This is a genomic window from Syntrophobacter fumaroxidans MPOB, assembly GCF_000014965.1.
Lineage (GTDB): Bacteria > Desulfobacterota > Syntrophobacteria > Syntrophobacterales > Syntrophobacteraceae > Syntrophobacter > Syntrophobacter fumaroxidans.
The window spans coordinates 2,983,848-3,099,190 of sequence record NC_008554.1 but is presented as its reverse complement, the minus strand read 5'-3'; the positions used below and the strand labels follow the sequence as shown (position 1 = coordinate 3,099,190).

The 115,343-nt window shown below is 59.4% G+C and carries 99 protein-coding genes, 1 tRNA gene, 4 pseudogenes and 1 riboswitch (2 of these 105 cut by a window edge); of the genes and pseudogenes, 52 read left to right on the top strand and 52 right to left on the bottom strand.

Annotation, left to right across the window (positions count from 1 at the left end):
- Nucleotides 1-358 carry the beginning of a BMP family lipoprotein gene (locus SFUM_RS13000; protein WP_011699361.1) on the bottom strand. Its footprint begins 704 nt before the window's first position, so the window shows 358 of its 1,062 coding nt (coding positions 1-358); it begins with the start codon at nt 356-358; its stop codon lies off the left edge, out of view.
- 343 nt (nt 359-701) lie between these two features.
- Between SFUM_RS13000 and SFUM_RS12995 the strand changes: the two genes are divergently transcribed.
- The 3 genes from SFUM_RS12995 to SFUM_RS12985 all read left to right on the top strand — a co-directional run bounded on the left by SFUM_RS12995 (nt 702) and on the right by SFUM_RS12985 (nt 3,304).
- Complete coding sequence (locus SFUM_RS12995) at nt 702-1,493, top strand: tRNA (adenine-N1)-methyltransferase (RefSeq protein ID WP_041442624.1); 792 nt, start codon at nt 702-704, stop codon at nt 1,491-1,493.
- Nucleotides 1,494-2,011: 518 nt separating this feature from the next.
- Nucleotides 2,012-2,551 carry a metalloprotease gene (locus SFUM_RS12990; RefSeq protein WP_011699359.1) on the top strand — a complete coding sequence of 180 codons (540 nt, stop codon included), beginning with the start codon at nt 2,012-2,014 and terminating at the stop codon, nt 2,549-2,551.
- Between the two features lie 120 nt (nt 2,552-2,671).
- A complete protein-coding gene (locus tag SFUM_RS12985; protein WP_011699358.1) occupies nt 2,672-3,304 on the top strand; it encodes a type 1 glutamine amidotransferase family protein in 633 nt (210 codons plus the stop codon).
- A gap of 36 nt (nt 3,305-3,340) precedes the next feature.
- On the opposite strand, the gene SFUM_RS12980 is transcribed toward SFUM_RS12985, so the two are convergent.
- The 26 genes from SFUM_RS12980 to SFUM_RS12870 form a co-directional block, all read right to left on the bottom strand.
- Nucleotides 3,341-4,318 (bottom strand): FAD binding domain-containing protein, encoded by a 978-nt coding sequence (locus tag SFUM_RS12980; RefSeq protein WP_011699357.1) that lies wholly within the window; start codon nt 4,316-4,318, stop codon nt 3,341-3,343.
- A gap of 4 nt (nt 4,319-4,322) precedes the next feature.
- A complete protein-coding gene (locus tag SFUM_RS12975; RefSeq protein WP_011699356.1) occupies nt 4,323-6,677 on the bottom strand; it encodes a xanthine dehydrogenase family protein molybdopterin-binding subunit in 2,355 nt (784 codons plus the stop codon).
- Nucleotides 6,661-7,317 carry a (2Fe-2S)-binding protein gene (locus SFUM_RS12970; protein WP_041440497.1) on the bottom strand — a complete coding sequence of 219 codons (657 nt, stop codon included), beginning with the start codon at nt 7,315-7,317 and terminating at the stop codon, nt 6,661-6,663. Before SFUM_RS12970 ends, SFUM_RS12975 begins: the two co-directional genes overlap by 17 nt.
- 405 nt (nt 7,318-7,722) lie before the next feature.
- Nucleotides 7,723-9,072, bottom strand: a complete 1,350-nt coding sequence (locus tag SFUM_RS12965; protein ID WP_150109514.1) for a hypothetical protein — start codon at nt 9,070-9,072, stop codon at nt 7,723-7,725.
- A 13-nt stretch (nt 9,073-9,085) separates the two neighbouring features.
- Entirely contained in the window at nt 9,086-9,781 is a 696-nt protein-coding gene (locus tag SFUM_RS12960) for an ABC transporter ATP-binding protein (RefSeq protein ID WP_011699353.1), read from the bottom strand.
- A gap of 9 nt (nt 9,782-9,790) precedes the next feature.
- The gene (locus tag SFUM_RS23165) at nt 9,791-9,964 is read right to left on the bottom strand and encodes a hypothetical protein (protein ID WP_153307216.1); all 174 of its coding nucleotides are present in this window, start codon (nt 9,962-9,964) and stop codon (nt 9,791-9,793) included.
- A 476-nt stretch (nt 9,965-10,440) separates the two neighbouring features.
- The gene (locus SFUM_RS12955; RefSeq protein ID WP_041440495.1) at nt 10,441-10,737 is read right to left on the bottom strand and encodes a hypothetical protein; all 297 of its coding nucleotides are present in this window, start codon (nt 10,735-10,737) and stop codon (nt 10,441-10,443) included.
- Between the two features lie 13 nt (nt 10,738-10,750).
- Nucleotides 10,751-11,470 (bottom strand): hypothetical protein, encoded by a 720-nt coding sequence (locus SFUM_RS12950; RefSeq protein ID WP_150109513.1) that lies wholly within the window; start codon nt 11,468-11,470, stop codon nt 10,751-10,753.
- A 23-nt stretch (nt 11,471-11,493) separates the two neighbouring features.
- Complete coding sequence (locus tag SFUM_RS23160; RefSeq protein WP_153307215.1) at nt 11,494-11,667, bottom strand: hypothetical protein; 174 nt, start codon at nt 11,665-11,667, stop codon at nt 11,494-11,496.
- Nucleotides 11,664-12,071: a DUF5681 domain-containing protein gene (locus tag SFUM_RS12945; RefSeq protein WP_041440493.1), complete on the bottom strand. Its 408-nt coding sequence runs from the start codon at nt 12,069-12,071 to the stop codon at nt 11,664-11,666. The genes SFUM_RS23160 and SFUM_RS12945 overlap by 4 nt, the downstream gene beginning before the upstream one ends.
- Before the next feature lie 2 nt (nt 12,072-12,073).
- A complete protein-coding gene (locus SFUM_RS23155; protein WP_153307214.1) occupies nt 12,074-12,244 on the bottom strand; it encodes a hypothetical protein in 171 nt (56 codons plus the stop codon).
- Nucleotides 12,241-12,777, bottom strand: coding sequence for an ERCC4 domain-containing protein (locus tag SFUM_RS12940; RefSeq protein ID WP_011699351.1), 537 nt, complete (start codon nt 12,775-12,777; stop codon nt 12,241-12,243). Before SFUM_RS12940 ends, SFUM_RS23155 begins: the two co-directional genes overlap by 4 nt.
- A complete protein-coding gene (locus SFUM_RS12935; RefSeq protein ID WP_011699350.1) occupies nt 12,774-13,058 on the bottom strand; it encodes a hypothetical protein in 285 nt (94 codons plus the stop codon). Before SFUM_RS12935 ends, SFUM_RS12940 begins: the two co-directional genes overlap by 4 nt.
- Before the next feature lie 202 nt (nt 13,059-13,260).
- Nucleotides 13,261-14,634 (bottom strand): YfjI family protein, encoded by a 1,374-nt coding sequence (locus tag SFUM_RS12930; protein WP_011699349.1) that lies wholly within the window; start codon nt 14,632-14,634, stop codon nt 13,261-13,263.
- Nucleotides 14,631-14,819: a hypothetical protein gene (locus SFUM_RS12925; protein ID WP_041440491.1), complete on the bottom strand. Its 189-nt coding sequence runs from the start codon at nt 14,817-14,819 to the stop codon at nt 14,631-14,633. The genes SFUM_RS12930 and SFUM_RS12925 overlap by 4 nt, the downstream gene beginning before the upstream one ends.
- The gene (locus tag SFUM_RS12920) at nt 14,816-15,001 is read right to left on the bottom strand and encodes a helix-turn-helix domain-containing protein (RefSeq protein WP_041440489.1); all 186 of its coding nucleotides are present in this window, start codon (nt 14,999-15,001) and stop codon (nt 14,816-14,818) included. The genes SFUM_RS12925 and SFUM_RS12920 overlap by 4 nt, the downstream gene beginning before the upstream one ends.
- A 121-nt stretch (nt 15,002-15,122) precedes the next feature.
- Nucleotides 15,123-15,809 carry a hypothetical protein gene (locus tag SFUM_RS12915; RefSeq protein ID WP_150109512.1) on the bottom strand — a complete coding sequence of 229 codons (687 nt, stop codon included), beginning with the start codon at nt 15,807-15,809 and terminating at the stop codon, nt 15,123-15,125.
- Nucleotides 15,810-15,904: 95 nt separating this feature from the next.
- Nucleotides 15,905-17,050 (bottom strand): tyrosine-type recombinase/integrase, encoded by a 1,146-nt coding sequence (locus SFUM_RS12910; protein WP_011699346.1) that lies wholly within the window; start codon nt 17,048-17,050, stop codon nt 15,905-15,907.
- 137 nt (nt 17,051-17,187) lie between these two features.
- Complete coding sequence (locus SFUM_RS12905; RefSeq protein WP_011699345.1) at nt 17,188-18,330, bottom strand: ABC transporter permease; 1,143 nt, start codon at nt 18,328-18,330, stop codon at nt 17,188-17,190.
- A gap of 54 nt (nt 18,331-18,384) precedes the next feature.
- Nucleotides 18,385-19,653 (bottom strand): ABC transporter permease, encoded by a 1,269-nt coding sequence (locus SFUM_RS12900; RefSeq protein WP_011699344.1) that lies wholly within the window; start codon nt 19,651-19,653, stop codon nt 18,385-18,387.
- A 10-nt stretch (nt 19,654-19,663) separates the two neighbouring features.
- Nucleotides 19,664-20,461, bottom strand: a complete 798-nt coding sequence (locus SFUM_RS12895; RefSeq protein ID WP_150109511.1) for an outer membrane lipoprotein-sorting protein — start codon at nt 20,459-20,461, stop codon at nt 19,664-19,666.
- A gap of 263 nt (nt 20,462-20,724) precedes the next feature.
- Nucleotides 20,725-21,816, bottom strand: a complete 1,092-nt coding sequence (locus SFUM_RS12890) for a two-component system sensor histidine kinase NtrB (RefSeq protein ID WP_011699342.1) — start codon at nt 21,814-21,816, stop codon at nt 20,725-20,727.
- Between the two features lie 70 nt (nt 21,817-21,886).
- Nucleotides 21,887-22,978: a 3-dehydroquinate synthase gene (gene aroB / locus SFUM_RS12885; RefSeq protein ID WP_011699341.1), complete on the bottom strand. Its 1,092-nt coding sequence runs from the start codon at nt 22,976-22,978 to the stop codon at nt 21,887-21,889.
- A 505-nt stretch (nt 22,979-23,483) separates the two neighbouring features.
- A complete protein-coding gene (feoB, locus tag SFUM_RS12880) occupies nt 23,484-25,715 on the bottom strand; it encodes a ferrous iron transport protein B (protein WP_011699340.1) in 2,232 nt (743 codons plus the stop codon).
- Nucleotides 25,712-25,954 carry a FeoA family protein gene (locus SFUM_RS12875; protein WP_011699339.1) on the bottom strand — a complete coding sequence of 81 codons (243 nt, stop codon included), beginning with the start codon at nt 25,952-25,954 and terminating at the stop codon, nt 25,712-25,714. Before SFUM_RS12875 ends, feoB begins: the two co-directional genes overlap by 4 nt.
- Before the next feature lie 97 nt (nt 25,955-26,051).
- Nucleotides 26,052-26,342, bottom strand: a complete 291-nt coding sequence (locus SFUM_RS12870; RefSeq protein ID WP_011699338.1) for a FeoA family protein — start codon at nt 26,340-26,342, stop codon at nt 26,052-26,054.
- A 145-nt stretch (nt 26,343-26,487) separates the two neighbouring features.
- On the opposite strand from SFUM_RS12870, the gene SFUM_RS12865 reads away from it, so the two are divergent.
- On the top strand, nt 26,488-28,410 hold the full coding sequence (locus tag SFUM_RS12865; protein ID WP_011699337.1) for a hypothetical protein: 1,923 nt from the start codon (nt 26,488-26,490) through the stop codon (nt 28,408-28,410).
- Here SFUM_RS12865 and SFUM_RS12860 read toward each other — a convergent pair.
- Both SFUM_RS12860 and SFUM_RS12855 read right to left on the bottom strand, forming a co-directional pair.
- A complete protein-coding gene (locus SFUM_RS12860; protein ID WP_011699336.1) occupies nt 28,402-28,689 on the bottom strand; it encodes a hypothetical protein in 288 nt (95 codons plus the stop codon). The two genes, SFUM_RS12865 and SFUM_RS12860, sit on opposite strands and share 9 nt — an antisense overlap.
- A 329-nt stretch (nt 28,690-29,018) precedes the next feature.
- Nucleotides 29,019-30,170: a site-2 protease family protein gene (locus tag SFUM_RS12855; protein ID WP_011699335.1), complete on the bottom strand. Its 1,152-nt coding sequence runs from the start codon at nt 30,168-30,170 to the stop codon at nt 29,019-29,021.
- Between the two features lie 823 nt (nt 30,171-30,993).
- Here SFUM_RS12855 and SFUM_RS24205 point away from each other — a divergent pair.
- Nucleotides 30,994-31,242 (top strand): annotated as a pseudogene (locus SFUM_RS24205) (DUF4372 domain-containing protein); the annotation flags it as partial.
- 414 nt (nt 31,243-31,656) lie between these two features.
- The gene (locus SFUM_RS12845) at nt 31,657-32,889 is read left to right on the top strand and encodes an acyltransferase family protein (RefSeq protein WP_011699333.1); all 1,233 of its coding nucleotides are present in this window, start codon (nt 31,657-31,659) and stop codon (nt 32,887-32,889) included.
- A 170-nt stretch (nt 32,890-33,059) separates the two neighbouring features.
- Here SFUM_RS12845 and SFUM_RS24140 read toward each other — a convergent pair whose 3' ends face one another.
- The 3 genes and pseudogenes from SFUM_RS24140 to SFUM_RS12835 form a co-directional block, all read right to left on the bottom strand.
- A complete protein-coding gene (locus SFUM_RS24140) occupies nt 33,060-33,215 on the bottom strand; it encodes a transposase domain-containing protein (RefSeq protein WP_353743168.1) in 156 nt (51 codons plus the stop codon).
- A gap of 36 nt (nt 33,216-33,251) precedes the next feature.
- Nucleotides 33,252-33,368, bottom strand: a pseudogene (locus SFUM_RS24135) (IS66 family transposase); the annotation flags it as partial.
- Between the two features lie 144 nt (nt 33,369-33,512).
- Nucleotides 33,513-33,914: pseudogene (locus tag SFUM_RS12835) on the bottom strand (transposase); the annotation flags it as partial.
- A gap of 426 nt (nt 33,915-34,340) precedes the next feature.
- Between SFUM_RS12835 and SFUM_RS12825 the strand changes: the two are divergent.
- Together SFUM_RS12825 and SFUM_RS21835 are read left to right on the top strand one after the other, a co-directional pair.
- Nucleotides 34,341-36,650, top strand: a complete 2,310-nt coding sequence (locus SFUM_RS12825) for an argonaute/piwi family protein (protein WP_244148124.1) — start codon at nt 34,341-34,343, stop codon at nt 36,648-36,650.
- 134 nt (nt 36,651-36,784) lie between these two features.
- Complete coding sequence (locus SFUM_RS21835; protein ID WP_049766370.1) at nt 36,785-37,894, top strand: PD-(D/E)XK nuclease domain-containing protein; 1,110 nt, start codon at nt 36,785-36,787, stop codon at nt 37,892-37,894.
- 325 nt (nt 37,895-38,219) lie between these two features.
- Here SFUM_RS21835 and SFUM_RS12815 read toward each other — a convergent pair whose 3' ends face one another.
- Nucleotides 38,220-38,621 (bottom strand): zinc metalloprotease, encoded by a 402-nt coding sequence (locus tag SFUM_RS12815; protein WP_011699329.1) that lies wholly within the window; start codon nt 38,619-38,621, stop codon nt 38,220-38,222.
- Between the two features lie 489 nt (nt 38,622-39,110).
- Between SFUM_RS12815 and SFUM_RS12810 the strand changes: the two genes are divergently transcribed.
- The 3 genes from SFUM_RS12810 to SFUM_RS12800 are packed head-to-tail and all read left to right on the top strand — an operon-like array spanning nt 39,111 to nt 41,402.
- Entirely contained in the window at nt 39,111-39,752 is a 642-nt protein-coding gene (locus tag SFUM_RS12810; protein WP_041442607.1) for a protein-L-isoaspartate(D-aspartate) O-methyltransferase, read from the top strand.
- Between the two features lie 3 nt (nt 39,753-39,755).
- Nucleotides 39,756-40,232: a TIGR00725 family protein gene (locus SFUM_RS12805; protein WP_011699327.1), complete on the top strand. Its 477-nt coding sequence runs from the start codon at nt 39,756-39,758 to the stop codon at nt 40,230-40,232.
- A 30-nt stretch (nt 40,233-40,262) separates the two neighbouring features.
- The gene (locus SFUM_RS12800) at nt 40,263-41,402 is read left to right on the top strand and encodes a sensor domain-containing diguanylate cyclase (protein WP_011699326.1); all 1,140 of its coding nucleotides are present in this window, start codon (nt 40,263-40,265) and stop codon (nt 41,400-41,402) included.
- A 45-nt stretch (nt 41,403-41,447) separates the two neighbouring features.
- Here SFUM_RS12800 and SFUM_RS12795 read toward each other — a convergent pair whose 3' ends face one another.
- The 3 genes from SFUM_RS12795 to asnS all read right to left on the bottom strand — a co-directional run bounded on the left by SFUM_RS12795 (nt 41,448) and on the right by asnS (nt 43,918).
- On the bottom strand, nt 41,448-41,939 hold the full coding sequence (locus SFUM_RS12795; protein WP_041440479.1) for a hypothetical protein: 492 nt from the start codon (nt 41,937-41,939) through the stop codon (nt 41,448-41,450).
- A 108-nt stretch (nt 41,940-42,047) separates the two neighbouring features.
- Nucleotides 42,048-42,251 carry a hypothetical protein gene (locus SFUM_RS12790; RefSeq protein ID WP_150109510.1) on the bottom strand — a complete coding sequence of 68 codons (204 nt, stop codon included), beginning with the start codon at nt 42,249-42,251 and terminating at the stop codon, nt 42,048-42,050.
- 266 nt (nt 42,252-42,517) lie between these two features.
- The gene (gene asnS / locus SFUM_RS12785) at nt 42,518-43,918 is read right to left on the bottom strand and encodes an asparagine--tRNA ligase (RefSeq protein ID WP_011699323.1); all 1,401 of its coding nucleotides are present in this window, start codon (nt 43,916-43,918) and stop codon (nt 42,518-42,520) included.
- A gap of 293 nt (nt 43,919-44,211) precedes the next feature.
- On the opposite strand from asnS, the gene SFUM_RS12780 reads away from it, so the two are divergent.
- The 3 genes from SFUM_RS12780 (at nt 44,212) to SFUM_RS12770 (ending at nt 46,890) form a co-directional block, all read left to right on the top strand.
- The gene (locus SFUM_RS12780; RefSeq protein WP_011699322.1) at nt 44,212-45,516 is read left to right on the top strand and encodes a 3-deoxy-D-manno-octulosonic acid transferase; all 1,305 of its coding nucleotides are present in this window, start codon (nt 44,212-44,214) and stop codon (nt 45,514-45,516) included.
- Nucleotides 45,513-46,307 carry a nickel pincer cofactor biosynthesis protein LarB gene (gene larB / locus SFUM_RS12775; protein ID WP_435051178.1) on the top strand — a complete coding sequence of 265 codons (795 nt, stop codon included), beginning with the start codon at nt 45,513-45,515 and terminating at the stop codon, nt 46,305-46,307. Before SFUM_RS12780 ends, larB begins: the two co-directional genes overlap by 4 nt.
- 157 nt (nt 46,308-46,464) lie before the next feature.
- Nucleotides 46,465-46,890, top strand: coding sequence for a hypothetical protein (locus SFUM_RS12770; protein WP_011699320.1), 426 nt, complete (start codon nt 46,465-46,467; stop codon nt 46,888-46,890).
- A 60-nt stretch (nt 46,891-46,950) separates the two neighbouring features.
- On the opposite strand, the gene SFUM_RS12765 is transcribed toward SFUM_RS12770, so the two are convergent.
- Nucleotides 46,951-48,357, bottom strand: coding sequence for a B12-binding domain-containing radical SAM protein (locus SFUM_RS12765; protein WP_049766369.1), 1,407 nt, complete (start codon nt 48,355-48,357; stop codon nt 46,951-46,953).
- 225 nt (nt 48,358-48,582) lie between these two features.
- On the opposite strand from SFUM_RS12765, the gene dtd reads away from it, so the two are divergent.
- Entirely contained in the window at nt 48,583-49,032 is a 450-nt protein-coding gene (gene dtd, locus SFUM_RS12760) for a D-aminoacyl-tRNA deacylase (protein ID WP_011699318.1), read from the top strand.
- A gap of 68 nt (nt 49,033-49,100) precedes the next feature.
- Nucleotides 49,101-49,682, top strand: a complete 582-nt coding sequence (locus tag SFUM_RS12755) for a DUF1285 domain-containing protein (RefSeq protein ID WP_011699317.1) — start codon at nt 49,101-49,103, stop codon at nt 49,680-49,682.
- Between the two features lie 153 nt (nt 49,683-49,835).
- Here SFUM_RS12755 and SFUM_RS12750 read toward each other — a convergent pair whose 3' ends face one another.
- Nucleotides 49,836-50,327: a rubrerythrin family protein gene (locus tag SFUM_RS12750; protein ID WP_011699316.1), complete on the bottom strand. Its 492-nt coding sequence runs from the start codon at nt 50,325-50,327 to the stop codon at nt 49,836-49,838.
- A gap of 741 nt (nt 50,328-51,068) precedes the next feature.
- Between SFUM_RS12750 and SFUM_RS12745 the strand changes: the two genes are divergently transcribed.
- Complete coding sequence (locus SFUM_RS12745) at nt 51,069-51,473, top strand: thioesterase family protein (RefSeq protein WP_011699315.1); 405 nt, start codon at nt 51,069-51,071, stop codon at nt 51,471-51,473.
- A gap of 72 nt (nt 51,474-51,545) precedes the next feature.
- The gene (locus tag SFUM_RS12740; protein ID WP_011699314.1) at nt 51,546-53,555 is read left to right on the top strand and encodes an acetate--CoA ligase family protein; all 2,010 of its coding nucleotides are present in this window, start codon (nt 51,546-51,548) and stop codon (nt 53,553-53,555) included.
- A gap of 83 nt (nt 53,556-53,638) precedes the next feature.
- On the opposite strand, the gene SFUM_RS12735 is transcribed toward SFUM_RS12740, so the two are convergent.
- The gene (locus SFUM_RS12735; RefSeq protein WP_150109509.1) at nt 53,639-54,316 is read right to left on the bottom strand and encodes a class II aldolase/adducin family protein; all 678 of its coding nucleotides are present in this window, start codon (nt 54,314-54,316) and stop codon (nt 53,639-53,641) included.
- A gap of 611 nt (nt 54,317-54,927) precedes the next feature.
- On the opposite strand from SFUM_RS12735, the gene lsrF reads away from it, so the two are divergent.
- The 16 genes from lsrF to glyS all read left to right on the top strand — a co-directional run bounded on the left by lsrF (nt 54,928) and on the right by glyS (nt 76,287).
- A complete protein-coding gene (gene lsrF / locus SFUM_RS12725; protein ID WP_011699312.1) occupies nt 54,928-55,809 on the top strand; it encodes a 3-hydroxy-5-phosphonooxypentane-2,4-dione thiolase in 882 nt (293 codons plus the stop codon).
- A 37-nt stretch (nt 55,810-55,846) separates the two neighbouring features.
- Nucleotides 55,847-56,863: a zinc-dependent dehydrogenase gene (locus tag SFUM_RS12720; RefSeq protein ID WP_011699311.1), complete on the top strand. Its 1,017-nt coding sequence runs from the start codon at nt 55,847-55,849 to the stop codon at nt 56,861-56,863.
- A gap of 824 nt (nt 56,864-57,687) precedes the next feature.
- Nucleotides 57,688-58,947 (top strand): class II fructose-bisphosphate aldolase, encoded by a 1,260-nt coding sequence (locus SFUM_RS12710; protein WP_011699309.1) that lies wholly within the window; start codon nt 57,688-57,690, stop codon nt 58,945-58,947.
- A 156-nt stretch (nt 58,948-59,103) separates the two neighbouring features.
- Nucleotides 59,104-60,384, top strand: a complete 1,281-nt coding sequence (gene ftsY / locus SFUM_RS12705; protein WP_083764053.1) for a signal recognition particle-docking protein FtsY — start codon at nt 59,104-59,106, stop codon at nt 60,382-60,384.
- 1,009 nt (nt 60,385-61,393) lie between these two features.
- A complete protein-coding gene (gene sbtM, locus SFUM_RS12700; RefSeq protein WP_011699306.1) occupies nt 61,394-63,004 on the top strand; it encodes a thio(seleno)oxazole modification radical SAM maturase SbtM in 1,611 nt (536 codons plus the stop codon).
- A gap of 388 nt (nt 63,005-63,392) precedes the next feature.
- Nucleotides 63,393-63,579: riboswitch (cobalamin riboswitch) on the top strand.
- 217 nt (nt 63,580-63,796) lie between these two features.
- The gene (gene cbpB, locus SFUM_RS12695; protein WP_011699304.1) at nt 63,797-65,209 is read left to right on the top strand and encodes a peptide-modifying radical SAM enzyme CbpB; all 1,413 of its coding nucleotides are present in this window, start codon (nt 63,797-63,799) and stop codon (nt 65,207-65,209) included.
- Nucleotides 65,210-65,820: 611 nt separating this feature from the next.
- Nucleotides 65,821-66,918 carry an efflux RND transporter periplasmic adaptor subunit gene (locus tag SFUM_RS12690; protein ID WP_167321347.1) on the top strand — a complete coding sequence of 366 codons (1,098 nt, stop codon included), beginning with the start codon at nt 65,821-65,823 and terminating at the stop codon, nt 66,916-66,918.
- A gap of 102 nt (nt 66,919-67,020) precedes the next feature.
- Nucleotides 67,021-68,337 carry a PP2C family protein-serine/threonine phosphatase gene (locus SFUM_RS12685; protein WP_011699301.1) on the top strand — a complete coding sequence of 439 codons (1,317 nt, stop codon included), beginning with the start codon at nt 67,021-67,023 and terminating at the stop codon, nt 68,335-68,337.
- Complete coding sequence (locus SFUM_RS12680; RefSeq protein ID WP_011699300.1) at nt 68,337-68,780, top strand: ATP-binding protein; 444 nt, start codon at nt 68,337-68,339, stop codon at nt 68,778-68,780. Before SFUM_RS12685 ends, SFUM_RS12680 begins: the two co-directional genes overlap by 1 nt.
- Nucleotides 68,777-69,121, top strand: a complete 345-nt coding sequence (locus SFUM_RS12675) for an STAS domain-containing protein (RefSeq protein ID WP_041440471.1) — start codon at nt 68,777-68,779, stop codon at nt 69,119-69,121. The genes SFUM_RS12680 and SFUM_RS12675 overlap by 4 nt, the downstream gene beginning before the upstream one ends.
- Nucleotides 69,118-69,918: an MlaE family ABC transporter permease gene (locus tag SFUM_RS12670; protein ID WP_011699298.1), complete on the top strand. Its 801-nt coding sequence runs from the start codon at nt 69,118-69,120 to the stop codon at nt 69,916-69,918. Before SFUM_RS12675 ends, SFUM_RS12670 begins: the two co-directional genes overlap by 4 nt.
- A gap of 18 nt (nt 69,919-69,936) precedes the next feature.
- A complete protein-coding gene (locus SFUM_RS12665; RefSeq protein WP_011699297.1) occupies nt 69,937-70,743 on the top strand; it encodes an ABC transporter ATP-binding protein in 807 nt (268 codons plus the stop codon).
- A gap of 244 nt (nt 70,744-70,987) precedes the next feature.
- Complete coding sequence (locus SFUM_RS12660) at nt 70,988-71,989, top strand: MlaD family protein (RefSeq protein WP_011699296.1); 1,002 nt, start codon at nt 70,988-70,990, stop codon at nt 71,987-71,989.
- Entirely contained in the window at nt 71,976-72,932 is a 957-nt protein-coding gene (locus SFUM_RS12655; protein ID WP_011699295.1) for a tetratricopeptide repeat protein, read from the top strand. Before SFUM_RS12660 ends, SFUM_RS12655 begins: the two co-directional genes overlap by 14 nt.
- Nucleotides 72,933-73,314: 382 nt before the next feature.
- The gene (glyQ, locus tag SFUM_RS12650; RefSeq protein ID WP_011699294.1) at nt 73,315-74,187 is read left to right on the top strand and encodes a glycine--tRNA ligase subunit alpha; all 873 of its coding nucleotides are present in this window, start codon (nt 73,315-73,317) and stop codon (nt 74,185-74,187) included.
- A gap of 27 nt (nt 74,188-74,214) precedes the next feature.
- The gene (glyS, locus tag SFUM_RS12645; protein ID WP_041442590.1) at nt 74,215-76,287 is read left to right on the top strand and encodes a glycine--tRNA ligase subunit beta; all 2,073 of its coding nucleotides are present in this window, start codon (nt 74,215-74,217) and stop codon (nt 76,285-76,287) included.
- 431 nt (nt 76,288-76,718) lie between these two features.
- On the opposite strand, the gene SFUM_RS12640 is transcribed toward glyS, so the two are convergent.
- On the bottom strand, nt 76,719-77,066 hold the full coding sequence (locus tag SFUM_RS12640) for a hypothetical protein (protein ID WP_041440467.1): 348 nt from the start codon (nt 77,064-77,066) through the stop codon (nt 76,719-76,721).
- A 338-nt stretch (nt 77,067-77,404) separates the two neighbouring features.
- Between SFUM_RS12640 and SFUM_RS12635 the strand changes: the two genes are divergently transcribed.
- The 5 genes from SFUM_RS12635 (at nt 77,405) to aspA (ending at nt 83,886) form a co-directional block, all read left to right on the top strand.
- Complete coding sequence (locus SFUM_RS12635; RefSeq protein ID WP_011699291.1) at nt 77,405-79,141, top strand: sensor histidine kinase; 1,737 nt, start codon at nt 77,405-77,407, stop codon at nt 79,139-79,141.
- Complete coding sequence (locus SFUM_RS12630; RefSeq protein WP_011699290.1) at nt 79,131-80,456, top strand: sigma-54-dependent transcriptional regulator; 1,326 nt, start codon at nt 79,131-79,133, stop codon at nt 80,454-80,456. The genes SFUM_RS12635 and SFUM_RS12630 overlap by 11 nt, the downstream gene beginning before the upstream one ends.
- Before the next feature lie 636 nt (nt 80,457-81,092).
- Nucleotides 81,093-81,458 (top strand): hypothetical protein, encoded by a 366-nt coding sequence (locus tag SFUM_RS12625; protein WP_011699289.1) that lies wholly within the window; start codon nt 81,093-81,095, stop codon nt 81,456-81,458.
- Between the two features lie 403 nt (nt 81,459-81,861).
- On the top strand, nt 81,862-82,287 hold the full coding sequence (gene rnk / locus SFUM_RS12615) for a nucleoside diphosphate kinase regulator (protein ID WP_011699287.1): 426 nt from the start codon (nt 81,862-81,864) through the stop codon (nt 82,285-82,287).
- Nucleotides 82,288-82,485: 198 nt separating this feature from the next.
- On the top strand, nt 82,486-83,886 hold the full coding sequence (gene aspA, locus SFUM_RS12610) for an aspartate ammonia-lyase (protein WP_011699286.1): 1,401 nt from the start codon (nt 82,486-82,488) through the stop codon (nt 83,884-83,886).
- Between the two features lie 22 nt (nt 83,887-83,908).
- Here the strand turns inward: aspA and SFUM_RS12605 are convergent, their stop codons facing one another.
- The 3 genes from SFUM_RS12605 to SFUM_RS12595 all read right to left on the bottom strand — a co-directional run bounded on the left by SFUM_RS12605 (nt 83,909) and on the right by SFUM_RS12595 (nt 90,780).
- Nucleotides 83,909-87,184: an efflux RND transporter permease subunit gene (locus SFUM_RS12605; RefSeq protein ID WP_011699285.1), complete on the bottom strand. Its 3,276-nt coding sequence runs from the start codon at nt 87,182-87,184 to the stop codon at nt 83,909-83,911.
- Between the two features lie 81 nt (nt 87,185-87,265).
- A complete protein-coding gene (locus SFUM_RS21830; protein WP_011699284.1) occupies nt 87,266-89,011 on the bottom strand; it encodes an efflux RND transporter periplasmic adaptor subunit in 1,746 nt (581 codons plus the stop codon).
- A 452-nt stretch (nt 89,012-89,463) separates the two neighbouring features.
- Nucleotides 89,464-90,780 (bottom strand): TolC family protein, encoded by a 1,317-nt coding sequence (locus SFUM_RS12595; protein WP_011699283.1) that lies wholly within the window; start codon nt 90,778-90,780, stop codon nt 89,464-89,466.
- Between the two features lie 1,044 nt (nt 90,781-91,824).
- Here SFUM_RS12595 and SFUM_RS24200 point away from each other — a divergent pair.
- Nucleotides 91,825-92,079 (top strand): annotated as a pseudogene (locus SFUM_RS24200) (IS1634 family transposase); the annotation flags it as partial.
- Between the two features lie 11 nt (nt 92,080-92,090).
- Here SFUM_RS24200 and SFUM_RS12585 read toward each other — a convergent pair.
- Together SFUM_RS12585 and SFUM_RS23150 are read right to left on the bottom strand one after the other, a co-directional pair.
- Nucleotides 92,091-93,827 (bottom strand): cation:proton antiporter, encoded by a 1,737-nt coding sequence (locus tag SFUM_RS12585; RefSeq protein ID WP_011699281.1) that lies wholly within the window; start codon nt 93,825-93,827, stop codon nt 92,091-92,093.
- Nucleotides 93,828-94,633: 806 nt separating this feature from the next.
- A complete protein-coding gene (locus SFUM_RS23150; protein WP_153307213.1) occupies nt 94,634-94,774 on the bottom strand; it encodes a hypothetical protein in 141 nt (46 codons plus the stop codon).
- 320 nt (nt 94,775-95,094) lie between these two features.
- Here SFUM_RS23150 and SFUM_RS12575 point away from each other — a divergent pair, with 320 nt between their 5' ends.
- The 12 genes from SFUM_RS12575 to SFUM_RS12520 all read left to right on the top strand — a co-directional run bounded on the left by SFUM_RS12575 (nt 95,095) and on the right by SFUM_RS12520 (nt 108,399).
- On the top strand, nt 95,095-95,430 hold the full coding sequence (locus tag SFUM_RS12575; RefSeq protein ID WP_011699279.1) for a hypothetical protein: 336 nt from the start codon (nt 95,095-95,097) through the stop codon (nt 95,428-95,430).
- 52 nt (nt 95,431-95,482) lie between these two features.
- Nucleotides 95,483-96,526 (top strand): radical SAM/SPASM domain-containing protein, encoded by a 1,044-nt coding sequence (locus SFUM_RS12570; protein WP_011699278.1) that lies wholly within the window; start codon nt 95,483-95,485, stop codon nt 96,524-96,526.
- A gap of 708 nt (nt 96,527-97,234) precedes the next feature.
- Entirely contained in the window at nt 97,235-98,551 is a 1,317-nt protein-coding gene (locus SFUM_RS12565; protein ID WP_011699276.1) for a DUF2254 domain-containing protein, read from the top strand.
- 343 nt (nt 98,552-98,894) lie between these two features.
- The gene (locus SFUM_RS12560; RefSeq protein ID WP_011699275.1) at nt 98,895-100,139 is read left to right on the top strand and encodes a site-specific integrase; all 1,245 of its coding nucleotides are present in this window, start codon (nt 98,895-98,897) and stop codon (nt 100,137-100,139) included.
- A gap of 103 nt (nt 100,140-100,242) precedes the next feature.
- A complete protein-coding gene (locus tag SFUM_RS12555; protein WP_011699274.1) occupies nt 100,243-100,797 on the top strand; it encodes a hypothetical protein in 555 nt (184 codons plus the stop codon).
- A 97-nt stretch (nt 100,798-100,894) separates the two neighbouring features.
- Nucleotides 100,895-101,119: a hypothetical protein gene (locus SFUM_RS12550; RefSeq protein WP_041440462.1), complete on the top strand. Its 225-nt coding sequence runs from the start codon at nt 100,895-100,897 to the stop codon at nt 101,117-101,119.
- Between the two features lie 310 nt (nt 101,120-101,429).
- Nucleotides 101,430-104,303, top strand: coding sequence for a hypothetical protein (locus tag SFUM_RS12545; RefSeq protein ID WP_150109508.1), 2,874 nt, complete (start codon nt 101,430-101,432; stop codon nt 104,301-104,303).
- Between the two features lie 103 nt (nt 104,304-104,406).
- Complete coding sequence (locus SFUM_RS12540) at nt 104,407-104,688, top strand: hypothetical protein (protein WP_041440460.1); 282 nt, start codon at nt 104,407-104,409, stop codon at nt 104,686-104,688.
- Nucleotides 104,679-105,158 carry an ERCC4 domain-containing protein gene (locus SFUM_RS12535; protein WP_011699270.1) on the top strand — a complete coding sequence of 160 codons (480 nt, stop codon included), beginning with the start codon at nt 104,679-104,681 and terminating at the stop codon, nt 105,156-105,158. Before SFUM_RS12540 ends, SFUM_RS12535 begins: the two co-directional genes overlap by 10 nt.
- Before the next feature lie 670 nt (nt 105,159-105,828).
- Complete coding sequence (locus SFUM_RS12530; protein ID WP_011699269.1) at nt 105,829-106,179, top strand: hypothetical protein; 351 nt, start codon at nt 105,829-105,831, stop codon at nt 106,177-106,179.
- A 30-nt stretch (nt 106,180-106,209) separates the two neighbouring features.
- Nucleotides 106,210-107,973, top strand: a complete 1,764-nt coding sequence (locus tag SFUM_RS12525; protein ID WP_011699268.1) for a hypothetical protein — start codon at nt 106,210-106,212, stop codon at nt 107,971-107,973.
- A 198-nt stretch (nt 107,974-108,171) separates the two neighbouring features.
- On the top strand, nt 108,172-108,399 hold the full coding sequence (locus tag SFUM_RS12520) for a hypothetical protein (protein WP_041440457.1): 228 nt from the start codon (nt 108,172-108,174) through the stop codon (nt 108,397-108,399).
- Between the two features lie 276 nt (nt 108,400-108,675).
- Here SFUM_RS12520 and SFUM_RS12515 read toward each other — a convergent pair.
- The 7 genes from SFUM_RS12515 to SFUM_RS12485 all read right to left on the bottom strand — a co-directional run.
- Nucleotides 108,676-108,763: transfer RNA gene (locus SFUM_RS12515), tRNA-Leu, on the bottom strand.
- A gap of 318 nt (nt 108,764-109,081) precedes the next feature.
- Complete coding sequence (locus SFUM_RS12510; RefSeq protein WP_011699267.1) at nt 109,082-110,053, bottom strand: peptidase MA family metallohydrolase; 972 nt, start codon at nt 110,051-110,053, stop codon at nt 109,082-109,084.
- 235 nt (nt 110,054-110,288) lie between these two features.
- Nucleotides 110,289-110,903, bottom strand: a complete 615-nt coding sequence (locus SFUM_RS12505) for a PqiC family protein (RefSeq protein WP_011699266.1) — start codon at nt 110,901-110,903, stop codon at nt 110,289-110,291.
- 1 nt (nt 110,904) lies between these two features.
- Nucleotides 110,905-111,984, bottom strand: a complete 1,080-nt coding sequence (locus tag SFUM_RS12500) for an MlaD family protein (protein ID WP_011699265.1) — start codon at nt 111,982-111,984, stop codon at nt 110,905-110,907.
- The gene (locus SFUM_RS12495) at nt 111,981-112,775 is read right to left on the bottom strand and encodes an ABC transporter ATP-binding protein (protein WP_011699264.1); all 795 of its coding nucleotides are present in this window, start codon (nt 112,773-112,775) and stop codon (nt 111,981-111,983) included. Before SFUM_RS12495 ends, SFUM_RS12500 begins: the two co-directional genes overlap by 4 nt.
- A gap of 28 nt (nt 112,776-112,803) precedes the next feature.
- Nucleotides 112,804-113,958, bottom strand: coding sequence for an MlaE family ABC transporter permease (locus tag SFUM_RS12490; RefSeq protein ID WP_011699263.1), 1,155 nt, complete (start codon nt 113,956-113,958; stop codon nt 112,804-112,806).
- 242 nt (nt 113,959-114,200) lie between these two features.
- On the bottom strand, nt 114,201-115,343 hold the final stretch of the coding sequence (locus SFUM_RS12485; RefSeq protein ID WP_011699262.1) for a hypothetical protein. Its footprint extends 3,567 nt past the window's final position; 1,143 of the gene's 4,710 nt are visible here — the last part of the coding sequence; the start codon falls outside the window, past its right edge — the gene reads right to left on this strand; the stop codon is at nt 114,201-114,203.

Sequence of the window (115,343 nt, the reverse complement as noted above, 5' to 3'; positions counted from 1 at the left end):
AATGCGACGCAACCTTTCGCGTCGCGTCGGTGAAAAGGTATCCCAGGGTCACCACGATATCGGCGTTGCGAGCCGCCATGGTGATGTTGGAAACATAGTCCGCCTGCTCCCGCGACTGCACGAACTGCGGATTGATCCCAAAATCCCGCCGGGCTTTCAGGATCCCTTGCCAGCACATGTCGTTGAAGCTCCTGTCCCCCAGCCCGGCCGCGTCGGTGAGGACCACGACCTTGAGCGGCGCCGCATGAGAATCCGCCGAGATCCCCGCCAGAGTGAGCAAGCACGGGAGCAGCGCCAGGGTGAGCGCTCGACAAACATGGATGACAATGGAGCGAACCGTTTCGGGATGATGGATCATGAGCTTCGGCCTCCCCGGGAATCGACTTCCGTCGGCTCCCCGCTCTGAAAGGTTTCCATGCGCCTTTGTCTTTCCTCGGCTCATGCCTCTTCGAAGCGATGACGAAAAAAGCTATCCCCACCCGATTTCAATAAACCGTCAATGGTGACTAATAGTGTGGATCCGGGCATAAATCAAATCCAAATCGGCCAAAAACCGTTTGACGAACAGGGGCCGGTTCTCTATGGTTCAACCCACCTCGCGCTTGACTTGCCGTAATGGGAGGTTCCCGGGGCGCCGGCATCCGGCCGGACGACCCGGCGGCATTTCAAGGGGCGACGACGGAGAGGAGACATCGACGGCCATGGGCAAATTCCGGATGGGTGAATGGGTGCTGTTGATTTCCCAGAGAGGGAAGAAATGGCTGGTCAAGATCGGGGAAGGCCCTTACTCCTCTCACCTGGGTACTATCCAGCTGCCCGATATCGTGGGCAGGGAGGAAGGCGATTTCCTGGAGACCAACAAGGAAGCCAAGGTTTTCCTCTTCCGGCCGACCCTCGAGGACTACATCTTCTCCATGGAACGGCAGACCCAGATCATCTATCCCAAGGACCTCAGCGCCATTGTTTTCTATGGGGATATCCAGCCGGAGAACGTCATCGTGGAATCGGGCATCGGGTCGGGAGCGCTCACTCTCGCTCTGCTCAGAGCCATGGGCGGACGCGGAAAGCTCATCTCCGTGGAGAAGCGCCCGGAATTCGCTCTGGCCGCAAGACGAAACGTACATCAGTTCTTCGACGGTCGTCCCGACAATCATGAAATCGTCGTTGCGGACATCCAGGATTTTTGCATGAACGTCAAAGCCGACCGTGTATTCCTGGATCTTCCCGAACCATGGCACGCCATTCGATCCGTGGGCGCCATGATGAGGTATGGTGCTATCCTGGTGAGTCTCAGCCCGAACATCGGCCAGGTCCAGTTGATGTTCCGGGAACTCAAGGCCAACGGCTTTGCGAATATCTCCACTTTCGAGCTGCTCAAAAGAGACTGGAAAATCGACGAGCTTCGCGCCCGCCCCTTCGACCGGATGGTCGCGCACACCGGTTTCATTACCATCGCCAAGAAAACCCCCGCCGGAGTCTCGTATCAGGACTGAATCCCGGCTTCGTCCCGCCCGATCCGCCGGGCGGGACGGCTATGGTCTCGATTGCTCCGCATCCCGGCCGCAATGGTCTTTGCCGGCGGTTGCGCCGGTTGTCTTCCGGCCCGGGAGCATACCTCTTGAGCGGAACAAAGCGCAAGATTTGCACGGGCTTTAATCAGTCCCATGGTTTTTATAGGTCTTATAAGTCCTATAGGACCTATTTATCCTTCCCATCAGCCCGACGGAACCCGTGGCGCAAAACCGGGGACTTCCGGCAAACGAGGCCCGGGGATGCCCTTCCGGAACGCGTCGTTGCTGAATTTACCGATATCGTCAAAATTCCCGATAATAAGCTTGAGACGGATATGCTCGGGGAGGCGTTCAGAGTCGTCTCGTCAAGGCCGCCCCGGGCGTCATGTCGAGGTACGGCGTCCAGGCACGGTTCCCGTTTCCTGCCGGGCAACGCCTTATAATGTAATGCCTGTCGGGTCATGAGGGCGAAAGAATGACGATGAAGGAGGCTTTCGGCGATGTATAGTGAATTCTACAAGATTTGGAGCTTCTGGGGGATTCCCGTCTACATTCACTGGTCGACGGCGCTCTTCAGCATCCTTTTGGCCCTGTCCTCGGTGCTGCTCGGCATTCAGATGATTTTTTTCGTCCTGGGGGTGCTTTTTCTTCTGTTGCTTCATGAGTACGGTCACGCCTTCTTTGCCAGGCGGTTCGGATACGAAGTGGAACAAATCGAGCTGTTCCCCATGTTCGGAGTATGTTCCTACGAAACACCGAATGACGAGTATGAGGAGGCGATCGTCGTCTGGGGCGGAGTCGTGGCGCAGTTCTCCCTGTTTCTGCCCGTGATGCTCCTGCTGGTGGTGATGGGGATGTCTCCCTTCCCCGTTCTGAATGCCCTGTTGTTCGTGTTCGCGTACTTCAACGTGATCCTGATGGGATTCAATCTCATTCCGTTTCCGCCCCTCGACGGCACCAGGGCGTGGAACCTGCTGCCGATCTATGTCCAGAAGCGGGTGGAAATGCGTGAAGAGAAGAAAGGGCGATTCCCGAAGTAGCCTGCCGGGCCGAACACTGCGTCCGGGCGGCGCGATTTGAGGCCGTGCGCCTGGCGGTCCGTTCTTCGCTAAGGGAAAGGCCCGCCGCTCCCGCGGCAGGTTCCGGGATGGAGGAATTACATGGAATTTCAGACGGTGCATCTGTTCGTTTTCGATACTCTGTCGGACTGGGAACCAGCCTTCGCCGTCGCGGGTATCAACAACCCCGCATTCCAGGCCAGGCCGCAACGCTATCGAGTCCGGACGGTCGGTTTGACAACGGATCGCGTGAGGACGATGGGAGGGGTGACGGTCTTGCCCGACATGGGGCTCGATGACCTGGAGCCGTCTCGGAGTGCCATGCTCATCCTGCCGGGAGGCATGACCTGGGACGAAGGCGGAAACACCGAGGCCGTCGAGATGGCAAGAAACTTTCTTGCGACGGGCGTTCCCGTGGCCGCCATCTGCGGTGCCACCGCAGGCCTGGCGCGCGCCGGCCTGTTGGACGGACTGCAGCATACGAGCAATACCCCGGAGTACCTCAAGGCAACGAACTATGAAGGCGCGGCCTACTACCTGGACCAGGCGGCGGTCACCGACGGGGACCTGATCACCGCGGGGGGAGCCGCGCCCCTCGAGTTCGCCCGGGAAATATTCAGGCGACTCGACGTGTACGAAACAGCGACGCTCGACGCCTGGTACGGCTTGTTCAAAACCGGCGATCCCGCGTACTTTCACGCGCTGGTCGAAGCCTCGACGGGCGGAGGAAGCTGACCGGAACATGCCGGCAAGCCAGGGGACGAACCCCGTTCACGCTGCTCCCATCGCCAGGATCTGTTCCTTCACGACTCCCTTGAACAGCGTTAGTTTGTAGGCGTTCCCCGCCATGGGCCTGGCTCCCGTGACGGCGGCGTCGCCGGCGATCCGCGCGGTCTCGGCGTCGAGTTTCCGGCCCGTGATGCTTTCCTCAACCTCCTTCGAACGCCAGGGCACGGGGGCTGCCCCGCTCAGCACGACCCTTGCCCGGACGACCTTGCCCTTGTCCATGACAACGGCCAGGGCAACTCCGGCCAGGGCGAAGTCCCAGGACCGCCGCGCCCGGACCTTGCGGTACGAACTGCGAAGCCCGGCGCGCGGAGGGGGCAGCGAGACGCCGATCAACACCTCACCCGGCCGCAGTTCCGTTTCCCTCTGTGGATCCTTGGACGGCGGAACGAGGAATTCCCCCATGGGAATGCTTCTCGATCCTCCGGGTCCCAGAAGGTGGACTGTCGCCTCCAGCGCCGTCAGGGCGGGCGCCGTGTCGGACGGGTGCACCATGAAGCACGAATCCCCGCCGAAAATGCAATGGAACTGGCTTTCTCCCTCGACCGCGTAACAGGTGTCGCCGCCTTTGCGCAGACAATGGAATTCCCCGCGGTAATACCAGCAGCGCGGTTTCTGGCAAAGATTTCCGCCGATGGTTCCCTGGTTTCTGAGCTGCGGGCTGCCCACTTCGGACGCGGCAGCGGCAAGCCCGGGGTAGAGTTCCCGGACCAAAGGATGTTCCGACACTTCGGTGATCGTCGTCAGCGCCCCGATTTCGATCCCTCCTTCCTTCGTCTTCCGAATTCCCCGCAGCTCCCCGATACGGCTGAGGCTCACCACCAGCCCGGCTTCGAATATCTTCTCCCGGAGGCAGCCGAGCAGATCGGTCCCGCCCGCATGCACCACCGCGTTTCCCGCCGCGAGGAAGCTTATGGCCTCATCGATCGACTTGGGACGGACGTAGGCGAATTTCTGCATCATGGTCTCAGCCCTCCTTCAATTGTTCCGACAGGAGTTTACAGAGCTGCATCGGACTGATGGGAGATTCGGTGATCCTGACTCCCGTGGCGTCGTAAACCGCATTGGCGACGGCCGCGGCCGTCGGAATGGTGACGGGTTCGCCGAGCCCTTTGGCTCCCGTGGTGTTTATTTCGGGCGAAAGGATCTCGATGGGAAGCGAGACCATTTCGGCCGGCACGTCAAGGACGGTTGGAAGCTTGTAGTCGTGCCAGTTCCGGTTGAGCAGCTTGCCCGTCTGCGAGGCGTCCAGGATCCTGCACTCCGTCAGGGCAAACCCGATGCCCATGGTGATGCCGCCGAAAACCTGGTTGTCATACGTCAGCCGGTTCATGACCCGTCCGCTGTCGTGAGCGCCCAGGAAACGAAGGATTCGGACTTCTCCGGTGAGGACATTCACTTCGACTTCGCAAAACTGGGCGGCGAAAGGGTTGACGACCTTCCCGGGAGGATCGGGGGCGCGGCTGCCGATGCCGACGATCACTCCGCGCTGCTTCAATCCCGCCAGGTCCGCAATCTTGGCGCTCTTGGAGTCGTCCGACCTGGAAAGGACCCTACCGTCCATAACGGCTAGGTCCGCCTTGTCGGCTTTGAGCGCCTCGGCCGCGATGGACAGCAGCTGCTCTTTGACGTGGATCGCGGCGGCGCGCACAGCCGGTGACTCCGTGGGTACGGTTTTGCTCCCGCCGCTGGGCCGGGTGTACTGGGTGGTGCCGGTATCGGCATGCTCGATCTGGATGGATTCCGGCGCCATTCCCAGTTCCTCGGCCGCGACGGCGGCCATGATCGTCTTGGTGCCGGTTCCGATGTCGCTCGCCCCCATGTTGAGGTTCACGCTGCCGTCGGAAAACATCTTGACGATCACCGTGGACGGCGGCATTGCGCCTCCGGCGACCCAGAGCCCGCTCGCCATGCCCACGCCTCTGCGCAGATGGCCCTCGCCGGAAGCCTTGCCCGGAGGCGCGCCGGTCTTCTGCCGGGCTTCTTTCCAACCGAAAGCCCGGGCGCCCTCTTCCAGGCATTGCCTCAACCCGGTGGTGGCGTACGGGGGCATGCCTTCCCTCGCCTGGCTGCCGCTCGGTACGTTCTTCAGCCGAAACTCCACCGGGTCCATCCGGATGGCTTTCGCCAGGGCATCCATCATCTGCTCGAGCGCCCACGACCCCTGGGGATGTCCCGGAGCGCGGAACGGCCGCGCGGGACCGGCATTCACGTATACGTCGGTGGTTTCGATTCTCACGTTGGGACAACTGTAAAGGTCCCGGACCTGCCAGTCCACCAGGGAAGTTCCGCCCGCGGGGTAGGCTCCGCCCGTGCCCAGGACGCTGAAATCGAGCGCCGTCAGGGTGCCGTCCTTCCTGACGCCCGCCTTGAGACGCATGTTGCAGGGCGGCCGGTTTCCAACGGCCAGGTAAGTCTGCTCGCGGGGAAGAATCAGCTTCACCGGGCGTCCTGTGCGCCTGGCCAGGAGCGCCGCGATGACGCTGTATTTTCCTGCCTGCAGCTTGCTGCCGAATCCGCCTCCCATGTAACCGCCGATCACCCGAACCTTGGCGAGCGGGAGGCCCAGTATCTCGGCGACCCCCGACTGAACGGCGAACACTCCCTGGGTGGATTCCCACAGGGTGAGACGGTCCCTCTCCCAGTTCGCCACACAGCCGTGTGGCTCCATCGGGGTGTGGAGCTCGCAGGCGCTGCGATAGGTTTCCTGCAGGACGACATCCGCTTCAGCAAAGCCCTTTTCCACGTCTCCCCGCTGATACCGGTCGGTCTGGACGAGGTTTCCCTCTCCATGGACCAGGGGGGCCCCGGGCTGCAAGGCCTTGCGTTCGTCGGCCACGAAAGGCAAAACCTCGTATTCGACCACAATGGCGCGAAGGGCGTCTTGAGCCTGGTAAGGGTTTTCGGCCGCCACGGCGGCAACCGCGTCCCCTTCAAAACGGCAGTGAGGGTCGAAAAGCTTGCCGGCCACTTCCATGGCAGGCCTTCCCTGGCGATAGTGCCACGCCGGATTCGCTTCGGGAACCGTTCCACCGATTACCGCGCGAACCCCCGGCATTTTTTCCGCCCGGGTCATGTCCAGCCGCTTGATCCGGGCATTGGCGTGAGGCGAACCGAGGATGGCGCCGTAGAGCATGTTCGGCAGCCGCACGTCCGCGGGGTACACGGCGGAACCGCTCAGCCGCTCGTAGGCGTCGACTCTCGGGAAAGGCTTGCCGACGAACCTGGTTTTCTCCCAGAGTTTCGCCGTTTCCCCCGCCCGTGGCGGGTCCGGCGCCGGGAATGCCTCGGGCTGCTTGTGCTTGTCAGGGTTTGCCGCCATTTTTCACCCCCTTGCCGGCCTTCTGCTCCACGGCATGCCCGGCAGCCTGAAGAATGTGAGTGTACGCGCCGCAGCGGCAAAGGTTTCCGCTGACGCCTCTTCGGATTTCATCCGGGGTTGGGGCGGGATTTTTGCGCAGGAGACCCTCGACCGCCATGATCTGCCCCGGAGTGCAGTACCCGCACTGGAAGGCGTCGTGTTCGAGGAACGCCTGCTGTACCGCCCCCAGGTTTTCGCCCTCCATGAGGCCTTCCAGGGTGACGATTTCGGAACCTTCGCATTCCATTGCCAGGGTGAGGCATGCGTATCGGGGCACATTGTCGATCAGGACCGTGCAGGCCCCGCACTCGCCCCGTTCGCAACCGGTCTTGGTTCCCGTCAGCCCGATCTGTTCCCGGAGCACGTGAAGAAGCGTCCAGCGGGGCTCCGCCAGGAGCGTGCATTGCCTGCCGTTGACCAGCAGAGTGAGACGGGTCATTGCATCCGCCCCGGCAACCGCCGGTTCGGCCTCGGGCGGCGCGGCGGGCAGCTCCGCCGCGGCACCGACCGCCAGCGCCCCGATTCCCATCGAAGTCAGGAATCCGCGACGCGTGATCCCTCCGGCGTCCTTGCCTTGTCTGTCCTTGAGCTCATTTGCCATGTTGTCCTCCCGGGTGGTCTCCGCCCTCCGATCCGGCTTGCGGGGGCAGTCCGTGTTCCAGTCCTGCGGCGCGCTTGCTTTGGGCGGGACTCATGCCGCGTACCTGAGACAATTGTGCGTTCATAATGAATGCATTGGGCGGGAGGGCATAAAGCCCTCCCCTTGTATGTTGGACGGGCACATCGGTCCGTAGCGCGGGTCTATCCCCGCCCGCGTCACACCTCCCGATCGGCAGGTGTTGAGTCATCCTGAACGCACCTCGGTATGAGACCGGCGATTCTCGATGCCTTGCGGGTGAGGCAGGCATCACCAGAGTCTACGATCGGTAAAGGTGGAAAAGACGCTTTCCCAAAGCCCGGGGAGCCGCCTCCCCGGGTCCGTTTTCGGATCGCTTCGGGCCATGCGTCAAAAATAGTACTTCCACTCCAGAAAAAACAGGTCCGGAATCGTCCCGAATTCACTTTGAACGGCGGGCAGAGTACCGGAGGCGCTTTTCGGCGAAGGACCGAAATTCAAGGTCATGCCGATGAGGAGGTCCATCTCGTTTGCGAGCGAGATGTTCACGAGCGGCTGCAGCTGTGCGGAGCCGTCGGAGAGAGAATTGACGAGGGCCACTTGGCCCGTCACCAGTGGCGAGAATTCGTAGCGCGCCGACAACCCGGTCAAGTGACGGCTCATCTGGAGGCTGGCACCGAATTGCGTCCGGACCAGGGCTGCATCGAGGCGGTTCGGATCGCCGGAGCCATTATAGAGGTATTCGAAATCCAGGCTCAGACCGCTTTCGAATCGGTGGCCCAGGCCGATCACGCCGACGAAGCAGTTGTTGAACAAATCGCCCTGAAGCGGGGCGGGCAGAGGGTCCGAGGACATGGACAGGAACTGCGCCCCTTCCGCCCGAATCTGCACGGGGCCCCAGTCGCCGACTGCCCCCACGCCCACCTGCAATCCGCCGAAAACCTTGCCGGCTTGAAGCGAGAAGTCCCACCCCCACCTGTTGGCGAACAGCCTGCCCAGCAAGGCGGAACCATACCACGACGCATCCTCCGGATCGTTGCCTCCGATATCGCCCGGTCCGATGCCGATTTTCGGTCCGGCGGCCCCCACGAGGTTGAACCCGGAGAACGGACCGAAGGGAATGTCCACCCTGAGCGCGTCCACGCCGGGCTTGTAGTCGCGGTCGAACTGGCTGGAGCCGAACGGGAAGAACACGTCCAGGGGATTCCAAAAATAGGTCTTGCCGAAGGTTATGGCCTGGCGTCCCAGGGTGACGTCACCCCAGCCGAAGGACGTCTTGACGTTCATCCGGTCCATGGATGCGGTTGAAAAGGCCCGTTCCTCGTTCAGCACGGTCCACGAGGTGTCCAGCACCCTGTAGCGCAGGACGTTGCCCGTGCTCGTGTTTCCGACGGTGAGAAGGCTTCCGCCCGAGATCCTCTCGGTGGCGGCGGTGACGCTCTGAACCCAGTGAACCTCGTAGGAGAGCGACTGAGCGGGTCTGCCGGAGGCGGTCAGGCGAAGAATGGTCTGCGACAGCCCATCGATATCGTTCCGCCCGGAGAAAGGATAGGTGCCGTCGCGATCCAGCACGAAAAAAAGCGTGCGGATGCTGCCGTCCAGGCCGAACGCTTTTTCCCCGTCGCCGAGGAGGGCGAACGCACTCCGACACGGGAGCGCGCCTCCCCACATCAGGACGGGCAGCATGAGCCACGTCAGGGCTGGGGTAAGCCAATGGCGCGGGCAGCGCGCCTTCATCACGCTTCGGCTCCCTTCACAGGTTCGAGGGCTTCCCGTCCTCGACGATACGACCGTCCCGGAGCCTGATCAGCCTAAGGGCACGCTTCATGACGGCTTGGTCGTGGGTCGAGAAAAGGAAAGTGATTCCCTTTCCCTCGTTCAGACGACGCAGCAGGTTCATCAGCGCTCCGCCGGTTTCGGAATCGACGTTGGCCGTGGGTTCATCGGCCAGGATGAGAGCGGGCTCCGGCAGAATCGCCCGGGCGATGGCCACCCGCTGCTGCTGCCCCCCCGAGAGCTCCCGGGGAAAACGATGTTCCATTCCGTCCAGCCCCACTTCCCGCAGGACCCGCATCACCCGCTCGCGCCGTTCTTCCTTGTCGATGTTCTGCAGCATCAGCACGTACTCGGCATTTTCCAGGGCGGTCAGAACCGGAAGCAGGTTGTAGCTCTGAAAGACAAAGCCGATGCGGTCCCGCCTCAAGCGGCTCAGGACGCCTCCGGACAGACGGGTGATGTCGCGTCCTTCGATCTTCACGGTTCCCGACGTGGGCCGGTCGAGACCTCCGATGATGTTGAGCAGCGTGGTCTTCCCCGAGCCCGACGGGCCCGCCATGGACGCAAATTCTCCGGCCATCAGGACGAGGTCCACGCCGCGAAGCGCGCGGGTCACGATTCCGCCTTCTCCATAGTCCCTCGTCACACCGGACACCTCCACGATTTCCGCCACCGGCGACTCCTATCTCAGGGATTCGGTCATGCGCAGGCGCCCTATGCGCCGCATCGGAACGAGACTCAGCACAAGCATGGCCGCCATGGCGATTCCTCCCGTCCACAGAAGAATCGACGGGGTCAGCAGGGCATGGATCGTGGTTGAAACGGAAAAACCCGATACGGTCACTCCTTCGGGCATGAAACCCGAAAGGTCATTGTTCCGAGTACAGTCCAGTTATCATAAGAAACACAGATGTTTATGATGGATTTTGAGTCCCCGCCCACGTGTGTTTAAAACCTGTCCCCCACACTATCCCCCACATCCACACCGAAAATGGACACCTCACCTCGAACTTCGGTGGACGGCCAAGCGTGCCGGGTTCACGAGTGAGATGACGAGCCGCCGGGCCGAGCGCGTGGTCAATCGCGGTGTCCCTGAGCTTGTCGGCTTGCGAGGATGGGCCTAGAATCAACGATCCCCCGCCCGGACGTGTGTTCGGTCGTCCAGGCAGGGAAAAGCGATTGTAGGGCGTTTTGAGCAAAAGAAAACCCGGACAGGCTGCTTGACCTATCCGGGCTTGTGGCGGGGTTACCGGGCGGTTTTCTCTGTGCTCACAACGGCGGGTGTCCATGTCCACGGAAAGGGACGTCCGAAGCGGGTTCTGGTTCGTGATCTCATCGCACTTCCTCCTCTCCTAAAATCTCGTTGATCGTCGCCTCATCCACACCTTCGCGCCTGAGCCGCTGCCGGGTGATTTTCTTCTCGGCCTCGTCAGCGCGCGCATACTCACGCCGGGCGTTTGCGAGCCTTTCTCGCTGTGCACGGGCTTCTGCGGCACGAAGTCCAGGGCTTGCCGGAAAGGTCAATTCGAGCCTGCCAACCGGGCCTCGTGATCCAGGCTTCGGCGGACAGGGGATTGCGCTGCCGTTGCCGGGTGCCATGCTTGAGAATTCCAACCGTTTTTCACTCATCGTTGTTTGCCTCCTATCGTCTCGGGTTCTTGACTTGTGCCCAAATGACCTGAATCGAGTACGGTTTGCCTGCGGCCACGTGCAGGTCCTTGAGCGTGACTTCGATTTCCTGGGCTTCCAGGTTCCTAAAACCCGGAACGGGGAATCGCCCGAACCGGAGTCCTTCCACAGCCTTATCAGCCGCCCGATGGTTCATCTTGAACGCTTCCACGACGAGCGCGATGTACTTTTGCCGGGCTTCGGCAATCTTCACCCGATGAGCCTGGAGCGCGTTGAAATCGTCTTCGAGTTCCCGCTGGTACGCGGCAGCGATGTGGTGTTCCAATTTGCGGATCTTCGCGGCTTCCCGGATTCGCCACTCGCTCACGAGGGACAAGGCGCTCTTGGCTTCGGCAAGTTTCGCCTCTGCCTTCTGATACTTTTTGACGATCTCGTCGGTCGGCTCCCCGGCGTACATCAACGTAGAGTGTTGCCTGCGCAGTTCCTCCAGGTCTGATTCAAGCCCAAAAACCTCGCTTCTGCACTTCGATTCCCGCTCGACAAACCGCTCTGTGAATTTTTTCAGGGCGTCCACGGCCCTCTCAACGGGGGTGGGTTCGGTTTTGAGCCGTGCGAGCTCGGCGGCAATCTCTTCAAGCCGGTTCCGGCGCGCTTCCAGTTCGGCCTCGGCTATTTTCTCCCCTGCCTCCTGCCGGGCCTGGATTCGGGCTGCCAAAATTTTCTCTTCGTTCATCGCATGTTGCGCTTCTTCGAGTGTCATTGTTTCGTCCTTTCGTTTGGGGTTCGCGGGATCCCCGTGATGATGACCACGGTTCCCGGTTCGGGGTGCATTTCGCGCAATTTTTTCGCCTCTTCGGCACTTTCGACCACGATGAACACAGTGGTGCCGTTCTGGGCCTCCAGCCGCTCCACACGACGTTCCAGGCTCATTTCATCCCCCTTTCTTCGAGAGCCCGGATTCGCGCTTCGAGTTCGGTTGTTTCAACAGCCTTCCGGTGTTGCTCGACAATCCCCGCAATGGCCTGCGCCTCGCTCGGGGTGATCGTGCCTTCCGTGGCGGCTTTCAAGATAGCTTCCGTCAATCGCGACAAGTCGCCGTCTTCAATCAACGGTAGTTGCACCCGGACGGGCATGTCCCGCCGGGGTGGCACCAGCCGGTCCAGACATGCCTTCAGACACGTCGTATCGCCTTGTAGGGCCATAGAAACAATCTTCTCGACCAATTCATCGGCCCGGCCCGAAATAAGGGCTTCTGCGGCCATTGTGGCGCGGCATCGCGTCCCCGGTCGCCTCCCTGCCGGGTTTCCACTTTGGCCGGGCTTAAACTTTGCCATTTTTACCTCCTTCCCTGCTTTTGCAGATTGTTGGCAGTCTTCCATCGTTCTCCGGGTGCTTTCTCCACCACACGGAGGGGCTTTGCCATGAAGTCCAGAACCGCGTAGCCGTCGTCGTCCAGGAGCATCCGGCCCACAGGCTTTTCATCCGCAAGCAGTGTGTAGAATCTCATGACGATTTCCCCTCGAAGATCCGCGCATGCCCTCGAGGAGTATTAACGCCGGGGGGTGTCGGACCCCTCCCCCTAGGGGCATAGCCTGTCATTTTTCCGATCCGCGCGGCGCGCAAGATGTTGTGGGCATATTTGCTCAGGAGCGAAAAGGTCATGCGCTCTCCGCCCGCTCGTGACCCACAGAACAAAAAGGGTGTGCGATACCTGGTGCTGAACGCCGCGATACTTTCCACCGCAGCGTTGACTGTCATCCGCGAACGAAACCGACCGTCCAGGATGTCCGAGAGCGCGCCTTCGATGACCACACTGAAGAAGTCGAGCGCCTTTGCCCGGCATAACTCCTTCTCAAATCGTTCACGATCATGGCACAAGCATCCGATGAGGTCGTCCAGCGATTTTCGCTCGATGGCAACCCGATCCTCGAATCCCGCAAGGGAGTAATCGCCGGTGTGCAAGGTGCCGCGTTCGGTTTCCACATCATAGGTGGCGAAGTCGTAGGGTATTTGTTCTCTGGAGTCGATGATCACGATCATGGGGTTTCCTTCCCTGCCAGTTCCCGGAGAGCATCGGCGATGTCCAGTAGTCCCCGTTCAATCGATGCCCCGGCTTCCTTGAGTGCCAAGGCGTGAGCCTCGATCGCTCCCATGGGAGTGTCAGCGTCGGCGATACCGAGTCTGTGTATCGCCCTCGAAACCGCACGGAATCCCATTGCAATGGCGTCCACCATATTGGCGGGTTCATAGTTGGTGTCCACTTCGTTTACCGATGTAAAACACTCGATGAGGGTGCTTGCTAAGGATTCATTCTTGGCCATGGGTTGGTTCCTTTCAAAAAGTGTAGCCAAAAGTGTAGCCAACCGAAAACAGGGGTTAACTTATTGAAATCACTGTAAGTAGCCGAATTCTTATTACACATACCCTAAAAAAAACCTCTCTCTTATATAAGAATTGGATACACGCAATAATTCCGCATAGTTAAGTCCATTTTCGGCGTGGCTACAAAATTGGCTACAGTTTTTAGGCATCGACGGTTTCATAGCGTTTTTCTCCTCGGTTCCAGGCGATTTCACAGGCTTTGACGAGGTTCTGTTTTGCCTGCGCGAACACCCACAGCCCGTCTCGATTCGCGTGGGTTGCTTGCTTCAGTTCGCGTTCCGTGAGCGCCCCTCTAGCCCTCAGAGTGCGCCGGATTTTCTCTTCCATCCGGGCAAGCACACTATCGCTGTCGATCGGGTCGTGAAGCTTTCGAACTTCCAGTTGCCAGTCGCAAAGCCGGATGGCCTTCTTCACGGTTTCGAGGTCGATCACCCGTTTGCGGTCGTTCACGGCCAAGAGGGGCATCAGGCGAAGCGCGTAGCCGTCCAAACGCCGGGAATGTACTGAGTGGTCCAGGTTCATGTACCATGTGTGGTAAATCTCTTCGGCGTCCTTATCCACAGGCATTTCAAAACCAGTGCCTACCGTCTGGAGAACCGCTTGCAGGTCATATCTGAGGTTTGAAATGTCCGTAACAGGAATCTTCGGTGGAATAGAGAACCGGCGCTCTCCATGGCCTGTGACGATCCACAAACGGTTGATAAAGCCGATGTCCGTGAATTGGCTTGACCACATGGTCTCATAGGTCGGGACGGTTGATGCGCCTAGGATGCTTATTTGAGCGTTCTGAATACTGATGTCGCTCGTTTTGGTGCGTGATTCATAGCAACCTGATTCAAACAAGGTGGTCAGACAAGGCAAGAGCACGCTGGATTCGATTTTGCACTTGGCGACGAATGCCTTGAATTCATCGAAGCACAGGAGCAATTTGTTATTCTCTTCGAGCCTTTTTTGCAGCCCTTCAGCACTCCCGACGCCATGACAGACGCCAAAGTCCTTACGTGTGAAAAAGTCCAGGAAGAACTTCACGGTCTGACTGATGGCTGTTGATTTCCGGTCGTCGGCGGATTCGCCCAAAAGCAGGCAGTAGAGCCGGGGTTGGGTTGCAATCTGGCTTTCCACAACGATTTTGTCTGCAAGGACGTTTCCAAGCATGGTCATCGCCGAGAAGTAATAGAACTGTGCGGGGGCTTCGGTGTACGAGGAGAACAGGCTTGCGAAATTCCCCGCGAACCCGCTCATTACCTCATGCGGGAAGGCTCCAGGCGATTCGGTCTTGCTCTGCCGTGGTGGAACCTCCTGCTTGGGCGGGGTCTTTGGTTCAGTCCCGTTGCTTCGTGATTGTTGGAGGAGGGTGAGCAGGTCGCCGGTGGTAAATTCGCGGTTTTCGCCCGGACAGTGTGCCGCGCCATCGCCCACCGTCAAAACTCCTTTACCGCACGCGGGACAGGTGAATGTTCCGTCGGTCCTCAAGTTCTTCGGCCAACCCGCCAAGAGGATGTCTGTGATGTTCATCGGCTCCCCCCCGTTGTCCGGCGCAGTTCAGCGAGTTCCGCGCGGATTTCGGCCATGCCGGATTCAACCGTCGCCCGGATTGCTTCGTTCAAGCTCGTGAGCAACATGGCCAGGAAAAACACCTGCCGGTCCGACAACGCTTCCAGGCCCTCGGCGAAGCTTTGACGGAGTTCGTTGGCGTTCATCGCGGGTTCCCGCCGATCCGGGACGACTCGATCACGGCTTGCAAGTCCTCGAAGCGATACCGAACGGATTTGCCCAACTTCAGATAGGGAAATCTCCGTCGCGTGGAGCGGTCGTTTCGCAGGGTTGCAACGGACAGGTTCAGGAATCGGGCAGCCTGATGCTCGTTCAGTAAGCGTTCCATAAAGCACCTCCAAGTTGAAGAAATCGTTAGATTTTTTGCTACGTTGGAGGCAGTTTACGGCAAGGCAGGTGAAACAGTCACGGAAGGATAATTTAAAAAGTTATCTTACCGGTGAAAATCGCTAGGGATAGGTCATGTCGATGTGTCCACCATTGATGAGTTGGTGGTATCGATCCAGCGCGTGGCTTACCTTACGTTCCGCGTTTTCGGGATTGGGCAAGGCGGAATTTTCATCAAACAGGTTTCCGGGGTCTACAAATTCGTTCGGATACATATGCGTGGCTATTTCGCGGTTCGACATTCCGCTTTCATGTAGCCGCCCGATCTCAAGAATTCGCTCGTAGTCCGTTTTCCTCTTTGGTCGCTTCCTGATGTTCGGGTCGTCAAGATACCTGTCGATGATGCCGTTGATATGGGCTTTGAGCGCGGTTCTTGAATTTACCCTGCCAAGGTCTATGTGAATCGTCAGAGTTGTTGCGAAGCGTGAGCCGTCAAACGGTAGGTCGTCTATGAGGACGGTATGGCATTTTGTTGACATCAAGTGCTCGATGGTTAATCTGTTGCCCCATGCATCAGGCAGGTTCCCTTCGGAGATTTTTTCGAAGTCAAGAGCCGGGTCAACCCACTGTCCCAAACCGAACCGAGCGAAGCCGTCGACTAGGGCAAGCAAAAGGTCCGAATCGTCCCCTATCTGGATTTTGCCTGTTTGCCAGTCATGAAACTGTTCCCACAATCTAAGATACTCGGGGTCTCGTCTCAAAAATTCCCATCGAATACGCAACCAATCTCTTTCCTCTTCGGTAATCAAGCGCGCCTCCTGCAAGCGCTCCCTGGTGGTTCTCCGGGGGAAACCCGGCCAGGATACCGGGCTTGTCGGGAGCTACCCTATCCCCTGGAAACCGATCATGCTTGTCTGGGGATGTCAATCACGTTGTCTTTCTTCTTCACCGCCTTCTCGATGATCTCCCCGGCCAAGTCTGAAGCACGCCGAAGCGATTCATCCCTCAGGTGTGCGTATCTTGCTGTCATCGTCGGGCTTTTGTGGGTCAAGAGCTTCTGCAGGGTGTACATATCCACTTCGCCCGAACTTGCCAACGAGGAGGCAAAAGCGTGCCGCAAGCCGTGCAGCATTCGAAAGTCCTTCGGGAGTTCGGCGGCTTCCTTGATGCGGTTGAGGCTTTTGTTGATGTCGGTTCGTTGCGCTCCATTGCGGCCCGGAAACACAAAGAGGCTATCGGTTTTCGGATGATTAGCAAGAATCCGCCGTGCCGACTCGCTGAGGGGTATCCTCTGGTCGACGCCGCCTTTCGGGTCCCGGATGGATATAAAGCCCCGGTCGAGGTCGATATCCGTCCACCTGAGCTTGAGTATCTCCCCACGCCTCATGCCGGTGAAAAGCGCCAGTTTAACGATGTGCGCCACCTGCGTGTTCGGCTCTTCAGAAAGCGCCTTGAGCAGCCTTGCAAGCTCATCCGGCGTGAGGTCTTCCGTCTTTTCGTTGCGAACCCTCGGCATTGGAATTTGGAAGGACAAGCATGGGCACAGCTGCTTTCTGACTCCGAAATTGACGATGCGGCGCAAAAGCTCAAGCGCGTTGCGTACCGTCGCGGGCTTGTGGGTCTTCAGCATCTTGACTCTCAAGCGGTCCACATCGAGGGGCACAAGCTCTCCCGGTTCCTTGTCGCCGAATATGGGTTTTATGTGCTTCGAGAAGCGGTTTTCGTCCGTCACGATCCCTTTCAAGCCGGGTGTGCCGCGTTTGTACTCTTCCCACAGGCGGGTGATGGTCCACCTTTCCTTTACCTCCCGTTCGGCTTCTCTGCGCTCTTCGTTCGTCGGTTGGTCCCCTTCCATTCGCTTTGCCCGGATACCTGCCGCCCGTGCCGCGCTCATATCGTCCCGGAATTGCCGCCCGGCCTTTTCCTCGATGAGCTTTCCACCCCGGCGATACCGGATGTAGTAGATGCGCTCGACTTGTCCGTCCGCCCGAGTGCCTTCTACAAAGGTGACACCGGCGTATTTCGTCTTAGATCTGGTCTGCTTTGGCATGTCGTCCCCCACAGTTCTTGCTTGAAAATGTCGTCCCCCACAGTCCTAAACAGAGAAAATTCAACGTAACCCGAAAGTTTTCGTCCCCCACACTATCCCCCACACTTGGGGTAATTATAGGGGTAAAATGGAGGAAGTCAACGGAAAAGCATGGTCTGTAAAATGGCTGTACTCAAGCGGTTCCAGGAGTCATGAGGAAATGCGGGTAAATCAACCCCTCCGGGCATGAAACCCGAAAGGTCCAGCCCATGAACCTGGAGCGAGAGGGCGGCGGCGCCTCCCAGCGACATTCCCGCGACGCAGCCCAGTATCCCGATAAATGCCGATTCCACGAACAGCTGTCGCCTGAGCTGACCGATGCGCGTGCCCAGTGCCAGGAGCACGGCGAACTCGCGCTCCCGTTCGACGACGGACATGAGCAGGGTGTTGAGGATGGTGAAGAGGATGATGATGAACAGCAGGCTCTGGAATACCCAGGTGGAAGTCCGGCGTAACCGGATATACGACGCCACCTCGGGAAGAACCGCCTGCCAGGGCAGTACGGCCGCGTACTCTTCGCGCTCGATGGCCTTGATGGCTCCGATCGTTGCTTCCAGTTCGGACGGGCGCTTCAAAACAACCCCCAACTGAGTGGCTTCATCGGGTTGCAGGCCGAAGACCCGTTGAGCGAACTCCAAAGGGATCTGAACGAGATACCCGTCGATTTCGTCCGAGCCGATACGGAAGATGCCCTTCACGCGGCACAGCTCCTCCACCAGTTCCCCCCGGGCATTGTTGGTGGTCAGGACCAGCTTGCTACCCTGCGTCAATTTCAATTGGTCGGCAAGATGCTCGCCCAGTATCGCCTTTCGGTCATCGCCGTCTTCGAGGGTGCTTCCCGTCACCATGTGTCTTGCCAAGGGCGATGTCCCGGCCTCGACGGAGGGCTCCACCCCCATCACGGCAACCCCGACTGCGCCGGCGCTCGAATTGGCGACGCCCTGGCCGCGGATGAGGAGCTTCGTCGCCTCCACGGCCTCCATCCCGTCGATCCGCCGCCTCAGCCGATCCACGCCGCCGATGAACAGATCGACGGCGGGAGCCGCCTGGTACGCCTCGTGTTCCACGGTGATGTGGCCTGCCTGCATCCGGACCGCTTCGTTCACCACCTGGTTGTGGACGCCTTCCGACAGGGCGATGAAGAAAATGGCAATGGTCAGCCCCAGGGCGAGAGAGGCAATGGTGATGAGGGTTCTGCGCCGGTTGCGCCAGATGGAACGCCAGGCCAGTCGAACGATCATCCTTCCATCCTTCCGTCTCCTGTGAATCGCAGTCGCATCTCCCTGAGCAACCCTTCATGACCGCCGCCTTCCCGTGCCGCAGACGCTGCGCGGTCCGGCTCGTAGAAAATGTGAAAAGTGTAGGTTTGACCCCATGTCACGGGCGGACATGGCGGCGGGATACAGTGCCGCCAGGACGCACACCGCCCACATCATGAATACCGGCCACACGACCGTCCGGAGGGTGAGGTCGGCGCGCCACACGGGGTCGAACACCACCCCGGAGATCGTGGTCTCCCCCGCAAGGCTTGCCGTGTTCAGGCCCGTCGTTTGGAGAATGGTGGAGGCGGCAAGCCCCGCCAGAGTCCCGAACAGGGTGGCGACACATGCCAGCAGCCACGCCTCGAAGGTCACGTCGCGCACGATTCGCCAGGGCGTGGCACCGAGGGCTTTCTGCAATGCGAATTCGCGCGCCCGCTCATAGGTCGCCATGAGCATGGTGTTCATGACCCCCAGTCCGGCTGCGATGAGGAAGATGGCCCCGAAGATGGACATGCTGACGCCGGAGAGCTCGATCATGTCCGAAAAGGTCGGCAGCAGCCGGCGCCAGGTTCTAACCTCGTCCCCGGGCGCCAGGCGGGACAGCGTCTCGACCAGGGCATCCAAGGGAAGCCGCCCCCTCGTGTTGACGGCGATTTCGTGAATGCCTTCCGGCATCGCAAAGAGCTGCCTGAAATCGTCCAGGTGCATCATGGCCGCGTTTCGGTCGATGGCTTCGCCGACCGCTCCGAGAATTCCCACGACGGTGAAGAGGTCATTCCCCAGGGACCCGTCGGCCGCCTGCACGAGGACCACGATTTCGGAGCCGACCTCGGCGTTGAGGGACTTGGCCAGCTTCCGGCCCAGCACCAACCCCTTGCGAGCGGCCGGGGCCAGAAAAGTTCCCTGCGCGAGGTGCCCGGCAAGCTCGAAGGCAGCCGCCTCCATTGCCGGTTCCACTCCCTGGAAGAGAGCGCCGGCGGATTTAGTCCCCCTGCTGACCAGCCCGTAACCGTAGGTTCGTGGGGCGGCGCCGATGGAATGTTCGCCAAGCGCCTGGAGGAGGATCCGGGGGTGGGCGATCCGTTTGTAGAGGGAACGATCGGAAAGGTATCCGGGGGCATGCAGCTGAGCCTCACCCGTGGCCAACTGCGTGACGTTGCGGACCGTTTGCTTCAGGAAACCGCCCATGAGGGAGTACGTAGTGATGAGGATCAGGGTGTTCAGGGCGATCGCCGACATGGTGATGGCGGTGCGTCTGCGGTTTCTCCAGAGGTTCCGCCATGAAACGCGCAGAAGACTCACGGCTTTCCCCTTACTGCTGAAGATTCCGGAGCGAGAACACGTCATCGCTCAACACAACGTCGAAGCGGATCTCGTCGTAGGCGATCTGCGTCTTTTCGCCGGGCTTGTCCCGGGGAACCAGGGTCATGACCGTGGGCAGGAGCCGGCCCGAGAGCTCCCGGTAATGGGTGAACGCCATGGTGCGGGCCAGGCGCAGCCCTTCATCGTAATAGCGTGTCGCCACCGGAAGGTAATCCGAGCGCCGCACGACGACCTCCACCTTGCCCCAGACGACCGGAGCCTGGGGCTTGGGAATACAGGTGAGCTCCACCACGTCCTGTCCGTCCCGCATCCCCTGGAAGCTGATCCTGAAGTCATAGTCCTCCGCAAACCGGCTGCCCTTCACCAGGTCGTCGTTGGTGAAATGGGAGCCCATCCATGAGGCCGACAGCATCGAAGACGGCAGCTTGATGACCCGGTTCACCTTGGGGAGATAGTTCCAGAGATCGCTCCCGGAGCGAAGCGTGGCGGTGCCTTTTTCCTTGAGAGGGGCGAGTATTCTGATCAGGGACCGGTCCTTGCCGCGGCTCCAAAACTCCAGGGAAAGCGTCCTTTTCCAATGTTCCGTGACGACCTCCATGGTCATCTTTCCCTGGCTCGAAGTTCCCCGGTAGAGGTCGTCGACCTTGTTCAGGATGTCACGGGCCGAAAGCTCCTCCGCCAGGACGGGATAAGCGTCCAGCCCGGCCGAAATTCCCAGGGCGAGAAGAAGAATCACAACCGGGATCGTGCGCGCAGTATTGCAGTGTCCGCCGTTCACCGTTGTCATGCCTCCTTGGTAGATGCCGGCCGGGATGCCTTCGCCCGCTCGGTTGCATGCGCGTTGCGCAAAGGCCCGGAGAAGAAAAGCCCCCGCGCTTGCTGTTTCCTGCAGCTTCCGTGAGCAGGGTGTCCCAGGCGGCTCCGCTGCAATAAGGAACGAGGCGCCGAGCCACAAGCCGAAGCAATGGTCGGGCGGTTCGGATTCGTGTCGCTGCAGGCATTATGCCCCGATATTCCAATATTGCAAGCCTGCTCCCGACAGGTTGATCCCTACGGGCTCAGGGGCAGTTCGACAATGAACCGGGTTCCGCGCGATGTGCTTGAATGGAGCGTGAGCGTTCCGCCGTGATCGCGAATGATGTTCCGGCAGATGGGCAGACCGAGGCCGGTCCCGTCCGGCTTGGTGGTGAAAAACGGATCGAAGATTCTCTCCTGCAATTCCTCGGGAATCCCCGGTCCGTCGTCCTCGACGACAACCCGGGCGGTGTCCTTCTCGCGAACCGAGGAAATGGTGACGGTTCCGCTGTGCCGCAGAGCGCTGATGGCGTTGTCGAGGAGGTTGAGGAAAACCTGTTCGAGTTGGTTCGGATCGCCGTGAACCATGATCCGGTCGGCGCTCAGGTCTTTTTTCAGTTGAATTTTCCGATCCTTGAGCATTGGGGTGAGCAGTTCGAGGGTCGATTCCACCACCGCGTTCAGTGAAAGCGAGGACTTGTGGCTTGAGGACGGGGGGCGCGTCAACACCCGGAGGGAGCTCAGAAGCGTTTCCAAACGCTTGATTTCGTCCATGATGATGCGCAGCTTGCGACGGTCTTTCTCACTTGCCCGCAACGAGTCGCATCGTTCCACCTGGCCGGCGAATCCCCCGATGAGCACCAGCGGCTTGCGGATTTCGTGCCCGATGTGGGCCACGGCCTTGCCGACGTCGGCCAGGGTTTCCATGAAGCGGACCTCACGCTCCATTTCCTTTCTCTGTGTGATGTCGCGAATCACCGCCGTGAAGAAGAGATGCCCGCCGGTCCTGGACAGGGAGTAGGAAATCTCCACCGGAAAGGTGGTGCCGTCCTTACGCTGTCCGCGGCATTCTCTGGCTTCTCCGATCACTCGGGCAATGCCGGTGTCCACATACCGCTGAACGTACTGTCGATGCATGTCGTGGTGCGGATCGGGAATGAGCGGGGAGACGTCGCGGCCGACGATTTCATCTCTGCGCCATCCGAACATCTTCTCCGCCGATTGGTTGCAGTAAACCACGTTGTGGTTCTCGTCCACCGTGATCACCGCGTCCGTCACCGAAGCGAGTATGTCGCGGATGATGGCTTCGGAGGGCAGTTCCACTGTCTTGTCTTCAGGGATCGACATGGGCCTGTTCCTGGGCATTTTCCGAGGGACGCGTCGTTGGGTTTCGCACGCCCGGTTCGACCCGGGCGGTTCAGGCCGACAGATCGGTCAGTGTCCGCCTGAGCAATGTTTCATCGAGGTTTTCGTAATCGATCGCCTCGCCGATCCGCACCGGGAGGATGAAGTGCAGGACATCCCCCATCCGTTTCTTGTCCGAGCGCAGGGCGGCGACGATCGCAGCGGGATCGTACCCGGACGGCACCCGGGTGGGCAAATCCCACGCCTCGCACAATTTGATCAGCCGAGCCGCGGCTTCGTCAGGAAGCCTGCCCAGGCGCCTGGACAGCTCCGCCGAGACGGCCATGCCCACGGCCACCGCATCGCCGTGACGCACCCGGTAGCCGCTCAGCCTCTCCAGGGCATGACCTATGGTATGTCCGAAGTTGAGAATCCTTCGGTATCCACCCTCTTTCTCATCGGCCTCCACGACGCTCGCCTTGAACGCGCAGCATGCCGTGACGATCCGGCTGACCGCTTCGGGGTCGCGACGCCGGATGGCTTCGTGGTGTCCTTCGAGATAATCCCACAGCCGTGCGTCGCCGATCATGGCCGTTTTGACGACTTCAGCCATGCCCTGCCTCAGCTCGACGGCGGGCAGCGTCTCGAGAAATCGCGGGTCCATCCACACCGCCTCGGGCTGGTGGAAGCTCCCGAGCAGATTCTTGCCTTCCGGCAGATCGACTCCGGTCTTGCCGCCCACACTGCTGTCCACCTGCGCGAGAAGAGTAGTGGGTACCTGGTGGCAGGGGATGCCCCGCATGTACACCGAGGCGAGGAATCCCACCACGTCACCCGTCACGCCACCACCCACCGCGACCAGGACGCTGTTCCTGTCCGCGCCGGCCTCGACCAGTCTCCGGGCCAGCTCTTCCACGGACGAAAGCCGCTTGTTGGTTTCGGACGCCGCAAACAGAATCGGCTCGGAATGTTCTGCGCCGCCCAGTTGGAGTGCGGGCAACCGTTCGCCCCACAGCTCCCGGACGTTCGCGTCCCAGACCCAGAACGCCCTGCGGCGCCCCAGGCGGGTGAGGATCTCGCGCGGAAGCTCGTCGAGCGTCCCCGGTCCGATGATGAGCTCCGAGAGCCTGGAGCCGCCCGCGGGAAGGGAAATGGTCATCTTCATGGTCTATTGTCCCCAAATCAAACAACTTTCAGACCGCGTATCCTCCTTTTTGAAACGGAAGTCAAACACTAACTTGCTCCGATTCGGCCAGTCGCCGACAGCGCCGAGCACTCGGCCTCACACGCTTGCGCGTGTGGCCGAAACTTGGGGGGTGCGGGGGAATCATTCCCCCGCTCTTTTGTGCTTGAAAGATCCATCTTGCACGCAACTTCGTATGAAAAGGGGGAAGCGGCGAGGGCCGTGGTTACCGGAGCGGAGGCTTGTAACCCGGTCGGGAATGTCCCGGTCCGCCGTCACATTCCCCGCAAGGGACTTCCGGTGAGCTGCCGTGACGGGATGCGTCCTCCGGGCCGGGTGCCGTCCCGCCGTCTGCCGCGCAGCACCCGCAGCAGCCCGAACAGGGGGACGTTCCCGACCGGCAGGCTCTCGAAATGTGGCGAACGATGTATGCCAGCACGAGAGCCAGCACCACGAGGATAACGAGGCTCTGCCACATGTAGCTCTCCTATGTCCCCATTCCCAGCCACAACCCGCCCTGATAGACCAGTATCGCCAGCGCGAACGCGATGGCGGTGTTGAACGCCATGGAGAAAACACCCCATTTCCAGGTGCCGGACTCCTTGATGATGCAGGTCACCGTGGCCAGGCAGGGAGCGTAAAGCATGATAAAGACGATCACGGCGAAGGCCTGAAGAGGATTCCAACTCTTATCGGCGGCCAACCGCGCGCTCAGAGAAAGTTCCTCGTCTTTGCCCGATTCGCCCAGGGAGTAGGCTGTGCCGAGAGTGGAGATGATCAATTCCTTGGCCGCGAATCCCGAGAGCAGCGCAACGTTGAGTCGCCAGTCAAAGCCGGTCCAGCGGGTGATTCCTTCGAGCGCGGTGCCGATTCTGCCCGCGAAGGAATGCTTCAGTGCCGACTCCGCCTCTTCCCGGTCGACGGCCAGGAGCCGGTCGCGCCATGCAGCCGCGGAAGCCGTCCCCGCATCCTGTCCCCGGCCGGGCACTTCGGGTTTCACGTCCTCGGGGATTTGCCGCAGCACGTCTTGACGCTTCGCGTCGAATGCCTGCCGCTGAGTCTCCGAAAGCCCCGGGAAGGACATCAGGGCCCAGAAAAGGATCGAAATCGCGAGAATGATGGTCCCCGCTTTCCGAATGTACTGCCAAGTGCGCTCCCAGGTGTGGATGAGCAACCCCTTGAAAGTGGGGAGGCGGTAAGGGGGCAGCTCCAGCAGAAAGGGAGTGCTCGGACCCCGAAGGATGGTCACTCGGATCAACTTTGCAAGGAGCAGGGCGGCCGACCAGGAGAGCAGCGTGAGCACGAACATCATGACGGCGCGCCGTTCGGGGAAAAATGCGGCAATCAACATGGCGAACACCGGCAATTTGGCCCCGCAGTTCATGAAAGGCGCCGTCAGAAGGGTGGCCAGCCGCTCCTTGGAGCTGCGCAGCGTCCGGGTGGCCATAACGCCCGGCACGGCGCAGCCTCCCGCGATGCCGCCCGAAATGATGAACGCCATGACCGAGCTGCCGTGCAGCCCGAAGCTCCGGAATACCCGGTCCAGCATATAGGCGACCCTGGCGAGGTATCCCGTGTCCTCGAGCAGGGCGATGGACAGAAACATGAACACGATGAGCGGCACGAAGCCGATGATTCCCCCGACTCCATCGATGATTCCCGAAACGACGAGGGATTTCACCGGTCCGTCCGGAAGCGTCGACTCCGTGTAACGTCCCAGGATATTGAACCCCGATTCCAGCAACTCCACCGGCAGCCTGCTGTAATTGAAGGTGAACTGATAGACCGCGTAGAGAATCGCCATCATGATGATGGGACCCAGAAACCGGTTGGTCAGAACCCGGTCCAGCTGGTCCGAAAGATACAGTCGGTCGGCTTTGCGGTTCTGCCTGACGACGCCGTTGCGCAGAAGCGACGCTATGAATCCGTAGCGATGGTCGGCGATGATCGCTTCCGGGTAGCTGTCGAGCGTCTTTTCGAGGTGCTCCGCAACCCGGGCGGCGGTGGCTTCGAGTTTCCGGGACAGTTCGGGATCGGCTTCCCGGCCTTTTCCCAGCACCTGCTCATCCCCTTCCAGGACCTTCAGGGCGGTCCAGCGCGCCGGGAAGACGTCGGTCAAGAATCCGGCATCCCTAATATTTTTCTCCATCTCGCGCAACGCCGGGTCAACGTCGGGGCCGTAGGAAACATGCAAAGGCTCCCACGCCCGGTCCTTGGTCGCCTCGCCGACCGCGGCCGCAAGCAGTTCGTCCTTGCCTTTTCCGGTGCGCGCCACGGTAGGGATGACGGGCAGTCGCAGCCGCCTGGCCAGTTCCGCCGCGTCGATTTCGATCCCCCTGGCCGCGGCCGCGTCCATCATGTTCAACGCGATCACCAGGGGGGTGCCCAGCTCCAGGAGTTGGACCGTCAGGTACAGGTTCCGTTCCAGGTTGGACGCATCCACGATATCGATCACCACCCGGGGCCGGTCATTTACCAGGAAATCGCGCGCCACCAGCTCTTCCATCGAATAGGCGGTGAGCGAGTAGGTTCCCGGCAGGTCCACCAGGCGGATCCGGGTTCCGTTCAACGTGTGGAAACCTTCCTTTTTTTCCACCGTGATGCCCGGATAGTTGCCCACGTGCTGGCGGGCCCCGGTTACAGCGTTGAAAAGCGTGGTCTTGCCGCAATTGGGATTGCCCGCCAGCGCCATCAGGAATTCGCGCTCCGCGTCGCTCATGCCGGTTCCTCGACCTCGACTTCTATGTAGTCCGCCTCGCTGTTGCGCAGACTCAAGGTGAAATTGCGGATCCGAATGGCCACGGGATCCTTTAGCGGAGCGCGCCCCTGCACCTGGAACGTTGTGCCGGGCACCAGCCCCATGTCGCGGATGCGCCTTCCCAGCTCCCCCGACGCCTTCACCTTGGCAATGATTCCTTTCTGGCCCGCGGACATCTTACGCAATGGGACGAGCGTCATAAGACCTCACAGGAGAAGAAATTAGTTGTGCCTAACTTTTGGCTCCGAAAAAAAGCGGCTTCGCAAACCGCCTCCACGATGAATTCAATCCGATCGGCTACGCCACGGCCGTCACGAAGATCTTGTCGGAAACTCCCTCCCCGAGGCTCAAGGTGCCGCCGTGAACGCGCACCAGGCAGGGACACCCGCAACCGCCACACAATATCTCCATTTCCACGCCGGGATAGATCCCCATAGCCGCCATCCTCGCACAGAGATGCCGCCCCCCCCGGATGCCGGCCACTCGAAACCGCTTCCCCGATTTCACATCTCGAAGCGGCACCTGGCCGGGCACGGAGGCCCTCATGCCTTTACAGCAGCCACAGCCCTGCTTCATGTCGTTTGGCATAAAGCCCTCCTTTCTCGTTGATCGGTCATTAACGTCAGGTAATTAGGTAATCCGAACTTTATATGTTGTCAACATCTTTTTTGAATAACTTTGCCTTGACTTCAATTATTTTCCCGTTCCATTGTGGCCCTGAAAGGCAAAAAGCATGAACCGGAACATCCGCTCCGACAAACTCATCGCCGGCCTGGAACATACCTTCGCCCGCGACTCCATGCCATCCCGGAACGAAATGCGGGCGTTGCTGCGCCTTTGTGCGGACCCCGATGCGGAGCTCAGGGAGAGAGCGCTTCTGTGCCTGCTTCACCCCCTCACCCCGGCCGGGGAGGAGATCCACCTGCGCCGCCTTCTCCATTTCCTCGCCGCAGCCGGATTTGAAACCGCCGTCCTGCCCCGTCCTCTTGTGCAACTGGCGTTTGAAATCGCCGCGGAGCTTCGAGGGCTGCCCGGGGACGCGCGGATGGCGTCCCGGCTTTGCGGACTTTTTCGGAGTCTCGCCCGTGACCGGGCGGCGCGTCCGTTCGATCGTCGTTTCGCTGTTGCCCCATTTCTCTGCATGCTCGAAGGGCGGCTGCAGGCCCCCGGGCGGGGATCCCGAGCGGTGTCGCGCAGGCGCCGCCTGCGGCTCCTCAGGCTGCGCCTGAGCGTATTCGCGTCTTCGCCCGGCTGGGCGGAACTCACCTTAAAGGACCTGGAACCACTGCTTCCCATGGGCGACGAGCGGGGCCGCGTCCACAGCACGGGGCGGTGGGCGGCTTGCGGGCGCCTTCTTTTCTATCCGCCCGCGCCGCCGCGCTTCCTGCCGCTCCGGCTCCCGCCGATGGTTTCCGTCCACTGGGGAGGGGCATCCGGTTCCCGGTTGCGATCGATGGAAGACCTGGTCCGGCTGCAGGCGGAGGAGCTTATAGGGGTCAGGGAATTGGCGCGGTCCGTCAGCCGGAAGACCGCCAGAGTCGTCCTGAGCTGGCACAACGCGACGCTCGCCGCGGCGGGCGGCTGGGCTTTCGACGACCCGGGCCGCGCCTTCTCTTCGCAACCGCTCCTTGAAGAATTCTACCGTGCGGTGTCGAGGCGCGCATCCGAGCTCGAGAGAGACAGGGAGCTCCGCCTTGGCGCCGCGGACCTCGGCGCATTGAGGGAAGACCGGATCTTTCGTCCCAAGCTGATCCATGCTCTCGTCGAAAGCCGGTTCCGACACGCATGGGAGAGCGCCGGGGAGCAGGCGCTGAGGGAGGAAGCGGAGCGATGGAGCGGACTCCTGGAAGACCGTGCCCCGGAACGGCTCGCGGCCTCAGGGAAATACGCGTGGACGGGAGCGATGAGCCCTCACCAGCGGATCGGCGCGGGGGAAATCGCCGGATGGATCGAGAAGCACCGGGAGTCGTGGGCTCCGGGGTTGTTCCTGCTCGCCGCGCTCAACGGCACGGCGCAGGAATTCATGTCCCGGGGGAGGCTCGAAGCGTTCGTTCTTCCCTGGATAGACAAATTCTTCATCTCCACCCGCAGGGAGGGAGACCTGGAATACCTGCCCCGCCTGATCCGCTGGCTGGAGAAGACGGGGCCGGCCCCGCTCGTTCTTCTCTGGGAGGATACGTCCCACGCCCGGGCACCAAGCCTGCAACTGGCCCTGGAAAAGCTTCGGGCCGCCGGCCACGCCGTCCGCGGGATCGGGGTTTTCGATCGGGCAGGTTCGCATCGCACGGTCGCCCTGCCCGTCATCCTGGCTGAACACGAACGGACCCGGGTGTTTGTCCTGAGGCCTTTTGACGACAACCATCATCCGGTCTCGCTGGAGCGGATTCTGGACACGGACGGTCCGGCGTTCCTCCGCGATTACGATTCATCCTGGAAGGACAACCTGAGTTTTCTGTATGCGGGGACCCAGGTGTTTCCCCTGCTCTCCATCCAGGGAGAAATGGAGGATTTTGCGCCGTGGCTCGCCTTCGACCGCATCAGGGTTCCGTTCGGCGCGTACTTGCGGGGCAGGCTGAGGCGCGCGATAAGCGCGGGGGAGCGGGACGCCGGCGATTCATTCGCGGAGCGCCTTGCCGTTTGGGCCAATTTACTCTGACGGGGGCTTGCGGGTGTCGACCAGGTGGAGCCGAAACCCGGAAGCCTGCGCTCTCTCGGCGGCGATCCAGCCCCCGATGGGGACCTTGTCGGAGGCTTGGAGCGGATGGAAGTGGATGGCCGCCGCTCCCGCGGGCACCGTGGCCCGGTAGAATTTCTCCTGCGAGGCGTCGTAGCGAAAAAGATAGTAGTGATCCTCCCGGGTGAGCTCGTATGCTTCATAAACCCACACGCCCGGGTCCCGAACGATCTCCTGCAGAGTGTATTCCCGCTCTTTCATGAAGTGTTTCCTGCCTGATACCAAGGTGCGTTCAAGATTGCCCAACACCTGCCCGGCGGGAGGTGACGCGGGCGGGGATAAACCCCGGCTGCCCAGTGACGACGTTGCTTCACGCTCCCCGCGAGACGTCATCGACCCCGCTCTCACGCGTCGGACAGGCTCCCGGTCGCAGGGCCCGCCCGGTCATGCCGGGTTTGATCGCGTCCGCCAGGGGGCGCCGTCGCACGATTTGCGAATCCCTCAGGCCGAGCGGGTGGGGGAGCGCCTGCCATGCCCCGGATTTCTTCGTTTCGGCCGGGGTACGGGACGCGGCATCCGGGGCCTGCCGATCATGACCCCAGGATGCTGCGGATCTCGAGGAAACGGTTCAGGCCGCTCTTGGTGATCAGACCGACCATCTGTTTGTCTTGAATCACGAGCAGACGCCCCAGATCGCTGTCGCCGATCTTCTTCAGCGCATCGATCAAGGGCAAGTCCGGTTCCACGACGAGGTCGGGGTTGATCGGTTCCATCACCTCGGCGACGGTCCGGGATTGGCGGTCCTCTTCATGGATGTCCTTGATGTGGAATATTTCCACGATGCCGATGGGCTCACCGGCCCTTTCCATCACGGGGTATCCCTTGTAGCCGTAGCGCAGCAGATAGGCCGAAATGAGGCGGCTCACGGGCAGGTCCGGAGGCACGCCGATGACTTCTCTCACCATGACCTCATCGACCTTCACTCCCTCCAGGGACTGCCGCATCAGGACTTCCTGGTAGCTTCCCTCGGCCACCCCCCTGAGAAAAGCCCCGATGAAGATGAGCCACAAACCTCCGATCAGCATTCCGCCGAAAATCTGTATCCCTCCGAGGATCATCATGGCCACTGCCAATCCCTTTCCCACGTCCGAGGCGTATTTCGTGGCGTTGGTCAGAGACCCCGTCTTCCACCAGAGAAACGCGCGCAGTATGCGGCCGCCGTCCAGGGGGAAGCCGGGGATGAGGTTGAAAACGGCCAGAGCGAAATTGATCCAGGTGAGATAGCCGAATATGACGGCCGTCATCGGGAGTTGCATGGAGCGGGCGGCTTTTTCGAGGAACATGAAGACAACCGCCAGCACGAAGCTGCTCAGAGGCCCCACGACCGCGATTTTGAACTCGTCGGCGGCGTCCTTGGCGTCTTCCGACAATTTCGAGATCCCGCCGAAAATAAAGAGGGTGATCTCGGGAATCTGCAGCCCGGAACGAATCGCGATCAGGGAGTGGGCCAGCTCATGAAAGATCACCGACAGGAAGAACAGGAGCGTGGCCACGATCCCGGCTCCCCAGTAGCTGTAGGCGTTCTGGGCCGGAAACTCCCGCGGAAAATACCCCACGGACAGACTCCACAGAATCAGCACGAAAATGACGAACCACGAGAAGTCGATGGATATCCGGATCCCGCCGACCCTGAACAAATTGATCTTCCCGACGTCTTTTCGGGCATTCGCGTAGGAGGGCATGTCGTCTTCCTTTCGTGTCGTCTGAATGAGCGTCCCCCAAGGCGATGAGGCGATGAGCGAAGGGACGGCAAAAGTTCGAGACTGCCTTGGCTCGAAGGGGCTTTACGCCGCCGGGGAGGGACTTGCGGTTCGCGAATCCCCGTCCCGGGGGGCCCGGCGCTCCGGACTAAAAAGTCTCCACAAAAGGCGTGCGTGCGAATATAATAATAACGTACGCGTGAGCACACAAACAGCCGTGTTGAAAACCGACGGGCCGTGAGCAGGGGCCGAAGCGGATGATCACTGCAACCCCGCTCTCCCGCGTCGGAAGGGCTCCCGGTCGCAGCGCCCGCCTGGTCATGCCGGGTTTGACGGTGTCCGTCAGGGGATGCCGTTGCCCGCTTTGGGATTCCTCAGTCCGAGCCGGGATGGATGCGCCTGCCAGGCGCGGATTTCTTCGTTTTGGCCGGGGATACGGGACGCGGCATCCGGGGCCTGCCGATCATGACCTCACCCGGAAAGACGAGCTATCCGGGCCATCCCAGTCCGACACCTCCCCGGCTTTCTCCATCATGGAGGAGATTTCCGGCATGAAATTGAAATCTCTTCTCCTTAAGACTCAGGAATCAGTCGTGGCTTCCGCGTCACTCGTATATCCTTCTGCCAAATTGACCGGCCCGGGCTCCTTTATTGATTTTACCACTCTGCATAAGAAACCCCTGATTGCCCCGCAAATCAGCCAGTGCTGTTTGGATTAAGGCTGGTTCGACTCAGTGCTGTCCGGTTAAGGGAAAAGAAGCATGCCTGAGTTCTTCCTTTTGTGGTATAGTGTTTACGCCAGCAAATCACTAGAACAAAAGGAGAATCAGGCCATAGCTCACATAGTAGCACAATCTTTTCCCAGTTGTTCAAATTTGTTGATCGACATGATTTCAACCGTATCGAACAGGGCGGTTTTAAGCCCAGGCGAAAATCACGCACCCTGAACCGTTGGAACCAGTTTGTAGCCATGATGTTTGCCCAACTCACCGGAAGATGCAGTCTGCGGGACATCGCAGATCAGTTCCGATCCCAGGCTTCGAGGCTCTACCATCTTGGAGTCAGACCGGTGAAGCGCTCGACCCTTTCGGATGCAAACCATGACCGACCGGCGGATTTCTTCCAGGCGCTCTTCGACCGCCAGTACGCCAGGTGTGCCGCGATTGCTCCAAAAAAGAAGTTTCGATTCAAATACAAACCTAACTCTTTCGATTCAAGCGTTGTGAACCTGTGCCTTTCGCTTTTCCCCCGGGCCAGGTTTCAAGAAACCAAGGGCGGCATCGAACTTCATACTCTGCTGGACCACGAGGGCTACCTTCAGATAGTACTGTTCAGCCGCAGAAACCTGTGGGAGTTGTTCCATCCGGAGCCATGTAAACAGCCCTCTCCGACATCGGGGCAATAGAGATTTAATTTCAATCAGTTATCATCGGACAGTAATGATCGCGTGCAGCCTGGGAATTAGACTATGGACAGCAATGCATTGGATATTGGCGCCAGTTCATCGGGAGTGAAGCCTTTGTCGGGCGTTATTCCTGTTCCCTTGCCGGTCTCGCAGACCCGTCTCTGGTCGCTTGACCGGTTGAAGGTGGTGTTGACCTTTCTGGTGATCGCACACCATGCAGGCCAGGCCTACGGCTCAACCGGCGGCTTCTGGTTTTACGAGAATGCCGAGCGCTGGCTATATCTGCGCCAGTTCTTCTGGATGAATGCCAGCTTCTTCATGGGCCTTTTCTTCTTCATCTCCGCTGTTTTCGTTCCCGGTTCCTACGAACGCAAAGGCGGGGCTGCCTTCGTAAAAGACAAGGCCATCCGTTTCGGAGCCCCCCTGCTGATATTCGTGCTATTGGTCAACCCGGTGCTGATGTACCTCTCCTACATAAATTTCCGGGGAGGCGCTTTGCCTTTTACCGCCTACCTGACCCAGATCTATTTCGGCATGGGACCGAAGCCGGCCGGCCTCAGAGGACCGCTCTGGCCGGACATCAACTGCGGGCATCTCTGGTTCTTGGAGCACCTGCTGGTTTACTCTATTCTTTTCGCTGTGTTACGTTTCGTGTGGCGGCGTCCGATGGACCCGAAACCGGATCGCGGCAAAGCGGAAGCGCCCGGAGACCTCGCCATCCTCGGATATGCTGTTGCACTGACGCTGGTCTCACTGCTGGTCCGGACCCGGTACCCAATCGACAAGTGGATGTTTGTGCTGGATTTTATCCAGTCGGAACCGGCCCACCTCCCGCAGTATCTGAGCCTGTTCATACTGGGCACGGTAGCCATGCGCAAAGGCTGGCTCCAGACCACTCCAAGGGCCAGGGGGCTGAGATGGCTCTGTATCGGAATCGGGGCTGTTGTCGCCGGAGGATTGGTCCGATTCGACCTCATACCCTTCCCGCCGGAGGCGAAGGGAATCTTCTTCGTCACCGCCGAATGTTTCATCGCTACAGGGTTCACCGTGGGCCTCTGCACGCTTTTTCGCGAATTTTTCAACAACACTACCCCATTGTGGCAGGTGCTCGGCGCCGACGCCTATGGCGCATACCTGGTGCATGTGCCGATCGTAGTGGCGCTCCAATACGCAATCGGCAACGTGCCGGCGGGGGCCGTCCAGAAATTCTTACTGGTAACCATTGCGGGAATCCCGCTCTCTTATCTTGCCTCTCATTACCTCAGAAAGCTGCCCGGGGTCGCGCGCGTGGTATAGGCACTCAATCCTGTGGAACACCAAGCGATTCTCCCGGTCCGCGATCACGCAAAAATGAATACATTATGCGTCCGGGAAACCCCACCTTCCGGGCGAGTCCGTGGCATGGCATGATTTGACGGATGCATGCAGGCAGATCAAAGATGCAGGAGAAGCGATCCTTGGGTCGTCTATGCGCAGGCCATGAAGTCGGCCAGGCAATCCGGGGTGAGTCGTTGTGGCAGGAGGGCAAGGTGCTCCTCCCGGGTTTGAGCATAAGGGAGCTTTTCAAACAAAAACCGCAGGTATTGGTACGGTTCAAGGCCGCAGGCCCTGGCAGTTTCAATGAGGCTATAAAGCGTTGCGGCGGCATCGGCTCCACTTGGACTGCCTGCAAATAACCAGTTCTTCCGTCCTACAACGAAGGGCCGGATGGCGTTTTCCGCGGCATTATTGTCCGGGGTGATATGCCCGTTTTCCAGGTAGCAAATGAGTTTGGCCCAACGGGAAAGCGCTTAGTTCAATGCCTTTCCCGGCAGCCCCTTGGGTGGGGTCCGGGTTGCCCTCTTTTCCATCCAGACTCGGAACTCTTCCAGGACGGATTCGGCCCTTTGTGCCCGGAACTGTTGAATCTCGGATGGTGAGAAACGTGAAATCGTCGGTTGGGAGGCCAGTGCCGGGCCGGTTTCGGGTAAACTGCCAACGGCGGTTTTGAGCCCCGGGTCAAAGCGCAGAGACTGATGGTCGTTGCCGTCTTCGTAGCCCATCGTAATAGCGAAAAGGCGCTGGCGCAACAGTTCCTCCTGGCCATGCTGAACTTTGGCCTGGTCGCGACGGTCGCAAAGAGCCCGGCTCATGGAGGAGGAAAGAGTTGTGGCGACGTCGATTTCACGCAGCAACAATGAACCCCCGTCCGAGGTCATGGGGCCGGCTGAAAATTCGGCCACAACGGAGCGTGAATCAAGGTTTGCAAAAGAGAGTTGATTATGACAGACTGTTTTCAATGGACAATCCTTTTGTGGCGTGTTTTCGCTTGTTAAGTCAATATGTTACAGGATGTCCGTTGCTTTTTTCAAGGACTATTATGAATTTTTCGGGTTAGGCTTGCCGATCTCTATGCTGCACATGCAGCAGTAGAACTCGTAAACATTTGGGGCTCGCTCAATCGACTTCATGAAGAAACAGGTCGCGAAGGAGTAAAAACCCATCTCTTGGAACAACCCCGCAGTCTCGAAGCTATGCACATTAACTCTTGGCAAACTGCGATGTACAAGGCTCTCGCAAGCAGTGATTGGTACTGCAACGGAAGATTCCGAGCTGGAGGTTAGTCCTTTAAGCACAGGAAAACCATGCGAGTCTTCAAGGTTAGGTTCCAAGGGGATAGCTGAATCCTCAGACTTCTTGACAAAGGATCTTGGTACATGTAGTCTGGCTACAAAATCCGTTCTTTTGAAAGGACCCCAGTATTGAGCGTGCTACTAAACTTCTCACCCATCGAATTTGAGGATACCGAAATCGAACCAGGCTTTTTTCCCTACGGCACTGACGGTGAGCAGGTGCTTAAAGAGTTGCGCCAACAATATAGAGCAACGCATGTCTTTCGCAGAGATGGCCCTGATCAGATCATTGCTGTCCCCGTCGTTGCTGATGCTCAGAGGCTTGGTGAGAAACCGAAGAAAATACGCCTCAAGGAGAACCTCGGCCTTACAGCTTCTCTCATCCGTAATTCCCTCATCAATTATCTGGTTGGCCTCCCCCGGATTGTCACTAACTACGACGCTATACGCTTTATTGCGCAGGAAGATATATTGCACTCTAGTCTTCCGCCTGGCGTTACCTGCCCCGACTGGATCGGAGTGCGGTTGCTCTATGAGATGGCTGTGCGCCCGATCTATTTTTTCAGACAAGAACCATTTATCGCAGCAGTTATTGATGTCAGAACTACACGAATTTTGGATCGCACCGTCGGGGAACTGCTCGAAAATGGATTCTCACCTGTAGGACATTACGTTGCCACAAGAGTATCAAAGTATCAGGACCCGAGGATAGCTCCACGGGCCGAGCTTCTGGGGAAAGTCGAAGCTGTTGAGGCGAACACGCTTGCTCTCGTTGATTCTAAGGACCACTTACAGTCCGTCGATGCTAATGAGGTTTGGCTTGAAAAAAGGGCATTCTCAGCCTGCTTAGCTCATGCATTCCAGGGTAAAGACCAGCTAATCGGGTCGGATCTTGAGAAGGCACGTGCAGATCTCCGTTCTGGTCCTACGAAGCTGCGTCGAATCAATAGCATCGTCGAGTTTTTCGCATCCAAGCAGTACTTCTTGGCACCAGGTATTTCCTTCAAGTTCACACCGCTTCTCAGTGACGATTCAAAGAGGCAGTTCCCTCCATTGGAACTTGCGCCGAAGCCGACCTACATCTTTGACCAAACCGGCTCTAAAACTAGCACATGGAATGATGGGGGCCTGGATCAGCATGGCCCCTATACTGCAAAAGTGTTCACACCAAACCGTCCAAAACTTTGTGTTATCTGCCAAAGGGAACAGAAAGGCCGAGTCGAGCAATTCCTCCATAAATTCATCAACGGAATTGTCCTTCCAACCGCAGTACCATCTTATCGGGGCCGACAGAAAAGGAACTACTTCGAGAAAGGCTTGTTGCGGAAGTATGCGCTTCAGGATGTTACCTACGAATTTTTTCTGGCAGAAGATCGCCAACCCCGATCTTACAAGGAAGCGTGTAGGCAAGCTCTGGAGCAACATGGGGCGGGAATGAAGTGGGACCTCGCTCTCGTACAGATTGAGGAGAGTTTCCACCAGCTACCAGTAAGTCAAAATCCTTACTTTATTACGAAAGGGAGTTTTTTGGCTCATCAAATTCCGGTCCAGGAATTCGAAATCGAAACGGCGCAGAAAAACGACCGCGAACTCCAATATTCTCTAAATAACATGGCGCTGGCCACATATGCAAAAATGAACGGAATTCCCTGGCTTCTGAAAGCGAACCCAACCATCGCTCATGAGCTTATTATTGGTTTGGGGAGTGCCAACATTGCTGATGGTCGGCTTGGTGACAGTGAAAGATATGTTGGAATTACGACGGTTTTTAGCGGCGATGGCAACTACCATCTTACGAATGTCTCAAGAGCCGTCACAATTGACTGCTACCAAAAGGCTTTTCTTGAAGCCCTTAGGAAGGCGGTCTCCAAGGTTCAGCAAGATATGAATTGGCAGCCAAAGGATCACGTCCGCCTTGTTTTTCATGCTTCCTTCAAGCGATTTAGACAAGATGAAGTAAATTCCGTCAAGTTGCTGATGAGTGAATTGGGGAACTACGAAGTTGAATACGCCTTTCTTCAGCTCAGTGAACAGCATCCGTACTTGCTTTTTGATAAAAGTCAGAGCGGCGTAGTAGACTTTGAAACCAAGCGGACAAAGGGCGTTTTCGCACCGAAGCGTGCTTCAACTCTGCAACTGTCCAAACGTGCTGTGCTTTTATGCCTGACGGGACCATCGGAAGTAAAGCGACCTGAGGACGGGGTGCCGAGCCCACTTCTGCTTGAACTTCACAGAGATTCGTCATTTACAGACATGACGTACTTATCCCGGCAAGTGTTTGCATTCTCTTGTCACTCATGGCGCACCTTTTTGCCTGCATCTGTCCCGGTGACAATCCAGTACTCTGATTTGATCGCCAGGACACTCGGGCATTTATCGCTGTTTGAAAAATGGGACCCGGATGTCATGCTGGGAAGAATTGGCAAAACGCGATGGTTCCTGTGAACTCTACGACAGATTTTTTGCTGGCAGATGCACGAGCAGCACTTCAACGTTGGCTGACATTTCGTCCACAATCGGATTTGGCAATCTCGTTTAGCTACTGGATATTGAGGAGGCCATCTGATGCTCCGGAAACTATGACGATTGTGGCTGAGGCTATGCAGCGAAATGGGGCACAGCAAGATTTCCAAACAGTCGCCACACTCGGTTTTGCGACAGCAGCAGGACTTCTTGGGATTGACGCATTACCAAGGTTGAAGCAGGGATTGGATAGACTAGCTGGCCGTCAGCCTTTTGTTGACGAAGTTCCCATGTCATTCTGCTCGGATGCAGTTGGAATCCTGGGCGTTGCTCTCGGGGCCAGATCACTTGCTGACACCTTTGTGGAAGTTAAGATCGCTGAGTGGCTTTCTAGCTTTTTAAGGATTATCTACCACCTTGATGGCACGGAGAACTGGCAGCGTTGGTTTTTTCATGCAGCTAATGGCCTTCTTGGAAGCAGGATAGGTTTATCCACACCCCAGGATGAACATGCGGAAGACGTTCGTGTTGCCCTCGGAGCGAGAGGACTTCTTATTGCTGAAGATAGCCAAGCGACGTACGAGCAGGATCAAAAGGTTTTAAAGCTGGTTATTCTTGAGGGTGCAAAAGAGATTCCCTGCGAGCGGGCAGCCGTCAGACTTGCTGCTTTGGAGTGTGTAGTACGATCCGCGCCCGCCGTGGTTCCAGGACGAATTTCTGGGACGGAGTTGGTACACCTGCTGGAGCGTGTGCCTGCTGGCCTCAGAAAATGGACTTGGGAAATTAGACCCCGAACAGCAAGAGCTCCGCTTCGGCAATGGCATATCGATCACGAATATCACGTTCAGAACCTGCTGTGCGCTTTGTTGGCTCCGATTTTTCCAGATTTAGACGATGAACAGTATCTTACAAAAATCGGCCAGAAGTCTCCTCGCGCGGATCTCTACATTCCTTCAATGAAGTTTATTGTGGAAACGAAATTCATACGCACTGGGGACAAGATGCAAAAAGTCATCGACGAAATTTCCGCGGACGCAAGTCTTTACAATGCTATGGGCAATGAATGCGCGGGGATTATTCCTTTCATCTGGGATGACAGTGCAAGATCGCAGGAGCACGATTATTTGCGGCAGGGTTTGAGGAAGCTACCGGGCATTATCGATGCCGTTATCGTTTCGCGTCCGAGTGATTGGGACAGGAGAGTGCAGCCGATGAAACCAAAATGAAGAGACTAAGAAGAAGGTTACCAGACCAAACCAGCACTAAGAGACCATCTTCTGGGCTACATCCCTGCCCGGAACTTGCCTTCTTTTGACGCCCCATTCAGAATCTTGAGAAAAGGTGAGCTGGGGACTCGGTGAGATAGCCGAATATGACGGCCGTCATCGGGATCTGCATGGAGCGGGCGGCTTTTTCGTGGAACATGAAGACAACCGCCGGCACGAAGCTGCTGATACGGATTTACCTAGAAAATAGATTCACGGGCGAAACTGTTTTCATGCTTCGCGGGTGTCGCAGGGGGCATGGATAATTGCGTTCAAAATAATGCTCTTAAAGCGTGGGGGACGTATCCTCCACACTCCCTCGCCGCTTCGCGGCTCCGTGTGGCGCTGCGGCGGCGTCCTTGGCGTCTTCCGACAATTTCGAGATCCCGCCGAAAATAAAGAGGGTGATCTCGGGAATCTGCAGCCCGGAACGAATCGCGATCAGGGAGTGGGCCAGCTCATGAAAGATCACCGACAGGAAGAACAGGAGCGTGGCCACGATCCCGGCTCCCCAGTAGCTGTAGGCGTTCTGGGCCGGAAACTCCCGCGGAAAATACCCCACGGACAGACTCCACAGAATCAGCACGAAAATGACGAACCACGAGAAGTCGATGGATATCCGGATCCCGCCGACCCTGAACAAATTGATCTTCCCGACGTCTTTTCGGGCATTCGCGTAGGAGGGCATGTCGTCTTCCTTTCGTGTCGTCTGAATGAGCGTCCCCCAAGGCGATGAGGCGATGAGCGAAGGGACGGCAAAAGTTCGAGACTGCCTTGGCTCGAAGGGGCTTTACGCCGCCGGGGAGGGACTTGCGGTTCGCGAATCCCCGTCCCGGGGGGCCCGGCGCTCCGGACTAAAAAGTCTCCACAAAAGGCGTGCGTGCGAATATAATAATAACGTACGCGTGAGCACACAAACAGCCGTGTTGAAAACCGACGGGCCGTGAGCAGGGGCCGAAGCGGATGATCACTGCAACCCCGCCATCGTCCGGGGAGGACAGGCACGTTCCCGGAGGGTCGGTTTGCGGGCGCGCTCGCCCCGGAGTGGAGAAGAGTGGCTCAGCCATTATATTCTTGCTTTATCTCCGGTTCTATGGAAAACGTAGATGGGTTTTCCGGGACGACCGCACGGTGAAAAAATGACCAGGCAGGAACGGGAGAAGGTCGATTTTCGATGATCAACTTTCAAAAGGCACGCGATCGCATGGTGGAAACGCAGCTCGTTTCCCGCGGGATTCACGATCGAAGGGTCCTCGAAGCCATGCGGAAAGTCCCGCGTCACTTGTTCGTGGATGAAGCCCTCAAGGAGCAGGCCCACAGCGATCATCCCCTGCCCATCGGGGACAAGCAGACCATCTCCCAGCCTTACATCGTGGCATTGATGACCCAGTCCCTCGAGCTCCAGGGACACGAGAAGATACTTGAAATCGGCACCGGTTCGGGCTACCAGGCGGCCGTTCTCGCCGAGCTGGCGGAGCGTGTGTTCAGTATCGAGCGCAATCCCAACCTGGCTTATCGCGCCAATCAGACTTTACAGAAGCTCGGATATAAGAATATCATCGTGAGGGTGGCTGACGGCACTCTGGGGTGGCCGGACGAGGCGCCTTTCGACGCAATCCTGGTGACGGCGGGTACGCCCAAGATTCCTCAGCCTTTGCTGGATCAGCTTGCCGAAGGGGGACGGCTGGTGGTGCCGGTCGGAGACCGCCTGGCCCAGGAGCTGGTCCTGGTTGAATCCGGTCCCGAAGGAATGAAACACACGAATTTGGGCGGAGTGCGCTTTGTCGACCTGGTCGGCAAATGGGGATGGGAAGGCTGAGCGATGCGAGGGCCTTACATCGGAGTAATCGGAACGGGTGAGTCCGATCCGGGTCTCGACGACATGGCTGTGGCCGTGGGCCGCGAGGTCGCCAGGCGCGGAGGCGTTCTGGTGTGTGGCGGTCTGGGCGGCGTGATGACTGCCGCCGCCCTGGGAGCGAAGGAGGAAGGCGGCTTCACCGTGGGGATACTGCCCGGGTCGCATGTCGAAGACGCGAATCATTTCATCGATTTTCCCATTGCGAGCAACATGGGGCAGGCGCGTAACGCCATCATCGTCCAAACCGCGCACGTGCTGATCGCGGTCGGCGGCGGCTACGGCACCCTGTCGGAGATCGCCATGGCGCTGAAGATGGGGAAGAAAGTGGTTGCGCTTCATCCGGAGTTCGAAATCCCGGGTGTCCGGTCGGCGCAATCGCCGGCCGAGGCTGTGAGTCTGGCTTACCAGTTGATCGAGGCGCCTGCCGATATCGTGGTCTGATGCTCCTTTTCCTTGCTACTCCGAGGGTACATGATGGAACCAACCGATCCGGCCGCCGCGCCGGAAAACGTCCTCCCCGTTGATAATGACCGTGAAGCGCTGCTGGCCGGCCTCAGTGAGGAAAACGAGGCGCTCCGCGCACAACTCGAAGAAGTCGTGGCCACCGCCGCCACCAATGAACGCATCTGGCGCCACTTCGCTGAAATCGAACGCATCCTGTTCCGGACACGCGAGCTCGACGTGCTCGTCGAGGAGCTTCTCGGAGAGCTCAAGGAGCGTTTCCAGACCGACCAGGTGATTCTCTTCCTGTGTCACTCGGATATCCTGGAGCGGTTTTTTCCCGACCTCTCCGAAACCAGGGAACCCGTCAGCGCGGGGACCTGGATCGTGTCGCTGCCCGTCGAAATCGGCATGGCCCTGTGGAACGTCTCGCCGAAACCGTTCCTGCTTTCCGAGGAGAACATCGAGGAGCTTCTGGAATACCTGCCGGAATCCGCTTCGCCCGTTCGATCGGGTGTCATGATCCCGCTCAGCATCCACGAAATCCTGTTCGGGGGGCTGTTCCTGGGCAGCATGGATGCGGATCGTTACCGTCCCAGGGACGGCACCGATCTTCTCGAACAGCTGGGGATCAAGATCGCGCTCGCCATGGACAACTGCCTGACCTATGAAAAGGTAAAGGATTTCGGCATAGAAGATCCGGTGACCGGGCTCCTGAACTTCTTTCAGATCCACACGGTCCTGGAAAGGGAATTCCGCCGCTCCCGCCGGACGGGACAGCCCCTGTCGCTGCTCATCATCGACTTCAACTTCGTCCATGAGCTGGAGGATTTCGACAGCGGCACGGAGGTGTTGAAACACGTGGCCGGCCTGCTGAGCGGAATACTGCCCGAGAAGGAGAGTTTTCTGGGTCGATACGGGAGCGACGAGTTCGTGCTGGTACTGCCCGGCGTGGAGGAGGAGGAGGCGCGGGAGGTGATTCCCTACCTGGCCCGGACGATCCGCAAAGCCCCCTTCAAACACCGGAATACCGCCATCCTGATTCAGGCGATGATCGGAACAGCCACTCTGGATGACGGCATGAAACGGCCCCAGGAAATGCTCGACAGCGCCTACGCGGAATTGGCTCGCCTCAAGGCGGTGCATCACCCGGAACCGGCCGAGGAATGAACGATCCGGAACGCGTCGCGCGTGCCGCCCATGAGTTCGGGGCGATCATTTCTTTATCTCGAGCTCCAGCTGAATGGGTTTGTAGAGGTAGGCGACCCGGCCGGTGCCGGACTGCGCGTCATAGCTGAGCAGGAGAGACACGTTCTCGCCGTTCCAGAAGAACTTGTTGGTCGACTGTTCGAGCTGGACCGGGTCTCCGTACAACCGTGTCAGGATCTGTTTGAGCTTCGGGAGGTCGGCCTCGGATCGGAAATAGGCGATGCCCTGGTAGAACCTGTCTTTGTAGAAGGCGTAGATGACCTTGTCGAGGTTCACGTCTTCCAGCTTCAATACTTCATTCTTCTTTTCGTAAGACTTCAGGTTTCCGTCTTCGGCCAGCGGCGTGAGCCCGGAAGCGTCGCCGATGCCGGAGCCCCATCTGACGCCCCGAAAATCCACGGGTTCCGAAGGCGCAGCCAGGGTGAGCATGTAGACCGCCACGAGCGCCAGCCCGAGGGCGGCGAAACCGCATGTCGCCAAGACGCTTTTCTTGTTCAAAAGAGTAACCCCGTCCTTTCCCGTCTCTGCTCGGAATCGCGCCGTTCCGTCGCAATAAAGGATCGACGGGGACGGCATGCCGGGACGTTGCCCGGGGTCCGACCGAGTTCAGAGCGTTTCGTTGTCTTCACCTTCTTCGACAATGCCGAGGTGCCGCTGGACGAAATCGAGCAGCCGTCGCCCATCCGCCGTGGGGAGCCAACCGACGCCGCCGCACTCCGGACACTCCATGCCGCCGCCGTGGTCTTCGGATGCGATCTTGCCGGAGCCCCAGCACATCCAGCACTTGGTTTCCAGTTCAGGAAGTCTCATTCTCACCATCCCGTTCGGACTTCATCCGTTGATCCGCCGCGAGCCGTTCCCGGGAAGGGGAAACGACCGCTCCCGCAGTCAACGCCATCGCCCAGCCCCGTCGGGTCGAGGCCGCCGGAGCCTTCCGGCCCGGGTCTTGCCCCTGAAACCATATATACTAACAGGCAGCATCGAGATGATGAAGTCCAAAAAAACCATACGGCCGGGGACCGGTCTGCGTTGCCGGAAAAGACTCCGCCCTCGGGCGGAGTCCTTCGCCCGTCGTGTCAGAATTCCGCATGGCCGGGCGTCCTGGGAAACGGAATGACTTCCCGGATGTTCGGCAATCCGGTAACGAACTGCACAAGGCGCTCGAGCCCCATGCCGAATCCCGCGTGGGGCACGGAACCGAACTCCCGCAGATCCAGGTACCATTTGTAGTCTTCCGGCGCAACGGACTTCAGGCGCATCTGCTCGACGAGAATGTCCGGACGTTCCTCGCGCTGGGAACCTCCGATGATTTCCCCCGTTCCGGGAACCAGTATGTCCATGGCGGCCACGGTGTTTCCATCATCGTTGACCCTCATGTAAAACGGTTTCAGCGCGCGGGGGAAATGGATCACCGCCGCCGGCTTTCGGAAAACCTTCTCGGTCAGGTAGCGTTCGTGCTCGGCCTGCAGATCGTTTCCCCATTCCACGGGGAATTCGAAGTTTTCGCCCGATTCTTTGAGAATCCGCACGGCTTCGGTATAGGTCACGGTTTCGAAAGGACTGAACGCCACGGTCTCCAGTGTGCCGCGCAGAGTCGGCTCGATGAAGCGGGTGAAGAAATCCAGGTCTTCGGCGCAGTCCTGCAGGGCGACGCCGATGAGGTGCCTGATGAGCGCCTGGGCGATTTCCAGGTCTCCTTCCAGGTCGCAAAAGGCCATCTCGGGTTCCACCATCCAGAATTCCGCGAGGTGTCGGCTGGTGTTCGAATTCTCGGCGCGAAACGTCGGGCCGAACGTGTAGACGCGGCCCAGAGCGAGAGCGTAGATCTCGGCCTGCAGTTGGCCGCTCACCGTCAGAAAGGCCGGTTTGCCGAAAAAATCCGCCCGGTAGACCTCTTCCGGGACTTTCGCCGGCGCGTTTTGCGCGTCCAGCGTGGTGACCCGAAACATTTCGCCCGCGCCTTCGCAATCACTGGCAGTGATGATCGGCGTGTGGATGTAATAGAAGCCGCGGTCCTGAAAGAACTGGTGGATGGCGTAACTGAGGCGGTTGCGGACTCGGCTCACGGCTCCGATGGTGTTGGTGCGGGGCCGCAGGTGCCCTATCTGCCGGAGGAATTCGAAGGAATGCCGCTTCTTCTGCAGGGGATAGACGGCCGGGTCCGCCGTGCCGTAAAGCGTGATGCGGTCCGCTTTCAGTTCGATCGTCTGGCCCTTTCCCGGAGAGTAAGCGATGGAGCCTTCGACCATGACGGCGCATCCTGTGGTGATGCTTTCGAGCAATTGTCGATACTCCGGGTGTCCCTGGTCGGCGACCACCTGCAGATTGCGAAGACAGGAGCCGTCGTTGAGCTCGATGAAGGACACGCCCGCCTTGGAATCGCGTTTGGTCCGCACCCATCCCTGAGCGCGGACGGTCTTGCCGATGTATTCCTGATCGCTTGTAAAAAGATCGATGACTCTCGAGATTGCCGCCATGTACCGAAGTCCTTTCTCGCGGTCGCGGTGGATATCGACTTTGCCGCCCGTCGTTCAAGGGTGTCCGACGTTTCTCATGCCCGACTATTATCACCCGGACCCGCGAGGGTGAAACAGAAAAAATCCGGGGAGTCAAAAAAGCCCGGTGCCAAAATATTCTGTTGCGGATTCACGAATATAATTCTAAAGGTTCTGAGCGGATCCGGCGGCCGGACAAACGAGTACTACGTTTTTCCATGACGGGGAGCCCGAAGTTCTCCGCCCGGCCGATCGGTGAGAGAGGGGAAGTTCCTTTGGAATTGCAGGACTATCTATACAATATCGGCCTCCATGGTGCCGCTGTCGGCATACTCCCCTATCTCCGGTGCAAGTTGCGCGATGCCCCCGATTTCCTTTCCGGCAGGCTCGGGAACTATTCCGCGGACATCCTCCCGGGCGGGAGCCCGAGGGTGTGGTTTCATGCCTCCTCGGTGGGTGAGGTGACGGGAGCCGTGCCCACCGTGCAGGCTTTCCTCGAGCGGTTGCCGGGCGCCGTCGCCGTCCTCACGGTGGGAACTCCCCAGGGGCTGCGTCACGCGCGCGCGCGGCTCCCCGAATCGGTTCCCGTCATCCCGTTTCCACTGGACTTCCCGACGGTCCTGCGGAAAGCTTTCCTCCACTTGAAACCCGATTTGTACGTGGGATTCGAAAGTGAATTCTGGCCCAATCTTTTTCGCTTCCTGAGAATGAACGGGGTTCGCTCGGTGCTTCTGAACGGGCGCCTGGCAGACCGTTCGGCGCGCAGGTACGCCCGACTGCGATCTGTTTTCCAGCCGATTTTCAGACAATTCGAGTGGTTGGCAATGCATTCGGAGGAAGACCTGCAGAATGTCCTGAGTCTCGGAGCCTCACCCGAACGCGCCCTGGTGCTCGGCAGTTCGAAATACGACGGGCTCTTGTCCAAAGCCGATCCGGAGGTGCCCGTGCGCTGGCGCAGGCAACTCGATATCCCGCGGCAGGCGCCTGTCGTCATCGGGGGCAGCCTGCGGGGGGCGGAGTGCCGGCAGGTGCCGGAGGCGTTCGGGAAATTGCGGGAGTTGTGCCCCGAAGCGATCGGCATCTTCGTCCCGCGGCACCTGGAGCGGATCCCCGAAATGGTGCAGTGGCTGGAGAGCCACGGGATTGCCTTTCACCGATTGTCGGACATCGAGGGGACGGGGCGCAGGAGAGTTTTTCCCGTTGTCCTGGTCGACCGTATCGGCGTTCTGTTCGAGCTCTACTCCATCGGGGATCTCATCTTCTGTGGGGGAACCCTGGAGCCCGTCGGCGGACACAACATTCTCGAACCCGCGGCGTGGGGAAAGGCGGTTTTTTATGGTCCTCACTTGAAAAAAGTGAGGTATGAACATAGAATCCTGCTTGAATCCAAGTGCAGCTTCCCCGTAAGCGACAGCGACGAATTGGCGAGCCTTTGGAGATTCTGGGTCCGGCGGCTCCCGGAGCTCGAGGAATACGGCGGAAGAGCGCGGAATGCGTTGGAGAAGATGGGGGGAGTGGTTTCCAGGCAGGTGGAGTTGATCCTGGCGGCATTCCCGGAAAGGTTTTTCGGCGTTCGTTGAACATGCAGAGACTGGAACAGATACTCAAAGACTACAAGGAAGGCCGGAGAGAACTCTCGGACGTTTTGACCTACCTCAGGAAGCTTCCTTTCGAAGACCTCTCGTTTGCCAGGATAGACCATCACAGAAAACTGCGCCGCGGATTTCCCGAAGTGGTGTACGGCGAGGGCAAGAGCGCCGAACAGATCCTTTCGATCATTCGGGCGATGAAGGAGTTCGGCAGCAACGTCCTGGTCACCCGGGTGGACGCCGTGAAAGCCGGGCACATTCTCGAGAACATCGATGGGCCGGTTTACCACCCGGTGGCGAGAGTCTTGTCGTACGAGCAGGAGCGCGTGATTCCCCGATGCCGGGGGATCGTCCAGGTGATCTGCGCCGGCTCGTCGGATGTTCCGGTGGCCGAGGAGGCTGCGATCACGGCCGAGATGATGGGGCAGAGCGTCGAACGATATTGCGATGTGGGTGTGGCCGGCCTGCACAGGCTTCTGGGCATCTGGGACGAGTTGCAGAAGGGTTCCGTGTACGTGGTGGTTGCCGGCATGGAAGGGGCGCTTCCCAGCGTGGTCGCGGGCCTGGTTCGGCGCCCGGTGATCGCGGTGCCGACCAGCGTGGGGTATGGGGCCAGTTTCGGAGGTGTGGGGGCGTTGCTCGGCATGCTCAATTCGTGTGCTCCGGGCGTGGCGGTGGTCAACATAGACAACGGTTTCGGGGCGGGCTACCTGGCCTCCGTGATCAACGAAGGGGGCCTGCCGCCGGGAGAGGCCCGGCCCGAGGGTGAGGGCGCGAGCTGAGCACCCGCTGCGGGTGGGCCGTGGCGTCTTGGGCGTCATGAAATCCGATCATTCCTGCAGAAGAGAGCATTTCCTCGTGAAACGGTTGAACGCGCTTTGCTGAACCGGACCATGGGACGGTTCCGACACGCGGGCTTACAATGAGAAAGGAAATTTCGTGGGAAGAGAATATCGACCGAATGCCAGAGAATCCGCCGTCATTTCGCGGCTTGACCACGAGAAGGAATCGCAGCGGCACAACGCCGTGAACCTTTTGCGTGAGCACATCGACGAGTTGGCCGATCGCATCGTCATGAAGCTTATCGAGGAAAGACTGGTGGAAACGACCAGCAAGGACGACCTGGAGCACCAAATCCACTTTTCGCTGCAGACCCTGCTCACTGCGGAGGATTTCGAGATTCAGTTCCAGACGGCCAATATCCGGACCCTGGTTCCCAGGCCTCATTTCATCAGCCTGTACGTGACCGCGTACATCATCGAGAAACTGATCGATCACAAATGTATCGTGGAAATTTACGGGACCGACGAGGACATCTACAGGAGTGTGAACCGCCAGGTCAATCGGCTGATTCCACTCCATTGATTCCGTCGGCATGGGTGTTCCGAGCCGACGGTCGCCGCCCGCGGGCGGAAGCGGCCGCCCTCAACCGTTCGTTTCCACTCTCGACGGGCGGAGCGCGCCTCCGCGCCCTTCTCGATCATGGTCTCCCGCCATCAGCTTCAACTCCTTCATGTGCTCGTAAGTGAAGTCCGGCCGCCGACAGGCAAAAAAAGAATTGTTGTGAAACAGGGGTTCGCCCTCGATATCGAAGGGTGCAATCCGCCTGGCGTCCTCCCACATGGGTGTGCGCGGAACCGGTGAATACTCCGCCAGGCGCGGCCTGGCTCCCGTCCGAGCGACCGCGCGGATGGCGCGGGCCACCTCGTGCCGCGACTGCCCGGGAACCCCGCAGAGCAGGTAGACCCCGATCTGTTCGGGAGCGAAGCCGGCATCGAAGAGGTTTTTCATGGCCGTCTCGAACATGCCCGTGAGAACCTTGCCTCCCCACCGGCGGTGCTCATCCTCGGCGAGTGTCTCCAGCCCGAGCCTGATCGTCTTGAATCCGGCGGCATGGAGCAGCCGGCACCAGTCCGGGGTGAGCGCCCGGATGTGCAGCGCGTTGGGCGTGTGGAACCGGAGCCCGCGGTCTTCGACGGCAAGTTGTTCCAATGCGGGTTTGAGGGAGGTTTCCGCATGGAGCAGCAACGCATCGTCGTAGAATGCGAAGTCGAGCACTCCGTAACGGCGGTGCCACGCAACGATCTCCCCATGGATGGCGGAGGCGTCGCGGCGTTCCCATGCCGGGTAGAGCACCCCCGAGGCGCAATAGGGGCAACGGAACGGGCAGCCGCGACTGGTCAGCAGGGGCGCATAAGCCGGATGGGAAAGAAGGTCGAGCGCGGGCGGCGGTGATGTCCTGAAATGCCTCCAGGCGACCCGATTGGAAAGAGTGAAACCGGTTGCGGCGCGAACGCGATCCGGCAGATCCCCCTGCGGGCAGGTGACGATTTCGTCGGCGCCGATTGCCTTGCCTGCGTGCGCCGGACACAGAGCGGCGTAGATCCCGCCGAGCCAGACGGGCACCGCCGGGAACACTTCCCGCAGCACGGCGACGGTCTCTTTCACGCCTTCGTACCAGTAGGTCATGGCGGAAGTGACCCAGATCAGGTCAGGCACCGGCAGCGCCGTCAATTGACTTCTCAGGCTGTCCGGATGGATTCCGTAACGGTAGTAGGTGCGCGGAAAGCCCGAAAAGACTTCCGGTTTCGCCACCCGCATGCGGTGGTATTTGCCGGTCCCGTGGGGGCGGTCGCGACCCGGCAAAACGTCCGGTGCATTCTCGGTGGCGGGGTCATGCCGCGAAAGGCAATCCACGAAGGCGACGCCGCACCCGCCCTGCCTCAGCAGCGCGCCGAGCATGAGCAGCCCCATGGGCTTCGCCCAGAGATCGAAAGCCGCAAAATCCCTGATCCATGGATTGACGAGAAGAATGAATGGCGCTTTTGACATGATCCCGGCGTATGAGTTATGAATTGACGTCAACCGTTCCCGCACCCCGTCGTGCGACCAATGCCCGTCTTGCGGGCGCGGGGGGTGCCGGGAACTGCTTCGGCCGGTCCGAATTGCGACAGCGGATACGGCAACGGTCAGGTACACACTATATCTTCTCGGTTTTGCCGGGTCAAACGACCAGGAGGGAACCGAAGAAGGCGGCGGGACAACGGGGAGTCGAGCGTGCGTGCGGTGGTGCAGCGAGTGGCGGAAGCGAGCGTGACGGTCAACGGCGAGGAGACCGGCAGGATCGGCAAAGGCGTGCTCGTGTTTCTGGGAGTTGGCCCGGACGACGGCTCGGGAGACATTCGTTACCTGTCAGAGAAAATCGTGAATCTCAGGATTTTCCCCGATGCATCCGACAAGATGAATCTCTCGGTCCGCGAGGTTGGAGGCGGTGTGCTCGTCATCTCGCAGTTCACCCTGTTCGGCGACTGCCGCAAGGGCCGCCGGCCCTCATATGCGGGGGCCGCACCTCCCGAACTGGCCAGGAGACTCTACGGGGAATTCGTCGAAGAGTTGAAAAAACAAGCCGTTCCCGTTGCCACGGGGATGTTCCAGGAAATGATGCGGGTGCACCTGGTCAACGATGGGCCGGTGACGCTGCTGCTGGACAGCAGGAAAGTGTTCTGACGGTCTCCGCGAGTGACGCGATGGGGGACACCCGGGCTTTTTCAACAGGCTGAATGGCGGGAGTGTGTATGGACGAGAAAAGTTCGTCGGGATCGTCCGAGGCCGCAGGGTCGACTGAGGCCGAACCGGCCGAGGCCGAAGGGACCGCCCGATCGGAGCGGTCGGAGATCATGCCCTGCGGGATTTTCGTGGACGAGGAGGGGGACTGGTACCATGAAGGCAACAGAATCGTCCGGGATGAAATCATCGAGTTGTTTTTCCAGCATCTCGTGCTGACTTCCGGCGAGAGGTTCCTGCTGGAATGGGAAAATTCCCGGTGTCTTCTGGACGTTGCCGATACGCCTTTCGTCATTTCCCGCGTGGACCTGGAGAAAACCGGCCAGGGCGAACAGGTGCTGCTGAGCTTTCGCCATCGTGCGTCCCGGCATCCCCTGGCTCCCGGCACCCTGTGGGTCGGGAGAGCCAACGTCCTCTATTGCCGGGTGCATGACGGCAGATTTCGAGCGCGATTCTCACGCCCCGCGTACTACCAGTTTGCGGCTTTGCTGCGGGAAGATGACGGCCGCTTCTTCATCAGCCTGGATGGAGCTCGCCATTTTATACGTGAGGCCGATCCGGCGGGCATGCCGATCATCCCGGCCGCCTGCTGACCTCAATCCCCTATCCGCCGCTGCGCGTGCCGACACCCGGTTCCCACGCATCCCTCAGCCGACGGCAGCGGGCGGGGCGGGCCGACGTGCTCCCGTCCCGCCGTCGCCGGCGGCAATGATTCACCAGTCTGCATTGGAAATGAATCCAAGAAATCACACTTTCTTGAACGCCTTCTGGTTGGCGCCGCAAACGGGGCATTTTTCCGGGGCTTCCTTGCCCACGGTATAGCCGCAGATTTTGCAGACGTAGTAGTCCTGGACGGGGAAATTCGCGGGGTCTTCGAGGGCCTTCTCATAGAGCTTTGCGTGAATCTTCTCCACTTCATTGGCGTGGTGGAAACTGATCTCCGCGGATTTCTGGCCTTCGGCCTTGGCCTCCTCGATCATCTGCGGATACATGTTCTTGAATTCGTGCACTTCCCCTTCCAGGGCGTCCTTGATGTTCTCGGCGGTTGACTTGACCATTCCGAGTGTCCGCAAGTGCTTGTGGGCGTGGATGGTTTCAGCTTCCGCGACCGCCCGGAAAAGCTTCGCCACTCCATGCATGAATTCGTCCTCGGCGCGCTCTGCGTAGGCCAGGTAGCGGCGATTGGCCTGTGATTCGCCTGCGAATGCCTCCTTCAAATTCTTCTCGGTCTTCGACATAAAGTCCTCTCCTTTCTGAGTCCATGTCCTGGTGGGGTGTCGATTCGGCCTTGCTCCAGGCCGTTCCGGTCATAACTGCAATCGACTACTGATTCCTGAGGGCAAACATTTCCCGAATTCCCGGCAGCAAGAGGAAACTTAAGAAAACATTGGTGGAAAGTCAATCGGTGTGCGTTTTTGGTTGTTATCATTGCCGGTCATAATGTAATCTCACTGACGGGCGGAGGCGGAGTTTCCCCGGGGCAAAGGCTTTTCCGGGGGCCGTGCCTCCTCCGATCTCGAGAAAGCGTTTGCGGTGACTCCCCCCTCATGACCCGTACGAAGCTGAGCCTCAGGTGACAACGCGATCATCCTCCTCCTCCAGAGCGGCGAGGGGACTTCCCATACTCAGAGCGGATTGCGAGCGGGAGCGGCATCGGCCGCTTGGTCGATTCCGGGATGCGGGGCTGCCGGCTCGCGGTTTCGGTGGCGAGGCTGCCGCGGCTTTCGAGGAAGCGTGGTGGAACTTGGGCGGCACCTCGGCCCGATCACTTGATGCGAGACGGCAAGGTTGTACTCCTGTGCGTCCGCGAAACCACAACCGTCAGTCCGGGGCGGGCCGAAATCCCGGCTGTGCCGCCGAATTCCTTTTTTCGTGAGGAAATGAACCGGGCCGGCGCATTTTCATGCTTCGTTGTCAGCTTGCGTCCTACGGCGATTTGTGAAAAGTGTAGGTTTGACCCCGTAGAGAGAGGAGACATCATGGATACACCTTTTCATGCAGGTATGAGTCACGAACTGAAAATCAAGTCCCTGCCGGAGCACTCAGCTCGACGTTTCTATCCCAATCTTCCCGACGTGCTCGGGACCCCCATCCTGGGAGGCCTCATGGAGCGGGTGTCCGCGGAGCTGATCAATGCGCACCTGAGCCCTGGAGAGCAGTCGGTCGGGATATCGATGAATCTGAAGCACACCGCGGCGACGCCCCTTGGCATGGAGGTGCGCGTGCGTACTGAAGTGATTGCCGTGGAGGGCCGGAAGCTGACATTCCGCCTGGAAGCTTTTGACGAAGCCGAGAAAATCGGTGAAGCCACGCATGAACGGTTCATCATCCAGGCCGACAAATTCAATGCAAAGGTTGCCGAGAAAGCGGCAAAGATGGCCTAGGAGAAGGTTCGGCAGGGCAGACAGCGACAACGACATGTCCCTGACATTCTTTGGATCTTGGAGAGGTTTGGCATGGCTCGAGACGATTTGTGGTCGTTTTTTCACCCATCCAGTGTGGCTGTTATCGGAGCGTCGGACAGCGCGGGGAAGCTGGGGCACGAGATTCTGAAGAACCTCATCGAAGGGGGCTTTCCCGGGGCGCTCTACCCGATCAATCCCAAAGCGGAGAAGATTCTGGGACTGACCTGTTTCAAGAACGTCAAGGACATTCCGGACCAGGTCGACATGGCTGTGGTGATCATTCCCGCCCGTATGGTGCCCCAGGCCGTGAGGGATTGCGGTGAAAAGGGGGTGAAGGGGGCGGTGATCGTGACGGGCGGCTTCAGTGAGGCCGGGGCCGAAGGGGCGAAGCTTCAGGAGGAACTGGTACGGGTGGCCTCCAATTACGATATCCGCCTGGTTGGGCCAAACTGCCAGGGTGTGAACAACCCTCACCATCCGATGTGCGCGTCCTGGCCGTTGCTCACGCATAAGGGGCGGGTGGCGGTGATCAGTCAGAGCGGGACGGTCGGCGCGGCCATGATGGACTGGTTTTCCGTCGAGGAACTGGGAGTGTCCAGCTTTGTCAGTCTGGGCAACCGTGCCGACATCGACGAAGTGGATCTCATCGAATATTTTGAAGGCGATCCCAACACGAAGGTCATTGCCGTATATATCGAGGGGATAAAGGATCCGCAGCGGTTCCGCGACGTGTTGAGCACGCTGAGCAAGCCGCTCGTGGTACTCAAATCGGGCAGGACCCCGGGGGGCCGGGTGGCTGCGGAGTCGCACACGAAGTCTCTCGCCGGAGCGGACGCAATCTATGCCTCGCTGTTCCGGCGGCACGGGGTGTGCCGGGCGGAGACCATCGAGGAGTTCTTTGATTTTGCCAAGGGTTTTGCTTATTTGAAGCCTCCCTCCGGGAACCGTATCCTTTACATTACCACTTCGGGAGGATCGGCGATTCTGGCGACCGATGCGGCCGAGCAGGAGGGACTCTCGGTTTCGGCGCTTCCCGAAGAGCTCGCGGGCCAGTTGGAAGGGGTCATTCCGCCGCACGCGATCCGGTCCAATCCCCTGGATCTCACCGGCGACGCCAACGCCAAGATGTTCCAGGAGGTGATTCAGCGGGCGCGGCCTTACTACGACACGCTGGGCATCATTTTCGGCGACCCCATCCTGGACGCGTCGGAAGTGGTGACTCCCGAGGCCAATGAGCTGGTTATCTTCCTTGGCGGAGCGGAAGTCGAACGCGCCGAGAGAATGAAGATGCACCAGCGTGGGATACCGGTGTTTCCGACCCCTGAAAGGGGCGTGAAGGCTCTTGCCCAGTTGATTCCGCCGAAGAGTAAGGCTCGAAAGGCCCAGACCACTTTCCCGGTCGCGAGCGGGCGCGTGCAGCTGGGCCTTTACGAGGGGCTGCAATTCCTGGAATCCAAGGGTTTCGACTGCATCATCAGCAGCTTCGCCGACAGCCCGGGCAAGGCAGTTCACCTGGCGCATCGAATGGGATTTCCCGTTTCGCTCAAGGTCGATTCGCCGGACATCCTGCACAAGTCCGACTGCGGCGGGGTGCGCCTCAACATCCTCTCCGCGCTGGAATTGCGCTCCGCGTACACGCAGATGATGGAACGGGTCCGCTCCCATCACCCTCAAGCGCGCATCCCGGGGGTGGTCGTGAGCGCGATGGCTTCGCCGGGCCTTGAGCTCATCCTCGGGATGAACCGGGATCCTCAGTTCGGGCCGGTGATCATTTTCGGGCTCGGGGGGGTGACGGTGGAAATACTGAGGGACGTTTCCATGCGGCTGCTTCCGCTCACCAGGGACGATGCCCTGGAAATGATCGACGAAATCAAGGGGGCTCCGCTGCTCAAAGGATTCCGTGGCCGGCGCCCGGTGGATCAGGAAGCCCTGGTGGACGGCCTGCTCAAAATCGCCCGCATCGCCGAGGAACACGAGGACATCGTGGAAATCGATCTGAATCCCGTTCTGGCGTATGCGGAAGGCATGGTCGTGGTGGATTCGAGAATACTCAAGGCATGAAACCTTCAGGGACCGTCGGTGCGCTCGGACCGTCACGGCCGATACGCTGCCGGGCCGGACGGGATGGCCGGGGCTGCTTCATTTCACGCAAAGAGCTTCTTGCGCACCTGGTCCAGTTTTTCCCTGTCCTTATCCGGCATCGCGGGTGGCGGACAGCCCCCGATGAGCAAGGCGTAGAACAGGGTGTGCGCGGCGTGCTCCAGTATTTCGAGCCGCCGGTAAGCCTCTCCGAGGGTCCTGCCGAAAGTGAGCGAACCGTGCCGCTCCAGCAGAATGGCATGGTGGTCCGCGATGAACGGGGCAATGGAGTCGGGTACCTCAGAGGTGGAAGGGGTCGCGTAGGGGGCCGTGGGCACTGTGCCGACGGTCAGCCACACTTCGGGGAGAATGTCGGCGCGGAAAGGCTGTCCCGCGAGGGTCATGGCGGTGAGAAGAGGCGGGTGGGCGTGGACGATTGCCGAAACGTCGCTTCGTTGAGCATACACGGCCAGATGCATATGGATTTCACTGGAAGGTCTGCCATGGCCTGACACCCGCTCTCCCAGCGCATTCACCCCGATCAGGTCGCGCGGTTCCAGGTCTGTCTTGGGCTTGCCGCTTGGCGTGATGAGCAGACGGTCCGCGCCCACCCGGCAACTCACGTTGCCGTCGGCCGAGGCGATCAGCCCTTTACGTTCGAGTTTCCTGCAGATTGCCACTAATTCCGACCGCAATGCCGTTTCTTCGCGCATGCCCGTGCCCCCCGATAGGCTCTCTTTCATCGTCGGTTCGGTTTTACCCGGGCGGCCCGACGTGCCCGCCTCCGGCCTTGTGTTTCAACGAAATCACCCCCGGATTATACGCGACAATGCGTGTTGGAAAACGGCGTTTTTTCGGAAAACCGGCCAATAACGGCTTGCGGTCAAGGCCGGCGGCACCGGGCGGGAGGGCGTTTCGGAATTCGGGGACGTGGAGGGGCCTGGAATCGCAAAAACCGGTCTGATGGACATATCGCTTGCATGTTCGATTGGGGAATCGTATGGTTTTGCCGATTTCGGCGTTGCATCGGAACTTGTCCGGGCGGAAATCCGGTCCCGGAATGCCGTTCGCACGCGCGGCGTGAGCCTCGATGCATTTTGCCTCCGGGCATGGGCTCGTGCCGGTCTTTCCCCCGCGCTGTGGAACGACCGTCTGCTCGACACTGACGAAATGCGGGGTATAATCCGGGACGGGCGACGTACCGAGGGTCCAACGACCAGAGCGCCTCATGCGCCGGTGTCCGCCGGAGCCCATCCGACGGATGGGTGAAAAGAGCACGGACGGCGCCTCCCGGTGGACGGCCGGGCCCCCATAATATGGAATAAGTGCAAACAACGGGAAAGGAGGAAGATAAATGCCTGATGTAGATGAAATCAAGGAGGCCAAGAAATTCCATATCGACACCCCACAAAAGACAGATGGATTTTTCCTCAAGGGTTCAAACTCCCTGGATTGGGGGATGAAGAACAGGCTGGCGCGGATATTCAATCCTGACAGCGGACGGACTGTCATGCTGGCCATCGATCATGGATATTTTCAAGGACCCACAACAGGATTGGAACGGGTCGATATCAACATACTTCCTCTGGTTCCCCATGCGGATACGTTGATGTTGACGAGAGGAATTCTAAGAACCATTGTGCCGCCATCCACTTCAAGATCAATTGTTCTAAGAGTTTCCGGAGGCACCAGTATACTCAAGGAGCTCTCCAATGAGGAGATCGCGGTGGATATCGAGGAATCCATCCGTCTGAATGTCTGTGCCATGGCGGTGCAAGTCTTTATCGGGGGGGAATACGAAAGGCAGTCCATCATCAATATGACCAGAATGGTGGATCTCGGTACTCGCTACGGGATTCCGACGCTCGCCGTGACCGCGGTGGGCAAGGACATGGCCCGTGACGCCCAGTACTTCAGGCTGGCAACCAGGATCTGCGCCGAGCTCGGCGCTCATTACGTCAAATCCTACTACATCGAGGATGGATTCGAGACGGTGACGGCATCGTGTCCCGTGCCGATTGTGATGGCGGGCGGCAAGAAAATTCCGGAACTGGACGCCTTGACCATGGCCTACAATGCGGTTCAAAAAGGGGCGGCCGGTGTGGACATGGGGCGGAACATATTCCAGTCGGACGCTCCGGTTGCCATGATTCAGGCCGTGCGTGCGGTGGTCCACGACAACGAAACGCCGCAAAAAGCGTTCGACCTTTATAACACGCTGAAGCATCAAGGCTGATAATGACTGTAACGGAGCTTTGAGGGTTTGTGAGAAGATGAAAGTCTCCTATTGGCACTCCAACAACGATATCAGAATCGAGGAAGTGGCTACCCCCAGGCCCGGCCCGAAGGAAATGCTCTTGAAGGTCGCTTCGTGCGGCATATGCGGAAGCGACGTGGTCGAATGGTACCGCAAGCCCAGGGCGCCGCTGGTTCAGGGACATGAAATCGGAGCCGAGGTGGTCGAGGTCGGGAGTTCCGTAACGGGATTCAAGGTCGGCGAAAGGGTCTTCGCGGTTCCCAAGGTTCCATGCATGGAGTGTCATTACTGCAGGAACGGTCATTACCCTCAGTGCGCGGAAATCAAAGTCAGGCTGCCCGGCGGCTTTGCGGAATATATTCTTGTCCCCGAGATTCTTGTGGAAAAGGGGACCTATCATCTACCGGACACCATCACCTATGATCAAAGCACTTTCATTGAGCCTCTGGCCTGTGTGGTCAGAGCTCAGAGACTTGCCGGAATACGAGCGGGCCAAACGGTTGTGGTGCTCGGGTGCGGGATGTCGGGCCTGCTGCACGTGAAACTTGCCAAAGCCCGGGACTGCAGGGTCGTGGCGGCGGACGTGAACCGCAAGAGACTGGCATTCGCGGAACAACTCGGCGCGGATCTCATCGTCGATGCCGCGGGCGATGTTTCTGAAAGTTTCGCGGCTGCAGGCGACAAAAAGGCCGACGCGGTCATGATATGCACATCCGCGGTCTCCGCCGTGGAACAGGCGTGGAGATGCGTGGATAAGGGAGGCGCGATCGTATTCTTCGCCGTCCCGGGACCGGGCAGGGACATTGTTGTGCCTGTGAACGATTTCTGGACCAGGGAAATCAGAATCCTCACTTCCTACTATTGTGGGCCTCCCGATATTGATGATGCACTGAAGCTCCTTGAGTCAGGAAGAATCGAGGTGGAGGATATGATCACGCACAGACTTCCCTTGCGTGATATTGCGAAAGGGTTTCAATTGGTTATAGACGCCAACGAGTCAATCAAGGTAATCATCAAGCCAAATGAAATTTGAGCCTGTTGATTAACACAACGGATCAGGAATTATGTACCATAGAAAAGCGGTAAAGAAGTGATTTGTACGGAGGTGCGTTCAAGATGGATCTTTCAAGCACAAAAGAGCGGGGGAATGATTCCCCCGCACCCCCCAAGTTTCGGCCACACGCGCAAGCGCGTGAGGCCGAGTGCTCGGCGCTGTCGGCGACTGGCCGAAGGCCGCCGCCGCAGCGCCACACGGAGCCGCGAAGCGGCGAGGGGGTGTGGGGGATACGTCCCCCACGCTTTTAGAGTATCATTTTGAACGCAATTATCCATGAGGCTGCGCTTCACCCACAAAGCATGAAAACAGTTTCACCCTGGAGTCTATTTTCTACGTAATTGTATTGCATGTGGAGAAATGGATGAAATTAATACATGTTGCGCTCGCATGCAGCTCTGAGGAAAATGCCGATAAGTTCTACAAAAGTCTTCTCGAATGTCAAAAGTCAGGACCAAAGGTTTTGCCGTCCTCACTATCTTCGGAGATATTCAACATTGATTCCGAGTTGACGATTTTTGACTATAAGAATGAATACGTCCATTTCGAGATCTTCATATACAATCGTCATCGGGGCAATGAGCGGCGTATCGACCATGTTTGTCTTCAAGTGGCTGATATGGGTTCATTTCTCGAACGATGTAAAAGCTTGAACGTGATGGTCATACAGGTTCCCAAAGGAGGTTCCGTAATCACTTTCGCCGGCGATGACGACGGAAACCTTTTTGAAATCAAACAAGCATAGAGGCAACTGCAATCAAGGAGTCCTGCCATTGGCAGCCGGAAAGGAAAGGAGGATTGGCATGTCGTTTCAAAAGGCACTTGAAATCGGGCGTCCCCCCAATATCGTGAGGCTCTTCCCCAACTCCAGGGCGCTGATTGTCAGCGGCAAGGTGATCGATCGGGCCATGACGGCAAAAGGAAAGGCCATGACGATTGCGGCGAACGGCCGAAGCCATTTCGTCATCCGAGGGGCGCTGCGGGCCGCGCAACGCGCGAATGCAGCCATCATTATCGAGATCGCCAAATCCGAGGGCGGAGCCAAGGCCTACTGCGCGACCAACTTCTGGAACATGGCGATGCAGGTGGATGCCGTCTGCAATGAACTGGGCATAACCGTGCCCGTGGCCGTCCATGCCGACCATTACGGAATCCAGAGTGCCCGGGACGTCGAAACGGCCAAAATGGAGATCCCGTCCATGTTCGATGCGGGCATTACCTCCATCGCCATCGATGCCTCGCACCTTGCCGACGACGAGAACCTTTTGGCCAATATTGCTCTGAATCCTTATGTTCCCAAGTGGGCTGGGTATGAAACCGAAGTCGGTGAAATCAAGGGAAAAGAAGGGCTTTCGACGGTTGACGAGGCGCTTTTCCTCATCCGAGGGCTCAATGCCCACGACATTTTTCCGGACTGGATCGCACTGAACAACGGCACGACCCATGGCATAGAGGAGAGTGCGGCGGGCATACAGGTGCCCTTGACGGTGGAGATCCACAACGCTCTGGCCAAGTACAAGGTTTCGGGGGCTCAGCACGGCACTTCCGGCAACGATTCGAAACGCCTGAGGCAGATTGCTCAGGAAACCCGCACCACCAAGGCCAATGTCGCCACAGCCCTGCAAATGCTCACGTGGGGAGTGAAGGTGAACGAATACGGCAATGCCTTCCTGGACGAGAATGGGGAATTCGTCAAATTGTCGGACCAGGGCATGACCGATCAGATGTGGGCTGAGATGGTGGCGTATGCCAAGAACAGCGGGCTGAAAAAGGGCGACTACAAGAAACTGAACCTTCCTTTCGAGAATAAGCTCTTCGGTCTCCCCAGAGAAATACGGGAAAGGATGGCGAAGGGCGTGGAAGATTTCGTCTACGAGCTGCTCACCAATGTGTTCAATGCCAGGGACACCGCGCCGCTGGCCATCGATGCCATTCTCCAGGCGGGTTCCTACGATCTGGGTCCCAAGGGCACCCGAATGGAAGATCCGGCTGAATGGACCGAGAGCAAAATCCGTGAGCGGGCGACCAAAAAGGCGAAAGATGGAAAAAATTATGACGATTAGGTGATTCATGAATGGCGCGGGCGGGCTGAACGACCGTAACCTTCCCTGCTTGTGGACCGGTCCGGGGAGATTTCATCCGGACGGACGGGGGGAACGGTGCGCCTGCTCGCATGCCGTTTTCCATGACTTGCCTGTTTCGGGAGGAATGCCGCAAACATGATCAGATGGTTCAGGCGCAAAAGCAAGACGGCCGAGGTTCCGCGGGAGGAGCATCGGGAGCCGGAGGCCGAGCTGCCGTCGGCTGCGGAGGCGGAGCCCGAGGCGGCCGAGGGAGAATCCGCTCCGACCGCCGCGGTGGAGATGGAGGCGGCAGGGGTGCGGGCCGAGCCGGAAGCTGCGCTCGATACCGCGCCCGCCCAGGAAGCCGTTCCGGATAGGAAGGCGGAAGCGCGGGTCGAACCGGCAGAGGTGCTCGACATCGCGCCGGGCGCCGGGGAGGAGCCCGATGAATCTCCGGTGGAAGTTGAAGAGGCGGTCTTTGGAGTGGACGATGAAACCGGTGCCGGCGAGGAAGCCGCTTCCGGGAAAAGGCGATTCTTCTCACGCTTGCGGGACCGGTTGCACAAGACCCGCGAACAGTTCATCAACCGCATGGACCGGCTGGTCCTCGGCCGGAAGAAAATCGACATGGACCTGCTCGATGAGCTCGAGGAGGTTCTCATCACCTCGGACTTGGGCGTGCGGACCACTCAACTCCTCCTGGAAAAGGTCGCCGACAAGATCAAGAGACAGGAGCTCAAGGACCCCCAGAAGCTGCGCGATCAATTGAGGGAAGAGATCACCCGGATCCTTTCCGTGGAGAGTTCCGCCTGGGATCCGCGTTCGGCGCGTCCCTTCGTGATCATGATCATCGGAGTGAACGGTGTCGGGAAGACCACGACCATCGGCAAGCTCGCCCACCAGTTCAAAAGTGAGGGGCTCAAGGTGATGCTCGTGGCGGCGGACACTTTCCGGGCGGCCGCCGTCGAGCAGCTCTCACTCTGGGGGGAGCGGGTCAACGTTCCGGTGGTCAAGCAAAAGAGCGGGTCCGACCCGTCTGCAGTGGCTTTCGACGCCATGGACGCCGCGGTCTCCAGGGGGATGGACATCGTGTTGCTCGACACCGCCGGGCGCATGCATACCAAAGTGAACCTCATGGAAGAACTGAAGAAAGTCCAACGGGTGGTCAACAGGAAAGACCCGTCGGCCCCCCACGAGATCCTGCTCGTTCTGGACGCGTCCACCGGTCAAAACGCACTGTCCCAGGCCCGGCTCTTCAAGGAGGAAATCGGGGTTACCGGCCTGATTCTGACCAAGCTCGACGGTACCGCAAAGGGAGGAATCATCGTGGCCATTTCAGATGAGCTGCAGCTCCCCGTGCGCTACATCGGCATCGGTGAGAGCCTGGATGACCTGCGGCCCTTCGATCCCGAGGAATTCACCAGGGCCTTGTTCTAGGGTAGGGGGCCCGGTTGCCGGGGGAGAGCATGCCTATGGGTTGCACGGTCGCCCCGGTTGGAACGGCCGGGGAATTCCCGGTGCCGACGGCACGGAAACTCCGCGATTGAAGCCTCCCGAAAAGGTTGGCCGGCCTCGGGGTTGGACATGGACCGGGTCCGGACGATGTTCTTCGTTTTTCCTCCCGCCCGCCGCAACGCCCGGCGGGACTCGCCGGCCTCACGCGTTCGAACGCCCCGCTCAACAGCCCATGTCGAGTCGTACACCCTCGCCGAGGCGACCGAATCTCTCGATACCCAAAGATAAGGAAACAGCGTGCGCTTCCGGCCGGGTGCATCTTTGCCCCGCCATTGCCGCCCTGATGCCGGTTCGCGTTCGGAAGCGCGGAACGAGGGAACGGCGCCGAAGACGCCGATCAGTGATTCGGCGGTTGCATTGGAGTTTTTTTTCGTGAATGCAACGATATTTTGTGTATCGACTTAACTGATTGGATTCACAGCCTATTGCCGGGGGTGCCGCCGCGCTCTCCCGGTCCGCGACCCGCCCGTGCGAACCCGGCTCGAACCGCTTCAGTAAGGTTTTGCTTTAATTGGAAATCCGCTTCAGCCGACCTTAGTAGGTGAGGAGTATCATCTGCTCCCGTTCATGGAAGCGTGCATCGGTGGCGAGAAACCGCGGTTTTCCCGGCGTCACTCGCCCGGCATACGGGGAACGGTGTAGCGGCTTTCGTGCGCCGCCGGCCCCCGGTAGCCCCGCGGCAGGTGCCGACTGATACCGGGGTACGTTCAAGATGACACAACACCTGCCCATCGGGAGGTGACGCGGGCGAGGATAAACCCCGCCCCTTGCATGCGGATCGATGTGCCCGTCAGACGGTGGGCAAGGCTTTATGCCGTCCCGCCCAACGCGCTCATCTTGAACGCAGAATTGTATGAAGGGTGTTTCGCTCATGCCGTTTCAATGATTGTGGGGGAGTTGCGGGGGAGCCCCCGGACACAAGGACGTTTGGGTGGACGAAACATATCGGCGAAAGATCGAAGCGACATATCCCGCGTGCGGCGAGTTCCTGGACGATGAAGCCTGGGCAAGTCTCCAACGGACCCGCGACAACGTTATGGATGTGGCGGCGTTTCCAAAGAGCCTGAGCCGGTTGGTCCGGGAACTTGCGCTTCCCGCTTTTCTGCCGGAATTGGCGAGGCTCGAGTTTGCATTCCACACGGTGAGCAACGTGGACGTCGAAGCTTCGCGGCCGGCTTGCGAGCTTGCGGTGAACCCCGCTCTGGCTCTGCTGCGGCTGTCCTGGAGCAACCTCGCATCGCTGCTTCGCTTCAATGTGGACGGCACCGATGTTTTTCCTGAAAACCGCGAAGAATTCGTGCTCATCTGGCGGCACCCGGAAAACGGTCGAATCACGGCGCGGCCGGCCCACGACGAAGACCTGATGGCGCTCAAACTCGTTGCGGAGCAGATTCCATCTCGCGAAGCCGCTTCAAGGGCGGGAGTGGCGGTTTACGTGGTGGACGCCCTTCTGGATCATGCGGTGAAAAGAGGCCTGCTCCTGGCTCCGCCTTCGTCCATCAGGCGTGATCCATCCAATTTTCCCGTCCTGCCCTTGACCGGCACCACGGAAGAAGATTTCTCCTCCTGCTCGGTTTTCACCCTTCAGTGGCACATCACGCAGGCGTGTGATCTTCACTGCCGCGACTGCCGTGAACGCGACGGCCGGCCGGAGCTGGAGCTGTCGCAGGCCGTGGGCATTCTCGATGACTTCTACGAATTCTGTCGAAACCGGGGGGTGCGCGGACAGGTCTCTTTCACCGGCGGGAATCCCTTCCTGCATCCACGATTTGGGGAGCTGTATCGTGCGGCGGCCGAACGCGACTTCATCCTCGCCATCCTGGGCAATCCCGTGGAGCGGCGCCGGATCGAGGAACTGGTCGCCATCGAGCGGCCGATTTACTACCAGGTCAGACTGGAGGGACTGCGAGAGCGCAACGATTCCGTCCGCGGTACCGGCCACTTCGACAATGTGTTGGAATTCCTTGAAATACTGCGTGATCTCGATATCTACTCCATGGTCATGCTCACCCTGACCCGTGACAACATGGGTGACATTCTACCGCTTGCCGAGCTGCTGAGGGGATGGGCGGACCTGTTCACTTTCATACGTCTGAGTCGATCCGAGGACGGACCGAATCCGGACCTGCCGGCTCTCGAGGACTTCGCCGCATTTCTGGAGGCCTTTGCGGACGCATCCGAGGACAATCCCACTATCAGCTTCAAGGACAGTCTCCTCAACATCGTTCGGCGCAAGCGGGGCCTTTCCCTCTTCGGAGGCTGCTCCGGGTACGGGTGCGGAGCCGCCTTCAACTCCATTGCCGTCCTTGCGGACGGGGAAACGCATGCCTGCCGCAACTTCCCATCCCGGATCGGAAATGTGGTCCGTGACGGCATTGCCTCCGTCTACGATTCCAGGGAAGCTCGTCGGTACCGGGAGGGGTCCGGCGCCTGCCGGTCCTGTGCCCTCAGACCCGCCTGCGGAGGCTGCCTCGCGGTCTCCCACAGCTTCGGACTGGATATTTTCCGCGAGCGCGATCCTTTTTGCTTCCTCGATGATTGATGCTTCCACGCAAGCCGGGCCGAGTGATCCGGCCCCCCCCGCTGAGGCGGTTGAAGCCGTAACCGGCGAGGTGTTCGTCAAGAAAAGCCTAAAGCTTGAAGGAACCGGTGGGAGAGCTCCGTTCCGCTCCGATGCCGATTACCTGGAAAACAAATCCCCGGGTGAGTCTGTTTTCATGCTTCGCGGGTGTCGCAGGGGGCATGGATAATTGCGTTCGAAATCGCTCAACACCGGCTCGCCGGATTGCGCGGCGGACGTGCCATGCCGTGTCCCCGGGCCAAACCGATCGTTCGCGGCCGCGACCGGATGAATCCGCGACCGGCCGTGCAAGCCTCTTGAAAACGCTTGACAACGGTCGACTTCTTTGGGCAATGTACAAGACGCAGTTCAGAATCCGTCGTTTTCCTGCATCCCGGAACACGGTGAAATTCCGTGACGGTCCCGCCGCTGTGATCGGGGATGGGGATTTGCCCTGAGCGAAGGCTCGGTCACTTTCGGGGTCCACCTCGAAGGGAAGGCCGCGAATCCCCAGTTGATCCGAGAGTCAGAAGACCTGCAGGAGAGCCTGGACGGGGTCCGGATGGTAAAGGGAACCCGGAAAGCCATGCGCGAGAGCGCGGCTTGTCCGGGTTTTTTTATTGGAGCGCGCCGTACAAACCGTGAAAGGAGCAAAACATGACGAAAGAACCCCGTATCATTTCTTACCGCCGCCGTTGCCGCAATTCCGCGGGAACGGGTCTGTCCCATTACATTCTGCTCACCCCGGAGACTGCCGGGAAGTAAGGAAAACCCATGAATACCGCACGAGAACACAGTCCTTCGACTCTGTACGCGAACACCGGTTACGGGCCCGGTCTGGCCGTCCTGGATTTCGGCGACCCGAACCGGGTGGCTGTCGTCGAACCGGACCTGGCCTGGTGGGCGCTGGTCGAACGCCATGCCCTCGGCAACGCCCTTGCCGGGGAGCTCGTCGGCGACCTCCGCGCCCGGGCCGATTCCTTCCGGGAGGAAATGGGGCATCTTCGCTTCGGCCTGAAGCCTTCGGCCGTTTACTTCAACCCGACGGACCGGTGCAACTTCAACTGCAGCTATTGCTACCTGCCGGAGGAGTTGCGTCGCAACGGGAAGACCATGACGCCGGAGGAGGTCTGCTCGGCCCTGGAACGCCTCAAGTCCTGGTTTTGCGGGATCATGCCTGCGGGCGCGCGGCCCCAGCTGATCTTCCACGGAAGCGAACCGCTGATGGCGAAGGAAGCGATTTTCGCCGGAATGGAAAGGTTCCGCGATGACTTCACCTTCGGCATCCAGAGCAACGGGATGCTGCTGGACGACGAGGCCATAGCCTTCCTGAAGGATCACGGCGTCGGCATCGGGGTTTCGCTCGACGCTCCGACCGCGGACGTGGCGAACCTCACGCGCAGGAACTGGAGCGGAACGGGCGGGTTCGAGCGGGTCTCGGAGGTGATCGAGAAGCTGGCATCTTATCCGGCCTTCAATGTGATCACAACGGTGACGCGCGGCAACGTCCACACTTTGCCCGCCATGGTGGATTTCTACCACCAACGGGGCATCGCCACGGTGATGTTCAACCCGGTCCGCTGCACGCAGCAGGGCGGCAGGGACCTCAAACCGTCCGACCGGGTGCTGGCGGAGCGTTTCTGCCGTGCGCTGGACCGTGCGCACGAATTGTACGTCGAGACCGGGCGAAAACTGGTTGTCGCCAATTTTGCCAACGTGCTGGCAGGCATCATCGGCCCGACGGGACGGCGGCTCATGTGCGACATTTCGCCCTGTGGAGGCGGTCGGTGCTTTTTCGCCGTATCGGCGCAGGGCGACGTGTTCCCGTGCAGTGAGTTCATTGGTTTTCAAGAGTTCAAGGGCGGCAATCTCTTCCGGGATGATCTGTCCGGCATTCTCGAGAGCGCTCCCTTTCGGGCCGTTACCGGGAGGAAGGTGGAGGAAATCGTGCCGTGCGCCGGGTGCGCGATCAGGCATTTCTGCGGCGCGCCCTGCCCGGCGGAAGTCAAGGCGGTTTCCGGCACGCTGAACGCTCCGAGTCCCTATTGCGCGTTTTACGAGGAACAGGTGCGTTACGCCTTCCGCGTGATCGCGGCACAACGCGAGGACGCCTACCTTTGGGGCGGCTGGAGGGACGAGACGGAAGAGACGTTCAACTGTATGGTGTCCAAACAAGCGCCGGCCTGATGCCGATTCGCGTTCAAGATCGCACCGCACCCGCGAGGCATCGAGACTGATTCACCTGGGAATCCGTTTTCCAGGTGGGCCGGTATGAAACGGTGCGCTCCATCTGTTCAGCTTTTCGTGCAAGCGCCGGACGGGCCGACGACGAGGCCCCGTCCGGTCCCCTTCCGACCTTCCTCCGGAGTCGTTCGCCCGCTGCTGCCCGAGTTGTGTGCGTCAAGTTCCGCAATCCGGTCACGGCAAGTCGGGTGATCCAAGCCGCGAAAAGCTGCCGGGAACGGGTCCGACCGCAACCCGCTGCAGTGCCCCCCGCTCCCCCTCTCTTCGACCCCCAACGTCAAAAGGAACGCCCCTGCCGCAATCGAACGAAATCTCCGGCTGACGGCAGTGCGGTGTGTCCCCGGCGCCGACAGCGGACGGCGGCTCCGGGCCGGAATACTCGAAGGTCTTTCCGGTTCGAGCGAGTACGGCATTGCACAACGGCGGACATCAGGATATATGAAGCCATTCACACAGTGGAGGGGCAGCGGATGGCCGCCCCCGGTGCATATCGCGTAAAATGCCGGATATGCGTCGAACTGACTGGCATGTTGAAATATCCTGATGAGGTGATTATGCCGTCAAGGGCACTGCTCCTGTCGATCACTCTTCTTTTTCTCGTCTCGACCTCATGTCGGGATTCGGAGCAGTCTGCCGGGAAAACCGGACAGGTGCCGGATGTCGTTTCCGTGCGCGTGCAGACCGTTCAAAAGAGCAGGCGGGCATCCGTTTTCAATGCCGGCGGCACTGTGGAAGCAAGAGAAAAGGTGGACCTTGCGTTCAGGGTTCCCGGTAAGGTGGTCCAAGTGCACTTCAAGGAAGGCGATGCGGTGAGGGCGCAACAGGTCGTTGCCGAGCTCAACGCGGTGCCGTTCAAACAGGCCGTCGACGCCGCCATCGACAAAAGCGCCGAGGCTCGGGTCAAGGCCACACGGGCTGAGGCCAAGTATCGCCACATGAAACGGCTCTACAAGAAGAAAAGCCTTTCTCCCAGCGATTTCAAGAAGTATGAAACGGCGAGCGAGGCTGCCAAAGCGGCTCTGGTTCGCGCCGAAAGCAGACTCCGGGCGGCCCGCAGACGCTTGACGGAGACTCGGCTCACCAGTCCGATCAAGGGCGTGGTGGTGAGTCGCCGGGTCAAGCCGGAACAAACGGTCGTCGCCGGGTATCCGGTGTTCACCGTTGTGGACATCGATCGTGTGAATGTGAGGGTGACCGTTCCGGAGCAAGAGATCGTTCATTTTCGACAAAATCAATCCGCCAGGGTTCTGATTCCTTCTTTGCCTGGACGGACTTTTCCCGGCGAGGTGAAAATGGTGGGCTTGAGGGAGGATCCCGCAACAGGTGGCTTTCCCCTGAAAATCGAGGTGAACAACCCTAAGCGAATCCTGCGCGACGGGATGAGCGCCGAGGTCTGCATCGAGAATGACAAGACCGTGGATATCCTTACGGTCCCCGGAAAAGCCGTCGTTCGGAACGATCAGGGCGTCGCCGTGGTTTATGTCTGCGTTCCGGAGCAGAAAAAGGTTTTTGCCCGGCCGGTTGAAACGGGTGCGGAGTCGGGCGAGACGATCGAGATCAAGAAGGGCTTGACGGGTGACGAACGGGTTGTGATCGAAGGAGGGGAACATCTCGTCGACGGAGCCGTTGTGAACATTGTGAAGCAGGAATAGTCGGCGGTGGCGTTGAGACCCGCAACCTTGGGCCGCGCCGCAGGCCGGATTGGGGCTGCGGCGTCTGTCGGTAACGCCGGATGACGATCACGGGGGGGTGGCATGGAATCGGGAACACGGGAGCCCGAAGGCCTGCATGCCGCGGAAATGGAGCGGTACCGCGAGCGCATCGATAACCTTAGGGAATGTTTCAGAACATCCGCTCTGATCAATTCGACACTGGAGCTGGACGAGGTTCTCGAAAACATCATGACCACGTCCCGGTCCATCCTGAAGGCGGATGCCTGTAGTCTCATGCTGGTCGACGAAGCCACGGACGAGCTGGTGTTCGCGGTGGCGCAGGGACCAGTGGCCGGGAAACTGAAAGCGGGCTTCCGGTTGCGCAAAGGGGACGGCATTGCGGGCCACGTGTTCCAGACCGGCAAGCCGCTGCTCATCGAAGACGTCTACCGCGACGCCCGGTTTCACCAGGAGTTCGACCGCAAGACCGGCTACCGGACACACTCGATGCTGTGCGTGCCGCTGAAGATCAAGGACCGCGTCATCGGGGTCTCCCAGGTCATCAACCGCCTGGACGGAACGTCCTTTGTGGCGGAGGACGAGGAAACGCTGGGGTTGCTGTGCGATCATGCGGCCATTGCCATCGAGAACGCGCGCATGCACCGGGACCTTTTGCGCAAACAGCAGATGGAGAGCGACCTCGCTTTCGCCACGAGCATTCAGTTGAGTTTCCTGCCCCAGAGTATTCCGGAGATGCCCGGGTACACGTTTCATGCCCACTACCGGCCCGCCCTCGCGATAGGGGGAGACTTCTACGATTTCATCCCGCTCGGTGGAGACCGCCTGGGCATTCTCATCGGAGACGTCTCGGGCAAGGGGGTCGCTTCGGCGCTGTGCATGGCCAAGCTGATGTCCGACTTCCGCCTGCTGGCGGTCCGCGAAAAGGAGCCGGCCATCCTGATGCGGCAGATGAATCGGCTTTTGTTCGAACAGAGCCGCCGGGGAATGTTCGTCACGCTGCTGTACATGGTCCTGGATTCCTCGGATTCGAGAATCGATTACGTCAACGCGGGGCATATTCCGCCGGTGCTCTGGAACGAGGCGGGCGGGGAATTTGTTCCGGTTCGGGGAGTAGGCGGCCCTCCCCTCGGAATCCTGGACGACTGCGCCTACGTTTCCAGGAGCCTGCGGTTGAAGCGGGGGGATCGCCTGCTGCTGTTTACGGACGGCCTCGTCGATGCGAAAAGCGCGTGCGGGGAGCGGTTCGGCTGGGAACGAGTGCAGGCGGCGGTATGTCCGGCACGCGGTGGGATCGCGGAAGTGCACCGTCGCCTGATGGATGCCTTGAACGAGTTCGTGGGGCAGTGTCCTCCGGCGGACGACACAACCATGGTTCTGATAGGGGTCGGGAAACCATAATGTCCTTGCTGCAACTCAGTGGTCCGGTTATTCTTGACATTCCGACCGATCCGGCGTCGCTCTTCCTGGTGCGGGGGGTTGTGGAACGGTTGGCCCAACGCATGGACTATCCGCCCGAGGACGTCAACCGGATGGTGCTGGCGGTGGATGAAGCCTGCACCAATGTGATTCGCCACGCCTACGCGAACAGCCCGGACAAGAGGATTGTCATCACCTTCACCGCCCACGAGGATCGACTCGAGATCGGTATCAGGGACTTCGGGATTCCGGCGGACCCGGATGGTTTCGCACCGCGGGATCTCCAGGAAGTCAAGCCCGGCGGGCTGGGACTGCACTTTATCAGGAGCGCGATGGATGAGATCACCTACGACATCCCTGCCGATGGAGGGATGTTGCTCAGGCTCGTCAAATACAGAACCCACAGGGAGGAGCCCAGGAAGTGAAAATTGAGGTCGCAAGAAGAAATGCCCGGGTTTTCGTCATGAGCCTGGAAGGGGAGTTGGACATGAGCAACTCGCCGGACGTCAGGAACGCTCTGCTGCCCCTCTTCAAGGACGAACCGACGCACATCGTCGTCGACCTGTCACGGGTTCCCTACGTGGACAGTTCCGGAATCGCTACTTTTGTGGAGGGTCTTCAGCTTTCCCGCAAGAACAACGTCCGCTTCACCCTGGCCGGGGCCACTCCCGCGGTCGAGGCCGTGTTCGATTTGGCCTATTTGAAGAATGTCTTCGAAATGATTCCCAGCCTGGAGGGGCTCTTTGAAGGAGAAGGAAAGGCGTGAGTGAATCGGCTGCCCATGAACGCTCCGAGAGCACAACGATTCTTTTCCTGCGGCATTTGACCAGTATCGCCTACCTCTTTCGGGACACCATGCGATGGGCGATCGTCAAGCCGTTGCAGGGCAAACCTCTGCGTCTCAGGGCGGCGCTGATCCAGATGGATGAGGTGGGGGTGAAGTCGATTCCTATCGTTGCGCTGGTGTCCTTCGTGATCGGCATCATTCTCGTGCTTCAGACCGCCTACCAGCTGGAAAAATTCGGGGCGATCAACTATGCGGCCAGCCTCGCCGGCGTGGCCCTAACCCGGGAAATGGCGCCTCTGCTGACGGCGATCGTTGTTGCCGGGCGGGTCAGCGCGGCCTTCACGGCGGAGCTCGGGACCATGCTCGTCACCGAGGAAATCCTGGCGCTGGAAGTCATGGCGATCAATCCCGTCGCCTACCTGGTCGTGCCGCGGTTCATCGCCATGCTGGTAATGCTTCCGTGCCTCACCGTTCTCGCAGACCTGATCGGCATGATCGGCGGCTACGCCGTGGGCACGACGGCGGTGGGGATTCGTTCCTCGCTTTATATCCAGAATACGATTGACGCGCTGCTGCTCAAGGATATCCTCACGGGATTGACCAAGAGCGTGGTCTTTGCCGGCATCATCGCCATGGTCGGTTGCTACATGGCTTTCGTGGTGCGTGGAGGTGCCGAAGGGGTGGGCAAGGCCACCATGATTTCCGTGGTGACGTCCCTGATCAGCATCATCCTGGCGGATTGTTTTTTCACCACCGTTTTCTATCTCTTTTTCTGAGTGACGGGTTGCGGTGCGATGGCCGAAAACCAGCCGATGATTCAGGTTCGTAAGCTCGTGAAGAGCTTTGACGGCAGGGTTGTCCTGGACGGGATCGACATGACCGTGGAAACGGGCAAGGTGACGGCCATCATGGGGGGAAGCGGCTGCGGCAAGACCACTCTCCTGCGGCATCTCATCGGGATCATGCGTCCCGATTCGGGTGAGATTCTGGTGAAGGGCAAGGACATCACCAGGTTCGACGAAACCGAGCTGGACGCTTACCGGAAGCGCTTCGGAATGCTCTTCCAAATGGGAGCCCTGCTCAATTCCCTGAGCGTTCACGACAATATCGCCCTGCCGCTGCGCGAGCACACCAAGCTCGACGAGAAGATCATCGGGGTGATGGTCAAAATGAAGCTCGAACTGGTCGGGCTCCGTGATTTCGAACACTTGAAGCCCTCCCAGTTGAGCGGCGGCATGCAAAAGCGGGTGGCCCTGGCTCGAGCCCTGGCGCTCGATCCCGAGATCGTCTTTTACGACGAACCCACCTCGGGGCTGGACCCGGTGGTGAGCGGGGTGATCGATCAACTCATCATGGACCTCAGTCATCGGATGAACATCACGTCCGTGGTGGTGACCCACGATACCCGAAGCGCGTTCAAGATCGCGCACCGGATGGTGGTGCTCTACCGGGGCAAGGTGGTGGCCGACGGTCCTCCGGAAGCGATAAGGGAATCCACCGACCCGCTTGTCCAGCAATTCATAGCGGGCAGCCCCGATGGGCCTATACCGCTGCGCCAGTCCAGCCGGGACTACCTCGAAGACCTCCTGGACATGGAGTGATCGTGGGCGGAGCTTTCTCTGTCGAGTCACGGAGAAAATGTAATCGGGCGGCCTCGGGTCACGCGGTCGTGAGGCCGATCTTCATCGTTCAAGGGTGCCCCCCGCGAATGATAATTTGTGTGAAAATACCCTCGGCCTGAGAAATTTTCATGCTTCGCTGTGAGCCCGGGCTCATGACGATTTGTGAAAAATGTAAATATGTGAAAAGTGTAGGTTTGACCCCTAAGTATCCGGAGAATGGCTGATGCAGGTTTTTCGGTCGGAAATCAGGGTCGGGTTGCTCATTCTGGTTTCATTTGTCGTGCTGATGGCGGGGATCTTCGCTGTGAGCGATCTTCGGTCGCTTTGGTACAAAAAGAAGACCATCGAACTGCTGTTCCCTTACGCTGACGGCATTACGAAAGGGTCTCCGGTATGGTACGCGGGGCTCGAGGTCGGAGAGGTCTCGAATATCAGGATCGCCCAGGGAGCCAGCGATCGCATCGCGGTGACGGTGACGATCAGTCCCGATGCCAGGGTCAGAAAGGATTCGCGCGCGGATATCCGCAATCTGGGCATGATGGGCGCCAAGTACGTCGAGATCTCACCCGGCTCGCCCGACGCCGAACTGCTGGGTCCCGGGGAAACCCTTGAAGGAAAAGGCCCCTCATCCCTTTCGGAAGTGATGGAAACCGGGCACGCCGTGGTTGCCCGCCTGGGAGACCTCATCAACGAGACCCACAAGCTGGTCCGTGAAGTCCGCACCGAATCCGCGCTCACCGATGCCATCAGGAACGCCAACGGGTTCCTGGTGGACATGAGGGACAACGGCAAGGATCTCAAGAAGGTCCTGGCGAAAATCAGTGCGTTTGCGGAGAACCTGAAAGAGACGTCCGGGGAGGGCGGCAAGGATCTGAGGGCGCTTCTCAAGGAATTGCGGGAAACCAACCGCGGGCTGCAAAAAAGGCTCGAATCCGTGGAGAACCGGATCAACGAGACCCTCGCCCAAATCGGGCAGGGGGTTGCCGAAGCGCAGAGCACCGTGAAGGTCGCCCGCTCCATGCTCACTTCCAGCCAGGAGGACGTCGCATCGATGTTCAGGCATCTCAGCGGGACATCCCGCAACCTGGAAGGGATGAGCGAGGATCTGCGCGCGCATCCCTGGAAGATCGTGTGGAAGGAAGACGGGACGTTCGCCGTCTATCCCGCCCAGGGCACCGATCAATGGCGCGAAAAAGGAAGGATCGGACCGCATGGGAAGCAGTAGAACGAAAATGTCGTCCCGCCCGTCCGTTCACGCGGGCTGTGGGGAACGGAAGGGGGAAAGTCCCTCGGGCTCGGTGGTGCCGTTTTCGGGGTTGCGATGCGCGTTGGGGCTGGTTTTCGCCCTGATCTGGAGCTTGAACGGGTGCGCAGCGGGCAAAGCGGACCACTACAACCGCGCCGTGGAACAGCACCGGAGGAACCGGCTGCCGGAAGCCGTCGAGGGGTATCGGCAGGCCATCCGCCAAAACCCGGGGGATCCGAAGGCGCAGTTCAATCTCGCCGTGATCTACCAGGACCAGGGGAGAATGGACGAGGCCGGGAAAATATACCGGGAATTGGTGGACAGACATCCCGATTATGCCGCTGCGTGGGTGAACCTGGCTTCCATTCGGGAACAGGCCGGAGACCATGAGGAGGCCGAACGGCTGTTTCGCCGCGGTGTCGAGGCAACACGGGACGATTCCGCCCCGTTGAGCCAGTACGGATTCTTCCTGCTCCGCCGGGACCGCCCGGCAGAGGCGGCGGAGGTCTTCAGGGAAGCCCTGAAAAGGGACGCTTCCTGCGCCAACGCCTGTTTCGGGCTCGGTGAGATCGCGGAGAAATCCGGCGAGCGCGCCGAAGCCCTGCGGCGGTATGAACGAGCCGCGCGATATAACCCGACGGATTTCGAAGCCCGCCTCAGGGCGGCCCGGATCGCCGCGAGCCTCGGAGAACGGCCCGGGGCAATCGCTCACATGCAGGCGGCCGTCGCGTTGAAACCCGACCGGGGAGACGCCTTCCTGTTTCTCGGACAGTTGCTGCGCGAGGACGGCCAGATGAAGGATGCCGAAAGGGCCGTGGAGGAAGCCGCCAGGCACGGGGCACCGGTGGCCGAATGCAACCGCGAATTGGCGGTCATCTATCGGAACCTCGCCGATGAGGCCGAACGAAAGGGAGGATTCTGAAGGGTATGCCCATTGTGCATCGATCGATCGGGCTCCGCGACGCCCCCCCTGGCCGGTGATCCGCGGACTGCCCGTCGACTTGCTCCCGGACCGGCCTTTGTGCCGATCGATTCCTCCCCCCGCTGATCCTCCTCGATTCGACGTTCCCTCCTCCTTCTCGGGATTCCCTCCACCGGCTGCCGGATGTTGATGGCGGTCCTTTCGCGCAGGGCTCTCTCCGGATCGGTTTCACCTTGACAATCCAATGCTTAAGAGCCTATACATCAAAATTTACAGCCGATCCGAAAAGACTTCCTTTTGCCGGGGTTGAGCGCGTGTTTTCCTTCTTTGCCGGTCGTGTCCAAGACCGGTGGGATTTGCAAATCGTTTGCAGGAGTCTGAAATGACGTTCCAGGAACTGATCCTTGCTCTGGATAAATTCTGGTCCGATCGCGGGTGCGTGATCCAGCAGCCCTACGACCTCGAAGTGGGCGCTGGGACTTTCAATCCCGCCACTTTTCTGCGGGTCATCGGACCCGAACCATACCATGTCGCTTACGTCGAGCCTTCGCGCCGGCCCACCGACGGCCGATACGGCGAAAACCCGAATCGCCTCCAGCACTACTACCAGTACCAAGTCATTCTCAAACCTTCCCCTCCCGATTCTCAGGGGGTGTACCTGGAAAGCCTCCGCAGTTTCGGCATCGATCCGCTGGAACACGACATCCGGTTCGTGGAAGACGACTGGGAATCCCCCACGCTGGGCGCTTCCGGGCTGGGCTGGGAGGTCTGGCTGGACGGCATGGAAATCACGCAGTTCACATATTTTCAACAGGTGGGAGGCATCGCCCTCAGTCCGGTCAGCCTCGAGCTGACCTACGGCCTGGAGCGGATCGCCATGTATCTGCAGGGCGTGAACAGCGTCTACGACCTCATCTGGAGCGGCAACGTGACGTACGGAGACGTTCATCACCGGGGCGAGGTTGAATGGTCCCACTACAACTTCCAGCAGGCGGATGTGGACATGCTGCTCCAGCTCTTCAACATGTACGAGGCGGAATCGCACCGCATGAACGAAAAGGGCCTGGTCCTGCCGAGTTACGACTACTGCCTCAAGTGCTCGCATGTATTCAATCTGCTCGATGCCCGCGGCGCCATCAGCGTGACCGAACGCACCAACTACATCGCCCGGGTGCGCGGCATGGCCCGCCAGGTGGCGCATGCGTATGCGGCTCAGCGGGAAGCGATGGGATATCCGCTGCTCAACAAATGGTAGAAGCGCAACACACCGATGGAGGAAATCGTGGGAGAACCCCTTTATATCGAAATTGGATGCGAAGAGATCCCCGCGGGGTACATCGCGCCCGCCCTGGAATCCATGTCCCGGCAGATGACGCGGTTTCTGGACGAGAACCGGGTGGGCCGCGGCGAGCCCCACGTCACCGGCACGCCCAGGCGGCTCATACTGTCCATTCCCGACGTTTCCACGCAGCAGGAGGCGTGTACGACGGAGATCATCGGTCCGCCGAAGCAGGCGGCCTTCGACGCCGGGGGAAAGCCCACCAGGGCGGCGGAAGGATTCGCCAGGGGCCAGGGAGTGACCATCGAGGACATCCGGATCAAGGAGACTCCACGCGGCGAGTATCTCTTCATCCTGCGGGAGGAATCCGGTTCCGCCACCCGGGCGCTCCTGGAGAAGATGCTCCCTGACTTCATCGCTCACATCCCGTTTCCCAAGTCCATGCGCTGGGCCGGGCTGAGCGTGACGTTCGCCAGGCCCGTGCGCTGGATCGTCGCGCTCCTCGGCCGGGAAACGCTCGACCTCGAATACGGAGACATCCGAAGCGGCGACAAGGCCATGGGACACCGGTTCATGAGTCCCGAATGGCTGACCGTGACGGACTACGACTCGCACACGCGGAACCTGGCCAAGCACTACGTCATTGCGGAAATCGCCGAAAGGAAGAAGCTCATCGCGGAGAAGATCCGGGAAGCGGCCGTGGGAGTCGGCGGCGGAATTCTCGAAGACGAGGAGCTTCTCGACGAAGTGACCCAGATTGTCGAATACCCCGAGCCGATCGTCGGGGAATTCGAGGAGAAATACCTCGAGCTGCCTCCGGAGCTCCTGATCACCGTGATCAAGAAGCACCAGCGATACTTTGCCGTGACCGATACGGACGGCAAGCTGCTGCGCTACTTCGTGACGGTCGCCAACACCATTCCCAGGGACCCCCGGCTGGTGGCCGCGGGCAACGGGCGGGTCGTGCGGGCTCGCCTCGAGGACGCGCGATTCTACTATCGGGAAGACCAGAAGGTGCGGCTGGACGATCGGGTCGAGCAGCTCAAAGGCGTGGTGTTCCATTCGAAGATGGGTACGAGCTGGGAAAAGAAGGAGCGTTTCACGGCCCTGGCCCGGTGGCTGGGGGAGCGGATCGCACCGGATCGGCTCGAAACCCTCCTGAGAGCCGCTCACCTCTGCAAGGCCGACCTGGTGACCGGCATGGTCGGTGAATTCCCCGAGCTCCAGGGGGTGATGGGACGGGCCTACGCGCGGCTCCAGGGAGAACCGGAAGCGGTGGCCGCGGCCATCTTCGAGCATTATCTGCCCAACCGGGCGGGTGGCTCGATTCCCGAAGGCATGGAAGGCGCCCTGTTGAGCGTAGCCGACAAGATGGACACCATCGCGGCCTGCTTCGGCGTGGGGTTGAATCCCAGCGGCACGGCGGACCCATTCGCTCTGCGCCGCCAAACCCTCGGAATTCTGCGAATCATCCTTGAGAAATCGTTCCGTCTATCGCTCTGCGAGCTCATCGACAAGGCATTGCCGCTGCTGGCGGACAAGCTGACCGTCCCGCCCGAGACGGCCAGGAAGGACGTCCTGGAATTCTTCCGAGGCCGCCTGCTGCACTACCTGGTGAGCCAGGAGGGGTACGCCGCGGACCTGGTGGAGGCGACTCTGGCGGTGGGGATTGACGATCCGGTGGATGCGGTGGCTCGCACAAAGGCACTGGTGGCCTTCAAGGCCCGGCCCGATTTCGAGAGTCTGGCCGCCGCCTTCAAGAGAGTGGCGAACATCATCAAGGAACCCGAAACCCTGCCGGTGGAACCCGAATTGCTTCAGACGGCGCCGGAGCAGGCGTTGTTCGGTGCGTTGAGCGATACGGAAGGCATCGTGAACGAAGCCCTTGCCCGGTCCGACTACGACGCGGCCCTCGAGGCGATGTCCAGGCTGCGCGGGTTTGTCGATGCCTTTTTCGATTCGGTCCTGGTGATGGACAAGGACGAGCGCGTGCGCCGCAATCGCCTGGCTCTGCTCACCCGGATCCGGGATCTGTTCTCGGGGGTCGCGGATTTCAGGAAAATCCAGACGGCCTAGTGCCGCGGCCCGCCCCGAAAGCAGGCCGTTCGGGGACGTCCGGAGGCGAACCCGGGGATGTCCACTTGTCTACATGGCCGGGAGGTGGGGCAAACGGGAAATGTCGGTCAGTTGAAGCGGGCGGGATAAACCCCGCCCCCTTTGTATGCGGCTGCCCGACTGTGCGGATCGGTAGGGTGGGCACGGTTCCTCCGTGCCCACGATCAGTCCGAGCCTCGTGGCCCCGCAGAGGTCATGATCGCTGCGAAAGCCTTTGACCGCTATCAGTTTCTTTCCATGACAAGCTTGATCGTGCGATTCATGGGATCGTTGGTGAACGCCATCGCGGTCTTCTTGATGGGTCCGGTGTAGTTGCTGAGCCTCAGGGCCATTGTGATTTTTCCCTCGCCACCGGGAGGGATGCTCCGGTCGAACCGGGCTTTGGCGCAGCCTCAGTCGGTCGAGACCCGTTTGATCTCCAGGACCCCGCCGCCCGTATTCCTGACGATAAACGTGTGAACGATCTCCTCCCCGTTGGCTTCCTTCCCGAATTTGAAAACCGGATTATCGATCGAAGCCGTAGGGGTTCCCTGAGAAGATGCAGGCGTGACGGATTCTCTTGAAACCACGCCTGCCGGTTGGCTCCCGGTGGTGGGTTCTTTCGAGACCGCACCTGCCGGTTGACTCCCGGTGGTGGATTCCTTCAATGCCGCGCTTCCCGGTTGCTTGCCGGAGGAAGCGCAGCCCGTCGCAAGCTGCAGAACCAGGACCAACAAACAGAACTTCCACAATCGAGCCATACTCTCTCTTACCTCCTTTATAGTGTTCATGGAAAAACATCCCGCCAGACCATCCTTTTCGCCAATTCGGAAGAAATGTCAACCCGAATCACGCGATGCTCCGCAGGTACACCGGCTCGACCGGTCAAGGGCCGACGGTTGCCGGAGCACGTTCCGTGGAGCGGATACGTCCCCGACATTCGTTTTTGCCGCCCGTTCCCGGGTTCGTGCTACAATTAAACTTTTGGCAGGCTCTCAGTGGAGCTCCGAACTGTCACTGACGGCCGCGCGAACTAGGCGGAGTCCTGTTCGTGGAGGCCGTATCACGCTCTTGGCCGTCAAGGCGGGGAAGGACAAGCATGGGATCGAGGCGATCGGGTCGCCGCGGTGCCGATGAGGAACTGGTCGGATTGACCACCCGACTTCTAGAAACGGCCGCCGAGACCCCGGCGCGATCGGTTTTTCTGAGAAGAACCCTGGGCATGCTGGTCGAATACTCGGGCTGCGATGTCGCAGTGGTTTGCCTGGATGAGGATGAACCGTGCCTCCGCGAGGCGGAGAATCAGGGCGACGGTGTGGTCCGGGTTCGGCGAAGCGACATTCCGGGCGGGAAATCGACCGGGAGAGGGGTGTCCGGGTGTACGGCCGGTCTGCTCAATTTTTTTCTTGAAAGAAAGAGCCGGATCGAAAGTGCCGCGATCGGTCGTTTCTCCGAGCGGGGGACTTTCTGGACCGCCGATGCGCGACGGTTGCGGGCCGAATTCGAAGACCCGGCGGTGACCGTTCTTTCCGATGATTGGAAACGGATCGGGGCCGCTCGCTCCATTGCATGGGTCCGTCTCAACGAGGACGACCCGTCCGGCGGGTACCTTCAGTTCTCCCGGAGCCGTGCCCGGTTGAGTGCCCGCGACGTGGGATTTTTCGAGTCCCTGTCCCGGGTTTTCTCCATCGCCCTGCGGCATTGGCGCGTTACCTGGTCTCTACAGGAACGGGTCAAGGAGCTTTCCTGCCTCTACCGCATCGCCGGGGTGCTGGATACCCCGGACAAATCCATCGGGGATATTCTTCACGAAATCGTGAACATCATCCCTTCGGCATGGCTCCATGATGAAGACGCCGTTTCTCGGATCACGCTCGATGAGCTGACGTGCGCCTCGTCCGGCTACCTGGAAGGGCGGCAGGAGCAATCGGCCGATATTGTCATCGAAGGTCAAAGAAGGGGATGTGTTTGTGTGGCGTATCTAAGAGACAAGCCCGAATCCGACGAAGGCCCTTTCCTGGCCGAAGAGCGGAAACTGCTCGACACGATTGCACGGGAACTTTCGCTGCGCATCGAACGCAGGCTGTATGAAGACGAACAGGCCAGGGTGAAGGAACAGTTAAAGCACTCGAACCGGCTGGCCGTCATCGGCCAGCTTGCGGCGGCGGTGGCCCACGAATTGAACGAACCGCTGACCAACATCCTGGGATTTGCCCAGTTGGCCGTCAAGGAACCCGTTTTGCCGGAACAGGTCGGCGGCGACCTGGAGAGGATCATCGCGAATTCGCTCCATGCCAGGGAGATCGTGCGAAAACTGCTCATGTACGGCAGAAAGATGCCCGAACGCAAATCCCCCATCGATGTGAACAAGGTCGCGAGGGAGGCGCTGGGCCTATTCGAACATCGCCTGGACAAGGAGAACATCGAGCTCGAGCTCGAGCTGTCCGGGGATGAAGTCCGGGTCCTTGCCGATCCCGCACATCTGAGGCAGGTGGTGGCAAACCTTGTCCTGAACGCCATACATGCCATGCCGCAAGGCGGGACGCTCCGCGTGGGCACCCTGCTGAAGGGGGCGCAAGTGGAAATAGTCGTCCAGGATACCGGTGGCGGCATCAGTGAAACGATCAAGGACAAGATATTTATTCCTTTCTTCACCACGAAGGATTCTCACCACGGCACCGGGCTCGGCCTGCCCGTGGTGCGGGAAATCGTCACGGGCCTCGGCGGGACCATCACGATCGATAGCGCTCCCGGCTCCGGAACGGCGGTCCTGGTGAGTCTGCCGGGCGCGGTTCCGGGCCTCCGGGAGGATGGAGGAGAAGGGAATGGCCGATGAACGAACAAGCATTCTGGTCATCGACGACAGCAGGGATACCCTGGAGGTTTTGCAGAGAAACCTTGTTTCGAGAGGTTTTCAGGTTCTGGCCGTTTCCGAGGTTTCCGAAGCGATACGACTCCTTGAGACGCAAAACATCTCGCTCGTCATCACGGACATAAGGATGCCCAAAGTCGACGGATTCAGCGTGATCCGGCACGTGCGTGAAAACTGCAAGGGAGTCGAGGTGCTGGCAATCACGGGTTTTCCAACCATCGACGGCGCCATAAGGGCCATGAAAACGGGGGCCGGTGAGTACCTGATCAAGCCTTTCACGGACGAGGAGCTGTTTTCCGCCATCGATCACGCCCTTGCCAGGCTGAGGTTGAAGAAGCAGGCCTCGCCTTCCGCGGCTCCCCGTCGTCAATATGGGATCATTGGGGAATCCAGGGCCATGATGCAGGTTTACGAAGCCATCGAGCACGCCGCGTCGAGCAGCGCAACCGTTCTGATTCAGGGCGAGAGCGGAACGGGCAAGGAGCTCATCGCGCGAGCCATTCATTACGGCAGCCGGAGGGCGGGATTTCCTTTTGTCCCGGTAAACTGCGGAGGAATTCCCGAGCCGTTGCTCGAAAGCGAGCTTTTCGGCTACACGAAAGGGGCCTTCACGGGGGCCGCGGGCAGCCGCGCCGGTTTTTTCCAGACGGCGGATCGAGGCACGATCCTGCTCGATGAAATAAGCGAAGCGAGTCTGCCCATGCAGATCAAGCTGCTCCGGGTTCTCCAGGAGGGTGAAATATGCATGCTGGGGTCCAGCAAGCCCCGGAAGGTGAACATCAGAATTGTGGCCGCCACCAACCGGGTTCTTCATGAGCTGGTGCGGCAGGGCTTGTTCCGGGAGGACCTGTTCTACCGGTTGAACGTCATCACCATCGATGCCCCACCCCTCCGCGACAGGGGCGACGACATCGTTCTGCTCGTCAACCATTTTGTAAAAACGTTTTCGGAGCGTTACGGCAGGACCCCGCCCCGGCTCTCGGAAGCGCTGCTCGGCATTCTTCGCGCCTATCACTGGCCGGGCAACGTCCGGGAACTGGAAAACGTCATCCACCGGTTGTTGTCCATGCCCTCCTCCACAACCCTGGACATACCGGATCTGCCTCCATTCATGCGCTTCTCCGCCGTTGGCGAAGGCAGCCTCAATCGCACGCTCGCAGAGGTGGAAGCGGAACACGTTCGGAGAGTCCTCGACAGTGTCGGCGGAAACAAGACCCTTGCGGCGAGGATTCTCGGCGTGGACAGAAAGACGCTTCGGGCGAAACTGCGGAAGACTTGATACGAAGTTGCGTGCAAGATGGATCTTTCAAGCACAAAAGAGCGGGGGAATGATTCCCCCGCACCCCCCAAGTTTCGGCCACACGCGCAAGCGCGTGAGGCCGAGTGCTCGGCGCTGTCGGCGACTGGCCGGAGGCCGCCGCCGCAGCGCCACACGGAGCCGCGAAGCGGCGAGGGGGTGTGGGGGATACGTCCCCCACGCTTTTAGAGTATCATTTTGAACGCAATTATCCATGCCCCCTGCGACACCCGCGAAGCATGAAAATGGACTCACCCGGGAATCGATTTTCCAGGTAAATCCGTATGAGACCGATTTTCCCGTGTTTTCCAGCGGATGCCGCGATATCCCGTTTTGGGGAAAAGCCGGCTGCAATCTTCGCACCGGGGTATTTCCGCCGATTGCACCGGTGCGTCTCCGGTGACCTCGGGCGCTGAACGATTCCCTTGTTCCGGCGGGGAAAATCTCCCCGGCAGGGTCGAAATTCCCCGCCCTCTCACGCGCCCCAAATTGTCGACCCCGATTCAACTCGCTGAAATTCAATGAGATTTCTACTTTCACGAAGTCGGCACCAATATTGCTCTTCTATTGAACCGGTGGGATCCCGAGGTTTCTGAAAATCTTCTTTAGGGAGGACTCATGATGAAGAAGGAATCCGGGTCGACGAAAAGGCAAGGACCCCCGAAGATCGAATCGGGCCATCGGCAAAGATCGGCGTATGCGGAATCCGCGCAGGCATCGGAACGCCAATACCTGGGCCTGTGCTCCACCTGCAACGAATCCGCCCGTTGCACTCTTGTAAGAGACCCGCAACTGCCGGTGCTCTTCTGCGAGCTCTTCGATTGTTCGCCGCGCATTCCGCCCAATCCCGCGCGGCCGGGGCCGACGGCCGGCCCGAATCACTCTCAACGGTCTCTCGGTCTGTGCGGAAATTGCGACAAGCGCATCGACTGCAAATTCGAGAAGAGCGAGGGGGGCGTCTGGCAATGCGAGGAGTATGAATAGGGATTGATCCGCCTGCGGTCGGCACGGAGATCGCCCCTTACGGCACGGACGTTTGCGACCCCGTGGAAGGCGAAGCCGCGGGAGCTTTCGAATGCGGGGTATACGGCCGTTTCGACCCTTCCGGTTGACATTCGGCTTGAAGGTTACGCACGGAAAGGATTTTGGAGGACCGTTCCCACAGGCGCTCACCGCCGCGGCGGCTCGCTTTCAAAGCAGCGCCCTCCGTCTCCCAACGGAACACGGTCCTTCCGGTCCGCGGCCGGGTGGGAACACGGCGGGCGGGAAAGCGGCCCTCGCCCGCCGGGGCGCGTGGCGGAGCTGGTCGGTGGGATCGGCGGTCCACACGGCACGCTTTCCCTCGTGTTCCGGGGTTCGCGGGGCATTTATCCGCTGGAGGAAGAACATGGCGAAAAGAAGAAAGATATACGTGAGTGATTACGATATGAAGCGTCTGGAGAAACTGATAGAGTTGTTGTCGGAAGATGAATGGGATGACCGCGACACGAAACATCTGCAGGTGCTTGAAGAAGAGTTGCGCAAGGCGGAGGTGGTGGCTGCGCGGAATATTCCCCGGGATACGGTGACGATGAACTCCAAGGTCCGCGTCAAGGATCTGGATACGGGGATCGAGACGATCTATCATCTGGTTTTTCCCGGTGAAGCCGACGTGAAGCAAAACAGGATATCCGTGCTGGCTCCCATCGGCACGGCACTCATCGGGTACGCCGTCGGGGACGTCATCCAATGGAATGTTCCCGCGGGGACGAAGAAATTGAGAATCGAGGAGATCCTCTATCAACCTGAAGCGGCAGGGGATTTTCATCTCTGAGCCGATTCGGTCTCAATGGCGGGGACAATGTGCTCGAACCGGGGGGAATGCTTCGCGGACGGACGAAAGCGGACAGGTTTGAAACATGGTTGAATGGTTCGAACGCCGCCGTTTGCGCGCGGCGATCGTGCGCCTTCAATGGACCATGCCCCCCGAAGCGGGCGGACGAACCGGAAACAGGAGTCGGAAGTGAACGAGATGAGGCGGGAACACGACCTGATCGGAGAGATGCAGATACCATCCGAATGCTATTATGGCATCCAGACGCTTCGCGCCGTGCACAATTTCGAGATCACCGGCGTGCCGATTTCCAGTATGCCCGAACTGGTTCATTGTCTCGCCTATGTGAAGAAGGCGGCCGCGCTGGCGAATCTGGAGCTTGGCGTGCTGCCTTCGCCCATAGCGAAGGCCGTTGCCGACGCCTGCGATGAAGTGATCGAAGGGAAGCTCCTGGGTCAGTTCGTTGTCGATGTCATCCAGGGGGGTGCCGGCACGTCCACCAACATGAACGCCAACGAAGTGATTGCCAACCGGGCGCTCGAGCTCATGGGCTTCGAAAAAGGCCGGTACGACGTCGTCCACCCGCTCAACCACGTGAACTGCTCCCAGTCGACGAACGACGTGTATCCGACGGCCGTCAGGCTGGCGCTGCTCATGAAACTGTCCGGGCTCATGGAGGAGATGACGTCGCTCCAGGAATCGTTCACTGCCAAGATCACGGAATTCGCGGACGTGATCAAGATCGGGAGAACGCAATTGCAGGATGCGGTTCCCATGACCCTGGGACAGGAATTTTCAGCCTATGCGACCACCATTGGCGAGGATGTCCAAAGGGTTGGCGAGGCCCGCGAGTTGCTTCTCGAAATCAACCTGGGCGCCACCGCCATCGGCACGGGGCTCAATGCGCCGCCCGATTATGCGCGGGTGGTGACCCGGCACCTGAGCGGTCTCACAGGACTGCCGCTGGTCACGTCGGCGAATCTGATCGAAGCGACTTGGGACACGGGCGCTTATGTCCAGGTTTCGAGCGTTCTGAAGCGGGTGGCGGTGAAGCTGTCCAAGATATGCAACGACCTGCGGCTGCTCTCCTCCGGCCCGAGAGCCGGCCTCGGCGAAATCAACCTGCCCGCGGTGCAGCCGGGCTCATCCATCATGCCGGGGAAGGTGAACCCGGTGATTCCGGAAGTCGTCAACCAGGTCGCTTACGAGGTCATCGGCAACGATGTGACCATCTCTTTCGCATCGGAAGCCGGGCAGCTCGAATTAAACGCAATGGAGCCCATCATCGCCTTCAACCTGTTCCGGTCCATAGACATGCTCGGTCGATCCTGCCGGGTCCTTGCGGACAAGTGCGTCGACGGCATAACGGCGAACAGGGAGCGCTGCCGCAGAATGGTCGAGAACAGCATCAGCATCGTGACCGCTCTCAACCCCATCATCGGCTACGAAAAATCGTCCGCGCTGGCCAGGGAGGCCCTCGAAACGGATCGATCCATCTACGATCTGGCGATCGAAAAGGGAGTGCTGAGCCGGGAGACCCTCGACGAAATCCTCACTCCGGAAAACATGACGCATCCACGGTACCTCAAGAGACGGTGAGAGCTCCGTAACGGGAGTTTCCTCAGTTTGCAGGGCCGGTTCCCTTTTTCACATGGAAGTGCCAGCGCCAGACTTCGTAGATTGCCGGGTAGACCACCAGTTCCATGATGAACGACGTGAAAATGCCGCCGATCATCGGCGCGGCGATGCGTTTCATGACGTCCGATCCGGCGCCCGTCGACCACATGATGGGAACCAGCCCGAGAAACATCACCGCCACGGTCATGAATTTGGGCCGCAACCGTTTCACGGCCCCTTCCAGGATGGCTTCCCGCAGGTCGTCCTTGCTCTGCATCCGCCCTTGTTTCCGGCGCGCGTAGAAGGCGAGGTCCAGGTAGAGGAGCATGAAGACGCCGGTTTCGGCATCCACCCCCATGAGTGCGATCACCCCGACCCATACGGCGATGCTGAGGTTGTAGTCGAGCAAGTACAGAAACCAGAATGCCCCGACCGCGGAGAACGGCACTGCCAGCAGGATGATGAGGGTCTTGGACACGGCTCCCGTGTTGAAGTGGATCAGCAGGAAGATGATGAAAAGCGTAATCGGCACCACGACAAGGAGCCTTTGCTCGACGCGCTGCAAATACTCGTACTGGCCGCTCCAGACCAGGCTGTAGCCGGGAGGCAGTTTCACCTTTTCCAGCACGGCGCGCTTGGCGTCCTGGACGTATCCGCCGAGGTCGCGGTCCTTGATGTCCACGTATACGTAACCGCTCAGCCGCCCGTTGTCGTCCCGGATCATGCCCGGCCCGGACACGATCTTGATGTCGGCAACCTGGGCGAGGGGTATCTGGGTCCCGTCCATGGTGGTGACGAAGGTGCGCTTCAGCCCGTCAAACGAGCTCCGGTAGTCCCGCATGTAGCGCACGTTGACCGGGTAGCGTTCGCGCCCCTCAATGGTGGTTGTGACGTTTTCGCCTCCCACCGCGGAGCCGATGACCGTTTCCACCTGTGCGACCGTCAGGCCGTAGCGGGCGAGCTCCTCGCGTTTGAGGTCGAAATCGATGAAGTATCCCGCAGCGGTGCGTTCGGCGAACACCGTCACCGTGCCGGGAACGTCCTTGATGACTGCTTCCATGTTCTGCCCGATGGCCTCGATGGTTTTCAGATCCTTGCCGAGTATCTTGATGCCTACGGCCGTGCGAATCCCGGTCGACAGCATGTCCGCGCGCGCCTTGATGGGCATGGTCCATGCGTTGACGACCCCGGGTATCTGCATGGCTTCATTGAGCCCGCCCGGACCGTAGACCAGGTCGTTGGTGCTTCTGTGGTCGGGCCAGGCACGCCTGAGAATGCTCTGAAGCCACTCGGGGGCGAAATCCGAATACCAGCGCGGCACTTTGGGCCATTCCGAGGGCGGCTTGAGGAGAATAACGGTCTCCATCATGCTGAATGGAGCCGGATCGGTGGCGGTTTCGGCACGACCCGCCTTTCCGAACACCCGCTCGACCTCCGGAAAGGACTTGATCACCTTGTCCTGCATCTGGAGCAGGTTGGTGGCTTCGGTTACCGAAATTCCGGGGACCGTCGTGGGCATGTAGAACAGGGCGCCTTCATCGAGGGGCGGCATGAATTCGGAACCAAGCCGGTTGAAGATCGGGACGGTGGCCGCAACCACGAGCACCGCCGCAAGAATCGTCGCATATTGGTGCCGCAGGACGAACTCGACAACGGGGTGGTAGATCCTCATCAGGGGCCGGCTGATGGGGTGATTCTCCTCGCTGTGGATCCTGCCGACGAGCGCGGTGTTGGCAATCCAGGCAAGCCAGCGGGGGCGGAACTCGTAATGCGTCATGCGCGTGAAGAGCAGACGGAGTGCCGGATCGAGCGTGATGGCGAGCACCGCCGCGATGGCCATGGCAAAATTCTTGGTGTAGGCGAGGGGCTTGAACAGGCGGCCTTCCACGTCTTCCAGGGTGAAGATGGGCAGGAACGCAACCGCGATCACCAGCAGGGCGAAAAAGCTCGGTCCTCCCACCTCCTTGACGGCCCCCACCACGACATCCTTGAAGTTCTCCCTTCTTCCCTCCGCTTCCCAATGTTCGAGCTTCTTGTGCGTCTGCTCCACCACCACGATCGCCGCGTCAACCATGGCCCCGATGGCGATGGCGATACCGCCCAGCGACATGATGTTGGCGGTGAGGTTCATGCCGTACATGGGGATAAAGGAGATGATCACCGTGATGGGGATGGTGAGGATCGGGATGATGGCGCTGGGAATGTGCCAGAGAAAGATGAGAATGACCAGGCTCACAATGACCAGTTCCTCGATGAGCGTATGCGTCAGCGTTTCGATGGACCGGTCGATCAAGTCGGAACGGTCGTAAGTGGTGACCAGTTTTACCCCTTCGGGCAAGGTGGGCCTGATTTCTTCAAGCCTGTTTTTGACCCGCTCGATGACCTTCAGGGCATTTTCCCCGTAACGCATGATGACGATGGCGCCGACGGTTTCCCCTTCCCCGTCCAGTTCGGCCACTCCGCGCCGGATATCCGGTCCCAGCGCCACTTGGCCCAGTTGTTTCAACAGGATGGGCGTCCCGGTCTGCGCATTGGTGCCGACCACGATGTTTTCGATATCGGCTGTGGACTTGATGTAACCCCGGCCTCTCACCATGTATTCGCGGCCGGAGAATTCCAGGAGGCGTCCCCCGACGTCGTTGTTGCCGGCGCGGATGGCTTCCACGACCTTTTCCACCGAAACCTTGTAGGCAAAAAGGGCATTGGGGTCGAGATTGACCTGGTACTGGCGGACGAACCCGCCGATGGGGGCCACTTCCGCGACCCCGGGGACCGACTGGATCTCGTATCGCAGCTGCCAGTCCTGGATCGAGCGCAGTTCCGCGAGGTTATGCCTGCCGGTGGTGTCCACCAGGGCGTACTGGAACACCCAGCCGTTGGCGGTCTCATCCTTGGCCATTTCCACCTGGACGCCCTGGGGAAGGCGCGGGAGGATGTTGCTCAGGTATTCCAGCGTCCTGGAGCGTGCCCAGTAGATGTCGGTCCCGTCTTCGAAAATCACCTGGACAAAGGAGTAGCCGAAGTCCGAGAAACCCCGGATGTCGCGCACCTTGGGCACGCCGAGCATGGCGGTCGTGATGGGGTAGGTGACCTGGTCTTCCATGATGTCGGGGCTGCGGTCCCAGCGGGAGTAGATGATCACCTGCGTGTCCGAGCGGTCGGGAACGGCGTCGAGGGTAACGTTTATCATCGCATAGTAGCCGGAGGCGATGGCCATGCCGATGAAAACAAAGACGATGAACTTGTTGTTCGCGCAATATTCGATGATCCTGTCGATCATTTCCCAACCTCTTGGACTTCATGAGAGAGAGGCTCAGCCGGAAAAAGAGGTGGCCGAGCCGAGCCGGCACGCCCCGGTCGCTTACTTGCCGCCGGCTTGGTGACTCTTCGGGTCGTGGGACGACCGGCCCGTATCCATGCCGGGAGGCACGCCGGAACCACCTGTTGAGTGGCCCGCATGGCCGACACCCGTCCGAGGAGGGGCGGTGTCTTCTCGCTGCATGGTTTTTCCGTTCTTTTGCTGATGCGACGAGTGGTCAATACCGGAAGGCGGCTGCCCCCTCCCGACCCCGGCCTCCCCGCCGGTCGCGCCGTGTCCCGCGTGCGCCGGACTCCCCATCCCTCTTAGGGCGGATTTCAGCCGGCTTTCGGAATCGATCAGGAAATTCCCGGAACTGACGACCTGTTCACCCGGATTCAGCCCACTCACAACGATGAAGCGATCCCCGACCCTGGCTCCCACTTGGACCTTGCGCGGTTCGAAATAACCGTCCCCAAGCGCCACGAAGACGATCTGCTCCGTGCCGGAATCCAGGACCGCTTCCTGGGGAATCGAGACTTGCCGCCCGAAGTCTACTTCGATGCCGACATTGGCGTACATATCGGGTTTCAGCTGGAAATCCGCGTTGGGGAATTCCATCCGCACTTTGAGAGTCCGGGTCGTTTTATCGACTTCCGGGTAGATGTAGGTCACCTTGCCTTTGTAAGTCTTGCCGGGAACATAGCTCAGCGTCATGGTGGCGTCCTGTCCCAGTTTGATCAAGGGGACCTCATATTCATAGACCTCGGCAAGGGCCCAGATCGTGGAAAGATCGACGATGGAGTAGATCTCCGTCTCCGGTGTGATGCGTTGCCCCGGGTAGGCGTTGCGATTGACCACGAAACCGCCGGCGGGTGAACTCAGGGTCATTGACGTCGAGGGCTTGCCCCGCTTTTCGATTTCCCTCACCTGGGCATCGGGAATGTTCCACAAACGAAAGCGTTCGCGAGTCGATTCATACAGAACGTTGGCGCCCGATGCCGCTTCATCGAAGACGCTGCCGGCGAAGGTTTCCTTGGATTTCCTGGCCAGGAGCAGCTCCATCTGGGTGGACACCAACTCCGGGCTGTAAATGCTGATCAGGGGCTGGCCTTTTTTCACCAGTTTTCCGGTGAAGTCGACGAACACGCGATCGATCCAGCCATCCACGCGCGCCTGTATCCGCGAGATTTTCGTTTCGTCGTAAGCCAGCCGCGCGACTGCGTGAATCGTCTTCGACAGGGAGTCTTTTATCACTCTGCTGTACCCCACGCCGATCAGTTGCTGTTTTTGGGGGCTGATCTTCAGCACGCCCGGAGGGAGTCCCGCCCCGGGCCGGTCCTCTTCCTCATATACCGGCACCAGGTCCATCCCGTCCGGGGCCTTTCCCGGCTTGTCCGACCTGAACGAGGGATTCATGGCGTCCGTCCAGTAAAGGATTTTTCGCTGCTCCAGCGGTTTGCCCTTCGCCGACGTTTGTTCCTTCGCGGCCTGCTCTCCGGCCTCGGGGGCCTTCTCCATCTTCTCGAGGTTCATGTTGCAGATGGGGCAGGTGCCGGGTTTGTCCGACCGGATCTGCGGATGCATGGGACAATAGTAGACATCCTTGGATTCTGCCTCTCCCTTCGAGCCCGCGAGCTTTTCGATCTCTCCCACGATTGCCGGATTGCGGGCGGTGTAGAATCCACCGGCGAACGCCCCGATGACCAGCAGCAGGATCAAAACCCGGCGGCCTCTCTTTTTCCCGGTTCGGGTGGTTCCCGGCTGGGACAGTCTCTCCCCCGGCTCTTTGTTGTTGAGCGGTTTCATTTACACATTCTCCTTCCGCATTGTTTCGCGCCGGATGATAGATGTGAATCAGTCATTCCGATATCTTTCGGATGATCGATATAAAATAAACGACGAAGTCTGATAATCATATAGCCATATAGATGTTGTATATAATTATCAAACCAATAGCTGGACAAGTTGAATATCAATAAATTGTATTTGATCCGAAAGAAAACGATAGTCTATTCGAGCAAGCATTCCATGCTTTTTACTCCGGACGCTTTCGCAGCGGTCTACCGACAAGCCTCCAAAATTGGGAGCGAACAGAGTCTTCAACTCGATTCAAAGAAGGTTTCGTCACCGTAACAAGCAAGATGGAAATTGGCTTTCCTGGCATTCTCGTCGTCCCTCGCCTCTCGGACGGATGTGAAGACGGCAATTGAAAGCAGCGCATGAAATCCCGACGTTCACGCTTGAACGACTGCAGTTGATCAGCCTGTCAGGTCAGTCCCCACAAGCAATTCGGTCTGGGCCAGTGCTTTCTCAAAATCGCTCAGGGACTCGTACATTTTGAGCTCGACTTCCTGCAGTGCCAGGAAGCTGTCGATCAACGTCAGGAAATCCGCTTTGCCGACCTGATAATTTGCAATGGCCGACTGCAACGAGAACTTCGTTTGGGGAACAAGGACCGTGGCGTAGAGCTTGACCAATCGGTCGGAAGAGGTGGCTACCGTATAGAGTTGCTTGATTTCCGAATCCAGAGACACCGTCGTGCTTTCCCGCATTTTTCTGGCGCTTTCCAGGCTTGATCTGGCCGACTCCGATTCCGGCCGCTGCTTGCGCCAAAAATATAGAGGCACGCTTGCTTTGAGCATCCAACCGTACATTTTGGGGTTCTCTTCACGATCGTAGTAGTTGAATCCAAATGAGAAGTCGGGATAGTAGCCCCTTTGGGCCAGCTCCACAGTCCTTTGCCCACGCTCCACCTCGCGCTCTCTCACTTGAAGGGCGGTTGAGTTCAGCTTCGCCATCTGGCTCAATTCCTCGAGTGAATACTTGAGCTCGGCTTTCTGAAAATCCGCCGGTTTTCCCAACGGAGCATCGGGAGGCCGATTGAGCAGTCTGTTGATCTGAGCTTCAGCGGTCACGCGGCGCTGGTCAAGTCTCAGTAAGCGTTCGATGTTTTTGGATATCTCGACCTGAGCTTTCAGCGCATCCTGTTGAATGCCCTGGCCGACCCGGTACCTGGTTTCCGCAACCTCAGCCAGGTCCTGCAGGAGCTTCATGTTCGTGCGCACTATTTCCATGGATTTTGTGACAAGAAAAAGCTCGTAGTACGCTTGCTTGAGTTCTGCAACGATTTGTCTGCGGGTTTGCGTGTGGTTCAATTGTTCCACTTCCGCCTCAATGGATGCGATCTTTCCTTTGAGTCCCAGTTTGCCTGGAAAAGGGATTTCCTGCTCAACGCCGATCACTCGTGCCGATGACGGGTCTCCTCGCTGCAACTTGCCAGGGATGACATCGCCCATCGACTGTAAAGTTACAGTGGGGTCGGGCAGCGTTCTCGCGGCGGAGATGGACGCCTTCTTCGCATGGGCGGCACTCTCCGATGCTTGAATGGCGGGGTTATTCTCAACGGCAATCTTCAGCAGTTCCCCCAGGGTTATTGTCTCTGATTTCTTTGGTTCTTCAGGAGCTGATGGGGTTGTTCCAGCGCTGAGCAAATCTTTCGAATGCACGTTTGGAGCGCCAATCACACATAAGACTATGGCAAGCGGAATTCCTTTCAACGCTTTCTTGACGAACATTGCTCGCTCCTGGTAAATTCTTGACAATCCTTAAATTTCGCCTTGTTCTGAGAGAAACTCCGGAAGGTCCGTCGGGTCGTGATTGAGGCAGAAGGCGTGCCACCGACTGGGAATTCCATTCCTGCGGTCAGTGATGCCGAGGTGCGTTCAAGATGACACAACACCTGCCCGTCGGGAGGTGTGACGCGGGGGGACAAACCCCGCTCCTGCGGACGGATGTGCCCGTCAGACCTGGGAGAGGGCTTAATGCCCTCCCGCCCAATGCACTCATCTTGAACTCAAAATGGTATCAGACGCTCTTTGTCGGCTGTTCATAGACGGCAACATTCAATGCGACGCTTTCCGCGCTTTAACCCTCGAAGCCAAGGGAACATACCCGGTCAATCGTCTGAACCGTAGTGCCCAAGTGGTCAATGCCGGTCTCGCGAGCAGAACTCCCGGTAGATCGGAACGAAGCCTGCTCTCTTTCTCTCCTCTTTGTTCACCTGCGTTTGCGTGTCGTTGTCCTTCGGCGAACGGGACTGACCCTTCAGGAGCTATGCGAGGAATCCGCGGGCGCCATGGGATTGGGATCCAGCTTTCGCGGGAAGAAATGAAGTTCAACAGGGCGGGTCGCTGTGTCACTGTGTCGCAATGCAGCACGATCGATACAAAGTTCATCGGAAAGATGGGAAAAGGATGCGAAATGCGTTCAAGTTTATCAATGACTCCGGGGGGATTGACGTGCGATTTCCTTCCCCAACGGTGATTCGTTCCGTTTCTTTGGCGGTGCCTCTCCCGGGTCGGGCAACTGCAGGCACACTCAACGCCCCCCGCCGCCGGCCTCAGCGCGAACATCCGCTGCGCGAACCCGCCTCTCATGCGGGATTGCGGCGGAAGAGACTCTCAAAACCGGTCCATGATCCGGCTCCGTTGGTCAACTCGTCCCCCAGGATTGAACTTGCTCAGTGTGATGGGGCATGTCAAGGCCACCCGCGGTGATTCGAAAGTGACCGACTCCCGGGGAGAGCCCATGATGCGTTCACCGGGCGGCGAGCTGCCTCCGCAGGTCAGGCTGCCCTGAAGTCCAAGGAGTTGTGGCAGGTCGAGCCCGTCTTCGGGAAAAAATCGGCGCTGGGAACGCGCCCCGTCTTCCACCGGCGTGACCAGACCATACGGGGCCACATCTTTTGCAGATCCCTGGTGCTGGGGATCAAAAAGGAACTCTACGGCCGTCCGAAGGCCGAGGGGCATCATTTCCAATGGGATGAGATCAGACAGGACCTGGAAGCCCTGCAGGAAACGATCATCGAAGAAAGCGACCACCGCCTTCAATCGAGCACTTCTCTTCGGTCCATGAGGTGCGTCATTTCTTCATCCCGGTAGCGATCGAGGTCTTCGTGCAGGGAATGGGAGATGATTTCCGCCAGGAACCTGGCGGAGTGTATTCTCGGGATGAAGACGAAGTCCGCGCCCTGCCGGTAGAGGTGCAAGGCCGTCTGGAGGGTATTGGCGGTGACTATGATCCGGGCCTGCGGGCACAGGCGCCTTGAGAGGTTCAGCAGCCTCTCGTTGGTGATGCCGCGCAGGACGGAATCCGGGATGGTGCACACCAGCGTTTTCGAGTAATCGAAGTGGGCGTGCATCAGCGTGTCCACACTGGAAATATCCCCGTAGATGCACTCCACATCGCGTTTGGTGAGCTCGCAGTGGACCACGGGGTTGAAATCGACCACCAGTACCTTGTCCTTGAGAGGAACCCCGTTTCCATCCCGGATGGATTCGATTTCGTGAAAGATCGAGCTCGCCTCCCTGAAGAAACCCAGAAAAACGATCTCCTTTTGCTCTTTCGCCCCCTCCCCCGCGGCGGGTTGTTGGTCGATATCCCTCAAGCCGATTCTGCGGAGCACAGGAGCGATCTTCGCCTGGATCTCGTGATTGTACTGGATCATGTAGGTCGACGCAACCGAAGTGATGGCAAAGACAAAAGTGAGAATCCCCACCACCTGGGGATCGATGTGGTTGAACCCGAGCCCGAGGGACGCGATGACCAGGGAAAACTCGCTCATCTGAGAAAGATTGATGGAGGGGATGAGACTCGCCCTCAGGCCGTTCTTCATGGAATGGAGAACGGGAAAAATGGAAAGGAACCGGGTGAGGACGAGAAACGTGGAGGCGACGGCCGCATAGGCAAGCAGCGAGACCGTTGGAACGGGAATCTGGAGCCCCAGCCCGACAAAGAAGAGCGTCACGAAGAAGTCCCTGATGTTGATGACCTTGGCGATCACATCGATGTTGTAAGGAAATGTCGAGAGGCTCACTCCGGCCACCAGGGCTCCCATTTCCTTCGAAAGCCCCACCTCGTCCGCAATGCCGCTTATGAGAAAGCACCAGGCCACGGCCGTAATGAGCAGCAGCTCCGGGATCTTCGCGATGAACGAGAACACGTGCGCCAGAAGGTACCTGCTCACCGAAAGGCTGAACAGCACGAGTCCGGCGCCCTTCACGAATGAAAGCAGAATGGTCGACACTCCGGGGCTCAGGAGATTCGGCTGGAGGGAGAGGAACAGTATGGCCCAGATGTCCTGAAAGACGAGTATCCCGAGAGTGATCCGGCCGGGCAAAGTGGTGAGCTCGAATTTGTCGTAAAGGATCTTCACGACGATCATGGTGCTGCTCAAGGCCATGGCGACCGCAAGATACAGCGCGTCGAACCTGCCTCCCCCGAGCTGGAAGCCGAGAAGGACAAAAAAGCCGATTCCAAGCGCCGTGCAGATGAGGAATTGGGAGATCCCCGAAATGATGAGAGTCCGCCCGGCCGAAAGAAGCTTCTTCAGGTCGATCTCGAGGCCGATGATGAAGAGAAGCAAAATAAGCCCGATTTCGGAGATGAGAGTGATGCTGGCCTCATCCTCGATCAGTCCGAAACCGATCTTCGGACCGAGCACGATCCCGGCTGCCAGGTAGGCCAGAAGCAGCGGCTGCTTGAAAGCCCTGGCAAGAAGCGCAAAGCCGGTTGCGACGACAATGGCAAGCCCGATGTTCGACAAGAGATTCACTTCATGCATGTGCTGACAACCTCAACCCCCGCCTGACATGTTGTACGATCGCGCGAAAGCCCGGCAACGTCCCGCTGCCGGAATGCCGGCGGAAAAAGGGCACGCTTGCGGGCGGCCTTTATACGCGCAAGGCTCTGGAAACGACGATTGTGCGTGGCGATCCACCGCACCGGTTTTCTCGCGCGTTCATTCGTGTTGAATTCCGGACTGCAGGGTCAAAAAAAACACATGGCCGCTCCCGGCCGGGGGGTTCGCGTCTTCACTTTGTACGGCCGGATGCAGCCTTTTCATCGTTCCGAGCAACGCTTCATCATTCGACCACCAGGGAATCACGGAACGCATTCCGATTCCGGGTTCACGCCGGAAAACCCTTGAGGCACACCGATGAAGCCCGCTGATCATGTATTATCCTCCCCGAAAAGGCAAGAGAAAGGTCACGGCGGCAGGCGGGCTTTCTGCTCGCCCGCCGATATTGCCGCCTGGAACGCAACTGCCCATGGCCCCTGCGTCACCCACAAGGCATGAAAACAGGTTCCCGGCACTGACTTCATGCCCTCCCGTCAATACTGAAACCTCAAACGCATGTTCACATGAGACAATTCTTGTATGAGACAATTTTTATTGACGAAATTTGACCGTTTTGATAGCTTATTGCATCGCCTGAGTCCATAGGGCTCATTCCGGCAATGAATATCCTTAATATCGAAACAAGCTCTAAGATCCCAAAATAATTAAAGACTCAGGTGAATTTCAAGAATCATGCGTTCAGTGAGCATCGATCGGTGGCGTCGTTGCAGCTGTTTCCGGAATCATTTTTATCCGGAGACGTACTCTTCCACTGTGGAGAGCAATTGAAACAAAGGTCCATAATGGTAAGGGTACTCGTAGAGAGCTCGTGATATGCGATCCGCCTGCTCGATGGGAGATCGCGGATGATCGAGGCGCTGATTTTCCATTAAAAGTCTTCACGGATTCGGTTTATATTCGTTCAAAACGGGTGTTCATCCGGTTTCTCGAATTTGAGTGTGTTTGCTCTATCCATAACTGATCCATGTCACGTTGAAATCTCAAGAGGCTATTGTCGGGGGGACCATTACGAGACGGAGCCGTGCGTGTTCGGTGACAAACCGTTTGTCTCCCGGACCGTGTCGAGCCTCAAGACGTTCAGTGGTGAGCAGTCGGGTCGGATTCGCGGCAGGGTGCGATTGCCGCGACCGATCCTTATTGGCCTGAAACCGACAACCTGACCACAGACTCATGAAAAAGGGAGAAGCCTATGGCAAACGCACGAGAATTGACTGCGCTTCGTTACCAGTTTTGGGAGGAAATCCTGGACAGGAAACACTGGGTCATGTATCTGCAACCGCCGATTCTGGACCTCAGCGAGCTGCGGGAGGTGTTTTCCAAGGCTCAGCAGGCCGAGCTCGCCAAGGTCATACAGACGCACACCAAGGCCTTCATGGTGAAAGGCAAGGAGCCGCCCGCCGAAATTGCCGGAGCGATCAAGAACTTTGCCGATGACATCGCGAGCGGTCGTGAAGTCACGGTAAGGGCCGGCGACTACATTGCCGTTCAGAATTTCATGCGGGCACAGAAGAAAGCGAGCAAATGACGGAATGCCCGGGGCATGGTTTTGAGCCCCGGGCGTTTCCCGGGAGACCATCATGTCGAACAGGTTCGAAAGCTTTCCGGTGCTCGTGGGCTGGGAACTGACATTGGCATGCAATCTGCGCTGCAGGCACTGTGCTTCATCCGCGGGCGAAGCACGCTCCAACGAATTGACCCTGGACGAGGCCCTGGCGATTTGCGACCAGCTTCCTCCTTTGCTGGTGCTGGAAGTGGTGTTCACCGGCGGCGAGCCGCTCCTGAGCCCTCACTGGGAGGCGATTGCCAGGCGCCTGCGCGAGCTGGGAATTCACGTCGGGGTGGTCACGAACGGCACCCTCATTACGGACGAAATGCTGGAACGGTTGCGCGGCGCAGGCATAACGGCCATGGCGGTCAGCATGGACGGGCTTTCGGAGACGCACGATTTCATCCGCGGCGTGCCCGGATTGCATGATCGCGTGATGAGAGGCATTGAACGGTCCCTGAAAGCGGGATTTCAAATCACGGTCATCACTACGGTGAATGCACTCACTGTCCGGGAGCTGTCGGGCATGCTGGAGCTCTTGCAGGGCATCGGCGTGAAACGGTGGCAGCTGCAGCCGGTATTTGGTTTCGGGCGCATGCGGGAGAGCCGGCAACTCCTGCTCGGCGACGCGGATTATCTCGAATTGGGGAGATTCGTCAAGCATTGGCACCCGATTGCGGCGGAGCGGGGGGTGACGATCTTTCCCGCGGATGGAGTCGGATACTTCTCCGAGCTCGACGTCTCGGGGCCACGGTGGAAAGGCTGCAGCGCGGGAATCACGACGTGCGGCATCATGAGCGACGGGAGCGTGAAGGGGTGTCTGTCCTGGCCCGACCACCTGGTTGAGGGGAATCTGCGCGCAAACGATTTCTGGGAGATTTGGTTTCGTTCGGGCGCGTTCGCTCACACGCGGCGGTTCGGCAAAGAAGACCTGGGCGGGAATTGCCTGGGCTGCGAGGTGGGCGAGGAGTGCCGGGGCGGTTGCTCCGCCATGTCCTATTCGGAAACCGGGCGGTTCCACGCCGACCCGTACTGCTTCCGTTCCATCCTGAACCGGATGCCGGCCTTGAGCTGACCTGGGGCGAGGCGCGGACGGCCGGGCGGAGCCTGCACCTGCCCTCGCCAGGGCTCGAACCTGCAGGGCGACGAACGCCCGGGGATTTCGAAACCCGGTTTCAGCAACGCTCAACGGCATCCGCCCCTTTCCCCCCGCCGAAATACTTTTCAATCCGGTGCCGGACCAGGTGTCGGAGCCGGTTGCATTTTGACCCTTGTCCTTTCATAATATCGAACCGAGCCGGAGCGGCCGATCCGGCTTTCAAGCCGGGACAAGTCTTTTACCTGCCGCCGGGCGGCTTTACCGACTGAACCCCGGCCCAATTTCATCATTCCTTAGGTGCACGACAAGAAACGAGCCGTCGAGTGGTGCCGGCAGCAGGGACACAGGAGTTCGTCCTCGGGCGGGCCGCTGTCGCCGGACGATTTCCGGTGCGGGAAGTGATCCCGGGGCGGCGCCGTCATGCCTCTCCGTCCACTGTGCGGGAGAGTGCAATAGGCTGCTCGAACGGGCTTCGAAACAAAACCGCGGCGCATTTGCGACCCGACCGTGAGCGCTTGAAGCCTGCCGGAGGCAGCCATGAAGAGAACGGTCTCCACGTTCCATGCATGCAGACGGTTAGCGGAAGGTTCCTGCAACGGGCGTGGGCCTGCAGGTTGATCGGCGCGGGAAACCGGGATGACGCCGGGTATGTGTGAGACATCCGGCATCAAGGAGAATGGTCGAATGGACTGGAATCGACGGTACGTCATCAGGAGTTACATCAGATCGTCATTGTGGATCATGCCCTTTTTCGCTTTGCTGGCTTTCTGGGTGACCAGCCGCATAACATACGGAATCGGCGGGTGGCTCCTGCGAACAGGCCGAATCGATGAGTCGGCCGCCTTCATGGGCGTAACGATGGTTGGAGCGCGCTCGCTGCTCGAAACCATCGTCACGTTGAATCTGTCTTTCGTCGTCTTCACATTCGGCTCGCTGCTCGTGGCGATTCAAGTCGCGGGAGGGCAGTACACGCCTCGGATCATTGCCACAACGTTGCTGCGGGACAATACGATCCGGTTCACCGTCAGTTACTTCATCTTCACCCTGATGTTCAGCTTGAGGGTTTTGTTCAGAATGGGCGGCCAGATCGTCCACCAGTTCAACATCTTCATTGCGGCGTTTTTGGGGGTGGTATCGATGGTGGTTTTCCTTTACCTGATCGACTACGCGGCGCGATTTCTGCGCCCTGTCAGCCTCGTGCGCCGCGTGGGAGAGGCCGGGCTGGCGGTCATCGATGTGGTTTACCCGGAGCCCACCGTGCAGGCGGGCGCTGTCGAGCCACCCCACATGCCCACGGCTCCTTGTCGGACCGTTGCCAATGAGGGCGCCTCGGGCATTGTGCTTGCCGTCAATCTGACAGGATTGGTCGAGCAGGCGCGGACGGCCGACGGAATTATCGAGTTCGTCCCGCAGATAGGAGACTTCGTGGCCAAGGACGAACCGCTGTTTCAATTGTATGACGGTGCTCGCGCCATCGATGAGCGTCATCTGGCCGGGGCGGTTGCACTCGGATCCGAACGCACGATCGAGCAGGACCCGACCTTTGCGTTCCGCATCCTGGTCGATATTGCGATCAAAGCTCTGTCACCGGCCATCAACGATCCGACGACGGCTGTGCTCGCCATCGACCAGCTTCACCGTCTGCTCAGGCGCGTCGGAATGCGGCATTTGGGCGGGGAGCGGCTCTGCGACGCCCACGGGCGGCCGCGGCTCATTTTCCGTACGCCGAACTGGGAAGACTACGTGCACCTCAGCTGCATCGAAATACGTCACTGCGGAGCGGGCAGCGTTCAAATCATGCGGCGGATGCGTTCAATGCTGGAAAATCTGGTGCAAACCCTGCCGCCGCACCGTCATGCCGAGTTGAGCCGGCAGCTGGAGCTCCTGGATCGCACGATTGAGGGCCACTACTCTTTCCCCGAGGACGTCGCGATTGCACGGCGCCCTGATTCGCAGGGCTTAGGGGGAACACTGGGAGTGCAACGGGCAAATGACGCGTGATCGGTCGGCGGCGCGGGGCACCACGGGTAAGAGCGGTACGGGATTCGCAGGTTCATGAAGGGTATCTCGGAATTTCGTGAGAAACAACAACTATTCTTCACCATATAAAAGCTGTGCAGTCTATAAACTGGTGCCCGGGGCGGGGCTCGAACCCGCACGGCGACAAGCGCCAAGGGATTTTAAGTCCTTCTAAATAGCCTTCACACCCTATCACTTAGCATAACGAAACCCATTGACTACAAAGCCTATTTCGGATATCCTGCCTTCACTAAGCATCACGCAAAATCACCCCGTTTCAGACAAAAAAGCGGGGCAAAAGCGGGGCAAAATTTGGGAGGCTGCAATGTCGAAATACATCAAAACAAAACACCGGGGCATCAGGTATCGGGAACACCCTACGCGGAAGTACGGGGCAAGGCCGGACCGTTACTATTTCGTCCGGCTCAAACTGGACGGCAAGGACGTTGAAGAAGCTCTTGGATGGGAATCCGAATGGAAACTTAAGCGGGATCGAGATATCAGCCTGGAGGAACACGCTGTTTCTCGTCTCATAGAACTGAAACGCAATCGCCGGGAAGGAACCGGGCCGACTACCCTACGAGAACAGAGGGCCGAAGCCAAGGCGAAGCGCAAAGCCGAACAAGCCGCGCTCAAGGCCAAGGCTCAGGCGGAGAAGACCCTTTCCGAATACTGGACGGAAACTTACTTCCCCACTGCTCAAAGGTCGAAGAAGGAATCTTCCTGGAGCAAGGAAAAGCAGCACTTCACCCGGTGGATTGCTCCCCTGCTTGGCAAGATGCCGCTCAAGTCCATCGGACTCAAGCAATGGGATGAACTGGTAAAAGTGCTCTCGACGGCGGGGTTGTCACAAAGAACGAAGGAATACATTACCGGCACCCTTCGCCGGATCCTCAAGCACGCTTACGACCGGCGCATGGTGTCCGACCCCCCGCCAACCGGAAAGCGGATCGGTGTTGCCGGACCCGGGAACAACCGGCGGCTTCGTGTTGTCTCACACAAGGAGGAAGCGGCAATCTTGGCGGAATTGGCCCGCCGGGACGTCCACGCATGGAGAATCACCCGATTTGCCTTCCTGACCGGCTGTAGGGCATCGGAAGCGTTCAATTTGACCTGGGGGAGCATCGACCATGCACGCGGCTGCATCGTCTTTGCGGACACCAAGAACCGCGATTCCCGCACCATCCCGATAACCGAACCCTTGACGGAACTCCTCGACACCATGACCGCCGGACCCGCCAATGCGCCCGTGTTCGTCAAGGAAGACGGCTCCGTGTACCAACAGGCACCTTATCCTTTCCAGTCCGTTGTGGATGACCTGGGATTGAATGAGGGCCGGGGAAAGCGTGACCGACTTGTCTTCCATTCCATCCGGCACAGCGTGGCAACCCGACTTGCTCAACGCTTGGGACCGCGCGACCTGATGGACGTTATGGGCTGGCGAACCGTGCAGATGGCGATGCGATACGTTCACGGCAACGAAGCGGCGAAGGCCAAAGCACTCGCCATGCTTGGGACAGCACCGGAGGAAGGGAAGGTGTTGCCGTTCCAGGCACCGGGGAACGCATGATCGGCTTCCGGGGGATAGGGCGGGGCTAGCTACCTCGCCCGACAAGCCGGGAATCCCTACCCGGTTTCCCTGGACCTCATGGGGAGCGCAAAGGGAGGCGCACATGCCGAAAAAAACCGAATCACTGCCTGAACTCGTGGCGCGACTGAAGACCGAAAAAATCCTTGCAGTGCTTGCTTTGATCGACGCGGAACGGGCGGGGTTGCTCTCTCTTCCCGATGAACTAAAGGACGGGGACCGCGCGCTTACCTATGACCTGGGGCTTTTTGTTTTGGCCTTGTTCGATGAAAAGCGGGGGGCGAAGTGGCAAGAATTGCAGGTTTTGCGTCAGCACGTGATTCCACAAGCGCTAGATGAAATCGAGGCGCTCTATTCCGCAATCAAGGAAATCGGACTCAAAGATTACGTGGTCGCCGGTGAGGACAAAACTTCCTATCGTTGGCGCGACGCTGTTTTGAAACGCTATGACGCCAACAAGACGGGCTTCCGGGCAATCGAGCGTGGAGACCTTCAAGACCTGGACCTTTACGATTTTCGCATGAGCAAGGAACATGAGGACTTCAAATATAAGCTTTTGCAAAAAATTCTCTTGCGAATCGGATTTAGGAAGTTCGGAATCGAACTGCTGAAGTCTGCCGGAAAGCCAAAACCGACATAAAATTTTCGTGTCGGGACAAACCTGAACGCACTCTTGATAATGGCCACAGGTTGGAACTTTGACCTGTGGCTTTTTTTATGGACGAAAGGAACCACCAATGGCGGAAAAAGACCTCAAAGAAACCTTGCTGGACGCGCTCCCTCCCGTCTTCACACGACGGACGGCGGCAAAACTCACCGGCGGACTACTGGCCGCTGGAACGCTTGCAAATTTGGATTGTCGCGGTCGAGGGCCGTCCGGGACAGTGCGGCTCGGTCGCAAAATCGCCTACCGGCGCGAAGAGTTCGTTGACTGGCTGGTCGGCAGACTGGACCGGCGATGAACGCCAAAACCCTCCTCAAAAGCGGGCTCATGTTTTTGTACTGCCGCAACCTTATCACCACGTCGGTGGTGCGGGCGCTGTTCCGGCTCTGCCGCCTCGAATCGGCATAGGAGGGGTCGGCCATGAGAAAATACCTATTTCACCCTGCCCTCTGCCCACGGTGCTCTGAGCTGTGGTTTGACTGTCAATGCGGGGAGCGTGAGCGACGACAGGCTCTTGCCAAGGCGAACCGCCCGCAGCGGCCCGCAGCGAAGCCCCCACAAAGACGCGGAAGGAGCGCACGATGAACCCCGAACGATTCGGACTTTCCGTGCTCACGGCTCAAAAGCCCTCGGTATTGTCAAAAGGCTTCTCCCTGGCCAAAGACGGCACCTTGCAAAAGCACCCCGGCGGACAGTTGGCGCAAGGAACGTGCGAAACGCAAGACCTCGTCGTGTCCGATTTTTGCGCGCTGCTGGAGGCACTCCAACCCAATCAGGCGCTCACTTTCGGCGTTTGCGGGCATGACCGCGCAACCGTCGCGGCTCAAGGGGCGCTTGGGAAAGTTCGCGGCAAACTTCCCGTTATCGCAAGGGATCGGGCGCACTTCACATGGCCGACCGGACCGGGCATGCTCATGCTGGACTTCGACCCCGCGCCGGATACCGAACCCCTGACGCGTGAAACGCTTTTGGGCACGCTTTACGAAGTGTGGCCTGAACTGCGAGAAGCCCCGCACGTTTGGCGGGAGAGCGCTTCAAGCTGCATTTACCGGGCGGACACCGACGAGCAGGTGCGCGGCGTCATGGGTCAGCGTGTCTATGTGCCCGTTCTCGACGCTCACGACATACCGCGAACCGGAGCGGCATTGTACGCGCGGTTGTGGCTGGCTGGACATGGCCGTTTCGATCTGTCGGGAAGCGGTGTGCTCCTCGACCGTTCGATCATCGACGCTTCCGTTTGGCAACCGGAAAGGCTGGACTTCGCAGGCGGGGCGCAATGCGGGCCGGGACTCGAACAGCGACGCGGAGCCCCGAAGCTGTTCAACGGCGCGAACGACTTCCTGGACTCCCGGACCATGGCCGACCTGGACCCGAACGAGCAGGAGCAGGTTGACAAGCTCAGGAGGGCGGCGCGGGAAGCTCGACAACCGGACAGCGCGGCGAAACGAACGCAATGGGTAGAAACGCGGCTCAAGGCCGTACCGTCCGCCAAGAAGAAGGATATGCGCGACGTCCTCGAACGTGCCGTTACTCAAAACCGGCTTCTTGGCGATTTCGTGCTCTTCTCTGAAAACTTCGGGCAAGTCACCGTGGCGGAAATCCTCGACAACCCGGACAAATTCCACAACACGCGCTTTGCCGACCCGCTGGAACCGGAATACGGGAACGACCGGCGCATAGCCCGCGCAAACCTCAAGGCGGCGGGCAAACCCTACCTGTGGAGTCATGCGCACGGCGGACAGCGCTTCACCCTTCGCCGGGCCGTGCAAACCGTCACCCTCGAAGGCGGCGAACTCCAAAACATTTCGCGCAAGCTGCTTGAACTCATGCGACTCGACGGCGTGGTGTTCGCGCGGGAAGACGAGCTCGTGCGATTGACCGACGGCGCGGCTCACCCGGTTTCACACGAGTGGTTGCAGTGGCATCTCACCGGTATTGCGCGGTTTGTGCAATTCGACAGTCGAAGCAAGAAGGAAAAAATCGTTGATTGCCCGTTGAGCCTGGCGCGTTCGATTTGCGCGCTTTCGGGGCAATGGGGCCTCCCCGCGCTCGAAGCCGTGTTGACTGCGCCGAGCATGACAGCATCCGGGCGCGTGATTCAAGAAGAAGGCTTTGACCGCGAAACCGGCCTATATCTGCACTTCACGGCAAATGATCGGTGGCGAACAATACCGGAACACCCCGACGAGCAAACAGCCAAGGCGGCGCTAGAGCGATTGTGGAAACCATTTGAGGCGTTCCCGTTCGTCTCCCCTGTGGACCGTGGCGGCTTCCTGGCGGCCCTGCTGACAGCGATTGTCAGGCCGCTGCTTCCAACCGCACCGGGTTTCCTGATTTCCGCACCTGTGGCGGGCTCAGGGAAAACACTACTGGCGCTCTGCGTGGCTGCTCTGTGCGGCGCAACCCCCGGCGTGTCGTCGGCAGGGCGCGACGAGGACGAACTTGGAAAAACCCTGCTCACCGAACTCCGGCGCTTTTCCCGCTGCGTCGTGTTCGATAACTTGGCTCGACCGCTCGAATCGGAGAGCTTGTGCGCCTACCTGAGCACGCCACACTATTCCGGTCGCTTGCTTGGAACAAACTCGAACATTTCCGGGCGACCTGTGGCCGTGGTGCTCCTCACCGGGAACAACCCGACGGTTATCGGCGACCTTAACAGGCGCTTGATTCGCATATCCGTAGACCCCGGATGCGAGAAACCACACGACCGGCGCTTTGACCTCGAACCGCTCACCTACGTTCAAGAACACCGGCTCGAACTCGTTCGCGCGGGGCTGCTGATGCTCAAGGCGGCACAACAAAGCGGCTTTCGGCATGGCGGCGGGCGATTGGCGTCGTTCGAAATATGGTCTGATTTCATCCGAAACGCTGTGGTTTGGATCGGCAAAAAACAGTGGCTCGACGTGGGGGATCCGGCGGCTTCAATCGACCTCAGTTTTGCCGTGGACCCCGAAACGAACCGCTTAAAAACGCTGCAAAATGAATGGAAACGTGTTTTTGAAAAACGCGGCGGAACGGTTGCTGAAGCCATTCGGCGGGCTACTGACAAAAACGCGCCTGACGAAGATCTTTTCGACGTTTTGAACGAAATTGCGGGAGAACGCGGCACAATACCTCCCCGGCGCTTGGGAAACTGGCTTTCGCGGCATGAGGGCCGAATCGTTGATGGGAGCCGTTTTGCAAGGTGCGGAACGAATCAACGGCGGGTTGTATGGTTTGTCCAATCGGTGAGTTATGGTGAGTTTGGAGAGTTTTCCCAACCCAACGCGTGGAAAACCAAAGGTGACAATTTTACGGAAGGGGGGGAAACAACGCACCAAACTCAACTAACTCACACTTGCGGCGCTTGCTTCCGCTACGTTCCGAACGCCATGGACGCGCAAACCAAACCGGGAGTCTGCGAAACCCCGTTCGATGGAATATTCACGAAGCTGCCTGAGGACGGAACAGAATGCCAACACTTCGAGCAGGTGACGCACTGACGCGCCTTCTGAAAGTGGCTACTTACAGTAAAATCAATAAGTTAACCCCTGTTTTGGGTTGACTACACTTTTGACTACGTTTTTTTCGAGAGGAAACGAACCCATGATCACCTTCGATAAAGAAGAGCGCACCATCGAAGTGAGAAACCACACCGGGCGGCATGTCTATGAAATCGACCTGGAGAGATGCACCACACCAGCGCAACTCCTCGACTGGATTTTCCAGCTACACGGCAAAACGTGGATGACGCCGGAGATGATGGACGAATTCTTGAGCATCATCGAGGATGTTTGTAGGGAAGTTTTGGGGAAAAGCGTGCAAGGCTGCTTCTGCCCTTTCGGACAATCAAGAACTGTTGATTGGGAAAAGAACCCATGCGCCTAATCATCGACACCCGTGAACAAACGCCCTACGGCTTCGAGGGCTACGACGTGCAAACCGAGCGGGGCACCTTGCCGACCGGCGATTACTCCCTTGCGGGATTCGAGGATCGGGTTGCAATCGAGCGAAAATCGCTGGACGATCTGATCGGATGCTTGAGCCATGATCGTGAACGATTTGAGAAGGAGCTATGCCGGGCAAAGGCGCTCGACTTCTTCAGTGTGGTCATCGAAGCCCCGCTTTCGAACATCCTGGCCAGTCGGTTTCGTTCGCGGATGACAGTCAACGCTGCGGTGGAAACTATCGCGGCGTTCTCAACAAGGTATCGCACGCCGTTCCTGTTCTGCGGCAATCGAGCGGGCGGGGAGCGCATGACGTACAGCTTGTTGGCGAAGTACGGCCACAACATCTTGCGCGCCGCTCGGCTCTTCGAGAAAGGAAATCGCCATGACAACTTATCGTTTGCTGAATGAACGAGGCTCACCTGTGGGTCGGATGATCCTGGATGACTGCGGGAACGGCTACGCGGTTCTTGACTGCCTTCCGAAGCCCCTGACCGTGGTGGAGTTGGCACCTGGAGAACCTTGGCGTTTCGAAAAAATGTCAGGTTGCCCCCCTGGGGGGAGGGGTCCGACACCCCCCGGCATTAGTACTCCTCGTGGGTTCGCACAAACTCAAAACTTTGAAATCCCAAAATTTACCAACCGCAACGGAAAGGAGGTTGTCCGATGACTCCCCTTCAGGCGATTCGCCACCATTGTTTGTGGTGCTGTCTCGAAAGCTCACGTGAGGTTGGACTCTGCCCGGCGGAGACATGCCCCGTTCATGCCTACCGTGCTGGACACATGCCGAGGATAAGGAAACCCTCACCCTTGCGGGCGATTCGGGCGCGATGCCTTGACTGTGTTCAGAGCAACCCCGAAGTTCGGGCATGCGAGACGACGACCTGCAGTTTGCATCCGTTCCGCATGGGGAAGAACCCGAACTACAGCGCGGAGACAAGAGAGCGGTTGCGACACAGAGCTAGAAACCACTTCCTTGCTGAGAAAGTCCACGTGGCGGGGCAATTTGGCAATTAAAATTTTGAGGTAATGCAATCCATCGTCCAGCGAAATGCAACGCATTTAAAAAGGGAGCATCACAATGACAGACATCATCGAACAACCCAAGCGCGGGGGGGCAAGACCTGGAGCCGGGCGCAAACGCAAACTTCCCGGAGAAAAAGAAGTCGACGCGCTGATTCAGGCTTTCAGGCGGGAAGGCGAACTTGCGGGCACAAGTGCGGCAAAAGAATTGGCGCGCTTGGCCTTCCGATCCGAAAACGAGCGTGTCCGGTTGAAGGCGCTCACACTCTACTACAGTGTGGTCTCGGTAAAGAGGGTGGACATTTCCATGCCGACCGAACACAACAAGCCCATAATCTACCTCCCCGAAGTCATGCCGAAGCCCGCTGAAGCAATCGAGCGGGAGCGGCAGGCGCTGGAGAGGTTCTAATGGTGCACCAGACCAGAAAGGAAGAAAAACATGATTGTCGAAATACCGGACAAGAACATGGAACTGGAATTCCCGGACGATATGCCCGAAGAGCAGATCACGCAGGTTATCAGGACTCAGGTATATGGAGAATCGGCTCAACCGGCCATGGCTCCACAACCCGAACAGCCCAAATCGTTCCTGGAGCGCGGCTTCGGTGTGGGCGACGAGCAGAACGCGGCATGGAACGCTGTTTCATCCCCGTTTCCAGGCGCGGATATCAATGCCGTTCTGCCAGATGACCCGCGCATGAAGGGTGCGGTTGTCGGTGGAATCCTTGGCTCCCCGCTCGGGCCTCTGGGAAACATTGCGGGCTCCGGGGCTGGTGCGATGGTGGGCGACCTTCTTTCGCAGATGAACAACACGGCACGCGGGAACGCTCCACCGGATATGGAACCCTTGCCACTCATGGGCATCCCGGACCGTCTTGACCCGACCATTGCGGCGCGTACTGCGGGCGCACTCGGGGAAGGCGCTGCGGCGGGGGCTTTGGGCGAAGGTGTGGCCGGTCTCGCTAAATTCACGGCTCCCGTGGTCGGCAATGTGCTTGAAGAAACGGCGCGGATGTACGGGTTGCCACAAATGATGGTGAAGTCCCGCCCATGGCTACAGAGCATCGTGGAGGCCACACCGGGCGGCAAGTGGATGGTGGATCGGTACAAACGCCAATTCAATGATTGGGCACTCGCAGAACGGGAAGCGTTCGTAAAGGAAATTGCCCCGGTTCTTGAAACAAATCTTGCCGTGGGGGAAAAATGGGGTGAGGAACTCTCAAAACTCGCTCAGAAGCCAAAACAGGCATACAGGGCGTTCGAGGAAGGCGCTCCCGGAGTCCAAATCGGTCTACCTGAATCCAGGAACCTTGCCGCTCAACTCTATGAAACCGGCTCTCCGGCTGACAGGCAATGGTTTGATGTGCTGTTGAACCGGGGCAGTCTCACCACGGAAGAAATCTCTAAGATGCTTGGCGGGAAGAAAGCCGGGGCTCTAAGCCCGGAAGTGAAAATCGCCATGCGGGACAGCATAAACTCTGACCTCCTGGCGTTCGACAATGCAAGGGGATCGGCACTAGCGGCACTCCGTCAGGAAGCCGATGACGCATACAAAAATGTCATGCAGAACTGGTCGAACAATCCCCTCTTTGTGAAGCTCATGCGCCAGTACGACCCGCAGATGAAGATCCCCGGGGTTGGAAAATCCATGGCACTTCCAGCCCCGGAACGAATCATCCGAACCGCGTTCACATCCGGGGACATCGAAGGGCTTCAGGCAATCAAGGCGGCGATGCCCGAAGATGTGTTCAACATGGGCCTTGCGCGATTCCTGGAGAACAGCCTTGACGCCGCAATGGATCGAACTGGCAAAATTCTATATCCGGCCAAGTGGGCAAAACAATGGGAAACCCTTGGACCGAAGATCGAGGCGTTTAATCCGGGGCTCCACAAGCGCATGGGCACATGGACGAAGATGATAACCAAAGGTGAAGGAATGCTCCCCACTGCCGAAGCAAAACATGGAGGTCTCATCGAAGGGGCAAGAAAGTTGGGCGCACTTGCGACTCCGGGGTCTTTCTTTGCCGGGCCTATGGCCGTAGGTGGGGCTGCGGTCTACAACGGATTTCCCATGATGGCGGCCTACAAGTGGTTAGGGCCGGAAGGGAAAACCCTGCTGCGACGGTATGCCGAATCCGCCACGCAACGTCAGAAAACCACGGCGGCTGGAATGGCAACAATGAATCAATTCAGAGAGGAGTGAACCTGAGCCCACTTTGTTGTTGAACAGCCTCCCGGATGTGATATTCTGAGCATGTCAAAAAATCCCGGAGGCCGCCGTTATGGCCGTTTGTGCTCATGCTCGACAATCAAACGCGCGGAAGAGTGCCCATGTGGTGACGCATGGGCGGGCAGGAATGCCTTGACAGCTCTTCCGCGATTTTTATTTGGAGGGTGAGTCATGGAAAAGACATTGCAAGTCGGTGGAATGAGCCCCCCTGTGCCCGAAATACTCAAGGGTGAGAACCTCAGCATAGTCCACACGATCAACGTAGACGAGTACGGGACTCAGGAAAAATGGCTCGTCTACGTCGTCGGGCGGTACACCTATGGGGATGGGACTACTCTTCGTGAGGCGCTGGATACAGCAGCCCACAATCTCATCCAACCCGTGCCTCAATACGCCTAGAATCGATTTTCCCTGCCTGGACGACCGAACACACGTCCGGGCGGGGGATCGTTGATTCTAGGGGTATCCTCGCAAGCCGACAAACTCCGGGATGCCGCGATTGACCACGCGCTCCGCCCGGCGGCTCGTCATCTCACTCGTGAACCCGGCACGCTTGGCCGTCCACCGAAGTTCGATCATGCCCCTGTGAATGGGGACCGTCATTTCAAAAAGCGGGGCAAAAGCGGGGCAAATCAGAATTCTGTACCGTCTCCAAAAACAGCAATCCCTGTAAACTGGTGCCCGGGGCGGGGCTCGAACCCGCACGGCGACAAGCGCCAAGGGATTTTAAGTCCCTTGTGTCTACCAATTCCACCACCCAGGCGACTGTGCTGTTGAAATTTCTATCACACTCAAAAAAAACCTGACAAGGGAAAAGGGGACGGCCAGGAGCCCGCACCCGGCGCGCGAAGGCGAATCTGCAGCCAAGGATGCAATCCCGGCGTTATCCCATCCGCCTCACCTGCAGAGGGGTGTTGGGGTTTTACCACCGATCCCGTCGGGCCCGGTACTCCTCTCCTGCCAAGCCTTACCCGCCGTTCCGCCTGTCGGTCGTGCCCCCATGTCCTGCCTATCGGCCTCGTCTCCCCCCTATCCCCCACTGGTCCTGCCCATCCCCTCCAGCCTGCCCGCCCCATCCCGCCTATCCATCTTTCCCGCTCCAGCGGTCTTCTTCCTCCTCGTCTTCCCCGTAGCGCCTGCGCCGGATCGCCAGCCGGATTCCGCCTGCCACCGCAAGCAAAGCCATGATGAAGAAGAGCACCTCGTAGAAATACCGGCCGAGCCAGGCCAGCCAGATGTCGCCGCCCCTGAGGCCGGACCGCCAGTCCTCCTCCAGTGCGGCAAGCGGCACCGACAGCGCGGCGCTGAACGCACGATCCGGGTCGTCGCCGGCGGCAAGGCGGTTCAGGACCGCCAGCAGGCCCTCCCGGCCGAACCGGCCCGAGATGTACTCCACAAAGCTCCGGCTGGTCTCATAGGCCACCATCAGGGACCGCTGGTCGTCGGGGAAGTCGCGGGCAATGCGGGCCAATGGAACCGGGTTGCTCGCTACGTCGGCCGCCGTCGCCCCGGTTCCCCCGGCGATCAGCAGCTCGCCCAGGCTCCCGCTCACCCACTGGCAAACCCCTTCGTCCAGCCATTTCGGGAGTCGCTCCTCGCCGATGCGATCGTGCAGCAGCAGGTGACAGAGCTCATGCTTGAACGTTTCATACAGCAGGTAGGTCCCCGTCCTCACCGAGGGAAGGTTGATCGCCACGAGGCGGGCCTTCGGCACGGCGAACGCGGAGAAATGCCGGCTGCCGCTCATGCGCTCGAATGTCTCCCGGTCCGCGATCAGCAACACGTCGGGCCTCGACCGAAACTCCCAGCCGAAGATCTCTTCGAGGTCGCCCTTCGCCCGGGGGTACATTTGAACGATCTGCGCGGCGAGATTCGCCAGGACCGGGTCCCCGTAGACCGAGATACCGTCGGAGCGGGCCAGTTCCGGCACCTCCGCCGTGCTCCCGCACGGGACCGGCAGGAGTGAAAGCAGCAGCAGGAGTACCGGCAGATGCCGTTTTGCGAGCCTCACAACCTGCACGCATAGCCCTTTCCAGGCTCCTAGGAGTATCATGCGGATTCACCTTGAAGGCCGAGTTCTTGATGCCTCGGGGGCGGCTGCAAAACGTCTCGTTGAAAACGTCCGCGTCAACACGCAACCAAAGAGGGTCTTCCATGAAATGCGGTTCCCAGGGTCTTCCGGTAGACAGGTTTCCCCCCAGAGGACATGCTCTCCAAGACCGCATGGACAGGCTTCAGACGGCAAGAACTCGACACGTAGCCCAAGGCGTCCCCGCAGGCGCCGGCCGTCACTCGGGAAGGGATTTCAAAGCGTCGGCGATTTCGGCGCCGAATTCGCCGAGCGCCTCGTTCTGCGCGGCTACCAGGCTCTCATGGCCCGGCGATGCCACCGGCCGTGCAATACCGGTCTTTTTCGTCGTCACCGTGGTGTTCGCGGCCACGTCGACAATGGTCCACTGCGCGTCGAGCCGCGCCTCCCGCCCGGCGATCCCGTCGAACCGGGTCACTTCCACCATGACCTGGTACCTGACGCGGGCGGACCCGGGCCAGGGGAAAGCAACCACTCCATTGGCGGGCAGGAGCGCCGCGAGGTTCTCGGTGAGGACCCGGGCGAAGTTGTCCTTGAGCGGCTCCGCCCAGCGGTGGTATTCGGCGAGTTGAATTTCGTTGAGCCCGGTGCGCGTAACGATCTGGGGACGATCGAGATATTCGGGGAATTTGACCGGCCCGATCCCGAACACCGCTCCGTCCGCTCCCGGCGACACCGCCCCGCTCATGCCGGGCGGAACCCGGGATTGCAGGAGATAGAACCGGGACTGAGGCGTGTGCGCACAGCCCGCCAGGAGGAAAACGAAAAGACCGAAAACAGCCAGTGTCCGCCGATAGGCGCCGCAACCCCTCATCTCATTTTCCTCCCTGTTTTTCCTTGCCTTTCAGCAATGCCTCGGGGTGACGTTCCAGGGTGTCGGCCATGACCCGCAGCGACCGTGCCGCCGCGCTCAGCTCCTTGAGCGCCTGGATCAGCTCGTAGCGCACCGCCGACCGTTCCCCGGTAAAATCCTCCACCGCGGCCAGGGTCTTGTCCGCCTGTGCAATCGCCCCTCGGGTCGCCCGGACCGCTTCGTCCAGGTTCGTCAACAGCGGCTCCACCTTCCTGTCCACGCTGGTCAGGACCTTGCGCGCATCGGTGGTGGTGCCCTGGATGCCGGCGGAGATGGGTTTGACCTGGTCGTCGACGTTGCGAATCAGCTTGCGGGCGTCGTCCACCGCTCCGTTCAGGTTGACGGCCAGCGGCTTGATCTCGCTGTCGATGCTGTGCAACAGCGCCCTCACGTCGTTCACGGCCTGGTGCGAGGAGCTCAAAATTCCCTTCAGGTCCGGCGAGTTGATGAACCGCTCGATCCCCTCGATGGCGGACGTGAGCTTGCCGGCGATCTCTTCCAATGGGAGCTTCTCGAAGGTCTTGGACAGCGCCTCGAGGTTCGATGGGATGGTGGGGATCTCGGGATACCCGATGCCCTCGGCCACGAAGCGCGCCGGCCTGTCCGGGTAGAAGTCCAGGTCTATGTAAAGCTGCCCGGTGACGAAACTCTGCATCTTCAGTTGAGCCCGCAATCCCCGCTCGACGAACACCGTGAGTATCTTTTTCGTCCCTTTCTTGATTTCCTTGGGGACCTTCCTTCCATCCCCGTGCACCTGGGCGATCCTGTCCGGCTCGATCTCCACGATCACGGGAATTTTCACGGAGAGGTCTTTCCGGTCGAGTTGGACCTTGATCTCCCGGACGGTCCCCACTCTGACGCCTTTGAAATCGACGGTGCCCCCGATGTTCAACCCCTTCACCGACCCCTCGAAGAACAGGATGCATTTCTGGGTGTCCTTGAACAATCTCCCGGAACCGAAAACGAGGATCCCGGCGACGATCAGGGCCACTGCCCCGATCACGAAGGCGCCGATGACTTTGGGATTCGCCTGCCTGCTCATGACCTGTGTGTCTCTCCATTGAGTCTGCCGTTCCCGCCGTGCGATCCTCCGCGGGTGAGAAAGCTGCGCACCTTGGGGTCCGCGGTGTCCGCCAGCAGTATGTGAGGATCCCCCGCGGCGATCATGGTCCGGGTCTCCGCATCGAGAAAAACCGAATTGTTGCCGATGGCGAATATACTCGCCAGTTCATGGGTCACCACGATGATGGTGGCGCCGAGACTGTCCCGCAGCTCGAGGATCAGGTCATCGAGCCTTTTCGCGCTGATCGGATCGAGCCCGGCCGAAGGCTCGTCGAAAAACAGGATATCCGGATCGAGAGCCATGGCCCGGGCCAGGCCGGCCCGTTTCTTCATTCCGCCGCTGATTTCCGACGGGTAGAAATCCTCGAACCCCGCAAGCCCCACCAGGGCGAGCTTGAGCGACACAATTTCCGCGATTCTGTCGGGGGGCAGTTCGGTGTACTGCTCGAGGGGGAGGGCGATGTTTTCCGCAAGGGTCATGGAGCTCCACAGCGCGCCGCTCTGGTAGAGGATGCCCAGGCGCCGCATGATGTCTTCGCGCGTCTCGGGTTCCGCCTCCCAGAAACTCACTCCGTCGTAGAACACCTGTCCCCGGGCCGGCGCTTTCAGTCCGACCATGTGGCGCAGCAACGTGCTCTTCCCGCAGCCGCTGCCCCCCATGATGATGAAAATGTCGCCGCGCCGCACGGTGAAATTGAGGTCGCGCTGCAGCACGAAGCTGCCGTATGCCATGGTGAGATCGCGGACCTCGATGTGCGCTTGCGCCGCCATTGCCCCCCTTCCGTGTCGCTCCATGTCATTAGATGCCCAGCCGGTCGTAAATGACCGTCAGGATCGCGTCCGACACGACGATGGCCACGATTCCCGTGACCACCGCCGACGTGGTGGCCAGCCCCACCGCCGCCGAGCTCCTCCCGCACTGCATTCCCCTGAGGCAACCCGAGAGGGCGATGAGCACTCCGAATACCGCGCCCTTGATCAGACCCGCCCCGAAATCCATCAACCCAACGGCCTGGACCGTTTCATGATAGTACTCGAGTGGGGAAAGCCCCAGCATGCCCACTCCCACGATTCCGCCGCCCAGAATACCCATGAGATCCGCGTAAAGGCACAGGAACGGCATCATCAGGACGAGGGCCAGCATGCGCGGCAGGACCAAGAATTCCATGGGCGAGACACCAAGTGTTTGCAGGGCGTCGATTTCTTCGTTCACCTGCATGGTGCCGAGTTGAGCCGCAAAGGCGGCACCGGTCCGCCCGGCCATGATGACCGCGGTCATCATGGCGCCCATCTCGCGGGCCATGCCCAGCCCCACCAGGTCGGCCACATAGATTTGCGCGCCGAACATCCTCAGCTGCACGGCTCCCACGAATGCCAGGATCAACCCCACAAGGACGCTGATCAGCGACACGATCGGCAGGGCATCGGCGCCGCAATCCTGGATGAGGGTCATCAAGTCGACGCGGCGCAAACGCGCCCGCCCTCTCACCAGCTGGAAGAAAGCAATCGCGGCCTCACCGAGAAACTCCATCATCTGGCCGACGGCCGCGGCGAGGCTTATGGCCTGCGTCCCCACCCGGGTGAGGAAAGGCTGCTTCGCCTCCTGCCGCCGCGCATCCGTCGCTTCGGGCACGGCCGATGCCAGCGAAAGCAGCCGGCCCACTCCTTCCGGCAGACCCGTTCGGTCCGCTTCCAGGCCCCGTCGGACGCCGGTGTCGATGACCTTGATCAGAAAGGTGAGCAAAGAGCTGTCCCATTCGCCCAGCTCACCGGTGTCGAATGCCAGGATGCGGATGCGCGGATCCGATTCGAACTCCCTGATGATCGCATCGACGGGTATCGGCTCGTCGGCGATTCTCCAGTTGCCCCTCAACCCGACCAGGAGAACGTCTTCGCGGGGCCGGTCAAGGACCAGCCTGGTTTGCCCGGACTCCGGTTTTTCTGGAATGTCCATGGATATCCGTTTCTAAGGGAGTGCTGAACCATCCTCTCCGAACGTCATCGCGGCGGAAAACGCCGGGCCGGAGCACCTCGAATGCTCGCGCGGGAATCCGGCGCGGGCGGCGATGAGCGCGCCCCGAAACCTGCCCGCTCCCCCGCGGGTTCCGGCTCGTGACGGCTTGCGCCACCCACGCCGAAGGGTTCCCCCAGTTTTCTTCAAAAGGCTGCAATTTCGGACACGTGCGCGGCTATGGATCACTCCTCTTCCAGGGCCGCGATTTTCTCGTCGATATATCGGGCGATCAAGGATTCGTATTCCTTTCCCACGAACTGGCGGTACGAAAACAGCTCATATTTCTCACGATTCCAATAGTCGGTCAGGCTTTCCCCGGTGTTCAGGGCATTGATCTCCTTATACACGGTATCCAGGTACTTCTCACGCAGTCGGGTGCGGTGGAATTCGAAGATCTCGTCGAGCAGGAGATGCTGCTCATCCGAGAAATTCACTTCCGCCTGCCGGTGGAGCATTTCGTTACGGATCTCGCCACATTCCCGGAACGTGGACGCGCCCCCCAGTTTCTCCTCGAACTGGTTGAGGATCCGGTCGTTGATCTTTTGTTCCTGCTCTTCGAAAACCTTCCGCAGCTCCTCCTGGAAATATTCGGTATCGAACGGCAGCCGCTCCTTCAACACCTCGCTCAAACGCTGGTAGTGCCGGGCCAGTTCCTCATGATCCCACAGGTTGCGCAACGAATCCACCAGCATGTCGAACCGGATCGTGTCGCGATAGTCGACCCGCACGGCGGGCTCCAAATCGCTTGCTTCGAAGAGCAACTCCCCGTAGTCGTTTTCCGCCCCGTGGGCCGGTTGCCCTTTTTCCAGGCACCTCACGGGCATGGGCATGCCTCGCAGAATCCGGAGCAGGGCGTCATGCCTGCGCTCGACGTGTCGGCTGAGGGGTCGGAAGCTGACCAACCCGTCCTTTGTCTCGGTTCCGAAATGGCGATGGAAGGCCTGGAACGCAAGAATCAGGAGCTTGAGGCTGTCTTCCACCTCGAGGAATCCGGCCAGGGGATGGAAGTCGTAGACCCTCATCCTCGCCCCCAGGTGATCCATGCAGGCGAGCAAATAATACCGGACCTCGGGTTCGAGGGAAGAAACGGCATCCAGGAGCGTAAGGCCGATGCGGAGCTGCGTCTCGAAGGTGGCCAGGCCCACGCTCTTGAGCTTCTTCTTGTGGTAGATGAAGTTGACGGGCATTTTCAGAAGAAACATCTGCAGGTCCTGGTAATCCACCCAGGCGGCCCCGACGAGTTTCAACAAGCGCTCCAGGGCCGCGATCTGCCGCCCGTGGCGAAGGGGTTCGTCCGTGTCGCCGCCGTCCGCCGGGCCGAGGTG

Coding starts and splice junctions, on each gene's coding strand:
- SFUM_RS12995 (WP_041442624.1), top strand. CDS start 702: ATGGGCAAATTCCGGATGGGTGAATGGGTGCTGTTGATTTCCCAGAGA.
- SFUM_RS12990 (WP_011699359.1), top strand. CDS start 2,012: ATGTATAGTGAATTCTACAAGATTTGGAGCTTCTGGGGGATTCCCGTC.
- SFUM_RS12985 (WP_011699358.1), top strand. CDS start 2,672: ATGGAATTTCAGACGGTGCATCTGTTCGTTTTCGATACTCTGTCGGAC.
- SFUM_RS12980 (WP_011699357.1), bottom strand. CDS start 4,318: ATGATGCAGAAATTCGCCTACGTCCGTCCCAAGTCGATCGATGAGGCC.
- SFUM_RS12975 (WP_011699356.1), bottom strand. CDS start 6,677: ATGGCGGCAAACCCTGACAAGCACAAGCAGCCCGAGGCATTCCCGGCG.
- SFUM_RS12970 (WP_041440497.1), bottom strand. CDS start 7,317: ATGGCAAATGAGCTCAAGGACAGACAAGGCAAGGACGCCGGAGGGATC.
- SFUM_RS23165 (WP_153307216.1), bottom strand. CDS start 9,964: ATGCCCGAAGGAGTGACCGTATCGGGTTTTTCCGTTTCAACCACGATC.
- SFUM_RS12955 (WP_041440495.1), bottom strand. CDS start 10,737: ATGAGTGAAAAACGGTTGGAATTCTCAAGCATGGCACCCGGCAACGGC.
- SFUM_RS12950 (WP_150109513.1), bottom strand. CDS start 11,470: ATGAACGAAGAGAAAATTTTGGCAGCCCGAATCCAGGCCCGGCAGGAG.
- SFUM_RS23160 (WP_153307215.1), bottom strand. CDS start 11,667: ATGAGCCTGGAACGTCGTGTGGAGCGGCTGGAGGCCCAGAACGGCACC.
- SFUM_RS12945 (WP_041440493.1), bottom strand. CDS start 12,071: ATGGCAAAGTTTAAGCCCGGCCAAAGTGGAAACCCGGCAGGGAGGCGA.
- SFUM_RS23155 (WP_153307214.1), bottom strand. CDS start 12,244: ATGAGATTCTACACACTGCTTGCGGATGAAAAGCCTGTGGGCCGGATG.
- SFUM_RS12940 (WP_011699351.1), bottom strand. CDS start 12,777: ATGATCGTGATCATCGACTCCAGAGAACAAATACCCTACGACTTCGCC.
- SFUM_RS12935 (WP_011699350.1), bottom strand. CDS start 13,058: ATGGCCAAGAATGAATCCTTAGCAAGCACCCTCATCGAGTGTTTTACA.
- SFUM_RS12930 (WP_011699349.1), bottom strand. CDS start 14,634: ATGAACATCACAGACATCCTCTTGGCGGGTTGGCCGAAGAACTTGAGG.
- SFUM_RS12925 (WP_041440491.1), bottom strand. CDS start 14,819: ATGAACGCCAACGAACTCCGTCAAAGCTTCGCCGAGGGCCTGGAAGCG.
- SFUM_RS12920 (WP_041440489.1), bottom strand. CDS start 15,001: ATGGAACGCTTACTGAACGAGCATCAGGCTGCCCGATTCCTGAACCTG.
- SFUM_RS12910 (WP_011699346.1), bottom strand. CDS start 17,050: ATGCCAAAGCAGACCAGATCTAAGACGAAATACGCCGGTGTCACCTTT.
- SFUM_RS12905 (WP_011699345.1), bottom strand. CDS start 18,330: ATGATCGTTCGACTGGCCTGGCGTTCCATCTGGCGCAACCGGCGCAGA.
- SFUM_RS12895 (WP_150109511.1), bottom strand. CDS start 20,461: ATGACAACGGTGAACGGCGGACACTGCAATACTGCGCGCACGATCCCG.
- SFUM_RS12890 (WP_011699342.1), bottom strand. CDS start 21,816: ATGTCGATCCCTGAAGACAAGACAGTGGAACTGCCCTCCGAAGCCATC.
- aroB (WP_011699341.1), bottom strand. CDS start 22,978: ATGAAGATGACCATTTCCCTTCCCGCGGGCGGCTCCAGGCTCTCGGAG.
- feoB (WP_011699340.1), bottom strand. CDS start 25,715: ATGAGCGACGCGGAGCGCGAATTCCTGATGGCGCTGGCGGGCAATCCC.
- SFUM_RS12875 (WP_011699339.1), bottom strand. CDS start 25,954: ATGACGCTCGTCCCATTGCGTAAGATGTCCGCGGGCCAGAAAGGAATC.
- SFUM_RS12870 (WP_011699338.1), bottom strand. CDS start 26,342: ATGCCAAACGACATGAAGCAGGGCTGTGGCTGCTGTAAAGGCATGAGG.
- SFUM_RS12865 (WP_011699337.1), top strand. CDS start 26,488: ATGAACCGGAACATCCGCTCCGACAAACTCATCGCCGGCCTGGAACAT.
- SFUM_RS12860 (WP_011699336.1), bottom strand. CDS start 28,689: ATGAAAGAGCGGGAATACACTCTGCAGGAGATCGTTCGGGACCCGGGC.
- SFUM_RS12855 (WP_011699335.1), bottom strand. CDS start 30,170: ATGCCCTCCTACGCGAATGCCCGAAAAGACGTCGGGAAGATCAATTTG.
- SFUM_RS12845 (WP_011699333.1), top strand. CDS start 31,657: ATGGACAGCAATGCATTGGATATTGGCGCCAGTTCATCGGGAGTGAAG.
- SFUM_RS21835 (WP_049766370.1), top strand. CDS start 36,785: ATGACGATTGTGGCTGAGGCTATGCAGCGAAATGGGGCACAGCAAGAT.
- SFUM_RS12815 (WP_011699329.1), bottom strand. CDS start 38,621: ATGCCCTCCTACGCGAATGCCCGAAAAGACGTCGGGAAGATCAATTTG.
- SFUM_RS12805 (WP_011699327.1), top strand. CDS start 39,756: ATGCGAGGGCCTTACATCGGAGTAATCGGAACGGGTGAGTCCGATCCG.
- SFUM_RS12800 (WP_011699326.1), top strand. CDS start 40,263: ATGATGGAACCAACCGATCCGGCCGCCGCGCCGGAAAACGTCCTCCCC.
- SFUM_RS12790 (WP_150109510.1), bottom strand. CDS start 42,251: ATGAGACTTCCTGAACTGGAAACCAAGTGCTGGATGTGCTGGGGCTCC.
- asnS (WP_011699323.1), bottom strand. CDS start 43,918: ATGGCGGCAATCTCGAGAGTCATCGATCTTTTTACAAGCGATCAGGAA.
- SFUM_RS12765 (WP_049766369.1), bottom strand. CDS start 48,357: ATGTCAAAAGCGCCATTCATTCTTCTCGTCAATCCATGGATCAGGGAT.
- SFUM_RS12755 (WP_011699317.1), top strand. CDS start 49,101: ATGGACGAGAAAAGTTCGTCGGGATCGTCCGAGGCCGCAGGGTCGACT.
- SFUM_RS12750 (WP_011699316.1), bottom strand. CDS start 50,327: ATGTCGAAGACCGAGAAGAATTTGAAGGAGGCATTCGCAGGCGAATCA.
- SFUM_RS12745 (WP_011699315.1), top strand. CDS start 51,069: ATGGATACACCTTTTCATGCAGGTATGAGTCACGAACTGAAAATCAAG.
- SFUM_RS12740 (WP_011699314.1), top strand. CDS start 51,546: ATGGCTCGAGACGATTTGTGGTCGTTTTTTCACCCATCCAGTGTGGCT.
- SFUM_RS12735 (WP_150109509.1), bottom strand. CDS start 54,316: ATGAAAGAGAGCCTATCGGGGGGCACGGGCATGCGCGAAGAAACGGCA.
- lsrF (WP_011699312.1), top strand. CDS start 54,928: ATGCCTGATGTAGATGAAATCAAGGAGGCCAAGAAATTCCATATCGAC.
- SFUM_RS12720 (WP_011699311.1), top strand. CDS start 55,847: ATGAAAGTCTCCTATTGGCACTCCAACAACGATATCAGAATCGAGGAA.
- SFUM_RS12710 (WP_011699309.1), top strand. CDS start 57,688: ATGTCGTTTCAAAAGGCACTTGAAATCGGGCGTCCCCCCAATATCGTG.
- ftsY (WP_083764053.1), top strand. CDS start 59,104: ATGATCAGATGGTTCAGGCGCAAAAGCAAGACGGCCGAGGTTCCGCGG.
- cbpB (WP_011699304.1), top strand. CDS start 63,797: ATGAATACCGCACGAGAACACAGTCCTTCGACTCTGTACGCGAACACC.
- SFUM_RS12690 (WP_167321347.1), top strand. CDS start 65,821: ATGCCGTCAAGGGCACTGCTCCTGTCGATCACTCTTCTTTTTCTCGTC.
- SFUM_RS12685 (WP_011699301.1), top strand. CDS start 67,021: ATGGAATCGGGAACACGGGAGCCCGAAGGCCTGCATGCCGCGGAAATG.
- SFUM_RS12680 (WP_011699300.1), top strand. CDS start 68,337: ATGTCCTTGCTGCAACTCAGTGGTCCGGTTATTCTTGACATTCCGACC.
- SFUM_RS12665 (WP_011699297.1), top strand. CDS start 69,937: ATGGCCGAAAACCAGCCGATGATTCAGGTTCGTAAGCTCGTGAAGAGC.
- SFUM_RS12660 (WP_011699296.1), top strand. CDS start 70,988: ATGCAGGTTTTTCGGTCGGAAATCAGGGTCGGGTTGCTCATTCTGGTT.
- SFUM_RS12655 (WP_011699295.1), top strand. CDS start 71,976: ATGGGAAGCAGTAGAACGAAAATGTCGTCCCGCCCGTCCGTTCACGCG.
- glyQ (WP_011699294.1), top strand. CDS start 73,315: ATGACGTTCCAGGAACTGATCCTTGCTCTGGATAAATTCTGGTCCGAT.
- SFUM_RS12640 (WP_041440467.1), bottom strand. CDS start 77,066: ATGGCTCGATTGTGGAAGTTCTGTTTGTTGGTCCTGGTTCTGCAGCTT.
- SFUM_RS12635 (WP_011699291.1), top strand. CDS start 77,405: ATGGGATCGAGGCGATCGGGTCGCCGCGGTGCCGATGAGGAACTGGTC.
- SFUM_RS12630 (WP_011699290.1), top strand. CDS start 79,131: ATGGCCGATGAACGAACAAGCATTCTGGTCATCGACGACAGCAGGGAT.
- SFUM_RS12625 (WP_011699289.1), top strand. CDS start 81,093: ATGATGAAGAAGGAATCCGGGTCGACGAAAAGGCAAGGACCCCCGAAG.
- rnk (WP_011699287.1), top strand. CDS start 81,862: ATGGCGAAAAGAAGAAAGATATACGTGAGTGATTACGATATGAAGCGT.
- aspA (WP_011699286.1), top strand. CDS start 82,486: ATGAGGCGGGAACACGACCTGATCGGAGAGATGCAGATACCATCCGAA.
- SFUM_RS12605 (WP_011699285.1), bottom strand. CDS start 87,184: ATGATCGACAGGATCATCGAATATTGCGCGAACAACAAGTTCATCGTC.
- SFUM_RS21830 (WP_011699284.1), bottom strand. CDS start 89,011: ATGAAACCGCTCAACAACAAAGAGCCGGGGGAGAGACTGTCCCAGCCG.
- SFUM_RS12595 (WP_011699283.1), bottom strand. CDS start 90,780: ATGTTCGTCAAGAAAGCGTTGAAAGGAATTCCGCTTGCCATAGTCTTA.
- SFUM_RS12585 (WP_011699281.1), bottom strand. CDS start 93,827: ATGCATGAAGTGAATCTCTTGTCGAACATCGGGCTTGCCATTGTCGTC.
- SFUM_RS23150 (WP_153307213.1), bottom strand. CDS start 94,774: ATGGAAAATCAGCGCCTCGATCATCCGCGATCTCCCATCGAGCAGGCG.
- SFUM_RS12575 (WP_011699279.1), top strand. CDS start 95,095: ATGGCAAACGCACGAGAATTGACTGCGCTTCGTTACCAGTTTTGGGAG.
- SFUM_RS12570 (WP_011699278.1), top strand. CDS start 95,483: ATGTCGAACAGGTTCGAAAGCTTTCCGGTGCTCGTGGGCTGGGAACTG.
- SFUM_RS12565 (WP_011699276.1), top strand. CDS start 97,235: ATGGACTGGAATCGACGGTACGTCATCAGGAGTTACATCAGATCGTCA.
- SFUM_RS12560 (WP_011699275.1), top strand. CDS start 98,895: ATGTCGAAATACATCAAAACAAAACACCGGGGCATCAGGTATCGGGAA.
- SFUM_RS12555 (WP_011699274.1), top strand. CDS start 100,243: ATGCCGAAAAAAACCGAATCACTGCCTGAACTCGTGGCGCGACTGAAG.
- SFUM_RS12550 (WP_041440462.1), top strand. CDS start 100,895: ATGGCGGAAAAAGACCTCAAAGAAACCTTGCTGGACGCGCTCCCTCCC.
- SFUM_RS12540 (WP_041440460.1), top strand. CDS start 104,407: ATGATCACCTTCGATAAAGAAGAGCGCACCATCGAAGTGAGAAACCAC.
- SFUM_RS12535 (WP_011699270.1), top strand. CDS start 104,679: ATGCGCCTAATCATCGACACCCGTGAACAAACGCCCTACGGCTTCGAG.
- SFUM_RS12530 (WP_011699269.1), top strand. CDS start 105,829: ATGACAGACATCATCGAACAACCCAAGCGCGGGGGGGCAAGACCTGGA.
- SFUM_RS12525 (WP_011699268.1), top strand. CDS start 106,210: ATGATTGTCGAAATACCGGACAAGAACATGGAACTGGAATTCCCGGAC.
- SFUM_RS12520 (WP_041440457.1), top strand. CDS start 108,172: ATGGAAAAGACATTGCAAGTCGGTGGAATGAGCCCCCCTGTGCCCGAA.
- SFUM_RS12510 (WP_011699267.1), bottom strand. CDS start 110,053: ATGATACTCCTAGGAGCCTGGAAAGGGCTATGCGTGCAGGTTGTGAGG.
- SFUM_RS12505 (WP_011699266.1), bottom strand. CDS start 110,903: ATGAGGGGTTGCGGCGCCTATCGGCGGACACTGGCTGTTTTCGGTCTT.
- SFUM_RS12500 (WP_011699265.1), bottom strand. CDS start 111,984: ATGAGCAGGCAGGCGAATCCCAAAGTCATCGGCGCCTTCGTGATCGGG.
- SFUM_RS12495 (WP_011699264.1), bottom strand. CDS start 112,775: ATGGCGGCGCAAGCGCACATCGAGGTCCGCGATCTCACCATGGCATAC.
- SFUM_RS12490 (WP_011699263.1), bottom strand. CDS start 113,958: ATGGACATTCCAGAAAAACCGGAGTCCGGGCAAACCAGGCTGGTCCTT.